Source organism: Paracoccus shanxieyensis (assembly GCF_009711265.1).
In the GTDB taxonomy this organism is placed as follows: domain Bacteria; phylum Pseudomonadota; class Alphaproteobacteria; order Rhodobacterales; family Rhodobacteraceae; genus Paracoccus; species Paracoccus shanxieyensis.
The window spans coordinates 1-113,443 of record NZ_WMII01000009.1 but is presented as its reverse complement, the minus strand read 5'-3'; the positions used below and the strand labels follow the sequence as shown (position 1 = coordinate 113,443).

Here is a 113,443-nt window from a genome sequence, read left to right as displayed (position 1 = left end):
TGAAGGCGCGCGGCGTGGATGAGGAAGCGGCCTATGCCCTGTTGCGCAAGGCCGCGATGGATCAGGGCCGCCGCGTCGCGGATGTCGCGCAACAGCTGGTGCTGGCGGCGGGGTTGCTGACATGAAGCTGGACACGCTGCGACTGGGCTATGTGCCGCTGACCGATGCCGCGCCGCTGATCATCGCGCATGAGCTGGGCTTTGCCGCCGAGGAAGGTCTGGCCTTCGATCTGGTGCGCCTGTCGGCTTGGGCGCAGAACCGCGATCTGCTGGGGGCGGGCGTCATCGACGCGGCGCATATGCTGGCCCCCATGCCCATCGCGCAGGCGATAAAGCTGGGGCCAGAGCTTCCGGCCATGGATCTGGTGATGTTCCTGTCGCATGGCGGTCAGGCCATCGCGATCAGCAACGCCTTGACGGCGCGGCTGCGCGATGCGGGCCATAACTTCGATTTCGCCGATGCCCGGCGCGCCGGGGTGATGCTGCGGCAGGTTGCGGGCGACACGCTGCGTGTCGGCGTGCCCTTCCGCTTTTCCACGCAGGCCGAACTGGTGTTTCACTGGCTGGAGGCCATCGCCTTTGACGGCGCGATCGAGGTCGTCACCGTGCCGCCGACCATGATGGCCGATGCCATGGCCGCGGGCGAGGTCGACGCCTTCTGCGTCGGTGAGCCATGGGCCTCATTCGCGGTCGAGCGTGGCATCGGCGCGCTGCTGCTGCCCGGCCGCGCGATCTGGGCCGCGCCGCCGGAAAAAGGGCTGGTGCTGCGGCGCGATTTCACTCTGGCCCGCGCCGAACAGACCGGGCGGCTGATGCGCGCGGTCTGGCGGGCCGGGCAATGGCTGGACGAGGCTGAAAATCGGGGCACGGCGGCAGAGATCCTGTCGCGGCGGGACTATCTGAACCTGCCCTCGGAACTGACCGAGCGTGGGCTGGTCGGCCGTCTGCTGGTCACGCCCAGCGGCGACACGCGCGACTGTCAGGATTTCATCACCTTCAACCGGGGCGCAGCGACATTCCCGTGGAAAAGTCTGGCCGCGCTGTTTGCCGATCGCATCATCCGTCGCCACGGGCTTGACCCCGAACCCGCGCAGCGCGCCGCGATGGCATGTTACCGCACCGATCTTTATCGCCAGCACCTGCGCGCGGCAGGCGCGCCCCTGCCCGGCGCGTCACTGCGGGTCGAGGGCATGATCGACGCGCCCCGCCGTGTCGCCGCCGAGCGCGGGCAGATGATTCTGGGCGCGGATGCGTTTTTCGACGGCCGGATCTATGAGCCGCCATTCGCAAGCTGATCGCTTTGCAAGCAGGCCACGCCATTTGAGCAAATAATTCATGCGCTGCGACTGAATTCGCGCCAGTTCACCGGCAAACATCTGCGCGCTGCTTGAGCGGCGGGCCGCGATTGGGGCATGTTTGATCTACGGCAAGGCGCAACGGCGTGACCCTGCCCGCTTGCGATGATGCAAGCACGATCCCGCGATGAGGCGGTATCCCCGAAAGTGTCTGGCTGCACGGCTGCGCTTTGACGCGCTGCGCTGTTCGCTGCCTGATGCATCGCCCGACAGCCATCCGCATTCGCCCCTCGGAGCCATCATGACCGCCGTATCCCGCCTGAATCCGCGCCACGCGCCGGGTCGATCGACCTTGTGCCCCTGCCAGTCCCTGCGCCCCCCGATGCCGGGCCTTGCTGCCGCATCTGCCGTAACGGGATGCGCGCCATGAAAAAGAAACTTGTCGTCATCGGTGCAGGCATGGCCTCGGGCCGGATGCTTGAGGCGCTGTTCGAGGCCGCCCCCGACGCCTATGACGTGACGCTGTTCAACGCCGAGCCGCGCGGCAATTACAACCGCCTGATGCTGTCGCCGGTGCTGTCGGGCGAAAAGACCTATGCGCAGATCGTCACGCATGATGCGGACTGGTATGCCCGCCATGGCGTCGATTGCCGCTTTGGCGAACCCGTGGTCCGCATCGACCGCGACGCGCGCCGGGTGCAGTCCAACCAGTCCAGCGCCGAATATGACGCGCTGGTGATCGCCACCGGCTCGGCCCCGTTCATCATCCCGGTGCCCGGCAAGGATCTGCCCGGCGTCGTGGCCTATCGCGATTTGGAAGACACGCAGGCGATGATGGCGACCGCCGGCAAGGATGCCGTGGTCATCGGCGGCGGCCTGCTGGGGCTGGAGGCGGCGGCCGGCATGGCCGCGCGCGGTGCCCGCGTCACGGTGATCCACCTGATGGGCCATCTGATGGAGCGTCAGCTGGACCCCGCCGCAGGTTACCTGCTGCAAAAGGATCTGGAGCGTCGCGGCATCACCGTGCATTGCAAGGGCGCGACCAAGGCGATCCTTGGCACCGACCGCGCCGAGGCCGTGCTGCTGGAAGATGGCACCGTCTATCCCGCCGATCTGGTCTGCATGGCCGTGGGCATCCGGCCCGAAACCCGCCTTGCCAACGATGCGCATCTTGAGGTCGAACGCGGCATCATCGTTGATGACGCCCTGCGCACCAGCGATCCGCATGTCTTTGCGCTGGGGGAATGCGTGGAACATCGCGGGCAGGTCTTTGGCCTTGTCGCGCCGCTTTACGATCAGGCCAAGGTGCTGGCCCAGACGCTGCTGGACCGGCAGGCGGTGTTTTCTGCGGTGCAGACGGCGACCAAGCTGAAGGTGACGGGCTGCGATCTGTTCAGCGCCGGCGATTTCGCCGATGCACCGGGGCGCGAGGATATCGTCTTCCGTGATCCGGGCCGCGGCATCTACAAGCGGCTGGTGCTGGAAAACGACCGCATCATCGGCACGGTCATGTATGGCAATACCGCGGATGGCAGCTGGTTCTATGGGCTGATGAAGGACGCAGCCGACATCCGCGACATGCGCGACACGCTGATCTTTGGTCCGGGTTTTCAGGGCGGTGCCTCGGCCGATCCCATGGCCGCCATCGCGGCCCTGCCCCCCGAGGCCGAGATCTGCGGCTGCAACGGCGTGACCAAGGGCAGCATCATGGCGGCGGCGGCGGGCGGGGCCTGCACGTTGGACCAGATGCGCGCCTGCACCAAGGCCAGCGCCTCTTGCGGCACCTGCACCGGCCTTGTGCAGCAGGTCATGGCTTTCGCGCTGGGGGATGAGGTTGCCGACGCCCCGGCCGGGATGTGCAAATGCACCGATCACAGCCACGAGGACCTGCGCCGTCTGATCCGCACCATGGGGCTGAAATCCATTCCCGCCGTCATGCAGGAACTGGGCTGGAAAACCTCGGGCGGCTGCCATTCCTGCCGCCCGGCGCTGAATTACTATCTGCTGGCGGAATATCCGCTGGACTATCGCGACGACCGCCAGTCGCGTTTCGTCAACGAACGCAACCACGCCAATATCCAGAAGGACGGCACCTATTCGGTGGTGCCGCGCATGTGGGGCGGCGTCACCACCCCGGATGAGCTGCGCGCCATCGCCGATGCCGCCGACAAATACAACGTCCCCATGGTCAAGGTGACGGGGGGCCAGCGCATCGACCTCTTGGGCGTGCGCAAGGAAGACCTGCCGCATATGTGGGCCGATCTGAACGCGGCGGGCATGGTGTCGGGTGCGGCCTATTCCAAGGGGCTGCGCACGGTGAAAACCTGCGTCGGCAAGGAATTCTGCCGCGTCGGCACGCAGGATTCGACCGGGCTGGGCATCAAGCTGGAAAAGCTGATGTGGGGATCTTGTACGCCGCACAAGCTGAAGCTGGGCGTCAGCGGCTGCCCGCGCAACTGCGCCGAGGCGACCTGCAAGGATATCGGCGTCGTCTGCGTGGACAGCGGCTATATGATCTCGATCGGCGGGGCGGCGGGGATGGAGGTCAAAGAGACCCAGGCCCTTGCCGCCACCCCCTCCGAGGACGAGGCGATCCAGATCATTCTGGCCGTGACCCAGCTTTACCGCGAACATGCCCGCTATCTGGACCGCATCTGGAAATGGATGGGCAAGGTCGGGCTGGACTGGATCAAGGCGCAGGTCGTCGAGGATCTGGACAACCGCCGCGCGCTGGTCGAGCGGTTCGAGATCAGCCAGTCCGTCTATCGCACCGATCCATGGGCCGAACTGTCGACGCCTGCCGAGGTGCCAAAATGGGGGCCGCTGGCCGATCTGACGCTGGAGGCCGCGGAATGAGCGGGTTTCTGGACATCGGCGCGCTGGCCGACATCCCCGCGCAGGGCGCGCGGCTGGTCAGGACCGCGCAGGGCTGCATCGCCGTCTTCCGCACCGCCGACGACCGCGTTTTCGCCCTGGACGACCGCTGCCCGCACAAGGGCGGGCCTTTGTCCGAAGGCATCGTGCATGGCACCAGCGTGACCTGCCCGCTGCATAACTGGGTTTTCGATCTGAACACCGGCACGGCGCAGGGCGCCGATGACGGCGCGGTCGCGACCTATCCCATCCGCGTCGAGGCAGGCCGCATCCTGATCGACGCCAGCCTGATCCACAGAACCAAGGCCGCCTGAAAGGACACGCCATGAACAAGATGACCATAGACGAACTGACCCGCGACGATCTGACCGCGATGATCCTGCGCGCCAAGAAACGCGCCGACCTGTCATGGGCGGCGCTGGCCGAACTGATCGGCATGTCGCCGGTCTGGCTGCATTCAGCGGCTACCGGCATGAACGCCTTTCCCGAAGACAAGGCCCGCAGCTTTGCCAGCATCCTTGGCCTGCCCGACAGCGCCGTGGCGCTTCTGACCGAAAGCCCGCTGAAAGTCTGGGAACAGGCCGTGCCGACCGATCCCTGCCTGTATCGGCTTTACGAAATCGTCGGCGTCTATGGCCCGACGATCAAGGCCCTGATCAATGAGGAATTCGGCAATGGCATCATGTCGGCCATCGACTTCTCGATGCATCTGGAACGCGAGAAAAACCCCAAGGGCGACCGCGTGAAGCTGACCATGTCCGGCAAATATCTGGCCTATTCGAACTGGTAACCCCCGCCGAACGCCCCGGCCACGTCCGGGTGCTGCGCAACAGGAAGGAACCTCCATGTCCTATGTAAATCCGGCGGATTTCGCCAAGAAGATGATCGACGCCGGCGAGGCCAAGGTCTTCATGTCTACCAAGGATACGCTGATCCGGGCCTATATGGCGGGCGCGATCCTTGCGCTGGCCGCGGCATTCGCCGTGACCGTCACCGTCAATACCGGCAACCCGCTGATCGGCGCGCTGCTGTTCCCGGTCGGGTTCTGCATGCTGTATCTCTTGGGCTTCGACCTGCTGACCGGCGTGTTCACGCTGGTGCCGCTTGCGCTGATCGACAAGCGGCGCGGCGTCACCATGCGCGGATTGTGGCGCAACTGGGGGCTGGTCTTTCTGGGCAACTTCGCCGGGGCCTTCACCGTTGCGCTGTTCATGGCGATCATCGTGACCTTCGGTTGGACGACCGAGCCGAATGCCGTGGGCCAGCAGATCGGCCATATCGGCGAAGGCCGCACGCTGGGCTATGCCGCCCATGGCGCGGGCGGGATGCTGACGCTGTTCGTGCGGGCGGTGATGTGCAACTGGATGGTGTCGACGGGTGTCGTCGCGGCGATGATGTCGACCAGCGTCTCGGGCAAGATCATGGCGATGTGGATGCCCATTCTGGTCTTTTTCTACATGGGCTTTGAACATTCCATCGTGAACATGTTCCTGTTCCCCTCGGGGCTGCTGCTGGGCGGGAACTTCACCATCATGGATTACCTGATCTGGAACGAGATCCCGACGGTGATCGGCAATCTGGTCGGCGGGCTGACCTTCGTGGGCGCGATGATCTATGCCACGCATTACAAGACCTCGCCCCGGATCGAGGCTGAGGACAGCGCAAAACCCGCCGCATTCCCGGCCGAGTGATCCCGCAGCATTCCCGGCCGCGCGGCCGCGCGATCCCATCCAAGGCAGGCACGCCGCATCCGGCATCGGTTGCGGCGTGCTTTTCGCCCCGACTCAGCCCGGCAGTGCCTCCAGTTCCGGGAAGGGCTGCCAATGCACATCGGCGCGGTCGCAGATCGGGTGGTCAAGGCTGCCACCGGCGATCTTGCCATCCCGCAGCGGGATCCCAAGACTGTGGACCCCGGTATAGCGCCCCGAAACATCCTTGCTGTCGGCGCGCACGCAGACGCCCTGCCCGCCACCGGGCAGGGTCGCGACATTGGAGATCTCGGCATTGCGGATCGAGGCCGGGTTATAGATCAGTTCGCGCGCGCCGGTCACGATCACGGCCTTGACGGCAGGGCTGGGCGGCGTCGCACGCGCGATCACCTCGGCATAGTCATCCGACACCGCCGTCGCGGCGCAGGCGGCCAGAAAAAGCGGTCCGAGGATCAAAAGGCGTGTTTTCAGCATGTTCGCTTCCCTGTGCAACGTGACGCTAGGGTAGAAACTCGCGCGCGGATCGGCAAGCCCGTGTCCGCGTGCGGTGATGCAAAGAATGGCCGGGCGCGTGTCGCGCCGCCCGGCCCGGTCGCCCGCCTCAGGCCGCCAGCCCGCCATGCGGATCCAGCACGAATTTCTTGGCCACGCCGTCGTCGAAGCTGGCATAGCCCGCGACCGCCTGATCCAGCGGGATGATCGTGGCATTCACGATATCGGCGATGGGCAGGCGGTCGTGCAGAATGGCCTGCATCAACTGCCGGTTATATTTCAGCACCGGCGTCTGTCCGGTATGCAGCGATTGCGCCTTGGCCCAGCCCAAACCAAAGCGCATCGACAGGCTGCCCTGCTTCGCCGCATCATCGACCGCGCCGGGATCTTCGGTGACGTAAAGCCCGGGAATGCCGATATTGCCCGCCGCGCGGGTGATCTGCATCATCTGGTTCAGCACGATGGCGGGCTGTTCGCCGCCCGAATGGCCGCGCGCCTCGAAGCCCACGGCGTCGATGGCCGCATCGACCTCGGGGCTGCCGGTGATCTCGGCGATCATCTCGGGCAGGTTGTCGCCTTTGGACAGATCGACCGGCTCGAAGCCGACCTTGCGGGCATGTTCCAGCCGTTCCTTGTTGAAATCGCCGATCATCACCACCGCCGCGCCCAGGATGCGGGCCGAGGCCGCCGCCGCCAGACCGACCGGCCCCGCGCCCGCGACATAGACGATCGAGCCGACGCCCACGCCCGCCTTCCATGCGCCGTGAAAGCCGGTGGGCAGAATGTCCGACAGCATGGTCAGATCGAGGATTTTCGACATGGCGCGGTCGCGATCCGGGAATTTCAGCAGATTGAAATCGGCATACGGCACCATGACATAGCGCGCCTGCCCGCCGATCCAGCCGCCCATATCGACATAGCCATAGGCCCCGCCCGCACGCGCCGGATTGACGGTCAGACAGACGCCGGTATCGCCTTCGCGGCAGCAGCGGCAGCGGCCGCAGGCGACGTTGAAGGGCACAGATACGATGTCGCCGATGTCCAGCATCTCAACATCGGCGCCCTTCTCGATCACCTCGCCAGTAATTTCATGGCCCAGCACCAGACCGGGTTCCGCCGTCGTGCGGCCACGCACCATATGCTGATCCGAGCCGCAGATATTCGTCGAGATCACCTTCAGGATGACGCCATGTTCGATCTTGCGGCCATCCGGCGCGTGCAGGCCGGGATCGGCGATATTCTGGACCTCGACCTTGCCGGGACCGATATAGACCACGCCTCTGTTGCTGCTCATCCGATCTTCCCTCCTTGATCGTCGCTGCCAAGCGCGGCCTCCACCGCGCGTCGAAATGCCCGCCACGGGGACGGACAGAGTTCAAGGCTAACGCAGTCGGCGCCGGGGCCATGTGTCATTTGCGACTTGGGCTGTCTGGAACAGGACATGGCTTGCGGGGCGGCGGGGGCGTGACGTTTTCAAGGACCTTGCGCAGATGCGCTTTGACCGGAGCGCGGGGGGCTTGGCCGTTGCGATATGACGCTGGGACGCATCCGCCGACACCATCGCGCGGCATATCTGCTTGCCGTGCGCGGCGTGGTCGCGACGACCAGCTTTGACGTTCGGCATGTGCCTTGGGCTGTTGCGATAAACCGGGACGGTGCCCTGCCCGGTCCGCGCCTTGGGTTCCGCGCACCGGCGCGCGCTTCGCAAAACGAAGAAAGCCCCGGACTTAACCGAGGCTTTTCAACGTAATCATGGTGGGCGATAACGGATTTGAACCGCTGACATCTTCGATGTGAACGAAGCGCTCTACCGCTGAGCTAATCGCCCGGTCCGCGCTAGATAGCGACAGCGCCGCCGACCTGCAAGAGGCAAAATATCGGTGCGCCTCAATCCTCATCATCATTGCCCGAGGCAATGTCGGCATTGCGGCGACGCAGCCGCAATACGATCACCTCGGCCCCGGACACATCGCGTTGCCGGTTGATGCGGGCGCGACCCAAAGGCGGCAGGGCCAGCGTCTGACCGGCGGCCATGGCATCGCCAAGCTCGGCAAGGGTTGCTTCGACGATCTCTTTGATCTGGGCATTTCGCATCCCGGTCCGCTGGGCAATCCGTGCCAGAAACTGCCGTTTCTGCAGGACCCGCGCCGTGCCCGGATCGCTTTCATTGGTGTCATCCGCCATTTTTTGCGGGCGATTGCGGTGCAATTCCTCCTCATGGCCATGTGTTGCCATGTAACCTCCTGCATATGTTGAACGCAGTATACCGATTAAAAAGAACCGCGCGGAGATGCTCCGCGCGGTTCAATTGCCTTAATGGGCGATCTTGGTGCCCCCGCTGCCCTGATCCCGGGCTGCGGCCAGTCTGCTGGCCTCGGCCGCTTCTTCCGCGGCCTCGTCCCATTCGATGGCATCGGGCATCCTGACCAGCGCGTGACGCAGAACCTCGCGCACATGGCTGACCGGAATGATCTTCAGCCCTTCCTTCACATTGGCCGGGATATCGGCCAGATCCTTTTCGTTATCGGCGGGGATCAGAACCGTCTTGATGCCGCCGCGCAGCGCCGCCAGAAGCTTTTCCTTCAGCCCGCCAATCGCCAGCGCGTTGCCGCGCAGGGTCACTTCGCCGGTCATTGCGACATCCTTGCGCACCGGAATCTGCGTCAGAACCGACACGATCGAGGTCACCATGGCCAGACCCGCCGAGGGCCCATCCTTGGGCGTCGCACCTTCGGGAACGTGAACGTGGATGTCCACGGTCTCGAACTTGGTGGGCTTCACGCCGATTTCCGGGCTGATCGAGCGCACGAAGGACGACGCGGCATCGATCGATTCCTTCATGACATCGCCCAGTTTACCGGTCGTCTTCATGCGGCCCTTGCCCGGCAGCTTCAGCGCTTCGATCTGCAGCAGATCGCCGCCGACCTGCGTCCAGGCCAGACCCGTCACCACGCCGATCTGATCGTCCTTTTCGGCCAGACCATAGCGATAGCGGCGCACGCCCAGATATTCCTCGGCCTTGGCCTCATCGACGGCGACCGAGGTCAGCTTGCCCTTCAGGATCTCGGTCACCGCCTTGCGGGCCAGCTTGGCGATTTCACGCTCCAGCGACCGCACACCGGCTTCGCGGGTGTAATAGCGGATCACATGGGTCAGCGCGTCGTCGCTGATCGAGAATTCCCCCTTGCGCAGACCATTGGCGGTGATCTGCTTGGGCAGCAGGTGATGACGCGCGATTTCGCGTTTCTCATCCTCGGTATAGCCGGCCAGCGGAATGAACTCCATCCGGTCCAGAAGCGGGCCCGGCATATTGTAGCTGTTGGCCGTGGTCACGAACATCACGTTCGACAGATCGTATTCCACCTCAAGATAGTGGTCGACGAAGGTCGCGTTCTGTTCCGGATCCAGCACCTCCAGCATCGCACTGGCCGGGTCACCCCGGAAATCCTGCCCCATCTTGTCGATTTCATCGAGAAGAATCAGCGGATTGGTGGTCTTGGCCTTTTTCAGCGCTTGGATGATCTTGCCGGGCATCGAGCCGATATAGGTCCGGCGGTGGCCGCGGATCTCGGATTCGTCGCGCACCCCACCCAGCGAGATGCGGATGAATTCGCGCCCCGTGGCCTTCGCAACGGACCGGCCCAGCGAGGTCTTGCCGACACCCGGAGGGCCGACAAGGCACAGGATCGGGCCTTTCAGCTTGGCCGAACGGTTCTGCACCGCCAGATATTCGACGATGCGTTCCTTGACCTTGTCCAGACCATAGTGATCCGCATCCAGCACCTGTTCGGCCCGGCCCAGATCCTTGCGGGTGCGCGACTTGACGCCCCACGGCAAAGCCAGCAGCCAGTCCAGATAGTTGCGCGACACCGTGGCCTCGGCGGACATCGGCGACATGGATTTCAGCTTTTTCAGCTCGGCATCGGCCTTTTCACGGGCTTCCTTGCTGAACTTGGTCGAGGCGATCTTTTCCTCAAGCTCGGTCAGTTCGTTGCTGCCGTCCTCACCATCGCCCAACTCCTTCTGAATGGCCTTCATCTGCTCATTCAGATAGTATTCGCGCTGGGTCTTCTCCATCTGCGTCTTGACGCGGGACTTGATCTTCTTCTCGACCTGCAGGACCGACATTTCGCCCTGCATCAGGCCATAGACCTTTTCCAGCCGCTCGGCCGTGTTCAGCGTCTCAAGCAGTTCCTGTTTCTTGTCTAGCGAGATGCCCAGATGGCCGCTGACCAGATCGGCCAAGCGGGCAGGCTCACGGGCTTCGGCGACGGCCGAAACCACCTCTTCGGGGATGTTCTTGCGCACTTTCACATAGCGCTCGAACTCTTCGGCCACGGCGCGGGTCAGCGCGGCGCGCGTGTCAGAATCGCCGTCTTCCTCGGTCAGGGCGTCGCAGCTTGCCTCGAAATAGTTCTCATTGGCGATGAAGCCGGTGATCTGCACGCGCGCCTTGCCCTCGACCAGCACCTTCACGGTGCCATCGGGCAATTTCAGCAATTGCAGAACATTGGCCAGCACGCCGGTGCGGAAAATCCCGTCATCGGCAGGCTCATCCACCGCAGCATCCTTTTGCGCCGCAAGCAGAATCGGGCGATCCTGCTCCATCACCGCTTCAAGGGCCCGAACGGATTTCTCGCGACCCACGAAAAGCGGCACGATCATGTGCGGAAAGACCACGATGTCCCGCAGCGGCAGGACAGGATGGGTCTGATGGGCGAATTCGTTCATGGAATCAGTCCTTTCTCGCCAAGAGACATGGCCCCGGAATAGGCAGCGCAAGTCCCCTGCTCTCAGACAAGATAAGAAGGGCGATCCGCATGTTCAATGGCTTCTTGGTTCCCACTCTGTTCCCTGATCCTGCGCAATGACAATGGCCCCCGGCAACAGCCGAGGGCCCATGTATAGGCTGAAGGCGATTACCTGCCCATTAATGGCAGGCAAGATCGCAAAACTTCAAACTTTATCGTGGAAAAAGTCGTCGACTTTGCGTTCTGCTTCTTCTTTGGTCCAGCCGTATTTTTCCTGCAGCTTGCCGGCCAGCTTGTCGCGCTTGCCGCCCACCTCGGTCAGCTCGTCATCGGTCAGGTCGCCCCATTTTTCCTTGACCGAGCCTTTGACCTGGTTCCATTTGCCTTCGATGATATCCCAATTCATTACGCGTTCCTTTCCGTGTTTCAGGATCGTCTTGCGATCACAGGAAAAACGCCCGGCGCGCCCGGTGGTTCCGTGCTTTCGCGCCACACCGATCACGCCCGCGTGATCGGCGCATCATGCCGATAGCCGCAGCCGCGTCGCCTGATCCAGAAACGGAAATTCGCGCTGCAGCACGCTGGCGAACCGCGCATCGGCGATGTCGTCGATGCCGCTGCCGGACCGCACCTCTTTCGAATCGTGCCCCGCCGTCTTGGTCTGCAGCGATCCATGCACCGTGGGATCCGACAAGGACGGGAACCGGCGCGCTAAAGCATAATGGCCATAGGCAAAGATCGGTTTGCGGTCAGGCAGACGTGCCGCGACGCCCGCGCCGTGAAAGGGCTTCATCACCTCGTATCGCTGCGCGCCCGCACCATATTGCGTGACCAGCAGCGCGCGCGGCAGGGAAAAGGCGAAATGCGGGTGATCGCGCATCGCCGCCGCCGCCCGGCGCAGATGGGCGATGTAATGCACGGTCAGGCAATCGTCGTCATCCAGCCGGAATTGCAGCAGCGGGCCTGCGGTGTCCAGAACCGGCTCCAGCGCCCGCCCGACATCGGTCGCATCCGAGACCAGCAGCCGAACGCGCGGCACGCTGTCGCAAAGCCGCTGCAACCGCGCCCGCAACGGCGCGGGCAGTTCGGGCGAGGTCAGGACAAGAAAATCGAAATCCCGGTCGGTCTGCGCCGCGATCGAGGGCAGCGTCAGGGTCTCGAAACTCTGGAAGCGCTGCTCCAGCCGATCTGGCAGATAAAGCTCGGAGGCGACGCGCTGGCGGGCGGCCTCTTGCTCCGGCGAATCCAGCGCGGTGCCCTTATAGGCGCCCCAGTCGCCCCGACCCAGATACGAAAAGCGGCAAATTCCCATAATGGGTTCGGACAAGAAACGGACCCTGCAAATCGAGTGATTGAAGCAGCGCGACCCATGCCGCTGCACGCGGCACATGGTCAATCTTGGTACCCGAGGTCGGACTCGAACCGACATGCCTTGCGGCGGCGGATTTTGAATCCGCTACGTCTACCATTCCGTCACTCGGGCATCGCGTCTTCCGCCTAAGGCGAGACGCGGGACTTTGCAAGGGGGCCGATCAGGCCCGCCCCAGTTTCTTCAGCCTTGCGTCGCGCAGTTGCGCGAAATCGTCACCGGCGTGATAGGACGACCGGGTCAGCGGCGTGGCCGAAACCATCAGGAAGCCCTTGCCATAGGCCGATTTTTCATAGCCCGCGAATTCCTCCGGGGTGACGAAGCGGTCGACCCGGTGATGCTTCGGCGTCGGCTGCAGATACTGGCCGATCGTCATGAAGTCGATATCGGCGGCGCGCATGTCGTCCATGACCTGCAGCACCGAACCGCGATCCTCACCCAGCCCCACCATGATCCCCGATTTGGTGAACATGGCCGGGTCCAGTTCCTTGACCTTCTGCAACAGCCGCAGCGAATGGAAATAGCGCGCGCCGGGCCGGACGGTCGGGTAAAGATGCGGCACGGTTTCCAGATTGTGGTTGAACACGTCCGGCCGTGCCTCGACCACGATCTCCAGCGCGCCGGGCTTCGATTTCAGAAAATCGGGCGTCAGCACCTCGATGGTCGATGAGGGCGAGCGGTGGCGGATGGCGCGGATGGTCTGGGCGAAATGCTCGGCCCCGCCATCGTCCAGATCGTCGCGGTCGACCGAGGTGATGACGACATGGTTCAGTCCCAGCTTCTGCACGGCATGGGCGACGCGGCCCGGCTCGAACACGTCCAGCGCATTGGGCTTGCCGGTGGCGACATTGCAGAAGGTGCAGCCGCGGGTGCAGATCTCGCCCATGATCATCATGGTGGCGTGGCCCTGCGACCAGCATTCGCCGACATTGGGGCAGCCGGCTTCTTCGCAGACGGTGGACAGGCGGTTTTCGCGCATGATGTCGCGGGTCTGCTTGTAGCCTTCCGAAGTCGGCGCCTTCACCCGGATCCAGGAGGGCTTCTTTGGCTGTTCCTGATCGGGCCGATGGGCCTTTTCGGGATGGCGTTGATCGGGCATCCGAAGATCGCGCAAGGTCTTGGTCCTTTCGGTCGCGGTTCTCTCACAGATAGACCCTCGGCCAGCGGAACGCAACGCCACGGCCACATGCAAAAGGCAGGGATCGCCCCCGCCTTTCGTGCTGTGTCATGCGGGCCACCGGCCCGCGCCGGGAAAGGGTCTCAATGGCCCTGCGCCCGGCTGGCCTTCCTTGCGTTGCGGGCCCACATGTTCAGCCCCTCGACCAGCGCCGAAAACGCCATCGCTGCATAGATATAGCCCTTGGGCACATGCACGCCGAAGCCTTCCGCGATCAGCGTGGTTCCGATCAGCAGCAGGAAGGACAGCGCCAGCATGACGATGGTCGGGTTCTTCTCGATGAAATTCGCCAGAGGGTTCGCGGCCAGCAGCATCACGGTGACGGCGGCGACTACGGCGACGACCATGATCGGCACATGCGGCGTCATGCCGACGGCGGTGATGATGCTGTCGATCGAAAACACCAGATCCAGCACAAGGATCTGCGCGATGACGCCGCCAAAGGTCGCGGTGGCCGCGCCGATCATGATGTCTTCGTGGTCATCGGGATCGACATGGTGGTGGATCTCTTTCGTGGCCTTCCAGACCAGAAACAGCCCGCCCAGAATCAGGATGATGTCTTTCCAAGACAGCTCATTGCCCAAAATGGTGATGACCGGCTCGGTCAGGCGCACGATCCAGGCCACCGTGGCCAGAAGGCCCAGCCGCATGACCAGCGCAAGGCCGATGCCGATGCGCCGGGCGCGCTCACGCTGCCCCTGCGGCAGCTTGTTCGTCAGAATCGAGATGAAAATCAGGTTGTCGATGCCAAGCACGACCTCCATCACCACCAGCGTGGCCAACGCGACCCACGCGGCGGGGTCCTGCATCAGGGCGTAAATGCTGTCCATTAGTCCTTTTCCATGGATAGACGCGCGCGGCCAGACCGACGGGTCATGTGCCGATCTGACAATTCGCCGCCCGTTCAGCGGGTTCCATCGCATCTGACAGGAAGTTTCCGCCGTGCAGCGTTGCGCATTCTGCACCGCGGCACTAGGTTGCGGGCGGGGAGGCCGGAACTGCCGCTCGTGGGACCGCCTGCGGGCAAGGCTGCACAAGGAGATTCACATGAAGATTGGCAACAAACTGCCGCAAGTGACCTTCCGCACCCGCGTGCGCGACGAATCCATCGAAGGCCCCAACCCCTATCGTTGGCAGGACGTGACCAGCGAAGACTATTTCGCCGGCAAGCGCGTGGTGCTGTTCTCGCTGCCGGGGGCGTTCACGCCCACCTGCTCGACCTACCAGCTGCCCGGCTTTGAAAAGGCCTTTGCCGAGATGACCGGGCTGGGGATCGACGCGATCTATTGCATGTCGGTCAATGACAGCTTCGTCATGAACCAATGGGCGAAATCGCAGAACCTCGCCAATGTCACCGTGATCCCCGACGGCTCGGGCGAATTCACCGACAAGATCGGCATGCTGGTGCGCAAGGACAATCTGGGCTTCGGCGCGCGCAGCTGGCGCTATGCCGCCATCGTCAATGACGGCGTGATCGAGGCATGGTTCGAAGAGCCGGGCCGCTGCGACGATTGCGGCGACGATCCCTATAGCGAAACCTCGCCGGAAAACGTCATGGCATGGCTGAAGGCCAAGGCCAACGTCGCAGCCTGACACGGCCTGAGCCGGATACGGCAAGGGCGCCCGAACGGGCGCCCTTTTGCTTTTCCCCTGTGCGGTAAGCTCAGCCGATCAGCGGCGACCCCGAGCCATAGGTCTCGCGGTAATGCCGGTCCAGACGCATCAGCGCCAGCCGCAGGACGATCTTGCCGGACCGCGCCGACCAGCCCAGCCGCCGCTCGGTCATCTCGATCCCTTCCAGAAAGCAGCAGACCCGCAGGCACATGTCGCCCATGCCCGGCCCCAGTTCGCGCAAGGCCGCAGCCACCCGGTTGCGGGCGCTTTCCGAACCGCCGCCATAGCCCGCCCCGCCGCGCGACACATCGGCCCCGGCGGTCAGGAAACGGTCCCAGTTCTGCGTGACGCGCGGGCCCATCTGCGCCAGTTCGAAATCCTCGCGCAGCCGTTCACCGGCGCTGACCATTTCGGCGGCCAGAAACAGGCTGCCATCCGGCTCGCGGCGGCGGGCCAGCATCATCAGCGGGCTTTCGGCGATATTGACGCGGGTGCGGCGGCGGGTGCCGTCCTCGGGGTCGGTGATGTGACGATCTTCCCAGATCCGGTGCTGATCGGCGTGATCGAAAAGCGCGGCTTCCTCAGCCATGCCCGCGACGACCTCGGGGGCATCGACAGGCTCGGCCTGTGCGAAATCACCCTGCCCCGGCAATGGCCCCGAACGCCGCGCCGCCAGCAGCCCGCGCAGCGCGGTGCGGCCCTGCGATGAGATGGTATAGCGGTTGATGCGGCCCTGCCCGACAAGCTGCACCCAAGTCCGCACCGCCATATGTTCGGCCAGTTCGCGATCCAGAATGGCGGTGCGAATTTCGTCGCGCACGACGATGGCCTTGTCCATGCCCTCGGCCACCACCATCTGCGCGCCCGGTTCGGCCAGACGCCGCAGGATGCGGGCGATCTGGCGCATGCCGCTGCGCCCCGGCGCGGTGGCCATGGCAGCGGGCGCTTCGGGATGGGCGGGCAGCGGCTGTTCGGCGGCCCGTTCCACCGCGCGGTCGATCAGCGGATCGTCGCGCCGCGCCTCGAACCGGCGGATGCGGCGCAGGATGGTCGAGGCATGACAACCCAGTTCGCGCGCCAGGGCCCGGATCGACTCGCCGCCTTCGACATGGCGCAGATAAAGCCCCATATCGCCGTCCGACGACGGCGCGGCATCGGCCCGGACGGGCAAGGCGGCGGTGGCGGGAAATTGCGGGATCGTCAAGGCCGGTGCGGCATCCGCCTGTGGCTGCGCCCCGATGCCGACAGCCAATCCGGCCGGCATGGCACCAAGGACGAAATCTCCCGTCTGAATGGTCATCGTCATTCCTTCATTTCCTGCAGGCGAGCCGACAATCGCTCGCCGATGGGTTGTTGTCAGCATCAGCCAAACCGACCGACTTGTGGTGTGGATTGGGCAATATTTGCTAACAATTCCTAAAGAATCCTTGCTAGGGCGCGCGCAACAGCACGCCGCAACGCAACACACGCATCGGTTGTGCAAAATTCTTCCTGCAACGATCGGCAGGAGAAACGCCATGACCACAAATTCGAACGTGATTCAGTTTCAGCCACGCCCGCAAAGGCCGGAATTCCGCCGCCCCCGGCTGCTGGTGCAGGCGGCCCGCGCGGGGCTGTCCTCGTGGAACCGCAAGCGCGACATGCGCCGCCTGTTCAAAAGCGACGAGATCCCGCTGCCCGGCCACACCCTGCCCCGCCTGCACGCCGAGGAGCAGCGTCTGGACATGGCCCGGCGCGGCTCAGAGGCGGATTATGACGTGCAGCGCCACATCCTGCTGCTGGTCGCCATCATCGCCGAAACGCTGGACAGCGCGACAGCGCCGGTCACTTACCCCGCAAAAGCGACCCAAGCACGCCCCTGACCAGCGCCTGCCCGGTCTTGGTGCCGATCTGCCGGGCCAGACTTTTGCCGAAGGCGGTGGCGATGCTGTCGCTGCTTGAGGCCCGGCGCGTTGTCTTTTCCCGCGGCGCGGGGGCCGGGTCGCGGATCTGGATCCCCGCATCGTAACGCCTGCCGCGCGCGTGTTCACGCGGGATGGCGAACAGATCATCATCCTGCGCCGGGGCCTCTGCCTTGGCGGCCTGCGCTGCAGCCGCATCGGCGCGCTTGGCCAGCAGCTCATAGGCAGATTCGCGGTCCAGCGTCTTGCCGTATTTCAGTCCCATCGGAGAATTCGCGATGATCGCGCCGCGCTCGGCATCGGTGATCGGACCGTTCTGCGCCAAAGGCGGGCGGATCAGCGTGCGCTGTGCGATCCCCGGCACGCCCTTGGCCTCCAGAAGCGAGGTGACGGCCTCGCCCGTGCCAACGGCCTGAATCGCTTCGGCAATGTCGAAATCGGGATTGCTGCGATAGTTCTGCGCCGCCAGCCGCAGCGCCTTCTGATCCTTGGCGGTAAAGGCGCGCAAGGCGTGCTGCACCCGGTTGCCCAACTGGCCCAGCACCGATTCCGGCAGATCCGCCGGGTTCTGGCTGATGAACCAGATGCTGACACCCTTGGACCGGATCAGCCGCGCCACCTGTTCGATCTTGTCGACCAGCGCCGGAGGGGCGCCCGCGAACAGCAGATGCGCCTCATCAAAGAAAAACGCGATGCGCGGCTTGTCCGGATCGCCCACCTCGGGCAGTTGCTCGAACAGTTCCGACATCAGCCACAGCAGGAAAGTCGCGTAAAGCCGCGGCGAGTTCATCAGCTTTTCAGCCGACAGGATATTCACCATCCCCTTGCCCGAGGCATCCAGCCGCATCATGTCCGACAGTTCCAGCGCCGGTTCGCCAAACAGCAGATTGCCGCCTTCGTTTTCCAGCACCATCAGCGCCCGCTGGATCGCCCCGACCGAGGCCGTCGAGACATTGCCGTATTTCAGCGACAGATCCTTGGCGTTCTGACCAACCCAGACCAGCATCGCTTGCAGGTCCTTCATGTCCAGCAGCGCCAGCCCCTCCTCATCGGCGACGCGGAACGCGATGTTCAGCACGCCCTCCTGGACATCGGTCAGATTCATCAGCCGCGACAGCAGCAGCGGCCCCATCTCGGCCGGGGTGGTCCGCACGGGATGGCCGCGTTCACCCCAGATATCCCAGAAGGTCACGGGAAAGGCCTGATAATCCAGCGAGATGCCGATCTGCGCCGCGCGTTTCTCGAACGGCTCTTTCAGCGGGCCATCGGGATCGCCCGCCTTGGCAATGCCCGCCAGATCGCCCTTCACATCGGACATGAAGACCGGCACCCCGGCCTTGGAAAAGGATTCGGCCAGCGTCTGCAGCGTCACCGTCTTGCCGGTGCCCGTCGCGCCCGCGATCAGCCCGTGGCGGTTGGCGTATTTCAGCAGCAGGTTCTGAGGCAGGGCGTAATCCCCCCCGCCGCCACCGACAAAGACCGTTCCGGCATCCAGATCGACGATTTCGGCCATGCTACCCTCTTGGCTGAGTTACGAAAAAACAAGGCAATACCTTTGGACAATACTCTGCAAACAGAAATGTGCCAGTCTGGAGCTGCGCGCGCGGACAGCAGTAATCCCGCCGCATCCTCCCTGACGGACTGCCGCGCCTGCGGGCGCGGCTTTTTTCATGGCAGGAAATATGACGCCACGATGACAAAACCTGACGATTCGAACAGTTGACGTGCGTCTCGGCGCATTCTAGCTTCCCAGGCAATGACGACCGGCCAGTCCGGCAGGGAAGGTAAAAAAGGGAACCCGGGATGCGGCGACGCGTTCCGGGTTCCTTGTTTCAGGCCGCACGATCTGCCGGGCGGACCGGGACGCGACATCGCGCCCAAGCGGGCTTTCGCCTTTCCTACGCCTATCACACGGCAAGGAAACACAAAGTTGACAGTTTGGCGGGGGATCGCCCCTGACAAGGCGCGGGGCGCGTGCTACCACCGCCCGGACAACCTGGACCAAAGGAAAGAACCATGGCCATTCGGACGTCTGCTTCCCTGATTGCCGCCATCTTTGCAATTGCCGGCCCCGGCATGGCACTGGCGCAGGAAACCCCGGCCCCCGCCGCGCCCGCAGAAGCGCCCGCCGCCGAGGCCCCGGCCCCTGCCGCCCCGGCCCCCACGGCTCCGGCCGCTGCCGCCGACGCGGCCCCCGGCACCACCGCCCCCGCCAATGGCGAGCCGCAGCCCGGTCAGACCTATGTGAAATCGACGCATGGCGACTGGACGCTGCGCTGCATGAAGACGCCGGACAACAACGACCCGTGCGAGCTTTACCAGCTTCTGAAAGACGCGCAGGGCGCTTCGGTCGCGGAAACCTCGATCCTGCCGATGAGCGGTGGTGAGGTTTCGGCCGTGGTGACGATCGTGGCGCCGCTGGAAACCGACCTTCAGGCCGGGATGCAGCTGCAGATCGACCAGAATCAGGCCCGCCGTTATCCCTTCATGCTGTGCGCGCCGGTCGGCTGCGTGTCGCGGATCGGCCTGACCGAAGCCGAGCTGGGCAATATGAAGCGCGGAAAAAGCGCCACCGTCAGCCTGCTGCCCTTCGGCGCGCCGAACAACCAACCCGTGCGCCTGACCATGTCGCTCAGCGGCATCACCGCAGGGATCGACGCGCTGGTCGCGGCCAACAAGGATCTGCCGGAAGCGACCCCGGTCGCACCCACCGCAGCGCCCGCAGCCGCGCCTGCGGCCCCGGCAGCCCCCGCTGCTCCGGCAGCCCCGCAGCAATAACGAAAAAGGGGCGCTGACCGCGCCCCTTTCTTGCATGTCCGAAAGGGCCGGGAATCGCACCCGGCCCTTTTGCGTTCGCCCTTACTGCACCGGCAGCGCGACGAAGCGCGGCTCGCCCGCGCGGCGCACCATCATCAGGATCGACTTGCGCCCGGCATCGCGGGCGTCCTTGATGCGGGCTTCCAGCTCGGCCAGCGTGGTCACGGGCTGCTGGCCCGCCTCGGTGATGACATCGCCCGCGCTCAGGCCCTTGTCGGCAGCGGCACCCTCGGGGGCGACCTGCTGCACGACCAGACCCTGCATGTCGCGCGACACGCCAAGTTCACCGGCAATCTCGGGGGTCAGCGGCACGACATTCATGCCCATGATTTCCGAGCTGCTGTCCTCGGTCGCCTCGCCGTTCTGGTCGCTGGCATTGGCGCCGCTGCCTTCGGCCAGTTCGCGACGGCCCAGCGTGATCTTCAGATCGACGGGCTTGCCCTCGCGCTGAACGGTCACGTCCACGGCCTCGCCCACGGGCGCATCGGCCACGCGGCGCACCAGATCGCGCGGATCCTTGACCTCGCCCCCGGCGAAATTGGTGATGACATCGCCCGCCTTCATCCCGGCATCCAGCGCCGGGCCCTCGGGCACATCGGTGACCATCGCGCCTTCGGCACTGGCAAGGCCAAGGCTTTCGGCGATATCGTCGCTGACGGGCTGGATCTTGACGCCCAGCCAGCCACGGCGGGTTTCGCCGAATTCCTCAAGCTGCTCGACGACCTTGCCGACGACATTCGACGCCATCGAGAAGCCGATCCCGATCGAGCCGCCATTGGGCGACAGGATCGCGGTGTTCACGCCGATCACCTCGCCATCCATGTTGAACAGCGGCCCGCCCGAGTTGCCGCGGTTGATCGCCGCATCGGTCTGGATGAAATCGTCATAGGTGCCCGACAGCGCCCGGTTGCGCGCCGAGACGATCCCGGTCGAGGCCGAGAAGCCCTGCCCCAGCGGGTTGCCCAGGGCCAGCACCCAGTCGCCGACGCGGGAATTGTCGCTGTCGCCGAACTTGACGAAAGGCAGAGGATCGGGGCTTTCGACGCGCAGCACGGCGATATCGGTCTTTTCGTCCTTGCCCACCACTTTCGCCGGCAGCTTCTTGCCCGAGAAGAACTCGATCTCGATGGCATCGGCCCCGTCGATGACGTGGTTGTTGGTGACGATCAGCCCATCCGCCGACACGACGAAGCCCGATCCCAGTGCGTTCGAGCGCTGTTCGGCCTGCGGGCCGCCACGACCAAAGGGCATCTGCTGCCCGTCCGGCCCCTGCGGCATGCCGGGGAAACCGAATTCGCGGAACAGATCGCTGAAGGGGCTGCCTTCGGGGATCTGCAAACCGCCCGCCAGAGGCGAGGATACGGTCGAGGTGGTGGTGATGTTCACGACGGCCGGGCTGACCTGTTCGACCAGATCGGCAAATGTCTCGGGCATCACCTGCTCGCGCCGGGCCTGATTTTCAGGCGCGACCAGCGGCTGGTTGTTGTTGGCGGCTTCCTGCGGATCCTGCGTCGCGGGAGCCTGCGCAATCGCCGCCGATGATGCGGCAATCGCGATTGCCAGCCCCGAGGCGGTCAGGAAATAACGGGGGGACAAGTTCTTCATCTGGATGGTCTCCTTCGCTGCCGGTGGGTCAAGGGCCACGCTGGCAATATGTTCATGTTGAAGGGGATTTCTAAGGCCGTTGCAAATGAACCACGCTCGCAAGGAATGAACTGATCGTGACTTGCCACGGCAGGGGCGTCAAGCCGCCACAAGGCCCCTGCCGCAAGGCCAGGTTTCGGGCGGTTTGCCGAATGCAGAGGCGATTGATGCAAAGTCAGACAACGGGCCTTCCTGCGAAGACCCGCTGCCTGTGAACTCCGCCTGGCGGGGCCGCGATCAGCTGCAGCCGCTGGTGCCGCCGCAGGTGTTGCACTTCATGCAGGTGCCGTTACGGACCAGCGTGTAATTGCCGCATTCGCCGCAGGGATCGCCCTCATAGCCCTGCATCCGCGCTTTCGCCCGCAGATCCGCCGCACCGGGCTGGGCCGTGGCAATCGCCGTGACCGAGCTTTGCAGCACCATCAGATCCTGCGGCAGGCGCTTCCTCAGATAGCCGGTCGAACTGATCTGCTTCAGCATCTCCAGCGAGCGTGAGCCCGCATTGCTGACCGGAGCGACATTCGGCTGTCCCTCGGCCTCGCCCCCGCCCATATCGCCGAATCGCGCGCCCTGCGGCGCGACATGCGCCAGATCGGTGCGGTCCAGATAGCTGACGGCCAGTTCGCGGAAGATATAGTCCAGCACCGAGGTCGCATTCTTGATGCTGTCATTGCCCTGCACCATGCCCGCAGGCTCGAACCGGGTGAAGGTGAAGGCATCGACGAATTCGTCCAGCGGCACGCCATATTGCAGACCGACCGAGACGGCGATGGCGAAATTGTTCATCATCGCCCGGAAGCCCGCACCTTCCTTGTGCATGTCGATGAAGATCTCGCCCAGACTGCCATTGTCGTATTCGCCGGTGCGCAGATAGACCTTGTGCCCGCCGACGATGGCCTTCTGGGTATAGCCCTTGCGGCGCTGCGGCAGCTTTTCGCGATGGCTGCGCACGGCCTCTTTGACGATGATCTTTTCGACGATCTTCTCGGCGATGACCGCGACCTTTTCGGCGCCGTTGCCGGTGGCAAGGATCTCCTCGGCCGCCTCGTCATCCTCGACCAGCGCCGAGGCCAGAGGTTGCGACAGTTTCGAGCCGTCGCGATACAGCGCATTGGCCTTGATCCCCAGCGACCATGACAGCTCATAGGCGGCCAGCGCATCGGCGATCGTGGCGCTGGCGGGCATGTTGATCGTCTTCGAGATCGCACCGGAAATGAAGCTCTGCGCCGCCGCCATCATGCGGATATGGCTTTCGACCGACAGATAGCGCGTGCCTTGCTTGCCGCAGGCATTGGCGCAGTCAAAGACCGGATAATGCGCGGCCAGCAGATGCGGCGCGCCCTCCAGCGTCATCGTGCCGCAGACATGATCGTTGGCGGCGTCGATCTGCGCCTTGGTAAAGCCCAGATGGCGCAGCAGATCGAAGGTCGGATCCAGCAGCTTGCCTTCGGGGATGCCCAGCGTCTCGCGGCAGAAATCCTGCCCCAGCGTCCATTGGTTGAAGACAAAGCGGATGTCGAACGCCTGCGGCAGCGCGGCCTCGATCTTTTCCAGCTCGCGCGGGCCGAAGCCGTGACCGATCAGACTGGCGGGGTTGATGGCGGGGCAATTGCCAAGACTGGCATGGCCCACGGCATAGGCGATGATCTCCTCGATCTGGGCGGGACCATAGCCCAGCCCGGCCAGCGCCGCCGGAACCGAGCGGTTGATGATCTTGAAATACCCGCCGCCCGCCAGCTTCTTGAACTTGACCAGCGCGAAATCCGGCTCGATCCCCGTGGTGTCGCAATCCATCACCAGCCCGATGGTGCCGGTGGGCGCGATGACGCTGGTCTGGGCATTGCGGAAGCCGTGTTCTTCGCCCAGCGACAGCGCCTCGTCCCATGCGCCCTGCGCCAGCGCGACAAGCCGCGGATCGGGGCAGTTCGCGGCATCCAGATCGACCGGGCGCACATTCACCCCGTCATAGGCCCCGGTGCCATGCGCGGCGGCACGGTGGTTGCGGATGACGCGCAGCATCTGATCGGCGTTGCGGCGATAGCCGGGAAACGCCCCCAGCTTCGCCGCCATCTCGGCCGAGGTGGCATAGGCCACGCCGGTCATGATCGCCGTCAACGCGCCGCACAGCGCCCGGCCGGCTGCGCTGTCATAGCCCAGCCCCATATTCATCAGCAGACCGCCGATATTGGCATAGCCCAGCCCCAGCGTGCGGAAATCATAGCTGCGCTGCGCAATCTCTTTCGAGGGGAACTGCGCCATCAGCACGCTGATCTCCAGCGTGACGGTCCAAAGCCGGCTGGCATGGACATAGGCATCGGCATCGAACCCCGCCCCGTCCCAGAAGCTCAGCAGGTTCATCGAGGCCAGATTGCAGGCCGTATCGTCCAGAAACATGTATTCGCTGCACGGATTGCTGCCCCGGATCGGCCCGTCCGCCGGGCAGGTATGCCAGGCGTTCACCGTGTCGTGGAACTGGATGCCCGGATCGGCACAGGCCCATGCGGCATGGCCGATCTGGTCCCACAGATCGCGCGCGCTGACAGTCTTGGCGATGCCGCCATCGGTGCGGCGCAGCAATTCCCAATCCGCATCCGCACGCACCGCGCGCAGGAACGCATCCGTCACCCGCACCGAATTGTTGGAATTCTGCCCCGAAACCGAGGAATAGGCCTGCGAGTCCCAATCGGTATCATAGGTCGGGAACTCAATCGAATCAAAGCCCTGACAGGCATATTGCAGAACCCGGTTGACATAGGTCTCGGGGATCATGCTGCGTTTTGCCGCCCGGATGGCCGATGTCAACGCCGCGTTCCGGGCGGGATCGGTGGCCGCATCAGCCTCCCCGTCCCATTGCCGGATCGCGGCGAAGATCTCGTTCAGCTTCCGTTCGTGCATCTTGGAACCAGCCACCAGCGAGGCGACCTTCTGTTCTTCGATGACCTTCCAGTTGATGAACTGCTCGATGTCGGGGTGATCCATGTCGCAGATCACCATCTTTGCCGCGCGTCGGGTCGTTCCGCCCGATTTGATCGCGCCGGCTGCCCGGTCTCCGATCTTCAGAAAGCCCATCAGCCCCGAAGATCTGCCGCCGCCCGACAGTTTCTCGCCCTCTCCACGAAGGGACGAAAAATTGGTGCCCGTTCCCGAGCCGTATTTGAACAGCCGCGCCTCGCGCAGCCACAGATCCATGATGCCGCCTTCGTTCACCAGATCGTCGGACACCGACTGGATGAAACAGGCATGCGGCTGCGGATGCTCATAGGCGCTGTCCGAACGCACCAGCTTGCCCGACTTGTGATCGACATAGAAATGCCCCTGCGACGGCCCGTCGATGCCATAAGCCCAATGCAGGCCGGTATTGAACCATTGCGGGCTGTTCGGCGCGCCCATCTGACGGGCCAGCATGAAGCGCATCTCATCGAAATAGGCGCGGGCGTCTTCTTCGTTCGAAAAATACTCACCCTTCCAGCCCCAATAGGTCCAGGCACCCGCCAGTCGGTCGAACACCTGCCGGGCCGAGCTTTCCGCGCCGAACCGCTGATCCTCGGGCAACCCCGCAAGCGCCTCGTGATCGGCGACCGAGCGCCACAGGAATTCGGGCACGCCCTTTTCCTTGACCCGCTTCAGCCGCGCCGGAACGCCTGCCCGGCGGAAATACTTCTGCGCGATCACATCCGAGGCGACCTGCGACCAGCCCTGCGGGATTTCCACGGCATCGTTCTGAAACACGATGCTGCCATCGGGATTGCGGATCTCGCTGGCCGTCCGCGCAAAGCCGATATCGCCATAAGCGCCGCCCTCGGTGGTCGTGAAGCGTCGTTCGATGCGCATTGCCCCGGTTCCCCTGCTGTTCGGCCACACGGCATCCGCGCCCCAAAGCCCATGGCCAAAGCGCTGCAATCCGCCGATCATGCCGATGTCATTTATGTTTTTGGCGACGCAGCTACCTATCCGCAGAAATACAAGATTTGGTGGAGCGTCGCGGACTGAACACAAATTGCCGCGCGTCCGCCCATGATTCAACGCTAAAATTTTCAGGGCTTTGCCGGTCGCGCTGTTGACAGGGCGCTGTTGCACCGCGCCCTACAGATTCGCGCTGTCCCATCTGTTAATAACGGTGAATTTTCAGCCGTGCCGGGAAACGCAAGGCATATGGCCGGTTTCCGATCTTCCGTTCACCTGTTTTCCACAGGCTTGTCCACCGCGATCCGCGCCGGATGTTGGGGCTTCGTTCCCTGCGCGGCTAGCGTGGATTTTTTGTGCCCAGATCCAGAATTTCCTGGTCCGTCACCAGAAAATCCAGCGGCTGATCGGTGATCTCGGCGGGAATTGCCCGAATCTCTTGCACGGCATAGGCGAATCCGATCGCCGTGATGCCGCCTTTGCGGCGCAGGGCCTGCAAGGTGCGGTCATAAAAGCCGCCGCCATAGCCCAGCCGGTTGCCGTCGCGGTCAAACCCCGCCAAGGGCACGATCAGCACCTGCGGCACCAGTTCGGGCGCATCGGCGGGCGGATGGCTGGTGCCGAAGCTTCCGCCCTCCAGGACGCCGTCATAGCGGCGAAAGATCAGCGGACGCGCCGGACCCAGCACCACCGGCAGGCAGACCGGCCCCTCATGCGCGGCCATGGCATCGCGCGGGTCGGCCTCATCGCGCATCGGCCAATAACCGGCCAGCACCTTGCCGCGATGGCCGGAAAGCAGATCGGTCAGATGCCGGGTCAGCGCGGCATCGTCGCCGCCCTGCCCGCGCGCGGCCAGCGCCTGCCTGCGCAGCGCGGATTTCAGATCAGGATCCATGAGGCCAGCCCCAGAAAGGCGAAAAAGCCCATCATGTCGGTCATCGTGGTGACAAACGTCCCCGAGGCCAGCGCCGGATCAAGCCCCATGCGGTTCAGCGTCAGGGGCACCAGCACGCCCCCCATGGCAGCCACGATCTGGTTGGCGATCATCGCCAGCCCCAGCACGACGCCGATCATCGGCTGCCCAAGGATGAACACCCCCGCCAGCGTCAGGATCACCGCCAGCCCAAGCCCGTTCAGAAGTCCGGCGAACAGTTCGCGCAGCACCACGCGGCGGGCATTCGACAGCGTCAGTTCGCGCGTGGCCAGCGCCCGGACGGCCACGGCCAGCGATTGCGTGCCCGCGATCCCGCCGGTCGAGGCGACGATGGGCATCAGCGCGGCCAGAATGACCAGCGCCGACAGCGTGGCCTCGAATCGCGAGATGACCAGCGCCGACAGCGAGGCGGTGAACAGGTTGATGACCAGCCATGGCAAACGCTGCTTGGCGGTCTGCAGCGGCCCGTCCGAGACATGGCTTTCGTCCGAGACGCGGGCCATGCGCAGGAAGTCTTCCTCATGCTCTTCGTCCAGCACCGCCATGGCGTCGTCGATGGTGATGATCCCGACCAGCCGGTCGTGATCGTCGACCACCGGCGCCGAGATCAGGTGATACTTGTTGAAGGCAAAGGCCACATCGCCTTCGTCCTGCCGGGCCGAGATGGTGCGGAAGCTGTCCTCGGCGATGTCGCGCAGCGGCGTGTCGCGGCGCGAGGCCAGCAACTTGCCCAGCGTGACGTAACCCAGAGGCCTGCGGCGCGGATCGACCAGCACGACGTGATAGAACTGGTCGGGCAGCCAGTCTTCCTGCCGCAGAAAGTCGATGGTTTCGCCCACGGTCCAGTGTTCGGGCGCGGTCACCACCTCGGACTGCATCAGACGACCGGCCGAATATTCGGGATAGGTCATCGACTGTTCGACGGCGGCACGGTCGCTTTCGTCCAGCGCGGCAAGGATGGCCTGCTGTTCGGGTTCCTCAAGGTCTTCCAGAAGGTCAACGACATCGTCGCTGTCCATCTCGCGCACGGCTTCGGCCAGCACCTCGGGGGGCAGTTGTTCGACGACCTCTTCGCGGATGGATTCGTCGATCTCGGACAGGATGTCGCCGTCGATCTCGCCGGAATAAAGCTCAAGGAACTGCTTGCGCCGCTGCGGCGTCATCTGCTCGATCAGGTCGGCGATGTCGGCGGCATGGACCGGGGCCAGCAGCGCGTCCAGACGCGGGCCGTTGCCCTCTTCGATGGCGCGGCCGATCACCTCGCGATCATGGTCGTCCAGTTGCGACTTGTCCGCAGAGGTTTCGAGTTCGGCATCACGCGGATCGGTCATGGCTGGCTCCTTCCGGACGGGCAATCGTTCTTGGACCGCAGCTTACGCCGGGTCGTGGGCGGTCTCAATTACACGGCTACGATCCTGCCAGCAATTCCAAAGCCTGTGCATGAAGCGCAGGCGACGCTGCCGCGACAATTTGCCCACCGCCATGCGCCGCGCCGCCTTTCCAGTCAGTGACCACCCCGCCCGCGGCCTGCACCACGGCGATCGGCGCCATCACGTCATAGCTTTGCAGCCCGGCTTCGATCACCAGATCGACATGGCCCGCCGCCAGCAGCGCATAGGCATAGCAGTCCAGCCCATAGCGCGTCAGCCGCACCTGCCGCGCAACGCGGGTAAATGCCGCAAGCTCGTCGGCAGTGCCGACCTCGGGATAGGTGGTCATCAGCGTGGCCTGCGCCAGATCGACGCCCGTGCGGCAGGCCAGCGGCGTCTGCGCCTCGCGCCCGGTCAGCCGGGCGATGCCGAAGCCGCCCTCGAAGCGTTCACCCAGATGCGGCTGATCGACGATGCCATAGACCGGGCCGCTGTCACCTGCGACGCCGATCAGCACGCCCCAGCTGGGCGCACCGGCCATGAAGGCGCGCGTGCCGTCGATCGGGTCCAGAACCCATGTCAGGCCGCTGCTGCCGGGGGTGGCGCCATATTCCTCGCCCAGAATGGCATCCTGCGGGCGGCGCCGGGCCAGAATGGCGCGCATCGCACGCTCACTGGCGCGGTCGGCCTCGGTCACGGGGTCGAAGCCCTGCGCGGCCTTGTTGTCGGGGCGAAGTTCGGGGCTGCGGAACAGGCGCAGGGTTTCACCGCGCGCCGCATCCGCCAGAAGATGGGCCGTCTGCATGATATCGCTGGCGGTTTCCGCCGATATCACGGTTCCCGTGCGACCCCGGCCCTGTTCAAGATCCCGGTCCATGCCTGCCCCCGCAATCATCAATCGCGGTCAGACTTAGCCGGGAAGATCCGAAAGAGAAAGTCGTTTGCTGGCGCGGCCAAGCTCAGGCCGCGTCCGACAGCACCCGGGCCAGTTCAAAGATCTGGCGACGCTGCGCCTCGGGCATGGCGTAATAGGCGCGCACCAGTTGCAGCGCTTCCTTGTCGGCCAGAATATCGCCTTCGACCGCGTCATGAACCTGACCGTCTTCCAGACCCTCGAAGAAGAAGCTGACCGGCACATCGACAGCGCGCGCGATGTCCCAAAGCCGCGAGGCGGAAACCCGGTTCATGCCGGTTTCGTATTTCTGGATCTGCTGGAACTTGATGCCGACCTTTTCGGCCAGTTGCTGCTGCGTCATGCCGATCATCCAGCGGCGATGACGGATCCGTTTCCCGACATGAACGTCGACGTTATGCTTCATGTTAACACCTCACTCAATCCAAACGTGCGCTACACCAACAAAACGCAACTTTCGAGCTTCAAACTGCCCACTTGACGAAAAAGACAAGGTCTCTGACGGTCAGGCGGACAACCCGGACAAACACGCCCCGAGCGTTGCTGAAATCATATATGACAGGGGGGATGATGCCTGAATACCCGAAAGTGATGAGGTTGTCTGAAAAGGCAGTTTCGCCCGCGATGGGCGAGCATGACCCCGGCATGCCGCAACGCGGCGAAGTGCTGGTCAGGCTGCATGCCGCCGCGCTGAATTTTGCAGATCTGCTGATGCTTCAAGGCAGTTATCAGGACACGCCTCCGCGTCCCTTCATCCCGGGAATGGAGGGCTCGGGCGTGGTTCTTGCTGCGGGCGAAACGTCCGGCCTGCGCCCCGGCGCGCGGGTGCTGGTGCAGGCGCAGGGCACCATGGCGCAAAGCAATATCTTCCCCGCCGATGCCTGCCTGCCGATCCCCGACAGCATGAGCCATGAGGCCGCCGCAGGCTTTGCCATCGCCTATGGCACCAGCCATCTTGCCCTGACCCGGCGGGCGGCGCTGCAACCCGGCGAGACGCTGGCGGTGCTGGGGGCTGCGGGCGGTGTCGGGCTGACGGCGGTGGAAATCGGCGCGGCGCTGGGGGCGCGGGTCATCGCCGTCGCGCGCGGCGCGGACCGGCTGGCCGCCGCGCGCGATGCCGGGGCCGATCTGTGCATCGACAGCGACACCTGCCCCGATCTGAAGGCCGCGCTGCGGCAGGCGGGCGGCGTCGATGTGGTCTATGATCCGGTTGGCGATGCCCCCGGCGAGGCCGCCTTTGGCGCGCTGAATCGCGGCGGGCGCTTTCTGGTCATCGGCTTTGCCGCAGGACGGCCGCCGCGCCTGCCGCTGAACCATGCGCTGGTCAAGAACATCGCCATTCACGGCTTTTACTGGGGCGGCTATCGCAGCCTGAAACCTGCCTCGCTGCGCGACAGCCTGACCGAACTGCTGGCGATGTATGACGCGGGCAGGTTGCATCCGCATGTCGGCGCCACCCTGCCGCTTGAGCGCCTGCCCGAGGGCTATGATCTGTTGGCCAGCCGCAAGACCATCGGCAAAATCATCGTCACGATCTGAATTTTCCGTCATAGGGCGATGTTTTAACGTCCTGACGCATTGAAAGAATCGCTGCCTCTGACAATATATCGCACGATGGTGGGCCGATCCGGCCGCACCGCGATTTTCGACCGGGGAGAACCTATGCAAGATTACAATTCGATCCGCACGGCCGGGACCGCGACGCGCTCGGCCGAGGTGGATGAGGGCCTTCGCGCCTATATGACCAAGGTCTACAGCCTGATGGCTGTGGCCATGCTGGTAACGGCGGGCGCCGCCTGGGGCATCGCCGGTCTGGCGCTGTCCGATGTGCCCACCCCCTACCGTCTGGGTGCCACGAAATACCTGACCGAATTCGGTGCGACGCTGTATACCTCGCCGCTGAAATGGGTGGTGATGTTTGCGCCGCTGATCATGGTCTTTGCCTTCGGCGCGGCGCTGAAGCGCCTGTCGGTGCAAGGCGCGACCACGCTGTTCTACGCCTTCGCCGCGGTGATGGGCATCTCGATCAGCTGGATCTTCGTGTCGTTCACGTCCTATTCGATCGTGCAGACCTTCCTGGTCACCGCAATCGCCTTTGCCGGTCTGTCGCTTTACGGCTACACGACCAAGAAGGATCTGTCGGGCATGGGCACCTTCCTGATGATGGGCGTGATCGGCCTGATCGTGGCCTCGATCATCAACATCTTCCTGCAATCCAGCGCCATGCAGTTCGCCATCTCGGCGATCGGTGTGCTGATCTTCGCGGGCCTGACCGCCTTCGATACGCAGAACATCAAGAACACCTATATCGCGCTGGCGAATTCCGACCGGGACTTCCTTGGCAAAAGCGCCATCATGGGTGCGCTGCAGCTTTACCTGAACTTCCTGAACATGTTCATGTTCCTGCTGCAGTTCATGGGCAACCGCGAGTAATCGCGCCACATCCCGAAAACAGATTCGCGACAAAGGCCGGGCAAATGCCCGGCCTTTTACCATTCGTTCGCGCTGCGCCCCGCAGGCGATCCGCCGCGCCGCAATCAGGACAGGAAATTTCGCATTTTTCTGCGGACATGTTGTTCAAAACAGACACCAAAAATCCGCAAGCAATAACAATGTGATGACATGGTTAATAATCGTTAACCACCTCAAAACAAACGATTTAATACTGAACGGTTCAATTCTCGAACTTGCGTAAAAATTGAGTCTTTTTAGACAAACACACGTCGGCATCAGATCTGCCGATGCTGTTTCAGAACGTCAGCCGCAAGTGCAGAAAGATCCAAAAAAACGCCGTTTTGGCGAAGGACGCCGCTTGCGCTGATGTCTGTCGCAGCAAACCCGACGCTGCCCGCGGGCACGTCTGATAGCGAGTGTAAGAATGACATCTTCTGCATTTAACAATAACCCCGCCCCGGTCTCGGTGCTGGAGCACCCGATCTATCTGGGCAAGATGCCCGATATGGACCCGAACGAATGGTGGCCGGGCGCCGAAAAGGCCCGCGCGACGCTGGGCGGGACCACGCAGGGAAATTCCGGCCAGCCGCTTTACAAGAATGTCGTCGATCTGAACGTCTATGACGCCAACAAGGACGGCTACATCTTTGGCAATGACGGGCCGGGCTGGTTCGGCGAAACCGTCAAGCACGCGGCCACCGGCACGCCGGGCGCCTACAAGGTCGACACGTTCTTCATCGTCAAGGACGCCTCGGTCACCTTCCAGAATGCCGACGGCACGACGACGACCGAACAGGTCACCGTGCGCGTCATGCAGGATACCGGCGGCAACACCTTCCTGATGCCGCCCCCGAAAATCGCCCCGCAGGCCGAGATCGACGCCATGACCTCGCGGCCCATCGTGTCGGTCGAATTCCCGAAAGACGCCCACAATTACGACCTGTGGCATTTCGGCTTCCTGACCGACCGCACCGAGTTCAACCAGCACATCCCGTGCTTTGCCGCCGGAACGCTGATCGCGACCGAGACAGGGGATCTGCCGGTCGAAATGCTGGTCGAAGGCATGCGCATCGCCACGCTGGACAACGGGGCGCAGCAGCTGCGCTGGATCGGCAGCCGCAAGCTGGACGCCGCCACGCTGGAAGCCAATCCCAATCTGCGCCCGGTCCGCATCAGCGCGGGCGCGCTTGGCAATGGCCTGCCGCGGCGTGATCTGGTCGTGTCGCCGCAGCACCGCATTCTGGTGCGCTCGAAGATCGCGTCGAAAATGTTCGGCGCGTCCGAGGTGCTGGTCGCGGCCAAGCAATTGCTGCAGATCGAGGGTATCGACATCGCGACGGATCTGACCGAGGTGGAATATTTCCACTTCCTGTTCGACCGCCACGAGATCGTGCTGTCCGAAGGTGCCGCGACTGAATCGCTTTATACCGGGGCCGAGGCGCTGAAATCCGTCGGCGATGCGGCGCGCGAAGAAATCTTCGCGATCTTCCCCGAGCTGCGCGACATGTCCGAAGACACGCTGCCACAAAGCGCGCGGATCCTTGCATCGGGCCGCATGGGCCGCAAGCTGGCCGTGCGCCACGCCCAGCATGACAAGGCGCTGATCGACTGATCCGCCACGGGAAGGGCCGGCATCGACGCTGGCCCTTCCGCTTCAGGACGGGCGCTCATAGCTGCCGATGAAGCGATCTGCCCCCACGTCATCGCCTTGATGGTCGCGGTTCCACGCCTCGGCTGCGGCCCAACGCGGGTTTTCATCGCCCAGAAAGCGCTGCAAGCCCCAAAAGCCGTATTGCGAGCTGCCCGCGCATTCCACGAACATGTTGAACCCCTGCCCTCCGGCTGCGGTCCATTCCCGGAACGCCGCCTGATAGATCTGGCCCATTTCGGCGGAATAGTTGAAGCGGGTATAGAACTCCGACAGCGCGGCGTCCTGCTGCACCTCATGCGGCGGGATGATATGCGTGCCGCCCTCATACATGATCAGGTTCAGGCGGTATTTCCGTGCAATCGCCGCCTGATAATCCCAGACCGCGCGCAGGCTGGCGATGGTGCGGCCGCTTTCCGGCCAGCCGCCATGCAGGATCTGATCGCGCAGGGCCGTGCGCGCGCGCTCAGCCGGGCCCGCCAGCAAGGCCCGGACGCGCGCCACATTGTCGTCGCGGTCCATGCCGCCGTCGAAATAGCCCGACACCGCATAGGCGTCGAAATACGCATGCGGCGCCGCACGCCCCGGATTGTCCGCCCGCCAGTCCGGCGCCTCAAGGACCGGCCATTCCAGCCCCTGCCAATGCGTATGGGTCGAGATCACCTTGACGCAGGTCGCACGGTTCTGCGCATGGACCTGATCCAGAATGCGCGCCATTTCGACCGATCTTGCGGCATAGATCTGCATGAACCCGTCGCCCTGACCGGGCCAGAGTTGCCGCGCCTGTTCGATCGCCCAAAGGCTTTGGTCGAATTGCGAATTCCAGACCTCGTTGGAATATTCGTAATGCGCGCGCAGCCCGGCGCTCAGATAGGTCTGCACATATTCGGAAAATCGCCGGATATATTCGGGCTGGGCAAGATGCGGGATGTTGAACCACGGCTGGGCGCCGATGGCATTTGCCAGCCGCACCATCACCTCGACCGGCGCGCCGCGCCATGTGTAAAAGGCATCGGTCGGGCGGGGCCTATCCTGCCATGCCACCTGCCCCGAGTCGTTCGTCTGCATCCAGTCCATGAAGCGGATCAGCCGGTAATTTCGGATCGCGTCCAACCATTCGACGCGAAAGATATTGCCCGAATTATAGCGGCGGATATTGTCCTGCTGCACGATGCGAATGTCGCGGATCGGCCCGGCATCGACGCGCCGCACCCGAAGCTCCAGCAGACGGCCCGGCGCGGGGTCAAAATCGAAATCGAAGCGGTTCTTGCGCCGTTCGACGTTCTGGCCGCCGATCAGCTCGACCTCGCCCTCGCCCTCCCAGACGGCGATATAGCGCCCGGCCAGATCGCGCGCGCGGTGGTCCAGATCGGTCAGCAGGACGGTGCTGACGCCGTCCAGCCCGTGCGGGACGGCCCGCAGCCAGCCAAAGGCGTCGATGGCACCTGCCGCCTGCAACTGCGCAAAACTGACGGCCCCGAACGTGTCGCCGCGCCTGCCGCTCCACGGGCGCGCCATCTTGAAATGGTCCAGAAAAGGCTGGGCCGTGCTCCAATCCGCCAGACCGTTCAGCCCGACGGCCAGTGCGGGATCGGTCACGGTATCGGCAATCGGCTTCATCGGGCATCCGCAGGGCTGGGCCAGAGCGCCCAAGGCGGCCTCCGGCAGGTGCGCGCCGCGCTGTCAGGCGGCTTCTGGCGACGATTGGCCGGCAATGCGTCCCGCGGTTCGAAGCTGCGCGACGGACTGCCCGAAACCAACCGGGTTGTTCAGGAAGCTGGTAGGCGCGGAGGGATTTGAACCCCCAACCAAGGCGTTATGAGCGCCCTGCTCTGACCATTGAGCTACGCGCCCGCAACCCGGCTCTCGATACCGCATCGGCCTTGCGCGTGCAATCTGCGGATTGGTCCGCCGATCGGGCCTGCGCGGAGTGGTCGTGACTTGCCTTGCGTATCTGGCGGCGGTGGCATCTTTCAGACCTGCGGGACCGACAATGTGGCCCGCCCCCGTCCCTGTTCTTTCGCGGCATACAGCGCCGTGTCGGCATCGGCCAGCATCCGCACCGGATCGGCAATCTTGTAATCGCGCGACAGGCTGATGCCCATGCTGGCCGAGACGCGGCATTCGACGCCCGCCGCCGCGATGGGCTCCTCGATCCGGCGGATGATGCGTTTCGCTAGGTTCTGCAGATCGCCCGCGCAGGGGGGATTGATCAGCAAAAGCAGGAACTCATCCCCGCCCGAGCGGCCCAGCCGGTCGGTCGCCCGCGTCTCGTGGCGCAGGACGCGGGCAACGTGGCGCAGAACCTCATCGCCCGCGCCGTGGCCATGCAGATCGTTGACCTGCTTGAACAGATCAAGGTCCAGCTGCACCAGCGCAAAGGGCGTGGCCGTCGCGTTGCGCGCGGCCAGATCCAGCGCCGCCTCGAACCCACGCCGGTTCATCAACCCGGTCAGCGGATCGGTAATCGCCAGCGTCTGGGCCACTTCGCGGGCTTCCTCCAGCCGACGGTTGGCGCGGGCAAGTTCGCCCATGACCGCCTGATTGGCCTCATGCAGGAACAAGAACTCCATCGCCATGTCCGAGGGCGCGAAATCGGCATCGCTCAGCCCCAGCGCGCGGACGGCGCGGGCCAGCGCGATGCCAAAACCGAAATTCATCAGCGCGCCATCGCCACGAAGCTGGCCCTGCCCGCGCAAGGTGATCGCCGGATCGTCGCGCAGCCGCAAAAACAGCCGTTCACCACGGGCGATCCGCTGCATCAGCGCCGTCATCGCCGTCGCATCGGCGGGCATCCGGTCGATCAGGAAACAATCCTCGAACCGGCGTCCGGCCAGAATCCGGCGCAGGATACGACCGGCCGAGACGATGCCGCCGCCGCTGTCCAGTTCCAGATGCATCGGCATCAGGACATCAAGTTCGGTCATGGTATCGGTGGTCATGCGGCCTGTCCCGGCGGGTGGTCGGGCGCAAGGTCGAACGGGCGGCTGGCGGCATGTTCGACCAGCGCGATGCTGAGCGTGATGGTGCAGCCATCGACCGAAATCAGCGCCAGCGTGCCGTAATCGTCAGCCATGCCGCGCAAGGCCCCGGCAATGGCCCAGATCCAGCCGCGCGGCATGCCTTTCGCGCCGATCACATAATCGCCCATCTCATCCTGCGAGACCTGCAATTCCTCCAGCGCCAGATCCGGCAGGATCATGCGGGCCCGGCCCGGAAGCTCTTCCAGAGACAGGACGAAATCGCCGAAATCGCGTCCGCCAAAGCGCAGCAGGCGGCGGATCGGCTCGACCCGGACCAGCCACGCGCCCAGATCCTCAAGCAGTTCATGCACGGGCTTGCCCAGTGAGATGGCGGCCGCATTCAGAACGCGCGACGTGGCCCCCAGTTTCGGGCCGGACATGCTGAGAAACCCCTGCGGCTCGACCCGCGCGCGGCACAGCGTGTCGTTCCAGAAGGCGTTGCCATAGCTGGATTTCAGAAAGCTTTCGATCGCGTGGTTGATCATTCCGTCCATGGATCAATCCCTGCCCCTGTTGCGGCGCGCATCTGTCCAGTCGCGCGCACCCGAAGCGGTGCGGACCGTGACGATATTCAGCCCTGCCGGTGATGGGTTCAGCGCCACCGCGCCGCTGCGCCGCAGCCGGGCCGGATCCAGCACCAGACAGGGCGCATCCTTCGCGATGGGCAAATCGGTATTCGCCACAAGGATCGTATCCTTCCGGCACAGCGCCGCTGCGTTTTCGGCCCCGCGCTTGCCCGACAGATGGTGCAGCGTGACGGCGCGACCGCCAGCCTGCAGGACCGTCTGGCGGTGGTTCTCGGGCCCCTGCCACAACGGGCGCGCCGCAGCGGCGGTCTGATCGGCGCGGTCGCCATCTGCGTCCAGCCAGTTCGATACCGTGAAGCTGCCGCCCCTTGGACGCGACATCGCGCGGCCCTGCGCGGTCATGACGCCCACGGCGTCGCCCTCGGCCGAGATCAGCACCTGCGGGCGCGTGGCCATGCCCCAGATAACGGCCGCCGCCACAAGGCAGGCCATGCCAAGAAGGCGGTGCGGTGCGCTCAGCCGTGCCGCGTCGGGCGTGCCGCGCAGGCCCGCCAGCACCACCAGACACGCGCCGACCCCCAGCAGAGGCAGCACAGCCCCCGGCGGCGCGGGCAGATAGGCCACCGCACCGTTCAGACCGGCAACCCATTCCGCGATGAACAGCATCCACTTGGTCCCCAGCCCCATCAGCCACAGCGCGGGCTGCGCCATTCCCAGCGGCGCCAGTACCGCAGCGATCACCCCGGCGGGCATCACGATGGTGCCGACGACCGGCACCACCAGCAAATTCGCCAGGGTGCCATATTGCGACATGCGCCCGAAATGCGCGGCGGCAAAGGGCGTCGTCGCCAGCCCCGCCGCCACCGAGGCCAGGATCAGCATGGCCGCCGGTCTCAGCAAGGCGGGGACATGGTGCTGGACGCTTTGCCATGGCCGCTGCGACAGGATCAGCGCGACCGTGGCCGAAAAGCTCATCTGGAAACCGGCCGAGGTCATGCCTTCGGGCATATAGAAAAACAGCACCATGGCGGCCAGCGCGACGGTGCGCAGCGACACCGCGCGGCGGTCGGCGATGATGGCCAGCAGCATGACCGCGACCATGATGAAGGACCGCTCGGTCGCGACACCGCCACCCGAGATCCACAGATACAGCAGGGCCGCCAGCAACGCGACGCCCGCCGCCCATTTGTGCAGCCTTGTGCCCAGCGGCACGCCGCAAAGCTGGACGCCGACGCCCAGCAAGCGCACCGCCGCATAGACGAACCCGGCCAGCATCGTCATGTGCAGCCCCGAGATCGAGATGATGTGGTAAAGGCTGGAGGCGCGCATCACGTCATTCGTGGCCTCGGCAATGCCGGAACGGTCCCCCGTCATCAGCGCCGAAGCCACGGCCCCGGCCTGCCCGCCAATGCTGTCCATCATCGCCTGACTGATCCGCATCCGCAGCCGGTGCAGCGCCAGCATCCCACCCTCATGCGGGGGGGCCACGGTCAGCACCGGCACACGGGAATAGCCGACGGCCCCCAGCCCCTCGAACCAGGCCAGACGGCGAAAATCGAAACCGCCGGGCTCGGCCGGGCCATTGGGCGGGCCCAGATGCGCGGTGGTCATCACATGCTGACCCGGAACCGGCATCGGATCGGTCACGAACAGCGAGATCCGCACATGTCTTGGCGTTCTGTCGGGGGCCACGCGTTCCAGCACGACCTGATCCAGCGTCAGCCGCAGCCGATCCCCCGAGGAACGGTCGATTTCCACCACCCGCCCCTCGACCGCGCCATAATAGCGGAAATCCAGAATGGGTGCGGCAACCGACCACGACCTGAGGCCGATCAGCAGAAATCCCAGCGCAACCATAAAGATCGCGATTCCCCAGATGCGCAGCATATCGCCGCGATCCCAGCCGACATGACCAAGCCGCACCAGACGACCTGCACCAAGCGCCAGACAGATCGCCAGCACCGCCACGGCAGATGCGGCCAGATAATGCGCGGCCCCCGGCTGGGATCGCAGGGCGAACCACAGCCCGATGCCAAGCCCCATCCAGAAGGGCAGCCATGGCAGCATTCCGGCGCGCAGGGCGATCGGTGCGCGGCTGCGCGCAGGCGCCATCGTTCGGCCCTGTGCAGGGCGCGCGGCTGCGTAAGCCATGCCGCCATGTGCCACATCCGTCGCCAAAACTTGTCCTCGCCCCGCAGCTTGCGTATCTCTGTGCCCGAGATTGGCATGCCGGCCCTTTCAAAAGGATTAACGGCATCTGCATGAAACCCACATTTCTGGACTGTCTGGCCTGATGACCGAAAACCGCCCCGTCGTAACCCGCTTCGCCCCTTCGCCCACCGGCTATCTGCATATCGGCGGCGCGCGGACGGCGCTGTTCAACTGGCTTTACGCCCGTGGCCGGGGCGGAAAATTCCTGCTGCGGATCGAGGATACCGACCGCGCCCGATCCACTCCGGAAGCGACCGAGGCTATCCTGAAGGGCCTGACATGGCTGGGTCTGGACTGGGACGGCGCACCTGTCAGCCAGTTCGAGGGCCGCGACCGCCATGCCGAGGTCGCCCGCGAGATGCTGGCCAATGGCAGCGCCTATAAATGCTTTTCGACGCCCGAAGAGATCGAGGCCTTCCGCGAGACGGCGCGCGCCGAAGGCCGCTCGACGCTGTTTCTGTCGCCTTGGCGCGACGCCGATCCCGCGACCTATCCCGAGGCACCCTATGTCATCCGCCTGCGCGCCCCGCGCGAAGGGCAGACGGTGGTGCGCGATGCGGTGCAGGGCGATGTGACCTTTGGCAATGACCAGCTGGACGACATGATCCTGCTGCGCTCGGACGGCACGCCGACATATATGCACGCGGTGGTGGTGGACGATCACGACATGGGCGTGACGCATATCATCCGCGGCGACGACCATCTGACGAATGCCGCGCGCCAGCAGCAGGTCTATCAGGGCATGGGCTGGGACATTCCTGTCTTTGCCCACATCCCGCTGATTCACGGCACCGATGGCAAGAAACTTTCGAAACGTCACGGCGCGGTCGGGCTGCATGAATACGCAGCCGCAGGCTATCCCGCTGCGGCGATGCGGAATTATCTGGCACGGCTGGGCTGGAGCCATGGCGATGATGAGTTATTCGACGACGCGCAGGCCCTGGAATGGTTCGATCTGCCCGGCATTGGCAAGGCGCCTGCCCGGCTGGATTTCAAGAAACTGGAACATGTCAGCGGCTATCATATCGGCCAGATGCCGGATGAGGATCTGATGCAGGAGATTGCGGATTACCTTGGCGAAACCGGGCAAAACCCGCTAGGGCCGGTGCAGATCACGCGGTTGCAGGCGATTCTTCCGGTGCTGAAGGCCAAGGCCAAGACGCTGCCCGCCCTGCTGGAACAAGGCCATTTCGCGCTGACCGAACGCCCGGTGCAGATCGAGGAAAAGGCCCTGACCGCGCTGGATACGGTATCCCGTGGTATACTAGCCGAATTGACTGCCGCATTGCAGCATGATAGCTGGATCCGCGAGGACCTCGAGGCGGCCGCCAAGCTGATTGGCGAACGTCACGGGCTGGGACTTGGCAAGATCGCGGCGCCGCTTCGCGCCGCTTTGGCTGGCCGCAGCTCTACCCCGAGCGTATTCGATATGATGTTGGCGCTTGGCCGCGAGGAAACTCTGGCCCGGCTGCAGGATCAGGCGGGCTGATCGCCCGCGCCCCATCTTCCGGCGGCGCGCCGGAGACAGGTGTTAACAGGAGACTGGGAATGGCAGAAAGCAAATCCGCAAAACTGCTGGTCGAAGGCAAGGAAATCGAACTTCCGATCCTTAGCCCGACCGCAGGTCCGGATGTCATGGATATCCGCAAGCTTTATGGTCAGGCGGACGTGTTTACCTACGACCCCGGCTTCACCTCGACCGCATCCTGCGATTCGGCCATCACCTTCATTGATGGTGACAAGGGTGAGCTGTGGTATCGTGGCTACCCGATCGAGCAACTGGCCGATCAGTCGAACTATCTGGAAGTCTGCTACCTGCTGCTTTACGGCGAACTGCCGAGCGCGGCGCAGATGAAGGATTTCGAAACCCGCGTCACGCGCCACACCATGGTGCATGAGCAGATGCACAACTTCTTCCGCGGTTTCCGCCGGGACGCGCACCCGATGGCAACCATGGTGGGCGTTGTGGGTGCCATGTCGGCCTTCTACCACGATTCGACCGACATTTCGGATCCCGAACAGCGCGAGATCGCCTCGATCCGCCTGATCGCCAAGCTGCCGACGATCGCGGCCATGGCCTATAAATATTCGATCGGCCAGCCCTTCGTCTATCCGCGCAATGATCTGAGCTATGCGGCGAACTTCCTGCATATGTGCTTCTCGGTTCCGGCCGAGCAGTATCGCGTCGAGCCCGCTTTGGCGAAAGCCATGGACCGGATCATGACGCTGCATGCCGATCACGAACAGAACGCCTCGACCTCGACCGTGCGTCTGGCGGGCTCGTCGGGGGCGAACCCGTTTGCCTGTATCGCGGCGGGCATCGCCTGTCTGTGGGGTCCGGCGCATGGCGGTGCGAACCAGGCCTGTCTGGAAATGCTGCGCGAGATCGGGTCCGTGGACCGCATCCCGGAATATATCGCCCGCGCCAAGGACAAGGACGATCCGTTCCGCCTGATGGGCTTTGGCCACCGCGTCTACAAGAACTTCGACCCGCGTGCGAAGGTCATGAAGGAATCGGCGGACGAGGTTCTGGAACTGCTGGGCGTACAGGACAACCCGATCCTGCAGGTCGCCAAGGAGCTGGAGAAGATCGCGCTGGAGGACGATTATTTCGTCTCGAAGAAGCTTTATCCCAACGTCGATTTCTATTCGGGCATCATTCTGGAGGCCATGGGCTTCCCGACCTCGATGTTCACGCCGATCTTTGCGCTGTCGCGCACCGTCGGCTGGATCTCGCAGTGGAAAGAGATGATCGGCGATCCGCAGAACAAGATCGGCCGCCCGCGCCAGCTGTATGTCGGCGCGCCGCGTCGCGACTATACCGAGATGTCGAAACGCTGAGCGGCATTGACAAGATTGGACGGCCCCGCGATCTGCGGGGCCGTTTTCGTTGAGGGGCGCTGCCCCTCGCCGCCTTGCGGCGGCTCACCCCGGGGTATTTCGGGAAACAAGGATGCGGCAGGCTTGCCAAGACGCCCGGCCGGATGCCACATCAGCATCATGAGTGAGAAATCCAAGATCGCGCTGGTCACCGGCGCTTCGCGCGGCCTTGGCGCCGCATTGGCCGAGGGTCTGGCGGCGCGAGGGATGCATGTTCTGGCCGTGGCTCGCACGGTGGGCGCGCTGGAAGAGCTTGACGACCGCATCCGCCACGCGGGCGGCAGCGCCACGCTGGTTCCGCTGGATCTGGGCCAGTCCGCGCCGGTGCTGAAGCTGGCCGAGGCGGTATCCAGCCGCTGGGGCGGGCTGGATCTGTGGGTGCATTCTGCCGTGCATGCCGCGCCGCTGGCACCGGCGGGGCATATCGACGGCAAGGATTTCCAGAAATCAATCGATCTGAATGTCGTGGCACTGCGCGGCATGATCGGGCTGTTCGAGCCCCTGCTGCGGGCGCGTCAGGGCACGGCGCTGTTCTTTGACGATCCGCGTGCGGGCGAGAAGTTCTTTGGCAGCTATGGCGCCAGCAAGGCGGCGCAGATGGCGTTGCTGCGCAGTTGGCAGGCGGAATGCGCGCAGATCGGGCCGCGGGTCCGGATCGCCACGCCCGCGCCGATGCCCACCGCCACGCGTGCGCGGTTTTTCCCGGGCGAGGATCGCGGCACGCTGGTGCCCTGCCGGGACGAGGCCGAGCGGATTCTGGGCGAGCTGCTTTAGCGCGCCAGCCCGAGGATGCGGTCGATGTCCAGATGGGTTTCCAGATGTCTGGCCAGCCGGTCCAGCACGGCCTCGACCCCCGCCGCATAGTCCAGTGTGGATGAGCCGCCCAGCCGGGCCAGCCATGCGGCGCGAAAGCCGTTATCGGTAAAAATCCCGTGCAGATAGGTGCCCATGATCCGCCCGTCGGCGCTGATCGCGCCGTCTGGCTCGGGGATATTGGCGAAGGGGCGCTGGCTGTCGGGGCCGTGGCTGCGGCCCATATGGATCTCATATCCCTGAACCAGATGCCCCAGCGCCTGTCCATGGATGCGGGTCAGGCGCTTTTCGGCGGCCATGTGCGTGTCGATCTGCAAAAGGCCCAAGCCCGGATCGCTGCCCGGCGCGCCGTCATGTCCGTCCGGGTCGTGGATATGGCGTCCCAGCATCTGGTAGCCGCCGCAGATCCCCAGCACATGCCCGCCGCGCCGCACATGCGCGGCAAGGTCGATGTCCCAGCCCTGCGCCCGCAGAAAGGCCAGATCGCCGCGCGTCGATTTGCTGCCCGGCAGAATCACCAGATCGGCATCTCCCGGCAGCGCCCGCCCAGGCGGCACCATGGTCAGCCGCACGCCCGGCTCGGCCGCCAGGGGATCCAGATCGTCGAAATTGGCGATGCGCGATAGCATCGGGCAGGCGATGTGCAGCGCACCGCCCCCCGAGGCGCGGCGGAGATCGACCGCATCCTCGGCGGGCAGCAGGCTGGCATCGGCGAACCATGGCACCAGTCCCAGATCGGGCCAGCCGGTGCGCGCGGCAATGAAGGCGCGGCCCTGATCGAAAAGCGCCGGATCGCCGCGAAAGCGGTTCACGATGAAGCCTTGGATCATCGCGGCATCCTGCGGGTCGATCACCGCCTGCGTGCCGACGATCTGCGCGATGACGCCGCCCCGGTCGATATCGCCCGCCAGCACCACCGGCACATCTGCCGTGCGGGCAAAGCCCATATTGGCAATGTCGCAGGGGCGCAGGTTCACCTCGGCCGGGCTGCCGGCGCCTTCGACGATGATCAGATCGTGGCGGGCTTTCAGTTGCGCAAAGCTGTCCATGACCGCTGACATCAGCCCGGCCTTCAGCGCGCCGTAATCGGCCGCCGCCGCGCGCGTCACCGCCCGGCCCTGCACGATGACCTGCGCGGCCCGGTCGGTTTCGGGCTTCAGAAGCACCGGGTTCATATGCACCGAGGGTTCAAGCCCCGCCGCAAGCGCCTGCAGGGCCTGCGCGCGGCCGATCTCGCCGCCATCAGCGGTCACGGCGGCGTTGTTCGACATGTTCTGCGGCTTGAAGGGCGCAACCGACATGCCGCGCGCCCGCGCCGCCCGGCACAACCCCGCAACAAGAAGCGATTTTCCGACATTCGAGCCGGTTCCCTGAATCATCACCGCCCGCATGGAAGCCTCCGCTTGCCAATCCCGCCCTTGGTGACTAGATAGGCGCGTCGCTGAATGAAAGGCCCCGTGGTGGAAAACGTCGTCCTTACCGTGCATCTGATCCTTGCTGTCCTGCTGATCGGGGTCGTGCTGCTGCAACGGTCCGAAGGCGGCGGCCTTGGCATGGGCGGCGGTGGCGGCGGCGGAAACGGCGTCATGACCGGGCGTCAGGCGGCCAATGCGCTGACCCGGATCACCTGGGGTCTGGCCGTGGCCTTTCTGGTCACCTCGCTGGCACTGACGATCATTGCGGCGCGCAATGCCTCCAGCGGTTCGATCGTCGATCAGCTTGGTCTGGGCGGCAACGAACAACAGCCGACGACGACCCTGCCCGGCATCGGCGATTATGCGCCGCCTCCGGCTGCGGGCCAGCCTGTGCTGCCGCCGGTTCCGGGTGGCACTGCGGCACCGGCGACGACCGCGCCCGCGACCGATCAGAACAGCGGGCCGATCACGCCTTCGGCCCCCGCAGCGGAAGCACCCGCAACCGAAGCCCCGGCAACGCAAGCACCCGCGACCGAGGCCCCGGCGGCCGACGCGCCGGCAACCCCGGCACCTGCCCAGAACTGACACAACAAATAGGGGCGCCCATGGCGCCCTCTACGACAACTTGCGGTCCGTTGCGGCCACGGGGTTTATCGGTTATAACCCGAGTCCCGTGATGCCGGTCTTTTTTCGGGCCGCATTCGCTATTTCACGAACGGAATCACGGGGGCCAGATGGCGCGCTATATCTTCATCACCGGCGGTGTTGTTTCTTCCCTTGGCAAGGGTCTGGCATCGGCGGCGCTGGGTGCGCTGTTGCAGGCGCGCGGCTATACCGTCCGCCTGCGCAAGCTGGATCCCTATCTGAACGTCGATCCTGGCACCATGTCGCCCTTTGAACATGGCGAGGTCTTCGTGACCGATGACGGCGCGGAAACCGATCTGGATCTGGGCCATTATGAGCGTTTCACCGGGGTTTCGGCGCGCAAGACCGACTCGGTGTCCTCGGGGCGGATCTATTCCAACGTGCTGGAAAAGGAACGCAAGGGCGCCTATCTGGGCAAGACCATTCAGGTCATTCCGCACGTCACCAATGAAATCAAGGACTTCCTTGCCGTGGGCGAGGATGAGGTCGATTTCATGCTGTGCGAGATCGGCGGCACGGTCGGCGATATCGAGGGCCTGCCCTTCTTCGAGGCCATCCGCCAGTTTGCCCAAGACCGCCCGCGCGGGCGCTGCATCTTCATGCATCTGACGCTGCTGCCCTATCTGGCGGCCAGCGGAGAGCTGAAGACCAAGCCGACGCAGCATTCTGTGAAGGAATTGCGCTCGATCGGGTTGCAGCCCGATGTGCTGGTCTGCCGCAGCGAACAGCCGATCCCGGAAAAGGAACGCGCCAAGATCGCGCTGTTCTGCAACGTGCGGCCCGATGCGGTGATCCCGGCCTATGATCTGAAATCGATCTATGAGGCGCCCTTGGCCTATCACCGCGCCGGTCTGGATCAGGCGGTGCTGGATGCGTTCCAGATCAGCCCCGCACCGCGCCCCGACATGTCGCGCTGGGAAGACGTGATGGACCGGCTGAACAATGCCGAAGGCCAGATCAAGGTGGCCATCGTCGGCAAATACACCCAGCTTGAGGACGCCTATAAGTCGATTTCCGAGGCGCTGACCCATGGCGGCATGGCCAACCGCGTCCGCGTCAAGGCCGATTGGGTCGACAGCGAAAAGCTGGAGGGTCAGGGCACGCATCTGCTGGACGGCTATGACGGCATCATCGTTCCCGGCGGCTTTGGCGAACGCGGCACCGAAGGCATGGTCGCGACCGCGAAATATGCCCGCGAAAAGAAGGTGCCCTATCTGGGCATCTGTCTGGGCATGCAGATGGCCGTGATCGAGGCCGCGCGCAATCTGGCCGACATGCCCGATGCCGGTTCCGAGGAATTCGACCACGAGGCCGGCGAGACGCGCTTCACCCCGGTCGTCTATCACCTCAAGGAATGGGTGCAGGGCAATTACACCGTCCAGCGCAAGGTCACCGACGACAAGGGCGGCACCATGCGTCTGGGCGCCTATACCGCCGTGCTGGCGCCGGGCTCGAAGATCTCCGAGATCTATGACGGCGCGCTGGAGATCGAGGATCGCCACCGCCACCGCTATGAGGTCGACGGCAAATATCGTGACCAGCTTGAGGCGGCGGGTCTGTCCTTTTCGGGGATGTCGCCGGATGGCCGCCTGCCGGAAGTCGTCGAATATCGCGACCATCCGTGGTTCATCGGCGTGCAGTCGCATCCGGAACTGAAATCCAAACCCTTCCAGCCCGCGCCGCTGTTCGCAGGCTTCGTGCGCGCCGCGATGGAGAATGAGCGGCTTGTGTAACGCTAGCCCTCGCGAGGCCCCCACAATTTCTGGCGTTCAAGACCTTCTCAATCAGATACTGACTGAGAAAAATATCTTGGAAGCGGCTGGAGAAGTGGAGATGTTCTTTCGTGGGCACAGCAGCACTACATATGAGATGGAAGCTGGCATCTTCCGGAAGAGAGGGCACAAGATCAATGAAACGGAAATGCTATACAGCATTGAAGCTGAGGCTCCTAGCGAGTTTACTTCAGATCGCCTGACATTCGACAAACTTGTTCGCGCACAGCACTACGGGCTTCGAACTAGGTTGCTGGATATAACAACGAACCCCCTGATAGCTTTATACTTTGCCAGCGCGCCCGAGCCAGATAACTCGCCAAACTCAAAAGACGGGCATATACACATCCTGAAGCTACGCCGACCAGAAATAAAATACTTTGCCAGTGACACGGTAAGTTGCATTGCAAACCTCGCTTACCTTTCGCATGGCGAGAAGCAAGATTTAATATCAAATTTTGAATATTTAATCAAAGATCTATTTTCAAAACTATATGAAAATAATAATGTGGATCTAGATAATTCACAGCACGCACCAATAAATATAATCCGCGCAGCAAGGAATGATAAGCGCCTATACAACACTCTTATTCAGAGATTCAATGATCACAGCGCCACTCAGAGACTGGTTCAGTGCATAAGAGTCGAGAAGCCACACTTCACGAACCAAATAGACCCCGCCGATATCATAACTCCAACCATCACCCTCCCTCGAAAAAGCAATGCCAGGATTGCTGCGCAGGCCGGTGCTTTTATCACCTATGGGCTAAGATCTTTTTTCGACACGTCGAAAATATCATCAATGCCGGAAGGTCACGTTAAGTTGGTTGTATCTAAAGACTACAAAGAGAAAATTAGGCGTGAATTAGCCACTTTGGGAATTGACGCTGGAACTGTGTATCCAGAACTCAGTTTTACAGCGGAAAAAATCAATCAGAGGTTTGAATACGTCCCGCCATGACTCGCCTTGTCCTGATTTTTGCGCTTTGCGCCGGTCCCGCCCCGGCCGATGCGCCGCTGTTCCTGCTGGACCAGACCACGCTGCCCTTTGATCTGGGGCCGGGCGCGCCGCAGAACCAGCCCTCGCGGCAGGCGAATTCCCCGCATGCCGCAGCGAATTCAGCGGCAAGCCCGGCCAATTCCGGCTCGGCCTATGCCAATTCGCCGCGCAATCCGGCGAATGAAAAGCGGGTGATCTTTACTGCCGACGGGTAGGTCGTGGGCTATTACGCCCCCACGGCGACCGGCACGCTGAACCTGTTCGATCTGCAGGGCAAGCGCGTGCTCTATCGCCCGAAATCCAGCAAAAGCCTGTTTTCCGGCGATGGTCGCTGGTGCGGCACGGTCGCGGATGCCGATCAGGGCACGATGGCCTTCGGAATCATCCGGACCTGTGCCACGCTGTTCTGACCGTACGGATACGCAACTGTCACATCCTGACGCTAGATCGCGCGTAAACGCGCAGGAGATGCACATGCAGGACCAAGGCCCCAAGAACTGGCTGGAAGCCGAACTGGAAGACACGCTGGACGAGGATTATGAGATCGAGCTGGAAGATGCCGTGCTTTCGCAGGAAATCGCGCGCATCTACCGCGACGCGCATCCCAACCAGATGCCGCGCAACGATTATTTCCGTGAATTGCTGCGTCTGCAGTCGGAACTGATCAAGCTGCAGGATTGGGTCAGCTATCACAAGGAAAAGGTCGTGGTGCTGTTCGAGGGCCGCGACAGCGCCGGAAAGGGCGGCGCGATCAAGCGCATCACCCAGCGTCTGAACCCGCGCGTCTGCCGCGTGGTGGCCCTGCCCGCGCCCTCGGACCGCGAAAAGACGCAATGGTATTTCCAGCGCTATGTCCCGCACCTGCCTGCGGGCGGCGAAATCGTGCTGTTCGACCGCAGCTGGTATAACCGCGCGGGCGTCGAGCGTGTCATGGGCTTTGCGACCGAGCCGCAGGTCGAGGAATTCTTCCACGACGTGCCGGAATTTGAACGGATGCTGGTGCGCTCGGGGATCCGGGTGGTGAAATACTGGTTCTCGGTCACGGATGAGGAACAGCAGATGCGGTTCCTGATGCGCATTCATGATCCGATGAAGCAGTGGAAGCTGTCGCCGATGGACCTGCAATCTCGCGTCCGCTGGGAGGATTACACCAAGGCCAAAGAGGAAATGCTGGAACGCACCAACATTCCCGAAGCGCCGTGGTATGTCGTGCCGGGCAATGACAAGAAGCGCGCGCGGCTGAACTGCATCAGCCACCTGCTGAGCCTGATCCCCTATGAGCCGGTCCCGCATGATGAAATTACCCTGCCCGACCGCGTGTTCAACCCCGATTACGAACGCGACATCCTGCCGCCCGATCTGTATGTGCCGCAGAAATACTGACCGCGGGTAAGGCCGTCTGATCCGCCAATTGATCCCCGGTCATGGCTTGCCTTGGCCGGGGATCTGCGTTGAATGGGGCCTGTGAACGGGGTCCGTGAATGGGGGGATGCCATGCCGAAAGCCTATTGGATCGCACAGGTCTCGGTCGATGATCCGGATGCCTATGAGGCCTATCGGGCGGCCAACGCGGCGGCATTCGCAAAATACGGCGCCCGCTTTCTGGTGCGGGGCGCCGAACCCGATCTGCGCGAGGGCGAGATGCGCCCGCGCCTTGTCGTGATCGAATTTGCCGATCTGGACACCGCGCGCGCCTGCTACGACAGCCCGGAATATCAGGCGGCGCTGCGGCTGCGCCAGCCCTGCTCGACGGCGGATCTGGCCATCGTTCCGGGCTATGATCCGGAAAAGTGACGAATTCGTTATGACTTGCGCCGGAAACATTTCCTGTCTTCTGCCCGACACCGAACTGATCTAGACTCGGCCAATGTTCCGCAATCTTCTCAGCCGCCTTTTCGCCGACATGCCGGGTTCGGCCGTCCTGAACTCGCAAGATGGCGAGGTCGCGATCGCGGCTTTGCTGGTCCGCATCGCCCGTGCCGACGACCGTTATTCGGAAACCGAACGGCGCCGGATCGAAGGCGTGCTGGCACGCCGTCGCGGGTTGTCCCATGACGAAGCGGTCGAACGCCGCGTCGCCGCCGAGATGATCGAGGCCGAGGCCCCCGATACCGTGCGCTTTACCCGGATCGTCAAGGAACGCGTCGATCTGGACGACCGCCAGAACGTCATCGCCGCCATGTGGGAAGTCGCCTATGCCGATGGCAAGCGCAGCGCCGAGGAAGACAGCATGGTGCGTCTTGTCGCCAGCCTGCTGGGGGTGAACGACCGCGATTCGAACCTTGTGCGCCAGCGCGTGCTTGATGATCTGGGCATCCGCGGCCACTAAGCGGGCACGTTGCGTTCCTGCCGTTAAGGTCAGGCAGGAAAGCGTTGCAATCCCGTCGCAAATATCGCCTGATTACCGCATGAACCACACCCCGACCCGCATTGCGACCGACGCCGAAGGCCCGGTCATCCAGATCCGCGACCTGCACAAGGCCTATGGCCAGCTTGAGGTTATCAAGGGCGTCAGCCTGACCGCGCCGCGCGGCCATGTCATCAGCCTGATCGGATCCTCGGGATCGGGCAAATCGACGCTGCTGCGCTGCTGCAACCTGCTGGAAGACAGCCAGCAGGGCGATATCCTGTTCGAGGGCGAGCCGGTGAAATGGCGCGGGCAAGGCGTGGCCCGTGTCCCCGCCGACCGGGCGCAGGTGACGCGGCTGCGCACCAACCTGTCCATGGTGTTTCAGCAATTCAACCTGTGGTCGCACATGACCGTGCTGCAAAACGTCATGGAGGCTCCGGTGCAGGTGCTGAAACGCGACCCCGCCAAGGTCGAGGCGCGGGCGCGCGAATTGCTGGCCAAGGTCGGCATTGGCGACAAGGCCGACAACTGGCCCGCCCAGCTGTCGGGCGGCCAGCAGCAGCGCGCCGCCATCGCCCGTGCGCTGTGCATGGAGCCCAAGGCCCTGCTGCTGGACGAACCGACCAGCGCGCTGGACCCGGAACTGCAAAAGGAAGTGGTGCGCGTCATCAAGGATCTGGCGGCCGAGCATCGCACCATGCTGCTGGTCACCCATGATATGCGCCTTGCCGCCGATGTCAGCGATCACGTCGTCTTTCTGCATCAGGGCCGGATCGAGGAAGAAGGCCCCCCCGCCCAATTGTTTCATGCGCCCCGTTCCGAACGGCTGCGCCAATTCCTAAGCGCCACAATGGCCGAATAAGACCGACAGGAGAGTCTGATGAAGAAACTGATGCTTGCCGCCGCCGCGCTGGCGATGACCGCCGGGATGGGCATGGCGCAGAACGTGCGCATCGCGACCGAGGGCGCCTATCCTCCCTACAACCTCGTGAACGACAAGGGTGAGGTCGACGGCTTCGAAATCGAGCTGGGCAATGAGTTGTGCAAGCGCGCCGAGCTGCAATGCACCTGGGTCAAGAACGACTGGGACAGCATCATCCCCAACCTGAACAGCTCGAACTATGATGCGATCATGGCGGGCATGTCGATCACCGAGGAACGCCGCAAGGCGGTGCTGTTCACGCAGAACTATCTGCCGCCGACGCCCTCGGCCTATGCTGCCCCCGAGGCGGATGTGGACGTGACCCAGGGCATCGTCGCGGCGCAGACCAACACCATTCAGGCCGCCCATGTCGCCGAATCGGGTGCAGAGCTTCTGGAATTCGCCACGCCCGACGAAGCCGTGGGCGCGGTCCGCAATGGCGAGGCCGAGGCGGTCTTTGCCGACAAGGACTTCCTGTCGCCGGTGGTGAACGAATCCAATGGCGCGATGGTCTGGGTGACCGGGCAGGACAATATCCCGCTGGGCGAAGGCATCGGCATGGCGCTGCGCCAGTCCGATACCGAGCTGAAGGCCAAGTTTGATACCGCCATCACCTCGATGAAGGAAGACGGTTCGCTGAACGAGATGATCAAGAAATGGTTTGGTGACGGCGCCGAATATTTCTGATGTTCAGGCCCCGTCCGTCATGGGCGGGGCAATCTGGTGATCCATGTTTGCGTCCTGCGCCGATCCGAAAACCCTTGAAGGGCTTGCCTGGCTGATCTGCTATCTGGGATCGGGCAAGCATGTGCTGTTCTATCTGTCCTTCGGGACGGTCCTGCTGCTGCTGGCGATCACCGCGCCGGCGGCGCTGCTGTTCGGCTTTGGCGGGGCCATGGCCTCGCGGTCGCGCATCGCGCCGCTGCGCTGGTTTGGCAAGACCTATACCTCGATGGTGCGGGGCGTGCCGGACATCATCTTCTTCCTGTTCGTGCCCATCGCGCTGGATCAGGGCTTTGAATGGCTGCGCGCGCAGGTGTTCTGCGATCCCGGCGCACCGATCCGGCAGGGCAATGAATTCGTCGTCTGCGCGGCGGCCAAGCTGCCTTTGTCGACCGCGCCGCAATGGATCCATCAGATCTATGGCGTCACGCTGGCGGTCATCGCCTTTGCCATCGTCTTCGGCGCCTTTGCCGCGAATGTGCTGTATGGCGCGATGAACGCCGTTCCCCGCGCCCAGATCGAAACCGCCGAGGCTTACGGCATGTCGCCCGGACAGGTGAACCGCCGCATCCTGATCCCGCAGATGTGGACCTATGCCCTGCCCGGTCTGGCCAATCTGTGGATGATCCTGATCAAGGCCACGCCGCTACTGTTCGTCCTTGGCGTCGAGGACATCGTCTATTGGGCGCGCGAATTGGGCAGCGCCAAGACCAGCGCCTATTCCTATCCGCATCCGGATTGGCGGCTTTACTATTTTCTGGGCATCCTTGTGTTCTACCTGCTGATGACATGGATTTCGGAACGGGTGTTCCGGCGCATCCGCACGCGGCTTTCGGCAGGTCAGGCCACCTTGGCCGGTGAGGCGATGCGAAAGGCCCCCGCATGAGCCAGTGCCTGCAAACCCTGCAAGATTACGGCCTGCGCGCCATCGGCATTGGCGAACGCCTGCTGCCGCGCGAAGGCTTTACGCTGTGTGAACATTTCACGCTGATCGGCTCGGGGCTGATCTGGAACGTGTATTTCGGGGCGCTGGCGCTGTTCTTCGGCTTCTTTCTGGCCAATGCGCTGGCGATGGCGCGGCTGGGCGGGCCGTGGCTGCGCAAACCGGCCGAGCTGTTCATCTTTGTGTTTCGCGGCAGCCCGCTGTTCATCCAGTTCTTCGTCGCCTATGAGGCGCTGGTGCAGCTGCCCCGCGCGGGCATCGACATCTTCGGGCTGACGGTGGAAACCGCGTGGATCACCCGCGCATGGGCCGGGGCGCTGCTGGTTCTGGTGCTGAACACCGCGGCCTATTCGGCGGAAATCTTCTATGGCGCGCTGCGCAACCTGCCCAAGGGCGAGCTTGAGGCCGCGGATGCCTATGGCATGGCGGGCTGGACCCGCTATCGCCGCGTGGTCTGGCCCAACGCGATGCGGCTGGCATGGCCTGCCTATACCAATGAGGCGATCTTTCTGTTCCACGCCACGACGCTGGTGTTCTTTTCCAGCTTCCCGGCGTTCCGCCAGCAGGGCGATGCGCTGTATTACGCCAGCTTTTTCGCCGAAAAGACCTTCAACCCCTTCGTCGCCTATCCCATCGCGGCGATGTATTTCATTCTCGTGACCCTGTGCCTGATCGGGCTGTTCGGGGTCGTCAACCGGCGGCTGAACCGCCATGTGCCCGGCGCTGCCAAACGCATCCGCTATCGGCCAAATCTTTTCAGGTGACAAATGGACTGGCTGCGTGAGCATCCCGAAGTCAAGACAATCCGCGTGGCTGCCGCTGATCTGAACGGCATGGCGCGCGGCAAGCGCGTTCCGGCCCGTTTCGCGGACAAGATCCTGACAGAAGGGACGAAATTCCCGTTCTCGGTCCTGAATATGGACATCTGGGGCGAGGATGTCGAAGACAGCCCGCTGGTGTTTCAGTCCGGCGATCCCGATGGCCTGCTGCTGCCGACGGAACGCGGCTTCATGCCGATGCCCTGGCTGGAGGCGCCGACCGGCCTGTTGCCGCTGTGGATGTTCCATCCCGATGGCCGCCCCTATGAGGGCGATCCGCGACAGGCATTGGCCCGCGTCGTCGAACGCTACAAGGCCGCCGGGCTGACGCCGGTCGTCGCGACCGAGCTGGAGTTTTTCCTGATCGACGACAGCGGCGGACAATTGCGCGTGCCGCCCAGCCCGCGCTCGGGCAAGCGCCGCACCGGGGCCGAAACACTCAGCCTGCGGGCGCTGGACGCTTTCGACCGCTTCTTCACCTCGCTTTACGACGCCTGCGAGGCGATGGACATTCCCGCCGATACCGCGATTTCGGAAGCCGCGCCCGGTCAGTTCGAAATCAACCTGATGCACCAGTCCGACCCGATGAAGGCCGCCGATGATTCCTGGCTTTTCAAGCAATTGGTCAAGGGGCTGGCGCGCAGCTATGGCTTTGCTGGATCCTTCATGGCCAAGCCCTATGAGGAATGGAACGGCTCGGGAATGCATATGCATTTCTCGATCCTTGATCAGCAGGGCAACAATATCTTTGACGATGGCGGCGATCTGGGCACCGACAAGCTGCGTCACGCCGTGGCCGGATGTCTGGCGGCGATGCCCGGCTCGACCCTGCTGTTTGCACCGCATGAGAACAGCTATGACCGGCTGGTGCCGAACGCCCATGCGCCGACGGGGCTGGGCTGGGCCTATGAAAACCGCACCTCGGCCATCCGCATCCCGTCATCGGGGCCCAAGGCGCGGCGGATCGAACACCGTGTGGCGGGCGGCGATGTGAACCCCTACCTGACGGTCGCCGCCATCCTTGGCGCGGCCTTGAACGGGCTGGAGGACGGCATCGAGCCGCCGCCGCCCATTCACGGCAACGCCTATGAACAGGGTCTGGCGCAACTGCCCGCCACATGGGGGGCAGCCATCGACGCCTTTGACAGCTGCCCGCAGATCAAACGGATCTTCCCCGCGCATCTGATCGAAAACTTCGTCATGACCAAGCGGCAAGAGCTGCATTACATGGCCGAGCTGTCAGATGAGGAAACGGTTGAACTTTATCTTGATACGGTTTGAAAAGGCGCGGTTTTAAGCCGCGCCAAACACTTTGTCGAAAGCCGGGACCAGCCGCGCCAGCGTGCCGTCGACATCGCCCAGCTTGTCCAGTCCGAACAGCCCGATGCGGAAGCTGCGAAAGCCCTCGCCCTCGCCGACCTGCAGGGGGACGCCTGCGGCGATCTGATAGCCCTGGGCCAGAAACTTCTTGCCGTTCTGCACCTCGGGATCGTCGGTATAGCACACGACCACACCCGGCGCGGCAAAGCCCTCGGCCGCGACCGACCGCAATCCGCGCCGCGCCAGTTCCGCGCGCACCGCGTCGCCCAGCCGCCATTGCGCATCGCGCGCGGCCTGAAACCCCAGCGCCTCGGTTTCCTGCATGGCGGCGTGCAGCCCGACAATGGCATCGGTGGGCATGGTGGCGTGATAGGCGTGGCCGCCATCTTCATAGGCCTTCATGATCGCGCGCCATTTCTTCAGATCCAGCGCGAAACTGTCCGAGGCGGTCTCCTCAAGCCGACCCAGCGCGCGCGGCGACAGCATCACCATCCCCGCCGAGGGCGAGGCCGACCAGCCCTTTTGCGGTGCCGAGATCAGCACATCCACGCCCGTCGCCGCCATATCCACCCAGATCGCCCCCGAGGCGATGCAGTCCAGCACCATGATCGCGCCGACCTCATGCGCGGCATCGGCCAGCGCGGTGATGTAATCATCGGGCAGGATCATCCCGGCGGCGGTTTCGACATGCGGGGCAAAGACCGCATCGGGACGGGTGTCGCGGATCCTGGCCACGACTTCCTCGATCGGCGCCGGGGCAAAGGGCGCTTGCGGTTCATTGCCGCTGGGCCGGGCCATCATCACGGTGGTGTCGCGGGCAAAGCCGCCCGCCTCGAAGATCTGGCTCCAGCGGAAGCTGAAAAAGCCGTTCCGCACGATCAGCGCATGGGCGTCGCGGCCGAACTGGCGCGCCACGGCCTCCATGGCGCAGGTGCCGCCGCCGGGGATCAGCGCCACCGCCTCGGCGCCATAGACCTTGCGCAGGCTGGCCGAGATATCGCGCATGATGCCCTGATATTTCTGCGACATATGGTTCAGCGAGCGGTCGGTGAACACCACCGAAAACTCTTGCAGGCCATCGGGATCGACATCGGGGCGAAGTCCGGGCACGGCTTTATCCTTTCATGCTGCGGGTTTGCGCAACAGCCTAATGCTTGCACCCGACGCCCGCCAGCCCCACAAAACGGCTAGGGCCTTGTCCGCACCCAAGCCCCCGACTACCTTTGAAACGAAGAATCAACAGGCCAATCATGCGCATCGGCATCCTGAAATGCGGCCAGTCGCCCGACACCATTCGCGGCGAACTTGGCGATTACGACACCATGTTTGAACGGCTGCTGGCCGGACGCGGGTTCGACTTCACCAGCTATCATGTCGAGGCGATGGAGTTTCCCGCCTCGGTCCATGATGCGCAGGGCTGGCTGCTGACCGGATCGCGCCATGGCGCTTATGAGGATCACGCCTTCATCCCGCCGCTTGAGGCGTTCATCCGTGACGCCTATGCCGCGCATGTGCCCATGGTCGGCATCTGCTTTGGCCATCAGATTATCGCGCAGGCCCTTGGCGGCAAGGTCGAGAAATATGCCGGCGGCTGGTCGGTCGGGGCGCAGGATTACGATTTCGGCGGCCAGCACATCACGCTGAACGCATGGCATCAGGATCAGGTCACGCGCCGCCCCGAAGGCGCGCAGATCGCGGCGACGAACGGGTTTTGTGAAAACGCCGCGCTGGTCTATGACGACCGCGCCCTGACCGTGCAGGCGCATCCGGAATTCGGAGATGACTTCATTCAGGGTCTGATCGACACCCGCGCCAAGGGCGTCGTCCCCGATGATCTGCTGGCCCGCGCCGCGTCGCGGATGGGCGGCCCGCGTCAGTCCGACGCCATCGCCGACCGGATCGAAAACTTCTTCAAGGCGCCGCGCGCGTCACAAGCGCAAGGTGCCGCATGAAAGCCAGATGGATCGAAGAAACCCCGCAAGCGGCGCAGGATTATGTCGACGGCCGCCGGCTGGATGAGGTGGAATGCATCGTCGCCGATATCGCCGGGGTGGCGCGGGGCAAGGCGATGCCCGCCTCGAAATTCGCGCATCAGGAACGCTTCTACCTGCCGAACTCGATCTTTTTGCAGACGATCACCGGCGATTGGGCCGATAATCCCACCGGCGCCTTTACCGAACCGGACATGGTTCTGACCCCGGATTTCAGCACCGCCACCGCCGCGCCCTGGACGGCGGATGTGACCTTGCAGGTCATCCATGACGTGACGAACCAGTCGGGCGAGCCGGTGCCGACCGCACCGCGCAATGTGCTCAAGCGCGTGGTCGAGCTGTATCGTGCCAAGGGCTGGACCCCCATCGTCGCGCCCGAGATGGAGTTCTTTTTGGTCGCGCGCAATATCGACCCCAACCAGCCGATCATTCCGCCCATGGGCCGCTCGGGGCGCCGGGCGGCGGCGAAACAGGCCTATTCCATGTCGGCGGTGGATGAATACGGCAAGGTGATCGACGACATCTATGATTTTGCCGAGGCGCAGGGCTTCGAGATCGACGGCATCCTGCAGGAAGGCGGCGCGGGTCAGGTGGAAATCAACCTGAACCATGGCGACCCGGTGCATCTGGCCGATCAGATCTTTTACTTCAAGCGCCTGATCCGCGAGGCCGCGCTGCGCCACGACTGCTTTGCCACCTTCATGGCCAAGCCCATCGAAAACGAGCCGGGCAGTGCCATGCATATCCATCACTCGGTGGTCGGGGTGCAGGACGGGCGCAACATCTTTTCGGACGATCAGGGCCGCGAGACGGCGGCTTTCATGCATTTCATTGGCGGCATGCAGCGGCATCTGCCTGCGGCGATCGCGCTGCTGGCGCCCTATGTCAACAGCTATCGCCGTTATGTCCCTGATTTCGCGGCGCCAATTAATCTGGAATGGGGGCGCGACAACCGCACGACCGGCTTGCGCGTGCCGATTTCCGGCCCCGAGGCGCGGCGGGTCGAAAACCGGTTGGCGGGGATGGATTGCAACCCCTATCTGGGGCTGGCCGCCAGTCTGGCCTGCGGTTATCTGGGCCTGATCGAGCAGGAGAACCCGCGCGCCGAATGTCTGGGTGACGCCTATATGTCGCAGGACGAGTTGCCCTATAACCTTGGCGATGCGCTGGATCTGATGGAGGAGAACGAGGCCATGCGCGAGGTGCTGGGTGCCGAGTTCGTTGCCACCTATCAGTCGGTCAAGCGCAATGAATACAAGGAGTTCCTGCAGGTCATCAGCCCGTGGGAACGTGAGCATCTGCTGCTGAACGTCTGAGGCGGGTGGCCGGCGCCGCATGAGTATTTGAAGAACGAAGAAGGCGCGATGAACCTGCTGCATTCCAATGACCGTCTGGGGGAATATCCGTCCAGCCTTTATGCGGCCACGCGGGTGGATCTTGCACCATTCGCGGCGCTGGCCGGGGATGCGCGGGCGGATGTGGTGGTGGTCGGTGGCGGCTATACCGGGCTGTCCGCCGCGCTGCATCTGGCCGAAGCCGGGCGCGATGTGGTGCTGCTGGAGGCGCATCGCGTGGGCTTTGGCGCATCCGGGCGGAATGGCGGGCAGTTGGGATCGGGTCAGCGGCTGGAGGTCGATGATCTGGAGGCCATCGCCGGGCGCGACGCCGCGCGGCGCCTGTGGGACATGGCCGAGGAGGCCAAGGCGCTGACCCGCGATCTGGCCGCGCGGGCGGGCGTGCCGGTGGCCGATGGCATCGCGCATGCCTTTCGCAAGCCTGCCGAATTCGACCATGCGCGGCGGATGATCGACAAGCTGGCGCGCGATTACGGCTATGACCGCATCGCGGCGCTGGACCGCGCGGAATTCCGGGCGCTTCTGCCCTCGGAGGCCTATGTCGCGGGGGAGCTGGACATGGGTGCGGGACATCTGCATCCGCTGAATCTGGCGCTTGGCATGGCGCGGCTGGCCGATGCCGCCGGGGCGCGCATCCATGAACTGTCGGAAGTGACCGGGATCCGGCATGGCGATGCGGCGGGCAAGACCGTGGTCAGCACCGCGCAGGGCCGGGTCATCTGCGATCAGCTGATCCTGGCCGCCAATGGCTATCTGGGCGATCTGGAGCCGAAGGTCACGGCGCGCGTCATGCCGATCAACAACTTCATCGTCGCGACCGAGCCTTTGGGCGCGCGCCGCGCGCAGGTCCTGACCCGCGACATCGGCGTGCATGACACGAAATTCGTGGTGAATTACTGGCGCGTCGATCCCGAGGGGCGACTGATCTTTGGCGGCGGCGAGAATGTCAGCTATCGCTTTCCCGGCGATATCCTTGGCAAGGTGCGCAAGCCCTTGCTGGAGATCTATCCCGGCCTGCGCGACGTGAAGCTGACCCATGCCTGGGGCGGGACATTGGCCATCACCATGAACCGGCTGCCCTGCTTTATCCGGCCCGCGCCGAACTGTCTGTCGGCCAGCGGCTATTCCGGGCACGGGCTGGCCATCGCCACTTTGGCCGGCAAGCAGATGGCGCTGGCGGTTCTGGGCCAGTCCGAGGGGTTCGATACCATGGCCGCCCTGCCGCATCCGCCGTTTCCCGGCGGTATGGCCCTGCGCTGGCCGCTGCTGGTGGCGGGCATGTCGTGGTATTCGCTGCGCGACCGGCTGGGGATCTGACCCGACCGGCTTGGCGGCTGTCAGGCGATATGCGCCAGCGGGTCGCGGATGCGGGCGACCTGTGCCACATCGCTTTCCGCTTCAAGCGCGGTCAGCAGCGCGTGCAGATGTTCGCTGTCGCGCAGTTCGACCTCGACCCGCAGGCGATAGAAATCCGGCTTGCGATCCGAGAATTCCATATCCGAGATATTGGCGCCCTGCAGGCCGATCAGCGTGCAGATCCGGCCCAGCACCCCGGCATCGTTGCGGATCGTCAGCGACAGATTGGTGGAATAGGCGGGCGGATGCTGGCCTTCGCGCCAATGCAGATCGACCCAGCGTTCCGGGCTGTCCTCGAACTCGGCCAGAACCGGGCAGTCGATGGCGTGAATGACCACGCCCTTGCCGCGATAGGTGATGCCGATGATGCGTTCGCCCGGCAGCGGGTTGCAGCAGGGCGCGCGGGTGAATTCCTGATCGGCCTCAAGCCCCGCAACGGCGCGCTTGGCGTCGATCTCGCTGCGCTTGGCGGCAAGTTCGGGATACAGCGCCGACAGCACGTCATGCGCCGAGATCTCGGCGCTGCCGATACGGGCCAGCAATTCGTCGGTATCGGGCAGCGCCATGGTCCGCGCCGCCGTGCGCAGCGCCTTGTCGGTCACGCGGCGGCCGACATGTTCAAACGCCACCCGCACCAGTTCCGAGCCCAGCCGGATGAAGCGCGAGCGATCCTCTTGCCGCAGGCTGCGCCGGATGGCGGCCTTGGCGCGGCCGGTCACGACGATATCCAGCCATGTCGGCTGCGGCCGCTGCCCCGAGGCCGCGATGATTTCCACCGACTGGCCGTTCTTCAGCCGCGTCCACAGCGGCACACGGATGCCGTCGATCTTGGCACCGACGCAGGAATTGCCCAGCCGGGTGTGGATGGCATAGGCGAAGTCGATGGGCGTCGCGCCTTTCGGCAGCGGCATCACATCGCCCTTGGGCGAGAAGCAGAAGACCTGATCGGAATACATCTCCATCTTGACGTGTTCCAGAAACTCGTCGTGGTCTTCCTCGCCGAAACGCTCGGTCAGGCTGGCGATCCATTCGCCGGGATCGACGGCAAAAGGGTTCTGCGTGCGCGCCCCGTCGCGATAGGCCCAATGCGCGGCGACGCCGGATTCCGCGACCTCGTGCATCTGGCGGGTGCGGATCTGCACCTCGACGCGCTTGCCGTCGCGGCCCGACACCGTGGTGTGGATCGAACGGTAGCCGTTGGCCTTGGGCTGGCTGATGTAATCCTTGAACCGCCCCGGCACCGCGCGCCAGCGATGGTGGATGACACCCAGCGTGCGATAGCAATCCGCCTCGGTCCGGGTGATGATGCGGAAGCCATAGATATCGGACAGCCGCGAGAAGGACAGCTGCTTTTCCTGCATCTTGCGCCAGATGCTGAAGGGCTTTTTCGCGCGGCCATAGACATCGGCCTCAAGCCCCTCGCGTTCCAGTTCGGCGCGGATATCGGCGGTGATCTTGGGGATCACATCGCCGGATTCGCGCTGCAGGCTGACAAAGCGGCGGATGATCGAATTGCGGGCTTCGGGGTTGATGACCTTGAAGGCAAGGTCTTCCAGCTCCTCGCGCATCCATTGCATGCCCATGCGCCCGGCCAAGGGCGCATAGATATCCATCGTTTCGCGCGCCTTTTGCGTCTGCTTTTCGGCGCGCATCGACTTGATGGTGCGCATATTGTGCAGCCGGTCGGCCAGCTTGACCAGAATAACGCGAAGATCGCGCGACATGGCCATGAAAAGCTTGCGGAAATTCTCGGCCTGCTTGGAGTGCACGCCGGAAAGTTGCAGATTGGTCAGCTTGGTGACGCCATCGACCAGATCGGCAATTTCGCGGCCGAACATCTGCGACACCTCGCCCCAGGTCGAGCGGGTGTCTTCGATCGTGTCATGCAGCAGTGCGGTGATGATCGTCGCATCGTCCAGCCGCATTTCGGTCAGGATGGCGGCGACGGAGACCGGATGCGTGAAATAGGGCTCGCCCGACTGGCGGAACTGCCCTTCATGCATGCGACGCCCATATTCATAGGCGTCGCGGATCAGATCTGCGTTGGTGCGCGGATTGTAGTTGCGGACAAGCGCGATAAGGTCTTCGACGTCGATCATCTGTGCCGAAGACCCCTGAACCCCTTAGCCGCGGCCCTGAGCTTCCAGCATCATGCGCAGCATCCGCTCTTCCGATTCCTCATCGACGGGCTTCGGACGATCGACTTCTGCGCCAAGAAGCAGCGCCATCGCGTCTTCTTCGGGCTCATCAACCTCAATCTGGGTCTGGGTGGCTTCGATCATGCGTTCGCGCAATTCGTCGACCGGCTGCGTCTCATCCGCGATTTCACGCAGGGACACGACCGGGTTCTTGTCATTGTCGCGATCGACGGTCAGCGGACTTCCAGCGGCGATTTCGCGCGCGCGATGGGCGGCCAGCATCACCAGATCGAAACGGTTCGGAACCTTGTCAACGCAATCTTCGACTGTCACGCGGGCCATCGGTCACCTTCGGTTTGGAATCGGTTATCTGGGCGAAGCCGCATATTTCAGCAATCGCCAAGGGAATGTCAAGTTGTGACCGGCCTTATATCCTGCCGGGCCGAGGCTGGCAAGTCCGCCAGAAGCTGCGCCACGCTGCGATCCAGCACCGGATGCACCCATTGCGGCGCGACCTGCGCCAAGGGGACCAGCACGAAGCCGCGATCCTGCATGCGGGGATGCGGCAGAATCAACTGCTCGGGCGTCTCACGCGCCTGCCGTTCCGGCGCCAGACCGCGCCATTGCGCCTGTGTGTCGGGATCGGGCAGCACCGCATCGCCGAACGCGATCAGGTCCAGATCGATGCCCCGCGCGGCCCAGCGGCCCGCATCGCGGCTGCGCCCCAGTTCAGCTTCGATCCGGTGCAGCAACCTGAGTAAATTTTGAGCATCGAGCCGGCTCACGAGGGTTAACGCTGCGTTAACGAAGTCGGGACCACTGCCTGCCGGATAGGCGGGAGTCTGCCAGAACTGGCTGACGGAAATCACTGAAACATCATTTGCTTGCGCTATCATCGCGATTGCGGCACGCAGGGTCTTGCCGGGCGGACCTGCCGAACTTGGCAGGTTTCCGCCCGCTGCGACCAGGGCTAGTGTCCCGTTAGTTAAAAGTTTCTCTGTCATATCGAGGGTATCGTGTTTTACAAAGACGACCGGCTGGCGTTGTTCATCGACGGGTCCAATTTATATGCCGCCGCCAAGTCGCTGGGTTTCGACATTGATTACAAGCTGCTGCGTCAGGAATTCGAGCGCCGTGGCAAGTTGATCCGCGCCTATTACTACACCGCCCTGCTGGAGAACGAGGATTATTCGCCGATCCGCCCGCTGGTGGACTGGCTGCATTACAACGGCTTTACCATGGTGACGAAGCCCGCCCGCGAATACACCGACGCGATGGGCCGCCGCAAGGTCAAGGGCAATATGGATGTCGAACTGGTGGTGAACGCCATGGAACTGGCGCCGCGACTGGATCATGCGGTGCTGTTTTCCGGCGATGGCGATTTCCGTCCGCTGGTCGAGGCATTGCAGCGCATGGGCGTGCGCGTCTCGGTCGTCTCGACCATGCGCAGCCAGCCGCCGATGATCGCGGATGAGTTGCGCCGTCAGGCCGACAATTTCATCGAGCTGGACGCGCTGCGCGATGTGATCGGTCGTCCGCCGCGTGAAAACGGCAATGGCAACGGCCAGCACGGCAGTCAGCACACGCCCGAGGGCTAAGCGCATCCGGTTGGACAAGCTGCCCGCCCGGGCGTAAACCGGACCATCGGCATCCTGGCCGAACCGGAGAAGCTTGCCATGCAGAAAGCCGCGATATGAGCCTGACACCGATTTTCAGCCCCGGTTTCCGGCCCGCCTCGGATATTGCGGTGATCGTGGCCTGCGACGCGAATTATCTGCCCTATGCGGCGGTCCCGGCGTTGGCCATGGCCGCAGCGGGGCACGGCCATGACGTGCTGATCGGCGGGCCCGAGCCCGTCTCGATGCCCGAGGTGCTGACGCAGGCCGGGATCGGCCATGTCGCCGCGCGCGACGACGCACTTCTGGATGCGCTGCCGCTGGATGCCCGCCGCTCGCTTGCGACCTATATGGAGCTGTTTCTGGGCAATGCGCTGCGCGGCCATTACCGTCGCATTCTGGTGATCGACGCCGATATTCTGTATGAGCGCGGCGATCCGGCGCGGCTCTTGTCAACCGACATGCTGGGCCGCGCGGTGGCTGCGGTGCGCGACAACCGGCAATGGCGGACGCCGGGACGCAAGGTGCGCGAGTTCCAGAAACTGGGCCAGCCCGCGCATCCCTATTTCAATGCAGGCGTGGTGATGATCGATACCGAGGCCTTTGCCCGCGACGATCTGCCCGCCCGCGCCGCCAGCTTCGCGCGCAGCCATCTGGCCGGTCTGGGCCGCGATCAGGCGCTGATGAACGGCATCCTGCAAGGCGACTGGGCCGAGATCAGCCCGCTGTGGAACTGGCAGTTCACCTCGGCCTCGGCGCATCTGACCGCGATGGTGGATCCCTGTCTGATCCATTTCATCGGCACGCGGAAGCCGTGGTTGGAGGCGTCGCAGGGCGTCGTGCCGATGCGGATGCGGGACGCCTTTGGCCGGGTTCTGGCGCGGCATTTCCCGCAAGCGCCGCAAGTCGCCATGTCGGCCCGCAGGCACTGGCCCGAGCCTGCCGCGCTGCGGGCCGCGCTGTTTCGCCAATGGCGGGCTGCGGGGCCGATGCTGCGCTATCTGAACCGCTTTCCCGATCAATACACGCTGCTGGACCCGCGCGCCGTCTGATTGCCGCGCCGCCTGACTGCTGCGCTGTCTGATCGGCCCGCCATGGCCCCGACATCTGACCGGGCGGTCTAACGCTCGGTCAGCTTCAGCTCGATCCGGCGGTTCTGGGCATTGGCCTCGGGGCTGCTGCCCTGCGCCACCGGGCGCGTATCGGCAAACCCTGCGGGCAGCAGGCGATTTGCCGGAAAGCCCAGATCCTCGACCATATAGCGCACCACCGACAGCGCGCGCGCCTGGCTCAGTTCCCAGTTGTCGCGATAGCGGCCCTGCCCGGAAAGCGGCTGGCTGTCGGTATGGCCATCGACCCGGATGATCCAGTCGATTTCCGGCGGGATCTCGGACGAGATTTGCTGCAAAAGCTGCGTGACCCCGGCGATCTGGTTGCGGCCCTCGCTGGACAGCGTTGCCTCGCCTGCGGGAAACAGCACCTCGGAGGAAAAGGCGAAGCGGTCGCCCACCACGCGCACGCCCTCGCGGCCCTGCAGGATCTGCGACAGCCGCCCGAAGAATTCCGAGCGGTAGCGCGCCAGATCGCGCGCCTCGGCCTCGGCCTTGCTGCGGGCGTCGGCCTCCAGCGCGCGGCGCTGGCGTTCCTCATCTGCGGCGCGGACCAGCGCAAGGTTCAACTGCTGGCCCAGATCCTCGGCCCGCAGATCGGCGGCGCGTTTGTCGTCGCCCGCGGTTTGCAGGACCGTCTGCAGCCGCCCTAGCTGGTCGTTCAGCCCGGCCACCTGTTCATTCAGCAGGGCGACCCGGCGCTGTTCTTCGGTCGACAGGGCCTGCTGATCGGCCAGCTTCTGCTGCGCCAAGGCCAGCAGACCGGCCTGCCGTTCCGCCTCGGTCGCCTGCGCATCGGCGCGCGTGCCCAGATCCTTGCGCGCGGCTTCGGCGGCGGCCAGCAGGGTCAGCGTCTCTTCGGCCTTCTTGCGCGAGGCATCCAGCGCCAGCGCCGTCGCGTTCAGTTCGGCATCGGAATTGGCCAGCCGTTGCTCCAGCGCCTCGGCAGCGGCCTTGTCGGCCAGCCGCGCGGCCTCGGCATCGGAAAGCTGCTGCCGGGTGCTGTCCAGTTGCGTGCCCGCATCGGCATTGCGGCGGCGCAGATCGGCGATCAGCGCCTCCAGCGCCTCGCGCCGAGCCGCGGCCAGACGCGCCGCTTCGGTCTGGGCATCCACCTCTCCGCGCGCCTGCGCCACGGCCGCTTCCGAGGCGCGCAGCCGCGCCCGTTCCGCCGCCAGATCGCGGTCCAGCCCCTGCGCCCGGTCCTGCGAGGTCGACAGCGCATCGCTGAGCGCGGCCACCCGGCTGCCAAGCTGGGTCAATTCGCTTTCCTGACTGCTGACGACCGTGCCAAGCTGGCGCAACTGGCTGTCCTGCGAGGTGATCTGCTGGCGCAGCACCGATTGCAGCACCATGAAGATGGTCAGCGCAAAGATCAGCACCAGCAGCAGCGTCGACATGGCATCGACGAAGCCCGGCCAGATCACCGCCGAAAAGCGTTCGCGCCCGCTGTTGCGGCTGCTAAGCCCCATCGCGCGCCTCCAGCGCCCGGATGGCGCGGGTCAGCGCGGCCATATCCTCGCGCAGTTCGGCGATCAGCCCGTCGCGACCGCTGGCCGCTTCCTCGACCAGACGGCCCAGTTGCACGTCGATCGAGCGCAGGCGCATCCGCGCCTCGGGGTCGTCCTGCGCCGCGCCGGGGCGTGCCTCGGCCAGTTCGACCAGACGCGCCTGCCCGTCGGCCAGCCGGGCCAGTGCCCGCGCCGCAGCACCATCCCCGGAAGCCGCCGGTTGCGGCGCGGCCAAAGCAAGGCGCTGCTGGCTTTCGGTGATCCGCTCCAGCGCCTGCGCCATCTCGGGCGGCATTGCTGTGGGCTGCGCGGCCAATGCGATCAGGCGGTCCTGCCGCTCGATCAGGCTGGTAAATGCCTGCTCCAACCCCGAGGTGAGATCCTCAAGCCGGCTGTCGCCACCCTGCCCGGCCTGCACCGCCACCAGCAGCCGGTCCTGCCCGTCCGCAAGCCGTTCGACCATCTGCGCCAGACGGCTCTGCGCGTCGCTGGCCACCTGACGCTCCAGCGCGACCTGACCGGCCAGCGCATCCCGGTCCGAGCCGACCAGCTGCGTCAACTGCTGCACGCCCGCCGCCAGCGCCATCGAGCGGCTGTCGGCATCGGCGGCCTCTTCGTCGCGCAGCACATCGCGCGCGGCATAGAAATCCTGCAAGCCGGCGATCTGGCCGCTGACACCCTGCAAGAATTCGGCCAAGGCCACATGTTCGCCGCCCTCGCCCGACATGCCGATGCGGGTAAAGCCCGACAGCCATTCCTCAAGCTCGCGGTAAAAGCGGTTCTGGCCATGGCTCGCGAACAGCTCCAGCAGGCCGACGATCAGCGACCCCGCCAGACCCAGAAGCGAGCTTGAAAACGCCGTCGCCATGCCGCCAAGCTGGGTTTCCAGCCCGTGCATCAGCTTGTCGAAGACCTCGATCCCGCTTTCGCCCTGACCGGGGGCAAGCGTGCGGATGGTTTCGACGATGGCCGGAACCGTGGTCGCCAGCCCATAGAACGTGCCCAGAAGCCCCAGAAAGATCAGCAAATTCGCCAGATAGCGCGTGATATCGCGCGCCTCGTCGATACGGGTTGCGACCGAATCCTGAATCGAGCGCGCCGATTCCGTGGAAATCGCGCCCCCCATCGGCCCGCGCGCGCCCAGCAGCGCGGCCAGCGGCGCCAGCAGACGCGGCGGACGTTCCGGCGCGGTCTGGTCCAAGGGGCCATAGCCGAACTTGCCCGCCGCGAACCGCTCGATCCAGCTGACCGAATGCACCAGTTGGCCGACCTGCCAGAAACAGGTCAGCACGCCCAGCACAAAGACCAGCAGGATCGCGCCGTTCAGCGCCGGGTTCGCCGCAAAGATCGGCAGGATCTGGCGATAGGCGAACCATGTCCCCATGCCGACCAGCACCAGCACGATCAGCATCAGCACGATCTGACGCACCGGCTGCGAGAAATGCGGATCCGCCGCGTCGGGCCTGCCCGAGTGCCGCTTGGCCGCAAGCCGGGCCGCGCGGTCGCGCCGCCCCTCACGCCCCTGATGCGACGACGTGCCGTCGCCGGGGTTCTGCGCCTCTGACTGGGACAAATCGACCCCCGCTTCCTGATCCATCGCGCGCGAGTGTAGCCCCGGCCCGGCATGATGCAAGCGCATCGAAAACATTTGACGCGAAAGGCTTACCGCTGCCCGGCCTGCGCGCCCCGGATCGCGGCCACACGGCGCGCCAGTTCGGCAATATCGGGATCGTCGATGCCCAGTGTGCCCAGATGTGCGGCGGTGTTCATCAGGTAATCGGCATTCGGCCCCCGCCCGCCGACAGAACGCGCGATGATCTGCGCCTGCTGATCCAGATCCAGATCCCGGCAATATTGCGCGTGATCCTGTCGCATCACATAGGCCACGGCCTCAACGGCGCGGCCATCCGCCAGCACCAGCGGCACCAGCCGCTCGGCATAGGCCTGCGTCGGCAATTCGCGTTCGCGCAGCCCCGCCAGCACCGTGTCCCAGTCGCGGGCCAGAACGCCAAGCGCCAGCCCCAGACAATGCGTGCCCGGCTCCTCGTCCAGCGCCAGCACCAGCCCCGGTGCGTCAGGCGTGCCGCGATGCACCACGGATTGCATGCAAAAGCGCCGGGCAAAGCCCTCAAGCCGCGCGATCTGGCGGGTGGCGACCGGGAAATCCGGCTGCCACATCAAGGATCCATAGGCAAAGACCCATGCCTTTGGCTGTTCGTCGCGCATATCTGCCGCCCTTTCCCTTGGTCCCGGTTTAGGACAGGATGCCGCGCGATCCAAGTCGTCTGACCAGCCATCGGGGAATACCATGCGCCGCCTTCTGTCCTTGCTGCTGCTTCTGGCCCTGCTGCTGGCGGGGGCGTGGATCGGCGGCGAAACCTATGCCGCCGCGCAACTGCGCCAGCTTTCGGCCGCGGGCCTTGGCTTTCAGGCGCAAAGCGTTGCGCCGCTGCGCAACCTGCACCGCATCGGCATCCGCCTTCAGGACCCGCAGATCCAGACCACATTCGGCCGGATCGAGGCGCCGCAGGCGGTGATCTCGGTCCTTCCGCTGAACCCGATGCGCGCCCGGTTGCAACTGCCCCCGACGCTGGCGCTGGATCTGGGCCAAGGCCCGATGCCGCTGGACCTGACCGATCCCCGCATCGAGACCCGGTTGCAACCGCTGGCGGGCTTTGCGCCGCGATGGGCGCATCTTTCATCCGGGCCGGTGGCGCTGGATGGCAGGCCGCTGGCTTCGGGGCTGTCGGTCGATGCCCGGATGGCGGCTCTGGATGCCAAGGCGCCACAGGATGCGGCGGCGGCCTATGACGTGACATGGCGGCTGGACCAGTTCGACCCCACCGCCTTTCCGCAACTGGCGGACATGGCCGATGGTATCGGCGGTGCGGGTCCGGTGATGTTTCAGGGCAAGGGCCGGGTCTGGCTGGACACCGCGCCGACGCCCGCCGCCTTGGCCGCGATCCCCGCCCCGATGCCCAACGCCCTGCGCATCGATGAGGCCAAGCTGAGCATCGGCAGGCTGACCGCGCGCGTCATCGGCCAGATCCGGCCGGACGATCAGGGACGCGCGACCGGGGCGCTTGCCCTCTATTCCCGCGACGCGACCCCCATGCTGGAGGCGGCGGGGGATTCCGGGCTGATCCCGAAAAACGCCGTGCGGCTGGCCGGGGCGATGATCCGCTCGATCTCGGCCATGCCCATGCCGGGCGAACAGACGGATGGCGCGCCTGCCGCGCCCGGCGCGATGACCTATCCCCGCCCGGAGCCGGGCGAGTTGCGCCTGCCGCTGATCATGGCCGATGGCCGCATGTCGCTGGGGCCGATCCCGCTGGGACCGGCACCGCAATTGCGGCCCTAGGGTTTCGGCACGCCGCGTCCGAAATCGGGTGCGGCGGTGTCCTGCCCGGCTTCGATGATGCCGCGACGGATCGCGCGGGTCCGGGTGAAATAGTCGTGCAGATGCGGGCCGTCGCCCATGCGGATGGCGCGTTGCAGCACGAACAATTCCTCGGTGAAGCGGCCAAGGATGTCCAGAACCGCCTCTCTGTTTTGCAAGAACACATCGCGCCACATGGTCGGGTCCGAGGCAGCAATGCGGGTGAAATCGCGAAACCCGGCGGCGGAATATTGCACCACTTCCGATTCCGTGACCCGCTTCAGATGATCGGCGACGCCCACCATCGTATAGGCGATCAGATGCGGGGTGTGGCTGGTCACCGCCAAGACCAGATCGTGATGCTGCGCATCCATGCGTTCGGTCTTGGCCCCCATGGCCTGCACCAGCCCCTCCAGCCGGACGATGGCAGCCTCGTCGCAGCCCTCGGCCGGGGTGAACAGCCACCAGCGGTTCTGATACAGGCTGGCAAACCCGGCCTTGGGCCCGGAATGTTCGGTCCCCGCCAAGGGGTGGCCCGGTACGAAATGCACGCCCTCGGGGATATGCGGCGCCACGGCCTGAATCACGGCCTGCTTGACCGAGCCCACATCCGTCACCGTCGCCCCCGGCTTCAGATGCGGCGCAATCTCGGCGGCAACGGCATCCATCGCGCCGACCGGAACCGCCAGCACGATCAGATCGGCGCCCTGAACCGCCTCGGCAGCGGTGGCAAAGACCTGATCAACCAGCCCGATCTCCAGCGCGGTATCCCGCGTCTCGGCACTGCGGGCATGGCCGACGATGGAGCCGGCAAGCCCCTTTTCGCGCATGGCCAAGGCCATCGACCCGGCAATCAGCCCCAGACCGATCAGCGCCACGCGGTCATAGATCACGCTCATGCGGATGCCCCCGCGCGCTCGGCCATGAACTGGCCGATGACATGGGCCACGCGGCGGCAGGATGCCTCGTCGCCGACGGTGATGCGCAGGCACTGCGGCAGGCCGTAGCCCGCCACCAGCCGCACGATCAGGCCCTGCGCCTTCAGCGCCTCGTCACAGGCTTTGGCGATCGTCTCATCGGCAAAGCGCGCCAGAATGAAATTGGCGCAGGACGTGTCCGAGGGCACGCCCTTCTCGGCCAGCGCCTCGGCCAGCCAGGCCCGCATCCGGGCGTTTTCCGACTGGCAGCGCGCGATGTGGTCACGGTCACGCATGGCGGCCTCGGCAGCGTCCAGTGCGGGTTGCGACAGGTTGAACGGACCGCGGATGCGGTTCAGCACGTCGATGATCTCGCGCGGGCCATAGCCCCAGCCGACGCGCAACCCGCCCAGACCATAGATCTTGGAAAATGTCCGCGTCATCACGACATTGGGCAGCCGCGTCGCCAGATCGGCACCGCCATCATAGCCCTCGACATATTCCGCATAGGCCGCATCCACGACCAGAATGGCCTGCGGCACGGCCCGCGCCAGCCGCTCCAGTTCGGGCAGGCCGATCATCGTGCCGGTCGGGTTGTTCGGGTTCGCCACGAAAACCAGCCGCGTGCGCGGGCTCGCCCCGGCGATCAGCGCATCGATATCGGTCACGCGGTCGCGCTCGGCCACCTGCACCGGGGTCGCACCTGCCGCAAGGGCGCTGATGCGATACATCAGAAACCCGTGCTCGGTGAACAGAACCTCGGTGCCCGGCCCGGCATAGGCCTGACACAGAAAATGGATGATCTCGTCCGAGCCGACACCGCAGATGATGCGCTCGGGATCCAGCCCATGCACCTCGCCGATGGCGGCGCGCAGGCTGGCATGGTCGGTATTGGGATAGCGATGCAGCGCATGCGCCGCCCGCACCAGCGCCTCGCGCGCCTTGTCCGAAGGGCCGAACGGGTTTTCATTGGACGAGAGCTTCACCACATTCTCGATCCCGGCCACCTTGGCGGCACCGCCCTGATACAGGGCGATCTCCATGATGCCGGGTTGCGGAGCGATGGTCGGTTGGTTCTGCGACATTTCGGGCCTCTCTCAAGCCCGCATCTCTTAGCCCCGGCAACCTGACAAGGAAAGCCAATTCACCGCAGCCGGGCGGCTCGCCCCGGCTTCCTTGTTTTTCAAATACCCATATGGCGGCGCAACTGGCGCGGCGTGGCGCATCACTCGGCAGCGCGTGCCTTCTCAAGTTCGGGCATGAAGATATTGTCCAGATTGCCCGCGATCAGCGGCCCGGCAAAGCGGTAGACCACCTCGCCCTTGCCATTGACGATGAAGGTCTCGGGTGGCGCGGTCACGCCCCAGTCGATGGCGGTGCGGCCGCGCGGATCGGTGGCGATGGCGCGGAAGGGATCGCCATGGTCGTCCAGAAACCGCAGGGCCCCGGCCTCGGGATCCTTCAGATCGACGCCATAGACCGGCATTTGCTTCGACAGTTCCGTCAGCGTCGGATGCTCGGCGCGGCAGGGCGGGCACCAGCTGGCCCAGAAATTCACCAGCTTCAGCCCCGGCTCGCGCAGCATCGCATCGCTCAGTTGCACCTTGCCCGGCAAGGTGGTCTGCCCCAGCGCAGGCGCCGCCCGCCCCGCCATGGCCGAGGGGATGGCATCCGGGTCGTCGCGCATCAGCGCCCAGCCGGCCATGCCGGCGAAGGCCGCAAAGATCGCGACGGGCAGCAGCATCAGGGGGGACAGCCTAGCCACGGTTCTCATGCTCCTGCAGTGCGGCGCGGGCACGGGCATTCGCGCGAATGGTCTGCCCGATGATCCCGGCCAGCAGCAGCAGGCTGATGCCATAGGCCCACAGCACCGTGGCAGCGTATTTTCCAAGCTCGATCATGCGCGATGCTCCCGTGCCAGAAGGGCGGCCAGACGGCGATGGCGGATCTCGGTCCGGGCGCGCACCAGCACCAGCGCCAGAAACAGCAGGAAGAACCCCAGCATCGAGACGTAAAGCGGATATTTATAGACACTCGACATCCGCTCACCCGAAGCCACCGACAGCGACGCGCCCTGATGCAGCCCCTGATTCCAGAAATTCACCGCATAGCGCGACAGCAGCGCAAAGACCGAGCCGACCAGACACAGCACGCTGGTCAGATCGGCTGCGCTGTCGGGATCCTCGACCGCGGCCCACAGCGCCACATATCCCAGATAGAACAGGAACAGGATCAGGAATGAGGTCAGGCGCGGATCCCATTCCCACCACGTCCCCCACATCGGCTGGCCCCAGATCGCGCCCGTCAACAGCGCGATCAGCGCCATGACCGCACCGACGGGCGCTGCGGCCTTGGCCACCAGCGCGCTGACATGGTGGCGCCGGATCAGCCAGATCAGTGACGCGACCAGCATCATCAGCCAGCCATTGATCGCCATCAGCGCCGCAGGCACATGCAGGAAGATAATCTTGACGGTCGCGCCCTGCCGGTAATCCTGCGGGGTCAGAAAGCCCCAGACCACCCCGCCCACGCAACAGATCACCGCCCCCGCCACGATCCATGGCAGGACCGCGCCCGAGGCGCGCATGAACTTGACGGGGTTGGCATATTCCCAGATCGACATGGTTCGTTCCTAGCGTGAGGCGCGGGCTTGCTCAACCAGACTTACGTCGCGATCACCGCAGGTTGACGCGCAGGGCGGCGGCGGCGGCAAAGGGGATCAGCGCCAGAACCGCCAGCGTGATCGCCGCCAGAAAGACCAGCGGCGTTGCAAAATCAAGGCCCGCCGCCGCGCGGCGCACCGCCTCGGCCCCAAAGATCAGCGTTGGCATGTAAAGTGGCAGCACCAGCAGCGACAACAGCAAGCCCCCCCGGCGCAGACCCACCGTGACCGCCGCGCCGAAGGCCCCCAGCATCGACAAAGCGGGCGTGCCGATCAGCAAGGATGCCAGCAGCGCGCCGTAAGCCGTTCCCGGCAGATGCAACATGACCCCCAGCACCGGCGCAAAGACGACCAGCGGCAGGCCCGTGGTCAGCCAATGTGCAAGCGCCTTGATGGCGACCGTGCCCTCCAGCGGCAGCGGCGCGGTCGCCAGCAGATCCAGACTGCCATCCTCGTGATCCAGCGCGAAGATGCGGTCCAGCGACAACAGGCACGACAGCAGCGCCCCCACCCACAGGATGCCCGGCGCGATCGCCGCAAGCTGACCGCCCTGCGGTCCGACGCCAAAGGGCACCAGCGTGCACAGGATCAGAAAGAAGGCCAGCGCCAGCCCGAAGCCGCCGCCCGCGCGCAGGGCAAGGCGCAGATCGCGCAAAAGCAGCGCCGTCATCCGAATGCCTCGTTGAAACCCGCAGGGCGCGGCGTCGGGGCGGCGCTGGCGCGGTAGGGCGTCAGGTCCAGCACCTCGGCGTCCAGCCCCAGATCGATATGCGTGGCGATCAGCGCCGCACCGCCCTGCCCCAGATGCCGGCGCAGCATATCCGCAAAAAGCCCGACAGATGCGGCATCCAGCGACACGGTAGGTTCGTCCAGCAGCCAGACCCTGCGGCCCGTCACCAGCAACCGCGCAAGGCCAAGGCGGCGCTTCTGGCCTGCCGACAGCGCATGGGCCGGGCGCGCGGCCAGCGGCTGCAGCGCCATCGCGGCCAATGCCCCGGCGATGGGCGGACCGCCAAAGACCCGGCGCCAGAAATCAAGATTTTCGCGCGCGGTCAGCGCGGGCTTCAGCCCGTCGGCATGACCGGCATAGGCGGTATCCTCGCCCTCGATCAGGCCCGAGACCGGCTTTTGCAGCCCCGCCAAGGTGCGCAGAAGCGTGGTCTTGCCGATGCCGTTCGGTCCGCGCAGGATCAGGGCCCGGCCGGGATCCAGCTGAAAGGAAACGCCCTCCAGCGCGCGCAACCCGCCGCGAGCAACCGCCAGATCGCGCGCGGCCAGCAGGCTCATATCGGCAAAAGCGCGCAGGCGACGCGCCTGCCTTCGGACAGCGTGACATTATAGCTGCGTGCCGCCGAGGGCGTGTTCATCGGCTCGGCCATGATGTCCGCAGCCTCCAGCGCCTGAGCCAGCGCGCGCGGCGGAAAGGCCACATCCGCGCCCATGCCCAGAAACAGCACATCCACCTTGCCCGCCAGCGCCAGAAGCGCCGCGTGATCGTCGATCCCGGCCCAGGGCGCCATGCCGGTTTCGGTCACGATCACCGCGCCGTGATGCACCTTGCCGCCGACGCGGAAAAAGCCGGGGCCATAGCCGTCCACCGGCACGGCCCCGCCAAGGAATTCGGTCGGTGTCATCACCGACATCAGGGCGCGTCCCGGAAGGCGGCGGGAATGTCTTCGCCCGGCGCTTTTTCCTTTTTCTCGCCCGGCTTGGTCCAGTCGCGTTTGACGCCCAGCCACAGCACGATGTTCTTGGCGACATAGATCGTCGAGTAGCAGCCGACCAGCACGCCCCACAGCATCGCGATTACGAATTCGCGGATCACGTCGCCGCCAAAGATCAGCATGGCCCCCAGCGCGATGCTGGTCGTCACCGCCGTCATGATCGTGCGCGACAGGGTTTCGTTACAGGTCAGGTTCATCACGTCGATCAGCGGCATGTTCTTGAACTTGATCAGGTTCTCGCGCAGGCGGTCAAAGACCACGACCGTATCGTTGACCGAAAAGCCCAGCGTGGTCAGCAGCGCCGCGATGGTCGTCAGATCGAATTTCAGCTGGAACAGCGAAAACAGCCCGATGGTCAGCAGCACGTCATGCACGATCGACACGACCGCCCCCAGCGCGAACTGCCATTCGAACCGCAGCCAGATATAGAACATGATCCCCAGCGTCGCCGCGCCCACCGCATAGATCGCGGTCTTGATCAGCTCACCCGAGACCTTGGGGCCGACCGATTCGACGGCGGCGAATTTCACCTGCGGATCGACGGTCTGCAGCGCGGCCTGCACCTGATTAAGCTGTTCGGGCGTGACCGAGCCGGTTTCCTCGGTCGTGCCGATGCGGATCATCGCGACATGCTGGGTGGCGCCAAAGCTGGGATCGAACACCTCGGTGATCGAGACATCGCCAAGGTTCAGGCTGTCCAGCGCCTGCCGGTAATCCCCGACCTCGAAGGCGGTCGGGCTTTCGGTGCGGATCGTGGTGCCGCCCTTGAAGTCGATGCCGAAGTTCAGCCCCATCACCAGCGTGATGACAACGGATGCCACCATCGCAAAGCCCGACAGACCGAAGGTCAGCCATTGCCAGCGGAAGAAGTTGAAATGCGTGACGTCGGGGACGAGTTTCAGACGAAAGGCCATGTTCCTGCTCCCCTTACAGAATCAGTTCTTTGGGTTTGCGCCAGTCCAGCCACATCACGATCATCAACCGCGTGAAGAAGATGGCGGTAAAGACCGAGGTCACCAGACCGATGGTCAGCGTCACGGCAAAGCCCTTGACCGGGCCCGAGCCCAGAAAGAACATCACCATGGCCGCGATGAATGAGGTCACGTTGGCGTCGATGATGGCCGACATGGCTTCCTTGAAGCCGTCGTCGATGGCCTTGACCACCCGCTTTCCGCGCCGCAATTCCTCGCGGATGCGTTCATAGATGATGACGTTGGCATCGACCGCCGTGCCGACGGTCAGCACGATCCCGGCGATCCCCGGCAGCGTCAGCGTGGCCCCCATCATCGACATGACCGACAGGATCAGGATGACGTTCGTGACCACGGCGATCGAGGCAAACACCCCGAACAGCCCATAGCTGACGATCATATAGGCCACGACCGCCGCCGTCGCGATGACCGAGGACAGACGCCCCGCATCGATCGAATCCTGCCCCAGTTCCGGGCCGATGGTGCGTTCTTCAAGGAAGGTCATCTCGGCGGGCAGCGCACCCGCGCGCAGCAGGACCGCTAAGCGGGTCGAGCCGTCCACATCCATCGCCCCCGAGATCTGCCCCGATCCGGTGGTGATCGCCTGCCGGATGACCGGGGCGGAAATCACCTGATCGTCCAGCACGATGGCGAAGGGCTGGCCGATATTGGCCGAGGTATAGGCGCCGAAGCGTTTCGCCCCGGCCGGACCAAAGCGGAAATCGACCGCAGGCTGGCCGTTCTGGTCGAAGGCCGGGCGGGCGTCGGTCAGATCCTCGCCGGTGACGACGGGGTTGCTTTCCAGCGTGTAGAAGATCCCCGGCTCATCCATCGAGGGCAGGACGACCTGCCCCTGACCGGGCCGCGCATTGGCGTCGGTGGTGCGGCCGACAACCGGGTTGAAGGTCAGTTTCGCGGTGGTGCCGATCAGTTGCTTCAGCTCTTCGGCCGAACCGATGCCCGGCACCTGAATCAGGATGCGGTCGGCGCCCTGACGCATGATCGTCGGTTCGCGCGTGCCGACCTCGTCGATCCGGCGGCGAATGATCTCCAGCGATTGCTGCACGGTGCGGTCATCGGTGGCCGAACGCTCGGCATCCGACAGTTGCACGGTCAGGCGATTGCCGCTGCCGCTGATCGCCAGATCGCTTTGCCCTGCCCCGGTGATCGAGGTGACGGGCACGGCCAGACCGCGGGCGATTTCCACCGCGCGCGCCATCTGGGCCGGGTTGCTGATCTCGACGATCAGCTGCCCGTCGGGGGCCGCGACGCGGCGGACCGAGCCCACGGTGTCGCGCTGTGCGACCAGCGCGTCGCGCAGTTCTGGCCAAAGCGCGTCCATCCGCACCTTGTAGACATCCGCGACATGAACCTCGCCCAGAAGATGCGCGCCGCCGCGCAGGTCCAGACCCAGATTGACCAGCCCCGAGGGCAGCCAGTTGGGCCATGCGTCGCGCGCGGCGATATCCTCGGGGGTCTCGACGCCGCTGCGTTCGATATTCGCAATGGCATCGTTATGGCCTTCAACCTTGTTGTAGAACAGGTTGGGCATCGCAAAGGCAAATCCCAGGACAATCAGCCCCAGGATCAGCACGCGTTTCCATGTCGGGATGTGCAGCATCGGCAGCTAACTCAGCTGTTGGCGGCGACGGGCGCGGTTTTGGTCACGACGCCGGTGATCGACGACCGCACGACGCGGGTTTTCACGCCCGGTGCGATCTCGACTTCCAGCTCATTGTCGCGGACCGTGGTGACCTTGCCGATCAGCCCGCCCTGCGTGATGACCTCATCGCCTTTTTTCAGAGCCTCGACCATGCTGCGATGTTCCTTCATGCGCTTCTGCTGCGGCCGGATCATCAGGAAATACATGATGACGAAGATCAGGATCAGCGGCACGAAGGACGCGATGCTGGACATTCCAGAGGGCGCGGCGGCGGCCTGAGCATAGGCGGGGGTCACGAACATGAGGAGATCCCTTGTCGAATGGCTCCGGGCATCCCCCGGCGGAATTGGCGCGCACCCTAGCCGCGCGCCCGCAGGATGGCAAGAAAGCGCGGGATGACGAATGCGCCAGCGTGGCGGTTACTTTGGCCGTGGACATGGACGTGGACATGGCGGGCGCCCTGTGGCAGTCGGGGACCGGTTCGATCAGGAAAAAGGGCCGCCGATGGCCGAGGACGCACTTCACCCCGCACTTGCCGACCGCATCGACGATACCGGCATTCCGCGCCTGCTGGCGATCATGGCCGCGCTGCGCGATCCCAAGACCGGCTGCCCATGGGACATCGAACAAAGCTTTGCCACCATCGCGCCCTATACCATCGAAGAGGCGCATGAGGTCGCCGATGCCATCACCCGCGAGGCATGGGACGAACTGCCCGGAGAGCTGGGCGATCTGCTGTTGCAGGTGGTGTTTCACAGCCAGATGGCCGCCGAAGCCGGGCTGTTCGGGTTTCAGGATGTCGTGGCCGCGGTCTCCGACAAGATGGTGACGCGCCATCCGCATATCTTTGGCAGCGAATCCCGCGACAAATCCGCCGATCAGCAGGTCGCGGATTGGGAAACCATCAAGGCGCAGGAACGCGCGGGCAAGGCCGAACGCGGCGTGCTGGACGGCGTGGCGCTTGGCCTGCCCGGCCTGACCCGCGCGCTGAAGCTGCAAAACCGCGCCGCCCGCGTCGGCTTCGACTGGCCCGACCCGGATGACGTGCTGGCCAAGCTGCGCGAGGAATGCGACGAGCTGGTCGAGGCGCGCGACAGCGGCGATCAGGCGCATCTGACCGAGGAATTCGGCGATCTGCTGTTCGTCATGGCCAATCTGGCGCGGCATCTGAAGATCGACCCCGAAGAAGCCCTGCGCGCCGCCAACGCGAAATTCACCCGCCGCTTCCGGTCGATCGAGGCCGCGCTGGCCGCCCAAGGCCGCCGCCCCGAAGACAGCGATCTGGCCGAGATGGACGCGCTGTGGGATCAGGCCAAGGCGGCCGAACGTCAGGTCTAGGCCGTCAACGCGGCGGCCTGCGTCACCTCGGCCAGTGCTGCGTCATAGACCGCCAGCGCCGATGCGCGATCCGTGGCGCGCGACGCGCCCTCGGACAAGAGCCGCCGCCATCCCCGCGCGCCGGGCCGGCCATGAAACAGTCCCAGCATATGCCGCGAAAACTGATGCAGCCGCCCGCCGCCATCCAGATGCGCGGCGATGACCGGACGCATGGCCATGGCGGCCTCGACCGGGCAGGCAAAGCGCGGGGTCTGATCCCAAAGCGTATCCGCCGCACCCAGAATGTCCCACGGCTGGTGATAGGCCGCGCGGCCCACCATCACCCCATCCATGACCCCCAGATGACCGCGCACCTGATCCATCGCGGCGATGCCGCCATTGATCGACATGTGCAGATCGGCGAACTGCGCCTTCATCTGGTGGACCAGCGGATAGTCCAAGGGCGGGATCTCGCGGTTTTCCTTGGGCGAGAGGCCCTGTAGCCATGCCTTGCGCGCATGCACCGCGATGCGCCGGATGCCCGTGTCGCGCATCAGGGCGATGAAGCCCGGCAGCACGTCCTGCGGGATCTGGTCATCCACGCCGATGCGGCATTTGACCGTCACCTCGACGGGGCTGGCCTGCATCATCGCCGCCACGCAATCGGCCACAAGCTGCGGCGTGGTCATCAGCACCGCCCCGAAACAGCCCGACTGCACCCGGTCGCTGGGGCAGCCGACATTCAGGTTGATCTCATCATATCCCCAATCGGCGGCGATGCGCGTGGCCTCGGCCAGCATCGCCGGATCCGAGCCGCCAAGCTGCAAGGCCACCGGATGATCGCCCGCGTCATAATCCAGCAGCCGCGCTCGGTCGCCATGGATCACCGCCTGCGCCGTCACCATCTCGGTATAAAGCAGCGCGCGGCGGGACAGCATGCGGTGAAACACCCGGCAATTGCGGTCGGTCCAATCCATCATCGGCGCCACCGAAAGCCGCGCGGCGTCGGTGTCGCTGATGAAATTCGGGGTTCCGGCCTGCTTTAGCAACGTCCAAGGCTCCATGGTTTTAACGCGGTTCCTGCCGATCGGGCAGCAGGACCAAGGGCCGTCAGTCGGACGGCAAGGGCCTTCTATACCGCACCGATGCGCCTGATGCGAGAGCCCGCGCATGACCTTGCCCAAGGCGTCGTGCCGGGCCGTGTCGGTATCCTTCAGACGCGTGGACCGTGCCCTCGCACATGATGCTAAACCATGCAGTTCACGCCAAAGATGAAAAATACCAAGACAAAGCAGACGTTAACACTTGCTTTACCGATGCGATACTCCACTCTGGGTTGCATCATCACCCAGAATCCCCGAGGCAAATCATGCTTAGATATCTTGCGCCAGCCGCGTTGCTGGCAGCGTCCGGCTGCACCGATGTCAAACGCGCATACGAGACGCCCCCGGTCGCGGTCAGCACCGCGCAGGGCGCGGTCACATGCCAGCTTTACACGCCAAATGCCGTGCTTTGGGACCGCGCGCTCAGCAAACCGGCGACGATGAGCGACGCCGATGCCAACCGTCAGTGCCGGGCCGAGGGAGAGCTGCGGCGCGGGAAATCCGGGACAGGATCGCCGGACCCATCGTGATCGCAGCGTTCTGAGCGCGCATCTGCCAGCAATCGCTGGCCGCGCGACGATCAGGCCCATCCGCATGACGGCCTGAAAACCGCACGACGCAGCACCCGCCCCGTCATGCCGCAAGGCGCCGGGGCAAGTTTTGTTGCGAATTTGTCTTTGGTGGGTTAAGGCTTTCGACGCACCGTTTTTTCCTGCGCACCCTGTTGTCCTCCCGTTAGGCCTCAGTCTGCTGTGATCTGACCGAGCCAAGCCGCCGCATCCTGTGGGCGGCAACCTGAAAGGACAAACACGATGGCAAACGGCACCGTGAAATGGTTTAACCCCACCAAGGGATTTGGTTTCATCGCCCCCGAAGAGGGCGGACAGGACGTGTTCCTGCACATCTCGGCGGTTGAGCGCGCTGGCCTGGCATCGGTTCCCGATGGACAGAAGATCACCTTCGACATCGAGCGCGGCCGCGACGGTCGTCAATCGGCCACGAATATCGCGCTGGTCTGATCGCGCCTCAAGCCGATCCGACATAGCCCCCGGCGCCGCAACGCCGGGGGTTTTTTCGTTCTCAGACGGATCATTGGGGCCCACGGGGTCGCTGCAAAAGCTGCGCGACACGGGCATTGCAGGCTTTCAGTGTGGACGAACAGGACGCGGCCCGGCGACATGCCCGCAGCGCCAAGGCGCCGACCGAAACACGACCCGACCAAAAGACCGGCGGGCCAGCGGCAACGCCCGACCGGCACGGGGCCAGCGCCCCGTTACACGGCCAGCCGTTGTGCTGCGATCCCTGCCCCGCAGATCCAAGGTTTGCAGGTTGCAACGGCCCGACCCACAGAGTAACGCAAAGACCCACAAGATCCGCCAGCTTGCCGCCAGCCCGATCAGGTTACGCAAAGAAACAATGACATGAACCTTTGGCTTTCCCGGCGCGGTCTTCTGGCAAGCCTGCTTTCGGCCTGCGCCGTGTCGGCCACGCAAGCGCAAACCTCGACCCGCCAGCGCAATCGCGGCAATCAGCAACCCGCCGAGCAGATCGACGATCCGCTGGCCAGCCATTTCGACCTTGGCACGGGGGACGCGCGCTGGCGCGTCTTCGTCGGGCGCCCAAAGGTCGAACCGCCGCCGCAAGGCTATTCGGCGATTGTCGCGGTCGACGGCAATGCGACCTTCCCGATCCTTTGGCACCTGCGTCAGCAGATGGCCCCGGATGCGCCGGTCGTGCTGATTGCGGTCGGCTATCCGGTGGATGACAGGTTCGACACCACGCGCCGCTGGTTCGACCTGACCTCGCCGGGGAAACAGGCCGTGCCCGCACAGGAAGGCCGGCGCGGCCCCGGAGACCGACCGACCGGCGGACAGCAGGCGTTTCTGGATCTGATCGCCGGTCCCGTGCTGGATCAGGTGGGAAACACCCTGCCCCTGAACCGCGCCGACATCACCTTGTTCGGCCATTCGCTGGGTGGGCTGTTCGTGCTGAACGCGCTGTTCACGCGGCCCGAACTGTTCGCCCGCTACGCCGCCGCCGATCCGTCGACCTGGTGGAACGCGGACGAACCCCTGCGCGAGGCGCGGGCGTTTCGCGGTGGCATCCGGGCGGCGGGCGGGCAACTGCGTCCGGCAAAGCCGCTGCTGATCGCAAATTCCGGCCCGCGCGTTCCGGCGATTCTGGCGGAACTTTCAGGCATCGACGGGTTGGCGCTGATCCACCGCCCGCATCCCGATGAAAGCCATGGCTCGCTGATTTCTCCGGCCGCGCGGCAGGCGATGGCGCTGCATCTGGGGTTGGCTGAATAAACTCGCTTGGCGCGCGCGCGCGTGACGCTGGGCGCGGTGACCTGCCCGCGCCCGACCTTTCGCACCGCCGCAACGGGTGTCCGGAACATCCGCACCGATCAACGCGTTACACCAGACAACTGGAAACGGAGATTTCCCATGAAAGGCCTGATCGCTTGGTTTCTTGGCGTGCCGATTGTCGTCATCGTGCTGCTTTACGTCACGGGGATCTTCTGAACCCGCGATTTTTCCGGCATCGGCGCGGGGGCTAACCCGTGCCGATGTCGCAAGGGTAACCGGCAGTTGAATGCGCGGCGATTAATACACAGCAAGTCGCGGAACCGCCCGATCCGCCAGAGGTTACCTAACGGCAGCAAAGCAGGAAAAGCCATGCGTATCGATCTGACCCGCGATCCCCAAAAGCAACTGCAATGCGAAAACGACATCCTGCGCAAACGGGTCGCCTATCTTGAGGCCATGCTGGGCGTCACGCAGGCCGCCGAGGCCAATACGGATCGCGCGCCCGCCGCGTCTCCTCCGCCGACCTGACCTTCTGTCTTGCAGATCTGCAGCCGAAGGATGCGCCGCCCGCGCGTAACCGGCGCGGTAACAATGCACCCCAGAAACTCCGTGTCGCCCCATGCAGGAGGGCAATCCGTCTTGGCAATTCTGGCCAAATACAGACCGATGCCTGAATTTTGGCAGGAATACGCGGGAACTGCGCCACGCGGTGCGAAACAACACCGACGCGGCGTCAAATAAACTTGTTCGTTCAGATAAATCCGCTATGCCAGGTAGGTGCAGTCGCGCGGTGCGCGCGCGCAAAGGGAGACGCCGATGGATCAAGACAGCGAACATGAGAAAAACGAGCTGGACGAGTTGCGCCAGCGCGTCGCGGGGCTGGAAGATCTGGTGTTCACCCTGTCGATCTGGATGAAATCCTATGCGCTGTCGGTTGCGGCGGAAGAGCCGGAAGACCCGCGGCTGGTCGTGCAGCCCTTCAGCCTGACCGCCAAGCAGCGCGCGATCCTGCGATCGGTGATCCCGCCGGATTCCATCGCCCAGCGGTAAAACCGCGGTTCTGGACGTGACGGCCCGGTGACCGCATCCGCCATTCTGCGGGCCGATCTGCGCGGGGAACTTTAGCATTCTCTTTGACTTACGATCATGCCCCGCCGCATTTGGCGGCGCATGAAACCAGTCAAAGGCTTGTGAAATGACGAAATGGCGCTGGATCCTATCGCGACTGACACGGCGGGTCTGGCTGCGCACCAGCCTGATCGGGCTCATTGGCATTCTGACGGCGATTCTGGCGGCGGTGGTCGAACGCTATATCCCATGGTCGCTGCCCGGTCGGATCGGGGCGGATGCGGTCGGCGGGCTTTTGAACATCATCGCCTCCAGCATGTTGGCCGTCACCACGTTTTCGCTGTCGGTGATGACCTCGGCCTATGGCTCGGCCACGAACAATGTGACGCCCCGCGCCACCAAGCTGCTGATCGAGGACCGGGTGACGCAGAATGCGCTGTCGACCTTTATCGGCTCATTCCTGTTTGCCGTGGTCGGGCTGATCGTGCTTGCGACCGGATCTTACGGCGAACGCGGGCGGACGGTGCTGTTCTGCTTTACCATCGGCATCATCGGCCTGATCGTCATCTCGCTGCTGCGCTGGATCGACCACCTGACCCGTCTGGGCCGCGTCGGTGAGACGACGGGCCGTGTCGAGGACGCCGCGCGCAACGCCATCAAGGCCCGTATCGCCGAGCCGTTTCTGGGCTGTTCGCCGTTGCGGGGCGATCTGCCGCATCATCACGAGGTGGTATCCGAACAGGTCGGCTATCTGCAGCATATCGACACGGCGGCGCTGCAGGGTTTTGCCGAGGATCAGGACATCCAGATCTCGGTTCCGGTGCTGCCTGGCAGCTTCATCTATGACGGCACGGTGCTGGCGCGGCTGTCGCGCGGTGTGAAGGATGCGGACAAGATCCGCGCATGTTTCACCATCGGCGACGAACGCAGCTTCGATCAGGACCCGCGCTTCGGCATGGTGGTGATGACCGAGATCGCCTCGCGCGCGCTGTCCTCGGCCACCAACGATCCGGGCACCGCGCTGGACGTGATCGGGCGGTCCACGCGGCTGCTGACGATCTGGGCCAAACGCGACCAGCACCAGCCCAAGCCGCGCCATCCCCGCATCTTCGTCACGCCGCTGCGGGATGCGGACATGCTGGAGGACGCCTTCATGCTGATCGCCCGCGACGGCGCAGGGCTGATCGAGGTGCAGTTGCGCCTGCAAAAATCGCTGGCAGCGCTTGGCAGGCTGGGAAACGCGGATTTCCGCAAAGCCGTCGCCGATCAGGCGGCGCTGGCGGCGGCCCGCGCGCAAGAGGCCTTGCCGATGCAGATCGAACGCGACCAGCTGTCACGCCTGCGTCAAAGTCCTCCCGCCCCGTGATCCGGACGCTGGCTGACGATCCGGCATGTCAGGCAAATTGCCATCCGCGACGCCGTATGAAACACGGATCACGCAAGTCGCAATGGCAAGAGGACCAGCATGACCTACGCTCCCATCACGATATCGGCCAAATTCGATCTGTTCTCGGAACAGTGGCAGCCCAAGGTCATCGCCGAGATGAACGACTACCAGTTCAAGCTGGTCCGGCTGCAGGGCGATTTCGTCTGGCACAGCCACGCCGATACCGATGAGACTTTCATCGTTCTACATGGCCAGCTTCGGATCGATTTTCGCGATGGCGCGGTCGAGTTGAAAGCGGGTGACATGTTCGTGGTCCCCAAGGGCAAGGAACACAAACCCTATGCCGCGACCGAGGCGCAGGTCATGCTGATCGAGCCGCGCGGCGTGGCCAATACCGGCGACCTTGCCGCGGGCGAACGCACCGCGTCGAATGATGTGTGGGTCTGACCGGGCGATCCTGCGAGCGGCGACGGTCCTGCATGACAGCCGCCTCGCATCCTCAAGGGGGATATGGTGGGCGGTGAGGGACTCGAACCCCCGACATCTTCGGTGTAAACGAAGCGCTCTACCAACTGAGCTAACCGCCCGCCCTTCGCGGCTCTTAGCGCGAAGCGCGGGCGGGTTGCAAGCGGCTCAGCGCCGAAGCCGCGCGATCAGCGCCGAGGTGTCCCAGCGCCCGCCGCCCATCTGCTGCACCTCTTTGTAGAACTGGTCGACAAGCGCCGTCACCGGCAGGCTGGCGCCGTTTTCATCTGCGGTCTGCAGGCAGATGCCCAGATCCTTGCGCATCCAGTCCACAGCGAAGCCGAAATCGAAGCGATTCTCGGCCATGGTCTGATGACGGGCCTGCATCTGCCAGCTGCCTGCCGCGCCCTGACTGATGACCTCGACCACCTCGGGGATGGAAAGCCCGGCCTTCTCGGCGAAGTTCAGCGATTCCGACAGGCCCTGCACCACACCGGCGATGGCGATCTGGTTGCACATCTTGGTCAATTGCCCCGCGCCCGAGGGCCCCATCAGGCGGCAGATCTTGGCATAGGCGGCGATCACCGGCTCGGCCGCAGCATAATCCGCGGCCGAGCCGCCGCACATCACCGAAAGCTGGCCATTCTCGGCCCCGGCCTGCCCGCCCGAGACCGGCGCATCCAGAAAGCCAAAGCCCTGTTCGCCGGCAATCGCCGACAATTCCCGCGTGACCGCAGCCGAGACGGTGGTGTGATCGACAAAGACCGCGCCCGCCGCCATGCCTGCAAACGCGCCATCGGGGCCGGTGCAGACCTGCCGCAGATCATCGTCATTGCCGACGCAGGCCATGACGAATTCAGCACCCTCGGCGGCTTCGGCCGCGGTGGTGGCGACCTGACCGGGGTGCTTTTCCACCCAAAGCGCGGCTTTTGCAGGGCTGCGGTTCCAGACCGTGACCTGATGGCCTTGTGCCGCCAGATGACCGGCCATTGGAAAGCCCATGACGCCAAGTCCCAGAAATGCAACGCGTGCCATCAAATTCTCCTTGAGCTTGTGAAAGGCGCGTTGATCCGGGACGCGCCCTGTCCTATGCAACCCGATGAATTCCATCACCTGCCGCGGGGGTCAACACCTCTGCGCGCCCCAAGCTCGGGACTGCGCCCTTTTCCCATGGTGACACTTTTCCGCTGGCTTGTGCGCCTGACGGTGGCCCTGATCGCAATCGGCCTGCTGATGGGCGTGCTGGCATGGTATTTTGCCGTGCGCTCTTTGCCCGATTACGGCGCGACCTATTCCGTGCCGGGCATCGCCCAGCCGGTCGAGATCGTGCGCACCACCGAAGACGTGCCGCATATCTTCGGCAGCTCGGATCGCGACGTGTTTTTTGCGCTGGGGATGGTCCATGCGCAGGACCGGCTGTTTCAGATGAACGTGCTGCGCCGTGCGGCTCAGGGGCGGCTGGCCGAGATCTATGGCCCCGGCGCGGCTGGCGCGGACGATCTGGCGCGCAGGCTGGGGCTTTACCGCAATGCCCGCGCCTCGCTTGAGGCGCAGACGCCGGACACCATGCAGGCGCTGCGCGCCTATGCCGATGGGGTGAATGCGTGGATCCATCAGGTGAACCTTGGCGCGCGCGGGCGTGGCGCGCCGGAGCTGTTCCTGTTTCCCGACGACATCTCATACTGGGAGCCCGCGGATTCGCTGGCGATCCTGAAGCTGCTGGCCGCAAGCTCGACCGTGCAGCTGCGCCGCGAGGTGCTGCGCGCCCGCCTGTCGCTGATCGCGCCGCAGCGCGGGCAGGACTTGCTGGCCGCCCCGAATGAGCCGCCTTTGCCCGGCTATGCCGCGATGTTTTCCGGCGATCAGTTCACCGGGGCCGAACGGCGCGGCGCCCAGCCCGACTGGGCCAGCCAGCTTGCCGGATATCTGGCCCCGTCGCTGGGCGCATCGGCCAATGGCTGGGCGGCGGCGGCGCAGCGCACGGCAGCGGGCGGCGCCCTGCTGGCCAATGATCCGCAATTCGCGCTGACCGCGCCGGGGCTGTGGTATCTGGCGCGGATCGAGCTTGCCTCGGGCGGGGTCATCGGCGGCACCATACCGGGCATCCCGGCGGTGCTGTCGGGGCGCAATACCAAGCTTGCATGGGGGATCACGCCCGCGCAGATCGACGATCAGGACCTGTTCATCGAAGAGGTGCAGCCGGGCGACGCCAACCGCTATCGCGGCATTGATGGCTGGACCCAGTTCCAGACCCGGCAGGAAACCATCCGCATCGCCGGGGCCGAGCCGCGCCAGATCACCCTGCGCGACACCCAGAACGGCCCGGTGCTGCCCGGCATGCACTTGAACATCGACACGATCCTGCCCGCCGGTCATGTCGCGGCGCTGGCATGGACCGGCGGCTATGGCGGCGACAGTTCCATGAGCGCGCTGGTCGGGCTGATGCACGCCCAGACCCGTCAGGACGCAGCCCGCGTGCTGGGGGCGATGATCGCACCCGCGCTGGACGTGACGCTGGCCGATGCGGATGGCGTGGGCCAGGTCCGCGCCGGAGCCTTGCCGATCCGCGCAGCCAACAGCCCCTCGATGGGGCGGCTGCCGCAGCCCGGCTGGCTGCCCGAGGCGCGCTGGCAGGGCCTTGCCGCCGCCCCCGAAACGCTGACGCAACTGGCCCCCTCCACCGGCATCGTCGCCACGACCGGCGCGATCCTTCAGGGCGACACGGCGCAGGGCTATGACCGCTCGGGGCATTTCCGGCTGGACCGGCTGAGCCACCTGATCCAATCGCGCGAGGTGCATTCCCGCGACAGCTTCATCGCCGCGCAGAACGATATCGTCAGCCCGGTGGCGCGCGCGCTGCTGCCGCTGGTCGGCGCGGATCTGTGGTTCACCGGCGAGCCCGCGGCGCAGGGCACGCCCGAACGCCAGCGGCAGGACGCGCTGGCGCTTCTGGCCAATTGGGACGGCGCGATGAGCGAGCATCTGCCCGAGCCGCTGATCTATGCGGCATGGATGCGGGCCTTGCAGGACCGGATCGTGCGCGATGAGCTTGGCCCGCTTGCCGATGAACTGACCGAGCTTTACCCCGATTTCCTGATGCGCGTCTTCCGCAACGCCAATGGTGCCGGGGTGTGGTGCGACATCCGCCAGTCCACCCCCGTCGAAACCTGCACCGAGATCGCGCGTCAGGCGCTGGACGCGGTGCTGCTGGATCTGACCTCGCGCTTTGGACCCGATCTGGCAAGCTGGCGTTGGGGCGATCTGCACCGCGCGCGCCACGCCCATCCGGCGCTTGGCGATCTGCGCGGGCTGTCCTATCTGGTCAACCTGATCCAGCCCACCTCGGGCGGGTTTTCGACCATCGCGCAGGCAAGCGGGCTGGGTCATGGCGTCAATCCATGGCTCAACGTGCGCGGCGCGACCTATCGCGGCGTCTATGATCTGGCCGATCCCGACAGTTCGGTCTTCATCGTCTCGACCGGGCAATCGGGCCATCCGCTGTCGCGCCATTACGACGATCTGGCCGAGCTGTGGCGGCGGGGCGAATATATCCGCATGTCGCTGGACCCGGCACTGGCCCGCGCGGCCTCGGCAGGCATCACCCATCTGCAACCGGCACCGGGCGACTAGACGGGGCTTGCATCCCGCGCAAGTCCCGGCTTTCCTGCGGCAAAATCATCACGAGGCACCAACGAATGGCGCGCAAGATCATCATCGACACTGATCCCGGACAGGACGATGCCGTCGCCATCATTCTTGCGCTGGCCAGCCCCGAGCTTGAGGTGCTGGGCCTGACCACCGTGGCCGGAAACGTGCCTTTGGCGCGCACGCAGGAAAATGCCCGCATCATCTGCCAGATCGCCGGACGCGGCGATGTCGCGGTCTATGCCGGCTGCGACCGGCCGCTGCTGCGCGATCTGGTGACGGCGGAACATGTGCATGGCAAGACCGGCCTTGACGGCGTGCCGCTGTTTCAGCCTGCGGCCCCCCTTGCCCCCGGCCATGCGGTCGATTTCATCATCGACACGCTGCGCCGCGAAGCGCCGGGCACGGTCACGCTGGTCCCCATCGGGCCGCTGACGAACATCGCCACCGCCTTTCGCAAGGCCCCCGACATCATCGCCCGCGTCCAGGAAATCGTGCTGATGGGCGGCGCCTATTTCGAGGTCGGCAACATCACCCCGGCGGCCGAGTTCAACATCTATGTCGATCCCGAAGCCGCAGCCGAGGTCTTTGCCGCAGGTGTGCCGCTGACCGTCATGTCGCTGGACGTGACCCACAAGGCGCTGACCAGCCGCGCATGGGTCGAGACGATGCGCGAAAGCGGCCCCATCGGTCAGGCCATCGCCAGCTGGACCGATTTCTTCGAGCGTTACGACCGCGAGAAATACGGCAGCCTTGGCGCGCCGCTGCACGATCCCTGCACCATCGGCTGGCTGATCCGGCCCGACCTGTTCAAGGGCAAGCACATCAATGTGGTGATCGAGACCAAGGGCGAATTCACCCAAGGCATGACCGTCGCCGACTGGTGGGGCGTCAGCGGCAGACCTGCCAATGCCATGTTCATCAGCGATCTGGACCGCGACGGCTTTTTCGATCTGCTGGTTCAGCGCGTCACGGCCTTGGACGCCGCCGCGCGTTAGGGCGCGGGCGTGGGTGTCGGGGCGGGGCTGGTCTGGTCGGCGCCCTGCTCGGCCTGCCCGGCTTGCGCAGGCTGCACCGGACCCGTGCCAATTTCCTGATCCAGCCGCTGGATCAACATCTGCGTCACATCGGCGGATTGCGCCGAAACGAAGATCGCGCGCTGGTCCAGCACCACCGCCGCGCCGCGTTCCTGCATCAGCGCCGACAGGACCGGCAGCATGGCACGGAAGAAGGCCGCGCGTTCGTCGTCGACATGGGTCTGCAGATCGCGCGTCACCGCGTCGCGTTCGCGGCGCACCTCGGACACGCGGGTGTCGAACTCATCGGCGCGCTGGCGGAACTCCTCGGGGGTCAGCGTGGCGCGCAGCGTCGTCAGTTGCTGTTCTTCGGCGGTGAACTGATTGGCCAGACGTTCGTTTTCTGCGGCGATCTGACGCTTTTGCGCCTCAAGATCGCCCTGCACGCGCTGGCCCCATGTCGACCCGGCGAAAACCGCATCCGGGTCGATGGTCATGATCGGCGGAAAGCCCTGCGCCGTCGCGCTGTCGGCGGGCGTCTGGATCACCAGCGGCGCGGCGGTTCCCGGTGCGGGCTGCGGCTGCGGCTCGGTCGGCGGACGCTCGACCTCGATCCGGCTGCCGGAAGGCCGCGACGTGTCCTGCGCCAGCACAGGCGACGCGCCAGCCGCCACGGCCAGCGCGCAAGCAAGGATCGCGCCCGCCCCGCGCATCAGAACTGCGTCGAGATGGTCAGATCGAAGGGCTGCTCTTCGTCGTAATCTTCTTTCTTCAGCGCCTTGGCAAAGTTGAAGCGCAAGGGGCCGATGGGCGTGGTCCAGAACACCGAAGCCCCGATCGAGGCGCGGACATGCATGCCGTCATCCACAGGGGTATACGAGGCCCCGATGTTATCATCCAGACCCCAGACCGACCCGATATCGGCGAACAGACCGCCCTTGATGCCATATTCCTCGGGCAGGCCCAGCGGGAATTGCGCCTCGGTGCGCAGCGCCCAGAAATAGTTGCCGCCAAGCGCGTCTTCGTTCGGGGCCAGCAGATCGCGCGGGCCAAAGCCGTTCGGTTCAAACCCGCGGATCTTGCCGTTGCCCGAATAGCGGTTCATGAACCGGCTGTTCTGGTCATTCAGCATATAGACCGCACCCGCCTCGAATTCCGACAGGAAGGTCACGCTTTCGCGCCATGCGCGGCTTTCGACGCCGGCATAGAGGTTTGTGGTGATCGAATCGACATCGCCGCCCAGCCCGGCATAATCCTGCCCGAAGCGGAACCGATAGCTGGTCAGCGGATCCAGACCGGCGATGCGGCTGTCATAGCTGTAGGTGTAACCGATGGCCGAGGTGAAATAGCCCCCCTGTTCGCGGAACAGGATCGGCGAAGAGCCGGTAGGTTCAGTTGTCTCAGGATCAACCCCAAGCGGGTCCACATCGAAGATCGAATCCTTGCTGAGCTTGTAGCGCAGTTCCAGCCGCGCGCTGTCCGAGATCGGGAAGTCCATCGCCGTCAGCAGACCGACGGTGCGGGTGTTATAGTCCGAATTCAGCCGGTCGGTGGTGTTATACCAAAGCTGCGCCCGCGCCTTCAGGTCGCGGCCCAGGAAATAGGGCTCGATGAAGGTCAGCCCCGAGGATTGCGTGCCCGAGCCGGTGGCAAAGGACAGGTTCACCTCCTGCCCACGCCCCAGAAAGTTCTTTTCGTTCAGCGCGACGTTGAAGCCTATCCCCGAGGACACGCCATAGCTGGCCCCGAAGCTGAGGCTGCCGGTCGGCTGCTCTTCGACGTTCACATCGACGACCACCTGATCGCCGGTGGTGCCGGGACGGCTTTCCGCCTGCACATCGGCGAAATATCCCAGCGCGCGCAGGCGTTCGGCCGAGTTGCGGATCTCGCGCGGGTTGAAGGGGTCGCCTTCGACCGTGGCGAACTGGCGGCGGATCACCTCGTCCAGCGTGGTGGTGTTGCCTTCGATGTCGATGCGCTCGACGAAAACACGCTGGCCACGGGTCAGCGCAAAGGTCAGATCCAGCGTCTGGCCGCGGGGATTGCGGGTCACGCGCGGCTCGATATTGACGAAGTTCAGGCCCTTCTGGATCGCCAGTTGCTCCATCCGGCGGATGGTGGTGTCGATGCTGGTCGGGTTATAGACCGCACCCTGACGCACACGGACCTGCTGCTGGAATTCGGCGGCATCGACGCCGGGAATTTCGCTGACCGTGTTCACATTGCCGAAGGTATAGCGCGGGCCTTCCTGGATCTGGAAGGTGATATAGAACGCATCGCGGGCCTGCGCGACCTCGGGGGCCACGGCCTGCACGCGGAAATCGGCATAACCGCGCGAGCGATAGAAATCGGTCAGCAGCTTTTCATCGACGGGCAGCCGCTCGGGCGCGAAGGTGTCGCGGCGGATGAAGGTGCGCAGCAGGCCCGCCTGCTTGGTCTGCAAGACGTTGCGCAGGCGCTGATCCGAAAAGGCGCGGTTGCCGACAAAGCCGATCCGCTCGATCTCGGTCAGGTTGCCTTCGCGGATTTCAAAGACCAGATCGACCTGATTGTTGCCGCGACGGATGATCTTGGGATCGACGCGGGCGGCCAGACGGCCCTGCCCGGCATAGGCCTGACTGATCGCTGCGGCATCCGCTTCGGCCTGCGCGGGCGAATAGACCCGGCGGGCCTGCGATTTGACGATCTCGGACAGGTTTTCGTCTTTCAGGCGGCTGTTGCCTTCAAAGGCGATGCGGCTGATCGTCGGATATTCCGCGACACGCACCACCAGCGTCCCGGCCGAAGGCGTGACCTCGACGCTTTCGAACAGTCCCGAATTCTGCAGCCGCTGCACCGCCGCGTTCAGGTCTCCGCCCGACACGTCGCGCCCGCGCGGCAGGTCCAGATAGGACAGGATCGTCGCAGGCTCGATGCGCTGATTGCCCTCGATCCGGACGTTGTTGAAGACATAGGCCGATGCCGTGCCGGGGATCATCGCCACGGGAGCAGTCACCGCCAATGCAGAGATCAGCGCAAGCGCGCCCTTGCCGAGTTTCCTGTCCGTCATCCGCCCCTCGCGCGTATTTGCCTGTCGGCGGTTTATCCGCCCGAATTGCCGAATGGATACAGCCAAGTGGGCAGGACTGTCAAAAGGCAACGCCCCTTATGGGCAGAAAAGATCGTTGGTCAGGCCGAAAATCATCAGCGACAGCACGGCTGCCATGCCAAGCGCCGACAGAATGTCCAGCACCCGGTCCGACGGACGGCGGCCCGCGACGGCCTCATAGGCGTAAAACATCAGATGCCCGCCATCCAGAACCGGCACCGGCAAAAGGTTCAGAAAGCCGATGGCCGCGGACAAGACCGCGATCCACCAGATGAAATCCATCCCCCCCGCCGAGGCCGCCTGCCCGGTGCTTTCCGCGATGCTGATCGCGCCGCCCAGATTGCAGGTGCCGATCTGACCGCTGACCATCGCCCACAGGCCCGAAACCGAGGATGCGATGATGTCCCATGTCCGCGCCGCCCCCAGACCCAGCGCCTCGGCCGGGCCGACCGGGCGCGTGGCCGGGTCGAAATAGGTGCCGCCGCCGGTCACGCCGATCATCCAGCGTTTCTCATAGCCATCCGCCGTCGGCAGATCCTGTTCGCGGGCAGCCAGCGTGTAATCCGCCTCTCCCGCGCCTTCGCGCCACACGCGCAGCAGGACGGGATTGCCTTCCGCCGCGACGACCCGCGTGCGCAGCTCATCGAAACGCGATACCGGCGCGCCGTCGATGGCAAGGATGACATCGCCGCCCCGCAACCCCGCCGAGGCCGCCGGGCTGCGCGGTGCGACGCCGGTGATCAGCGCGGGCATGGGATCGGGGCCCTGCACGACCATCTGCGCCCCGTCGCGCTGCACCGTCCAGTCATGCGCCGCGCGCGCGGGCAGATCCGCGGCGATTTGCCCCAGATCGGCCCAGCTTGCGACCGGCTTGCCGTCCAGCGCAACGATCTTGTCGCCCGCCTGCAGGCCCATGGCGATGCCGGGCGGCGTCGGGTGCAGCTTGCCCACGGCGGGCGTGTCGGCAGGCAGGCCCTGCCACATCGCCATGCCGCCAAAGACCAGAATCGACAGGATGAAGTTGAAGACCGGCCCCGCCGCCACGGTGGCGATGCGCGCCCAAAGCGGCGCGCCGGGCAGGCTGGCGCGGCTTTGCGCCGGATCGACCGTCGCGCCCGAGCCGGCGCTGGCCGCATTGGCATCGCCCAGAAAGCGCACATAGCCGCCCAGCGGGATCGCGGCCAGTTGCCAGACCGTGCCGCGCTTGTCGCGCCACGACAGCAGACGAGGGCCAAAGCCCAGCGAAAACACCTCGGCCTTGATGCCGGACAGGCGGCCGATGATGTAATGGCCGTATTCATGCACGGTCACGATGATCGACAGCGCCAGCACGAAAGCGCAGATCGTCCAGAGCAGCCCGCCAAGTTCCGCAAGCATCGCCATTACGCCGCCCCCGCCTTGCAGGCCGCCAGCCTGCGCGCCACCGCGTCCCAGACCAGCACGGTTTCCAGATCGGCGGGGCTTTCGGCAAAGCCCGCCTCGCGCGCGGCGGCGTCCAGCGTGCGCTCGACCGCGGGGGCCATGTCCATGAAACCGATGCGCCCGGCGATGAAATCGTCCAGCGCCTGTTCCTTGGCGGCGTTGAAGACCGCGCCCGCCGCGCCGCCCGCCTGAATGACCTCGCGCGCAAGGCGCAGCGCAGGCCAGCGGGTTTCGTCGGGGGCGGTGAATGTCAGGCTGCCAAGCGCCGCAAGATCCAGCCGCGCCACCGGCAGATCGGCGCGCGCGGGCCAGTTCAGCGCATAGCCGATGGCATGGCGCATATCCGGCGCGCCCAGATGCGCGATGCAGCCGCCATCGGTATGGCTGACCATGGCGTGAATGATCGACTGCGGATGCACCAACACCTTGATGCGGTCGGCGCCCAGCCCGAAAAACTCATGCGTTTCGATGACTTCCAGCGCCTTGTTGAACATGCTGGCGCTGTCGATGGTGATGCGCTGACCCATGGCCCAGTTCGGATGGCACGAGGCCTCGGCCACGGTGGCGCTGGCCAGTTTCTCGGGCGGCCAGTCGCGGAACGCGCCGCCCGAAGCGGTGATGGTGACATACTCGACGGAATCGAGATTATCTCCATTAAGTGACTGAAAAATTGCAGAATGTTCTGAATCCACCGGCAGGATCGTGGCGCCTTTGTCGGCAGCCAGCCCCATGACCAGCCGACCGGCGGCGACAAGGCTTTCCTTGTTGGCAAGGGCCAGCGTGCCCGCACGGCGCAGAACCTCAAGCCCCGGCGGCAGACCGGCCGCGCCGATGATCGCCGACAGCGTCCAGTCGGCGGGGCGTGCGGCGGCCTCGACGATGGCATCGGCTCCGGCAGCGGCCTCGATCCCGCTGCCCGCCAGTGCGGCGCGCAAGTCGTCCAGCTTTTCCGGCAGGGCCGTCACCGCGACCTCGGCCCGCAGCGCGCGCGCCATTTCGGCCAGCCGGGCGACATTCGCGGCTCCGCTCAGCGCAACGGTGCGGAACGCCGATGGTCCGCCCGCCCGCATCAGCAGATCGAATGCACTTTCGCCGATAGAGCCGGTGGCCCCCAGCACCGAGATGCTGCGCATGTTCCTAGTCTCCGATTACCGGCAACAGATGGACCAGCATCAGCAGCAGCGCAAGCAGAAGCGCCCCCGTCATGGCGTCGAAACGGTCCATCACGCCGCCATGTCCGGGGATCAGGGCCGAGCTGTCCTTGGCCCCGACCCGGCGCTTCAGCCAGCTTTCGGCGATATCGCCGAACTGCCCGGCAATGGCCAGCGCCGGGCCGATCAGCAGCACCGACCACGGCGCCTCGCCCGTGGCCAGCAGGCCAAGCGCCAGCACGAAGGCTCCGGCCCAACCGGCCAGCGTGCCGCTCCAGGTCTTTTTCGGGCTGATCGACGGCCAGAACTTGCGCCCGCCCAGCTTGCGCCCGACGAAATAGCCCAGCACATCCGATTGCACGACGGTCGCGACGATCCAGAACACCGTCGCCAGCCCCATCACCTCGCGCATGGCGACCAGCGCATAGGCCGCGCCAAGGATCGAGATGGTAAACGTCACATAGGCCAGCCGTTCATGGCTGTGCGTGCCGGGCAGACCGGCAAGGATCGGCACCACGATCAGCAGCAATGGCAGATCGCCGGGGATCATCAGCATGGTCAGCAAGACCAGCGCCGACAGGCAGCCGATCAGCACCGGATGGCGCGGGCTGTGGAATTCGGGATGCCGCCAGCCGGTCAGCCGCGCCAGTTCCCACATCATCAGCCCGGCAATGACCGACACGCCAAGCCGCATCCACAGCCCCGAGGACAAAAGCAGGATGACGCCCAGCACAAGCAGCAAGGCTCCCCAGCCGAACCGCTTGCGCAGATCGGCCCATTTGCCCGGCTTGAGCTTGTCGCGGAACCGCTTGCGGGGAAGCTGAGGCCCCGTCATGCGCCCCCGAAGCGCCGCTCGCGCAGCCCGAAACGGTCAAGGATCTGGCCCAGATGCTCGGGCGTGAAATCCGGCCAGAGCGTCGGCGTGAATTCATATTCCGAATAGGCGGCCTGAAACGGCAGGAAGTTCGAGGTCCGCGTCTCGCCCGAGGTGCGGATCACCAGATCGGGGTCGGGATGGCCCGCCGTGTCCAGACAGGCGGCAAAATCGGCCTCGGTCGGGACGGTGATTTCGCCGCGGGTGACGCGCTCGGCCAGACGGCGCGCCGCGCGTGCGATTTCATCGCGTCCGCCATAATTGATCGCGACGGTCAGGTTCAGGCGGGTATTTCCGGCGGTGCGCGCCTCGATCCCGGCCATCAGCCGTTGCAGGCGCTGGTCCAGCCGCTCGCGCCCGCCGATGAAGCGCATCCGCACGCCTTCGGCGGCCATGCCATCGGCCTCGCGTTCGATATAGCGGGCAAAGATCTTCATCAGGCCCAGCACTTCTTCGGTCGTGCGCTTCCAGTTCTCGGTCGAGAAGGCGTAAAGCGTCAGCCAGTTCACCCCCATATCGGGGCAGGCGCGCACGATCTGCTTGACGCGCTCGGCGCCCTTGCGGTGACCGACAAGCCGAGGCCAGCCTTTGTTGACGGCCCAGCGACCGTTGCCATCCATGATGATGGCAACGTGCCGGGGCTTGGCGTCCGGACCCGAAGGCTTGGACAGGCTGGCGGCAGTTTCGGCCATCTGGATCAGACCTGCATGATTTCGGCTTGTTTCGATTCAAGCGCCTGATCGACGGCGGCGATGGATTTGTCGGTCAGTTCCTGCACCGAGCTTTCCCAGAATTTCTGGTCATCCTCGGACATGCCGGCCGACTTGGCCTTCTTGATCTGGTCCATGCCGTCGCGGCGCACGTTGCGGATCGCGACGCGGGCATGTTCGGCATATTGCGCGGCCACGCGGGTCAGGTCGCGGCGGCGCTCTTCGTTCAGTTCCGGGATCGGCAGCATGATGATGGTGCCGTTCAACTGCGGATTGATCCCCAGCCCCGAATCGCGGATGGCCTTTTCGGCCTTGGCGACCAGTGCCTTGTCCCAGACGTTGATCGTCACCAGCCGCGGCTCGGGCACGTTCACCGTGCCGATCTGGTTGATCGGCGTGGGCGAGCCATAGGCATCGACCATGATCGGCTCGACCATGCTGGCCGAGGCGCGGCCCGTGCGCAGCGACGCGAATTCATGGCGCAGGGATTCCATTGCGCCCTTCATGCGGCGTTCCAGGTCGTCGGTGTCGATCTCGATCTCGTCGGACATGTAGGATCATGGCCTCTCTGCTGTGGTTTTTCGTGCTTTTAGCCGAGAGCCTCGGACAAGGCAAAGCCTATGCGGAAATTTTAGCCATGCACCCGCGTATAAGTGCCCTGCCCGGCAAGAATCCCCCGGAAACCGCCCGGCTCGTCCAGCGAGAACACGATGATCGGCAGGTTGTTGTCGCGCGCCAGCGCAATGGCCGAGGCATCCATGACGCCCAGATGTTTTTGCAGCACCTCATCATAGGTCACGCTGTCATAGCGCTTGGCATCAGCGTGCTTCTTGGGATCCTTGTCATAGACGCCATCGACCTTGGTGCCTTTGAAGATCGCCTCGCAGCCCATTTCATTGGCCCGCAGCGTGGCCGCGGTATCGGTGGTGAAATAGGGGTTGCCGGTGCCCGCAGCGAAGATGATGACGCGCTTCTTTTCAAGGTGGCGCATGGCGCGACGGCGGATATAGGGTTCGGCCACCTCATCCATGCGGATGGCACTGATGACGCGGGTATGGATGCCCTCGGCCTCCAGCGCAGCCTGCATCCCCAGCGCGTTCATGATGGTGGCCAGCATCCCCATGTAATCGGCGGTCGCCCGCTCCATGCCCTGCGCGCTGCCCTGCAGACCGCGGAAGATATTGCCGCCGCCGATGACCATGCAGATCTCGACGCCCATGTCATGAACCGACTTCACCTCATGGGCGATGCGGGCGACGGTCGGCGGATGCAGGCCATAGCCCTGGTCCCCCATCAGCGCCTCGCCCGAGATCTTCAGCAGAACGCGCGAATACTTTCCGGCTTGCGGCATAAGTTCGGACATCAAAAGGCACCTTTCACGGGGGATTTCATTGCCGGGCAAAATGTCGCAAATACCGACCATGTTCAACAGCCCAAGAATGCCCGCAAGGTGATGCAGCGTCACGACATGGCTGCGACGATCCCGCCGGACCGGCATGTGCTGATCGCCGGGCCGACCGCCAGCGGCAAATCCGCGCTTGCCCTGCAGATCGCGCAGGATCAGGGCGGGCTGATCGTCAACGCCGATGCCTTGCAGGTCTGGTCGTGCTGGCGGGTGATCTCGGCCCGGCCCTCGCTTCACGAAGAGGCGCTGGCCCCGCACCGGCTTTATGGCCATCTGGCCCCCGGCACGCCCTATTCGGTCGGCGCCTGGCTCTCCGAGGTGCAGGCGCTGCTTTCGACCGGCGCGCGGCTGATCGTGGTGGGCGGCACGGGGCTGTATCTGCACGCCCTGTCGCAGGGGCTGGCGGTGATCCCCCCCGTTCCCGCCCATATCCGGGCCGAGGCCGATGCCCGCATGGCCCAACCCGACGGGCTGGCGCAGATGGCAGCGCAGCTTGACGACGCGACCGCCCGGCGGATCGACCTGCGCAACCCCGCCCGCGTCCAGCGCGCATGGGAGGTGCTGCAAAGCACCGGGCGCGGCATTACCGCATGGCAGGCCGAAACACCGCCGCCGCTGATCGGCGCCGACAGCGCCACGCGTCTGGTCCTGACCAGCGACCGCGACTGGCTGGCGGACCGCATCGCCCGCCGGTTCCACCTGATGATGGATCAGGGCGCGCTGGATGAGGTCCGCGCCATGCTGCCCGTCTGGGATCCCGTGGCGCTTTGGGCCCGCGCCATCGGCGCCCCCGAACTGATCGGCTATCTGCGCCACGAAACCACGCTGCCCGAGGCCATCGACCGCGCCATCATCGCCTCGCGGCAATATGCCAAATCGCAGCGCATCTTCTTTCGCGGCCGGCTGCGGGACTGGACGCAGCTTCGCGTCGATGGCGCTGCCTGAAAGCAACATATTAAACATTTTGCAACTTTAAGGCGTTAAATGCGTTCGCTAATCGAACCCAGGGTGAGCTAGCCTGAACTCACCGAAACGTGAGAATCACGGTATGACCAACACGCTGCGCCACCTGCCCCGTCCGGAACCGCGTCTTGATGATGATGGTATCATCGAACGGCTGATGCGGGCGGGGATCACGGCGGGCGTCATCCTGGAACCCTCGCAGGTGGACCTGCGCGCGCAGCAGGACAGCAAGGATGCGGAGACCGTGCTGACGGCCCGACCGGCCCCCGCGCCCGGACATCTGCCGCGCTCGGCCCCCGGGGACGGGCTGCGGCTGGTGCCGCTCGCGGCCTTCCATTGGGGGGGGGCCGCGCGCGGGCGCTTTGGCGGCCAAGGTCCGGATATCGCGCCGCGCGTCAGGGGCGATCATATCCTGATCCGGGTGACCGATGGCACATTGGCCATCCGCTTTCCCGGCCAGCAGCACCCGCTGACGGCGGACCGTATCGCGCTGATCCCGGCAGGGACCGCATTTTCCATGCAACCGCCCGCAGATGTTCAGGGCTGCGCGCTGCTGATCCCGCCGCATCTGGTCAAGCAGTTGCAGATCCCCTTTCCGACCGGCTTCCGCAGCGGGCTGCCCGATCCCGCCGATCAGGCGCTGATCGAACCGGCTCTGCTCGCACTGGGTCACGGCAGCCCGCGCAACCCGACCGAGGTCAGCGCCACCGCCTGTCACCTCGGCCTGCTCTCGGTCGCGCTGTCGCGGCTGGCCGAAGGATCGCAGGCGCAGCGCATGCTGAACCAGCGCGTGACCGAGGCTCAGCCGCTGACCGAACGCTTTCTGGCCTTGGCGGGTGCGAATATCGCGAGAAACCAGACCATCGCCGAACTCGCCCGCGATCTGGGCTGCACGCAGACACATCTGGACCGCGCCTGCCAGCAAAGCCGCGGCAAGCGCGCGCTGGACCTGCTCTACCGGCTGCGGCTGGACCGCGCGGCAAGCCTGCTGCGCGACACCAACATGACGGCAGGCCAGATCGCGCGGGACCTGGGCTTCTCGGGCCTCGGCCATTTCGTGCGCAGCTTCGCCGCCGCAACCGGCCGCACCCCCGAGGATTTCCGCGCCATCCACCGCAACCCGCCGCAGGACTGAAAAAGCCAGACCCCGCCGCCGGAAAACCCAAGACGGCTGCGCAGGACGCGCCTCAGCATCCTTGTTTTTCAAATACCCAAATCACGACGACGCCACGCGCGGCAAGGCCAGACGCTCAGTCCAGCCGGTCAACCCCGTCGTCATCTTCATCCAGCGCCGCATCCGCCGCGCCATTACCGCGAAACCCCTGAGCCACAACGAATTTTTCCGAGGAATCCGACCGGCTGGCAGGCGGCTTCACATTGGCCACCTTGCGGAAATTGCGCTTCAGCAAAGCCTGCATCTCATTCTCGGCGCCCCCGGCCAGCACTTTGGCGACGAAGGTGCCGCCCGGCTCCAGCACGTCGAAGGCAAAGGCCAGCGCCGCCTCGATCAGCGCGACGATGCGCAGGTGGTCCGTGCCCTTGTGCCCCGAGGAGGCCGCCGCCATGTCCGACATCACCACATCCGCCCGGCCGCCCAGCCACGCCTTCACCTGATCGTCGGCCCCGTCGGCCAGAAAATCCAGCTGATGGATCTCGGCCCCGGCAATGGGATCGACCTCTTGCAGATCGACGCCCAGAACCCGGCCGACCTTCTTGCCCGATTTCTCGCCCAGGGCGTTGACGCGACCCACGGCGATCTGACACCAGCCACCGGGCGCGCAGCCCAGATCGACCACGCGCGCGCCGGGCACCAGAAAGCGGTATTTGTCATCCAGCTCAAGGATCTTGTAGGCCGCGCGCCCGCGATAGCCATCGCGCTTGGCCCGCGCAACATAGGGATCGTTCAACTGCCGCTCCAGCCACAACGTGCTGGACAGCTTGCGCCCCTTGGCCGATTTGACCCGCACCCGCAGATCGCGCTGCCCCCGGCCCGAACTTTTTCGTTCGCCGCCCGGTTTTTTTTTGTCCGTCATCTTATGCTACCCCGTTCAATCCGTCGGGCGCCAGCACCCCATCCTTGACCATCTGCGCATATAGCAGCCCCTCGCGCAGACCGCGATCCGCAACCGACAGCCGCGTGGTCGGCCAGACGCGCATCAGGGTCTGCAAGATCGCCGCGCCCGACATGATCAGCGCATGCCGCTCGCGGCCGATGCGCGGATCGATGCGCCGCCCCTCGGGGCCCAGCGACAGGTAATCGCGGATCACCCGGTCGATCTGCGCCGAGGTCATGGTCAACCCGTCCACCTTGGTCCGGTCATAGCGCCGCAGCCCCAGATGGCTGGCCGCCACCGTGGTGACGGTGCCGGATGTGCCGATCACCTGAAAATTTTCCTGCATGTTCTGGGCCAGCGCATAGGGGCTGAAATCCGACAGCATCTCCTCGAAATGCCACGACATCAGCGCGAAACGCCCCTGATCGTCCTCGACATCGTCGAACTGGTCGCGCAGCGTCGCCACGCCCAGCGGCACGCTGATCCAGTCGACCACCCGCGCGCCGCCCGGCAGCGGCTGACGGAACCCGTCGGACAGCCGCATGATGGCGCGCGGGCGCTCGGTCGGCTCGACATCCTCAAGATCGATCCAGACCAGTTCGGTCGAGCCGCCGCCGATATCCACGACCAGAAGCTGCTCGGTCCGGTGACTGACCAGAGGCGCGCAGGAAATCACCGCCAGCCGCGCCTCTTCCTCGGCGTCGATGATCTCGACCGGCAGCCCGGTTTCGCGCCGGATCAGCCGCAGGAAATCGCGGCTGTTGCGGGCACGGCGGCAGGCCTCGGTCGCGACAAGACGCATGCGCGTCACGTCATGCGCCTCAAGCTTGCGCCGGCACACCTGCAAGGCATGGACCGTCCGCGCCATTGAGGGGCGCGACAGCCTGCCGGATGCCTCAAGACCCTGCCCCAGCTGGACAGGCTTCGAGAAGCTGTCAACTACCTGAAACTGGCTGCCCATCGGTCGGGCAATCAGCATCCGGCAACTGTTGGTGCCAAGATCCAGCGCCGCGTAAAGCGGCCCGTCCTCGGCCGGGCGGGTGACGAAAGGCTCGACCGTTTTCCTCGGGAACGCGTCCGCACCCGCGGGACGCTTGGGCGTCATGTGCACGCCCTCCGATGACAAGTTGCATTGAAGTTAACCCGCCCCCAATGCCTGTTCAAGGGGTTGCCTCTCGACAGGGGCTGCTTCGGGGGCTATCGCAGGGATATGATCGTGATCGCTGGATTTCTTCTGGGCGCCTTGATCGGCTGGATGCGGGCCGCAAAACGCGGCGGCGCGCGGGCCGACAAGCTGCAATATGCCGCGGCCCATGCCATGGGGCTGGCCATTCTGGGCCTGTTCCTGACCGTGCTGATCAGCCGGATGACCTGATGTTCACGCCTTTCCTTGACAGTCTGCGTCGGCATGGAGTGCCCGCCAGCCTGCGGGAATATCTGGACCTTCTGGCCGGACTGCAGGCCGGTCTGTCGGATTGGAGCCCCGAGGGGTTCTATCATCTGTCGCGCGCCACGCTGGTCAAGTCCGAAGCCCATATCGACCGTTTCGACCGCGCCTTCGCCGAAAGCTTCGCCGGGCTGGACGACATCCCGGTCGAGGCCTTGGTGGACCAGACCACCCTGCCCCGTGACTGGCTGGAAAAGCTGGCCGAAAAGCTGCTGACCCCCGAAGAGCGCGCCCGGATCGAAGGCCCCGGCAGCTTCGACGAATTGATGCGGCGACTACGCGAGCGGCTGGCCGAACAGAAAACCCGTCATCAGGGTGGCAATAAATGGATCGGCACGGCGGGCACCTCGCCCTTTGGCGCTTACGGCTATAACCCCGAAGGCATCCGCATCGGGCAGGACGAAAGCCGCCATCGCCGCGCCGTCAAGGTCTGGGACCGGCGCGAGTTTCGCGACTTCGACGATTCGGTCGATCTTGGCACCCGCAACATCAAGGTGGCGCTGAAACGGCTGCGGCAATGGGCGCGCCACGGCGCGGCCGAGGAACTGGATCTGCCCGGCACCATCCGCGCCAGCGCCGAACATGGCTATATCGATGTGCAGACCCGCCCCGAGCGGCGCAATGCCGTGAAAGTGCTGCTGTTTCTGGATGTCGGCGGCAGCATGGACGATCACGCCCGCCGCGTGGATGAGTTGTTCTCGGCGGCGCGGGCCGAGTTCAAGCATCTGGAACATTTCTATTTCCACAACTGCCTCTATGAAGGCCTGCGGCGCGACAACCGCCGCCGCTGGACCGAAACCGTGCCGACATGGGATGTGCTGAACCGCTTTGGCCGCGACTATAAGGCGATTGTCGTGGGCGATGCCTCGATGTCGCCCTATGAGATCGCGGTGCCGGGTGGCGCGAACGAACACTGGAACCCCGAGGCGGGCGAGGTCTGGCTGCGCCGCCTGCGCGAGACATGGCCCGATCATGTGTGGCTGAACCCGGTGCCGCAGCCGCATTGGCGCCAGACGCAATCCATCGCGATGATCGAACAGATCTTTGACGGGCGGATGCAGCCTTTGACCCTGCAGGGGCTGACGCAGGCCATGCGGCTGCTTGGCTAACGGCGCGCGCCACGCCATATTCGGCAGATGCTTAGATATACCCCGATCCTGCTGATCATCCTTTACGCCGCCGCGATGTGGTTTTTCTCGCTGTATCGGCTGAAGGCCGAACTGCGCGAGAAATCCACGCCGCTGACCCATCCCCGGCTGACGCCGATGCTGGAACGTCTGGGCCGCGCCATGGACCTGCCGCCGGTCAAGGCGCATGTCTATGAAATCCCGCAGGTCAACGGCCTTGCGGCGCCCGATGGCCGCATCTTTCTGACCCGGGGCTTTCTGGACCGTCTGGACGCCAATGACGTGACCGAGGCCGAGCTTGCCTCGGTCATCGCGCATGAGCTGGGCCATGTCGCCCATGGCCATTCCCGCAGGCGGATGGTGGATTTCGCGGGCCAGAACGCCATCCGCATGGTGCTGGCGGGCGTGCTTGGCCGCTTCCTGCCCGGCATCGGCGGCTGGATCGCCAACCTTGCCGCCGCCGCCGTCGCCGCGCGCCTGTCGCGGCAGGACGAATTCGAGGCCGATGCCTTTGCCAGCGCGCTGATGGTCAAGGCCGGGCTTGGCACCAAGCCGCAAAAGGATCTGTTCCGCAAGCTTGAAAAACTGTCGGGCGGACGCGCCACCGCGCCGGCATGGCTGCTGTCGCATCCCAAGACGCAGGCCCGGATCGAGGCGATCGAGAAACTGGAAGCGCGATGGAACATCCTCTGACTTGTGGCGGCGAACGATTGCATTATGCTGCGGTTGCAAAACCTCCGAGTTCAGATGACCCGCCCCTTTCGCCGCCGCGTCCTCTATATCCCCGGATATGACCCGATTCCGCCGCGCCGCTACCGCGAGCTTTACAAGCGCGAGGGCGCAGAACAGGCGCGCATTTCCGGCTATGCGCTGGATTTCGGCGCGCGTCGCGACCGCACGGGCTTTGGCTGGGGCGTCACGGCCCAGTTCGGCGGCATGACGGCCGAAAGCGAAATCGAGGTGCTGGTCTGGGCCGATATCGTCGCAGGCTCGATGGGCCAGTCGATCGCCGCGACCTATGGTCAGCTGGCGCGCACCGCATGGGCCTATATCGGCACGGGTGCGCTGTTTCGTCTGATGCGGCTGCGGCGCGGCCCGGTGATCGCGGCGCTTTACCCGGTGGTGGTGCTGCTGGGCCAGTTGCTTCTGGCGCTGCTGGTGGGTGCGGGGCTTGGCTGGGGGCTTGGCCGCCTGACGGGGCTTGGCGCATGGATCGCGCTTCCGGTGATGGCGGCGGTGACATGGGCCGGGCTTTTGATGTGGCGGCGCATCGATGGCCGGATCTTTGCCTATTATCTGATGCATGACTATGCCTTCACCGCCCGTGACATGGGCGCCTATCCCCCGGCGCTGCGCGAACGGCTGGCGCAGTTCAGCGACCGCATCGCCAAGGTGCTGGGCGAGGATTGGGACGAGGTGCTGGTCGTCGGCCACAGTTCCGGCGCCTATCTGGGGGTGTCGGTGCTGGCCGATCTGATCCGCGCGGGGCGCGTGCCGCAGGGGGCGCGGCTGTCCTATCTGTCGCTGGGCCATGTCGTGCCGATGGCGTCATATCTGCCGCGTGCGAACCAGCTGCGCGCCGATCTGCGCTTTCTGTCGACGCGGGACGAGCTGGCATGGGTCGATGTCAGCGCGCCGGGCGATGCCTGCTGTTTCGGGCTGTGCGATCCGGTGGCGGTTTCAGGTGTGGCCCCGGCCGATCAGCGCCACCCGCTGGTGCTTTCCGGTGCGTTCAAGCAAACGCTGTCCCCCGAAAAGCAGGCAAGCTTGAAGGGCCACTGGTTCCGGCTGCATTTTCAGTATCTCTGCGCCTTCGACCGCCCCGGAGACTATGATTATTTCGCCATCACCGCCGGGCCGATCCCGCTGCAGCAGCGTTTTGCGCAGCGCCACCACTCTCCCGGCCGCATCACCCGCGCTGCAAATCGGTTCACCGCGACATGATCCCGCCGAAACCCGCCTCACGTCAGGGCCGCGCCTCGGTCTGGCGCTTCATCCGCGATTTCCGCCGCGACATCCTGTCGGCGCAATCCGACAAGCTGTATCGCGCATGGATGGCCGAATTCCGCGGCCCGTTCATCCACAGCTTCACCTGCAACGATCCGCAACTGATCGACCTGATCCTGAAGCGCCGCCCGATGGATTTCCCGAAAAGCCCGCGCATGGCGGCAGGGCTGGAACCGCTGCTGGGCAATTCCAGCTTCATCTCGAACGGCGCGACATGGCTGCGGCAACGGCGCATCATCGACCTTGCCTTCGAGGGCGGCCGCCTGCGCGAGGCATACCCGCAAATGTGGGCCGCATCCGAAGCCATCGTCGCGCGGCTGGACCCGCTGGCCGATGGCCGGGAAATCGACATAGAACCGCAGACCAGCCATGTGGCGGCGGATGTGATCTTCCGCACGCTGTTCTCGATCCCGATCGAGGATGACGCGGCCATGCAGGTGTTTCAGGCGTTCCGGGATCATCAGGACGCGCAGCCCATGGTCAATCTGGGCGGGCTGATGGCGCTGCCGAAATGGCTGCGCATCCACTCGGCCCGCACGAAAGAAAGCGCCAGACGTATCAGGGGGCTGATCCACGATCTTGTCGCCCGACGCGCCGAAGAGATCGCGGATGGCACCGCCCCCGCCGATCTGGCGACAAAGATCATGACCACCCCAGATCCGGTGACGAACACCACCTTCGATGACCGCGAGACGATCGACGAGATCGCCACCTTCTTTCTGGCCGGTCACGAAACCGGCGCCTCGGCGCTGGCATGGGCGCTGTATCTTCTGGCCGAGAACCCGGAATGGCAGGACAGGCTGGCCCATGAGGCCAATCAGCACCTGTCCCCCAACTTTGTCTCGGTCAAGAACCTCAAGCTTGCGCGCGCCGTCTTCCGCGAATCGTTGCGGCTTTACCCGCCGGTCGCCATGACCGTGCGCGAATGCCGCCATACCGAGACATTACGCGACCGCAAGGCACCAAAGGGTGCGCAACTCGTGCTGTCGCCATGGCATCTGCACCGCCACCAGCGCCTGTGGCAGAACCCGGATGGCTTCGACCCATCCCGCTGGAACACCGAAAACGGCAAGACCTGCATGCGCGACGCCTTCATCCCCTTCTCGACCGGGGCGCGCGCCTGCCCCGGCGCAGGCTTCGCGATGATCGAGGGGCCGCTGATCCTGGCCGCCCTGATGCAGCGCTACCGCGTCGCCGCAGGCAGCCGTCGCGCGGTGCCGATCATGCGCCTGACGCTGCGGGGCAAGAACGGCATCTGGTTGCGCCTGTCGAAACGTGGAATGGGTATTTAAGAAACAAGGAAGCCGAAGCAAACGCCTCTGGTCTTCCTTGTTTTCCAAATACCCATGCGACAGTTACAGCCGGTAGATGCCGCCGAATTTTTGCTCCAGATAATCCAGCAACGGCAATTCGCTGATCTCTGCGCCGGTGGCGCGTTCGATCAATTCGCGCGGCGGATACAGCCCGCCGTGGCGCTGCATGTTTTCGCGCAGCCATTCGACGGCGGGGCCCGCGTCTCCGGCAGCAAGGAAACGGTCGAGGTCCGGGACCGCGTCGCGCATGGCGGCATTCAGGCAGCCGGCATAGACGTTCCCCAGCGCGTAGGTCGGGAAATAGCCGAAAAGCCCCACCGCCCAATGCACGTCCTGCAAAACGCCATTCGCCGGACGGTCCACAGCCACGTCGAAATCCTTGAGGAAGCGGGCGTTCCATGCCTCGACCAGATCATTCGTGTCCAGACGGCCCGCGATCAGGTCGCGTTCCAGATCAAAGCGCAGCATGACATGCAGGTTATACTGCACCTCATCGGTCTCGGTCCGGATGAAGCCGGGCGTCACGCGGTTGACGGTGGCGTACAACGCATCGGCATCGGGCACGGACAGCCCGTCAAAGGCATCGGCCATGCGCTGATACAGCCAGCCCGAGAAGGCCCGCCCCCGGCCGATCTGGTTTTCATAGATCCGGCTTTGGCTTTCATGCGCGCCCATCGACACGCCACGGCCCAGCGGCGTGAAGGCGTAATCGCTGTCGATGCCAAGCTCATAGCTGGAATGCCCGACCTCATGGATGGTCGAATAGATGCAGTTGAAGGGATCGGTCTCGACCACCCGCGTTGTGATGCGGCTGTCCTGCCAGCGGCCCGAGCTGAAGGGATGCACGGCAATATCCATGCGGCCCCGTGTCCAGTCATAGCCGTAGGCCGTCGCGCAGGCGCGGGCCAGACGCAGCTGGGTTTCTTGCGGAAAATCTCCGCTGAGTGCCTGCGGCTGATATTCGGCGCCCAGCACATCCTCGCGCAGCGCCACCAGCCGGGGACGCATGGCGTCGAACAGCGTGGCGATTTCGGCCTGCGTCGTGCCGTGCTCGTAATCGTCCAGCAGCGCATCGTAAAGATCGCCCCCATCGGCCAGCGCGGCGGCTTCCTCGCGCTTCAGCATCACGATGTCGTTCAGCACCGGCAGGAAATCATCGGGCGCATCCTTGGCGCGGGCCTCGGCCCAGACGCCCTGCGACAGCGAGGTCTGCCGCGCCAGTTCCATCGCCAGCCGCGCGGGGATGCGCGAGGCACGGCGATGGTCGCGCGCGATCAGGTCAAGGATGCGCTGATCCTCGGCATCCTCGGGCTGGGCCTGATCCAGCCATTCGCCGATGCGCGGGTCGGTGCGGCGTTCGTGCAGCACCGCTTCCATGGCGGCCATTTCCTCGCTGCGCTGTTCGACGGCGCCGCGCGGCATCACGGTTTCCTGATCCCAACCCAGACGCTCGGCAACCGAGGACAGCGCCTCGGTCTGGCGCTGGAAGGCAAGAAGATCGTCAAAAGCGCTCATCTGATGGTTCCCCGGACCGAGGTTTCATAAGGATAGCGGGCGTGGTGGCGCGCACGCAGGATCAGGGTGAAGAGTGCCACCGCTCCGATCTGATGGGCAAGCGCCAAGGGCAAGGGCGAGGCGTGAAGCACGTTCATGATCCCCAGCAGCACCTGCACCGCAACAGCGGCGATCATCGCGACATAGGCCCCCCGCGTCACCGGATGCGGCGAGCGGCGCGCCCGCAGGAACACCACCACGGCAAAGATCGTCAGCAGATAGGCGACCATGCGGTGCACGAACTGCACCAGCGCCGGGTTTTCAAAAAAGTTGCGCCAGCCCAGTGTCGTGTCCCAGATCTCGGTCGGGATCCATTCGCCGCCCATGGTCGGCCAGCCGGTATAGGCGCGTCCCGCGTCGATCCCCGCCACCAGCGCGCCCAGCAGGATCTGCACGAAGGCCAGATGCATCAGCCCGGTCGTCATCGAAAAAAGCTTCCGCTCACCGGCGCGTCGGGCGCGCATCAGCTCGGCCTCGGACCGGCCCAGCGACAGGACCAGCCATGCGATCAGCCCAAGGATGGCGAAGGCGATGCCCAGATGGATCGCCAGCCGGTATGAGGCCACGCGCACCATTTCCCCCGACAGGCCGGAATGCACCATCCACCAGCCGATCGCCCCCTGCGCGCCACCCATGGCCCCCAACGCCAGCAGGCGCGGCGTCCAGCCCGTGGGGATGCGCTTGGTGGCCAGAAAGACGACGAAGCCAAGCGCCCAGACCAGCCCAACCAGCCGCCCCAGCAGACGGTGTGACCATTCCCACCAATAGATCTGCTTGAACCCCGCCAGATCCATGTCGGGATTGACCTGCGCGAATTGCGGGATCTGCTTGTATTTCTCGAACTCGGCCGCCCAGGTCGCGGCATCCATCGGCGGGATCGCCCCGGTCACCGGCTTCCATTCCGTGATGGACAGCCCCGAGCCGGTCAGCCGTGTCGCCCCGCCAAGCGCGATCATCGCCACGACCATGACGAACAGCAGCATCAGCCAGACGCGCACCCAGCCGCGGCCGGTCTTGTGCCCGGCGTCGATCATCCCGCCTGCGGGCGTGCTGCGCGGAGTGGTTTCGGTGACTTCGTGAAAGACGGGACGTCTTGCCATGTCAGCTTCCTTGCCTTTTGTGCCGGACCTTGACCGGACGAGGCCCGGAAATCAATCAGTCGCGACGGACCAGTTGTCGCAGCATGCCGTGAAAGATCCGGGTATCCGCACGGGTCAGCGGCAGTCGCGACCACAGGTTGCGCAGCGTCAGCTTCATCGCCGGGGCCTTTTCCTCGGGGAAGAAGAAGCCCGCATCGGCCAGCCGCTCCTCCCAGTGATCGGCCAGTTTCTCGATTTCGATCCGGGTGGCGGGAACCTCGCCATCGGGGCGGCGGCCATGCGGCGCAGGTTCGGGCGGCAGGGTCTCGCGCGACCATTCATAGCCATTCAGCAGCACCGCCTGCGCAAGGTTCAGCGACGGAAAATCGGGATTGACCGGCACGGTGATGATCGCATTGGCCCGCGCCACATCGTCATTTTCCAGCCCCGCGCGTTCGGGACCGAAAATGATCGCGGTGCGTACCCCCGCTGCGGTGCGCGCGCGCGCGTCCTGCATCGCGGTTGCGGGGGTCAGCACGGGTTTGGTCAGCTCGCGCCCCCGCGCGGTCGTGGCATAGGCGTAATCGATATCGGCCATCGCCTCGGCCAAACTCGGATAGACCCGCGCCTGATCCAGCACCTGCCCCGCCGCGCCCGAAGCCATGGCGATGGCCTTGGGATTGGGCCAGCCGTCGCGCGGCGCGACCAGTCGCATGTCGCTCAGACCGAAATTCAGCATGGCGCGGGCGGCAGCGCCGATATTCTCGCCCATCTGCGGGCGTACAAGGATGATCGCGGGTTCCATGCGCGCGGCCATATCCTTACCGTGAGGCACTGGCAAGGCGCGCTTGCCTGCGCTATCTGACCCGTGAAGCCTCAGGATGACAGTGCCATGACAGACGACCAGCCGAATTCGCCGCAACTTTACCTAATCACGCCGGTCGGCGCGGCGGCCTCGACGGTGGGTCCGTTGCTGGCGGATGTGCTGGACCGCTTCCCGGTGGCCTGCCTGCGCATTCCCGGCGCCGGAAGTGAGGAAGATCTGGGCCGGCTGGCCGATCTTGCACGTGAGATCGCGCATGCTCGCGATGTGGCGGTGGTCATCGACGATCACGTCGAACTGGCGCGCCGCCACGGCCTTGACGGCGTGCATCTGACCGACGGCGCGCGCAGCGTGCGCTATGCCCGCAAGGAACTTGGCGCCGATGCCATCGTGGGTGCGTTCTGTGGCACCTCGCGTCATGACGGGATGAATGCCGCCGAAGCCGGCGCAGATTATGTCAGCTTCGGTCCCTGCCGCGCGACCGCGCTTGGCCATGGAGATATCGCCGAGTTGGATCTGTTCCAGTGGTGGTCCGAGATGATCGAGGTGCCGGTCGTTGCCGAAGGTGCCCTGACGCCCGCATTGATCGGCCAGCTTGCCCCCATCAGCGACTTCATCGCCCTTGGCGGTGAGATCTGGGCCGAGGATGATCCGGTCGAGGCTCTGGGCAATCTCTGGCGCTGATCGCGCTTGTGGTGACACCTGCATGGGTATTTGAAAAACAAGGAGGCTTTGAGCGATGCGCCTGAACGGCATTCCTTGTTTTTCAAATACCCATGCGACGATACCATAAGAGCCGATGCTTGCCCCTTGCGAACGGCATTGACGCGGCCTAAAGCCGTGCCATGACCCAGCATCAGCGCCTTCTCATCGTCGATTTCGGCTCTCAGGTGACGCAGCTTATCGCGCGCCGCTTGCGTGAGTTGAATGTCTATTGCGAAATCCATCCGTTCAACACGGTCGATGACGCCTTTCTGAAAAGCTTTGCTCCGCAGGCGGTGATCCTGTCGGGGGGGCCTGCCTCGGTGACGCAGGAGGGTTCGCCCCGCGCACCGCAATCCCTGTTCGATCTTGGCGTGCCGGTCTTTGGCATCTGTTACGGCCAGCAGGTCATGATGGAGCAGCTGGGCGGCCGCGTCGAAGCCGGTCACCATGCCGAATATGGCCGCGCCTTCGTCGCGCCCGCCGAGGGACATACCCGTGACGGGATCTTTGCGGGCCTGTTCGGCACCGGCCGCGAAGAGGTCTGGATGAGCCATGGCGACCGGGTGACCAGCCTTGCGCCGGGCTTTGAGGTCATTGGCGTGTCGCCCAATGCGCCTTTTGCGATGATTGCCGACGAATCGCGCAAGTTCTTTGCCGTGCAGTTCCATCCCGAGGTGCATCACACCCCGAATGGCCGCACCATGCTGGAGAATTTCGTGCGCATGGCCGGATTCACCGGCGACTGGACCATGGCCAGCTATCGCGACGAAGCCGTGCGCAAGATCCGCGAGCAGGTCGGCGACCGCAAGGTGATCTGCGGCTTGTCGGGCGGCGTCGACAGTTCGGTGGCCGCGGTCCTGATCCATGAGGCCATTGGCGATCAGCTGACCTGCGTCTTTGTCGATCACGGCTTGCTGCGGCTGAACGAGGCCGACGAAGTCGTCACCATGTTCCGCGACAATTACAACATTCCCCTGATCCATGCCGACGAGGCCGATCTGTTCATCGGTGCGCTGGAAGGCGTGAGCGACCCCGAGGTCAAGCGCAAGACCATCGGCAAGCTGTTCATCGACGTGTTCCAGAAATATGCCAATGGCATCGAGGGTGCTGAGTTTCTGGCGCAGGGCACGCTTTACCCCGACGTGATCGAATCGGTCAGCTTCAGCGGCGGGCCCTCGGTCACCATCAAGTCGCACCACAATGTCGGCGGTCTGCCCGAGAAGATGGGCCTGAAACTGGTCGAGCCCTTGCGCGAGCTTTTCAAGGACGAGGTGCGGGCGCTTGGTCGCGAGCTTGGCCTGCCCGCCAAGTTCATCGGCCGCCACCCCTTCCCCGGCCCCGGACTTGCCATCCGCTGCCCCGGCGAGATCACCGGCGAAAAGCTGGAGATCCTGCGCAAGGCGGATGCGGTCTTCATCGACCAGATCCGCAAGCATGGGCTTTATGACGATATCTGGCAGGCCTTTGTCGCCATCCTTCCCGTCCGCACCGTCGGCGTGATGGGCGACGGGCGCACCTATGACTATGCCTGCGCCTTGCGGGCAGTCACCAGTGTCGACGGGATGACGGCCGATTATTACCCCTTCTCGCATGAGTTTCTGGGTGAGACGGCGACGCGGATCATCAATGAGGTCAAGGGCATCAACCGCTGCACCTATGACATCACCTCGAAGCCGCCGGGCACGATCGAATGGGAATGATTCGCGCTTACCCAAACGCCGCCGATAACCGCCGATTAATCTCCATAAAGCGCTGAAAATGAAGGACTTTCTCTCCGGCGTCTTTCGCCGTCAATCGTTGGGAAAGCCTCGCGATCGACAGCGGAGCTGACGGTATGGGGCGTCTTGTGACATCGCAGATTTGCATATACCGTCATGGCCTAGAGAGCTTGTGACGGTATTTTTTCGACCTTATTCCATTGAGAATAAAGGATAATCCTCCGTCAAGACTGGTCGGTTTTGGCCTGACGGTATTTTTTGGGGCTCTCTGGCGTTTTTTGAACGATCCAGGAGGGTCCGATGCTTACCGATGCGGCAATCAAGGCACTGAAACCAAAGGATAAATTATACAAGGTCTCTGACCGTGACGGTATGTATGTCGTTGTGAATCCGTCGGGCGCCGTCGTGTTCCGCTATGACTACCGTATGCACGGTCGACGCGAGACCTTGACTCTCGGCCGATACGGGCCGGCGGGCCTCTCTCTGGCCCGTGCGCGGGAAAAGCTGATCGACGCGCAGCGTTCGATTCAGGAAGGGCGGTCGCCTGCCCAGGAGAAGCAACGCGAGAAGCGCCGCATCAAGGAAGCAAAGAGCTTCGGCGAGTTTGGCGAACGCTGGCTGCAAGAGCACCGGATGGCCGAAAGCACCCGCGCGATGCGCCGCTCGATCTACGAGCGGGACATCCTGCCGACGTTCCGCAATCGGCTGCTGACGGAAATCACGCCCGAGGATCTTCGGGGGATGTGCGACAAGGTGAAGAAGCGGGGAGCGCCGGCCACGGCGGTCCATGTTCGTGACATCGTGAAGCTCGTCTTCGCCTTCGCAAAGCTGCACGGGGAGAAGGTGTCGAACCCCGCCGAAGAGGTCGGGCCGGCGTCGATCGCGACGTTCGTGCCCAAAGACCGCTCGCTCTCGCCCGCCGAAATTCGGGTGATGCTCGGCCAGCTAGTGGACCTGTCGCGTATTTGTGCCGCTCCGAGTGCTCGTTTAGGCCACGTGGCGTTCAAAGGCCAAGGGGCTTTTGCCTCCCAATGCTGAGTGCCGACGGCGCGGGTTATAGAAGCCGTTGATGTAT

108 protein-coding genes, 4 tRNA genes and 1 pseudogene (1 of these 113 cut by a window edge) are annotated in these 113,443 nt (G+C 64.7%); 55 read left to right on the top strand and 58 right to left on the bottom strand.

The window, feature by feature from the left end; genetic code table 11:
* The 6 genes from GL284_RS11215 to GL284_RS11190 all read left to right on the top strand — a co-directional run.
* Positions 1-125: the final stretch of an ANTAR domain-containing response regulator gene (locus GL284_RS11215; protein WP_155044717.1), read on the top strand. 460 nt of this gene lie to the left of the window's left edge; 125 of the gene's 585 nt are visible here — the last part of the coding sequence; the start codon falls outside the window, past its left edge; its stop codon occupies positions 123-125.
* The gene (locus GL284_RS11210; RefSeq protein ID WP_155044716.1) at positions 122-1,294 is read left to right on the top strand and encodes an ABC transporter substrate-binding protein; all 1,173 of its coding nucleotides are present in this window, start codon (positions 122-124) and stop codon (positions 1,292-1,294) included. Before GL284_RS11215 ends, GL284_RS11210 begins: the two co-directional genes overlap by 4 nt.
* Before the next feature lie 426 nt (positions 1,295-1,720).
* Positions 1,721-4,150 carry a nitrite reductase large subunit NirB gene (gene nirB / locus GL284_RS11205; RefSeq protein WP_155044715.1) on the top strand — a complete coding sequence of 810 codons (2,430 nt, stop codon included), beginning with the start codon at positions 1,721-1,723 and terminating at the stop codon, positions 4,148-4,150.
* Positions 4,147-4,482 (top strand): nitrite reductase small subunit NirD, encoded by a 336-nt coding sequence (nirD, locus tag GL284_RS11200; RefSeq protein WP_155044714.1) that lies wholly within the window; start codon positions 4,147-4,149, stop codon positions 4,480-4,482. Before nirB ends, nirD begins: the two co-directional genes overlap by 4 nt.
* An 11-nt stretch (positions 4,483-4,493) precedes the next feature.
* The gene (gene cynS / locus GL284_RS11195; protein ID WP_155044713.1) at positions 4,494-4,958 is read left to right on the top strand and encodes a cyanase; all 465 of its coding nucleotides are present in this window, start codon (positions 4,494-4,496) and stop codon (positions 4,956-4,958) included.
* A gap of 55 nt (positions 4,959-5,013) precedes the next feature.
* Positions 5,014-5,859 (top strand): formate/nitrite transporter family protein, encoded by an 846-nt coding sequence (locus tag GL284_RS11190; protein ID WP_155044712.1) that lies wholly within the window; start codon positions 5,014-5,016, stop codon positions 5,857-5,859.
* Positions 5,860-5,952: 93 nt separating this feature from the next.
* Here GL284_RS11190 and GL284_RS11185 read toward each other — a convergent pair whose 3' ends face one another.
* The 10 genes from GL284_RS11185 to GL284_RS11140 form a co-directional block, all read right to left on the bottom strand.
* The gene (locus GL284_RS11185) at positions 5,953-6,351 is read right to left on the bottom strand and encodes a hypothetical protein (protein ID WP_196216760.1); all 399 of its coding nucleotides are present in this window, start codon (positions 6,349-6,351) and stop codon (positions 5,953-5,955) included.
* Positions 6,352-6,478: 127 nt separating this feature from the next.
* Positions 6,479-7,663: a formaldehyde dehydrogenase, glutathione-independent gene (gene fdhA / locus GL284_RS11180; protein WP_155044711.1), complete on the bottom strand. Its 1,185-nt coding sequence runs from the start codon at positions 7,661-7,663 to the stop codon at positions 6,479-6,481.
* 459 nt (positions 7,664-8,122) lie between these two features.
* Positions 8,123-8,197, bottom strand: a tRNA-Val gene (locus GL284_RS11175).
* A gap of 59 nt (positions 8,198-8,256) precedes the next feature.
* Positions 8,257-8,604, bottom strand: a complete 348-nt coding sequence (locus tag GL284_RS11170; protein ID WP_230383031.1) for an HU family DNA-binding protein — start codon at positions 8,602-8,604, stop codon at positions 8,257-8,259.
* A gap of 78 nt (positions 8,605-8,682) precedes the next feature.
* A complete protein-coding gene (lon, locus tag GL284_RS11165; protein ID WP_155044710.1) occupies positions 8,683-11,100 on the bottom strand; it encodes an endopeptidase La in 2,418 nt (805 codons plus the stop codon).
* 225 nt (positions 11,101-11,325) lie between these two features.
* Entirely contained in the window at positions 11,326-11,526 is a 201-nt protein-coding gene (locus GL284_RS11160; protein ID WP_155044709.1) for a CsbD family protein, read from the bottom strand.
* 114 nt (positions 11,527-11,640) lie between these two features.
* Positions 11,641-12,447: a glycosyltransferase gene (locus tag GL284_RS11155; RefSeq protein WP_196216761.1), complete on the bottom strand. Its 807-nt coding sequence runs from the start codon at positions 12,445-12,447 to the stop codon at positions 11,641-11,643.
* 72 nt (positions 12,448-12,519) lie between these two features.
* A tRNA-Leu gene (locus GL284_RS11150) sits at positions 12,520-12,603 on the bottom strand.
* Positions 12,604-12,652: 49 nt separating this feature from the next.
* Entirely contained in the window at positions 12,653-13,588 is a 936-nt protein-coding gene (gene lipA, locus GL284_RS11145) for a lipoyl synthase (RefSeq protein ID WP_155044776.1), read from the bottom strand.
* Between the two features lie 161 nt (positions 13,589-13,749).
* Positions 13,750-14,496 carry a TerC family protein gene (locus GL284_RS11140; protein WP_155044707.1) on the bottom strand — a complete coding sequence of 249 codons (747 nt, stop codon included), beginning with the start codon at positions 14,494-14,496 and terminating at the stop codon, positions 13,750-13,752.
* Positions 14,497-14,713: 217 nt separating this feature from the next.
* Here GL284_RS11140 and GL284_RS11135 point away from each other — a divergent pair, with 217 nt between their 5' ends.
* Entirely contained in the window at positions 14,714-15,259 is a 546-nt protein-coding gene (locus GL284_RS11135) for a peroxiredoxin (RefSeq protein WP_155044706.1), read from the top strand.
* A 70-nt stretch (positions 15,260-15,329) separates the two neighbouring features.
* Here the strand turns inward: GL284_RS11135 and GL284_RS11130 are convergent, their stop codons facing one another.
* Positions 15,330-16,586 carry a DUF6456 domain-containing protein gene (locus GL284_RS11130; RefSeq protein WP_155044705.1) on the bottom strand — a complete coding sequence of 419 codons (1,257 nt, stop codon included), beginning with the start codon at positions 16,584-16,586 and terminating at the stop codon, positions 15,330-15,332.
* Between the two features lie 211 nt (positions 16,587-16,797).
* Between GL284_RS11130 and GL284_RS11125 the strand changes: the two genes are divergently transcribed.
* The gene (locus GL284_RS11125) at positions 16,798-17,142 is read left to right on the top strand and encodes a DUF6477 family protein (protein WP_155044704.1); all 345 of its coding nucleotides are present in this window, start codon (positions 16,798-16,800) and stop codon (positions 17,140-17,142) included.
* Here GL284_RS11125 and GL284_RS11120 read toward each other — a convergent pair.
* Entirely contained in the window at positions 17,105-18,694 is a 1,590-nt protein-coding gene (locus GL284_RS11120) for a helicase HerA-like domain-containing protein (RefSeq protein ID WP_155044703.1), read from the bottom strand. The genes GL284_RS11125 and GL284_RS11120 overlap by 38 nt on opposite strands.
* Before the next feature lie 503 nt (positions 18,695-19,197).
* Between GL284_RS11120 and GL284_RS11115 the strand changes: the two genes are divergently transcribed.
* Positions 19,198-19,959 (top strand): invasion associated locus B family protein, encoded by a 762-nt coding sequence (locus tag GL284_RS11115; protein ID WP_155044702.1) that lies wholly within the window; start codon positions 19,198-19,200, stop codon positions 19,957-19,959.
* A gap of 81 nt (positions 19,960-20,040) precedes the next feature.
* Here GL284_RS11115 and GL284_RS11110 read toward each other — a convergent pair whose 3' ends face one another.
* The 6 genes from GL284_RS11110 to GL284_RS11085 form a co-directional block, all read right to left on the bottom strand.
* Positions 20,041-21,603, bottom strand: a complete 1,563-nt coding sequence (locus GL284_RS11110) for a DegQ family serine endoprotease (RefSeq protein ID WP_155044701.1) — start codon at positions 21,601-21,603, stop codon at positions 20,041-20,043.
* Between the two features lie 276 nt (positions 21,604-21,879).
* Positions 21,880-25,473, bottom strand: coding sequence for a vitamin B12-dependent ribonucleotide reductase (locus GL284_RS11105; protein WP_155044775.1), 3,594 nt, complete (start codon positions 25,471-25,473; stop codon positions 21,880-21,882).
* Between the two features lie 412 nt (positions 25,474-25,885).
* Positions 25,886-26,440 carry a 5-formyltetrahydrofolate cyclo-ligase gene (locus GL284_RS11100; RefSeq protein ID WP_155044700.1) on the bottom strand — a complete coding sequence of 185 codons (555 nt, stop codon included), beginning with the start codon at positions 26,438-26,440 and terminating at the stop codon, positions 25,886-25,888.
* On the bottom strand, positions 26,425-27,810 hold the full coding sequence (mgtE, locus tag GL284_RS11095; RefSeq protein WP_155044699.1) for a magnesium transporter: 1,386 nt from the start codon (positions 27,808-27,810) through the stop codon (positions 26,425-26,427). The genes GL284_RS11100 and mgtE overlap by 16 nt, the downstream gene beginning before the upstream one ends.
* 76 nt (positions 27,811-27,886) lie before the next feature.
* On the bottom strand, positions 27,887-28,726 hold the full coding sequence (locus GL284_RS11090; protein WP_155044698.1) for an inositol monophosphatase family protein: 840 nt from the start codon (positions 28,724-28,726) through the stop codon (positions 27,887-27,889).
* An 82-nt stretch (positions 28,727-28,808) separates the two neighbouring features.
* Positions 28,809-29,168 (bottom strand): helix-turn-helix domain-containing protein, encoded by a 360-nt coding sequence (locus tag GL284_RS11085; protein WP_155044697.1) that lies wholly within the window; start codon positions 29,166-29,168, stop codon positions 28,809-28,811.
* A 218-nt stretch (positions 29,169-29,386) separates the two neighbouring features.
* Between GL284_RS11085 and GL284_RS11080 the strand changes: the two genes are divergently transcribed.
* The 3 genes from GL284_RS11080 (at position 29,387) to GL284_RS11070 (ending at position 32,828) form a co-directional block, all read left to right on the top strand.
* Positions 29,387-30,301, top strand: a complete 915-nt coding sequence (locus GL284_RS11080; RefSeq protein ID WP_230383032.1) for an NADPH:quinone oxidoreductase family protein — start codon at positions 29,387-29,389, stop codon at positions 30,299-30,301.
* A gap of 123 nt (positions 30,302-30,424) precedes the next feature.
* Complete coding sequence (locus tag GL284_RS11075; RefSeq protein ID WP_155044696.1) at positions 30,425-31,195, top strand: Bax inhibitor-1/YccA family protein; 771 nt, start codon at positions 30,425-30,427, stop codon at positions 31,193-31,195.
* Between the two features lie 445 nt (positions 31,196-31,640).
* Positions 31,641-32,828, top strand: coding sequence for a Hint domain-containing protein (locus GL284_RS11070; protein ID WP_155044695.1), 1,188 nt, complete (start codon positions 31,641-31,643; stop codon positions 32,826-32,828).
* 42 nt (positions 32,829-32,870) lie between these two features.
* Here the strand turns inward: GL284_RS11070 and GL284_RS11065 are convergent, their stop codons facing one another.
* The 5 genes from GL284_RS11065 to GL284_RS11045 form a co-directional block, all read right to left on the bottom strand.
* Positions 32,871-34,484: a hypothetical protein gene (locus tag GL284_RS11065; protein WP_155044694.1), complete on the bottom strand. Its 1,614-nt coding sequence runs from the start codon at positions 34,482-34,484 to the stop codon at positions 32,871-32,873.
* Between the two features lie 158 nt (positions 34,485-34,642).
* Positions 34,643-34,718, bottom strand: a tRNA-Ile gene (locus GL284_RS11060).
* A 119-nt stretch (positions 34,719-34,837) separates the two neighbouring features.
* Positions 34,838-35,806 carry a GGDEF domain-containing protein gene (locus tag GL284_RS11055; RefSeq protein ID WP_155044693.1) on the bottom strand — a complete coding sequence of 323 codons (969 nt, stop codon included), beginning with the start codon at positions 35,804-35,806 and terminating at the stop codon, positions 34,838-34,840.
* Positions 35,803-36,381, bottom strand: coding sequence for a heme NO-binding domain-containing protein (locus GL284_RS11050; protein ID WP_155044692.1), 579 nt, complete (start codon positions 36,379-36,381; stop codon positions 35,803-35,805). The genes GL284_RS11055 and GL284_RS11050 overlap by 4 nt, the downstream gene beginning before the upstream one ends.
* Before the next feature lie 3 nt (positions 36,382-36,384).
* Positions 36,385-38,526 (bottom strand): ComEC/Rec2 family competence protein, encoded by a 2,142-nt coding sequence (locus tag GL284_RS11045; protein ID WP_230383033.1) that lies wholly within the window; start codon positions 38,524-38,526, stop codon positions 36,385-36,387.
* A gap of 181 nt (positions 38,527-38,707) precedes the next feature.
* Here GL284_RS11045 and gltX point away from each other — a divergent pair, with 181 nt between their 5' ends.
* The 3 genes from gltX (at position 38,708) to GL284_RS11030 (ending at position 42,279) form a co-directional block, all read left to right on the top strand.
* Positions 38,708-40,114, top strand: coding sequence for a glutamate--tRNA ligase (gene gltX / locus GL284_RS11040; RefSeq protein ID WP_155044691.1), 1,407 nt, complete (start codon positions 38,708-38,710; stop codon positions 40,112-40,114).
* 59 nt (positions 40,115-40,173) lie between these two features.
* Positions 40,174-41,466: a citrate synthase gene (gene gltA / locus GL284_RS11035; RefSeq protein WP_155044690.1), complete on the top strand. Its 1,293-nt coding sequence runs from the start codon at positions 40,174-40,176 to the stop codon at positions 41,464-41,466.
* A gap of 159 nt (positions 41,467-41,625) precedes the next feature.
* Positions 41,626-42,279 carry an SDR family NAD(P)-dependent oxidoreductase gene (locus GL284_RS11030; protein ID WP_155044689.1) on the top strand — a complete coding sequence of 218 codons (654 nt, stop codon included), beginning with the start codon at positions 41,626-41,628 and terminating at the stop codon, positions 42,277-42,279.
* Here the strand turns inward: GL284_RS11030 and GL284_RS11025 are convergent.
* Entirely contained in the window at positions 42,276-43,709 is a 1,434-nt protein-coding gene (locus tag GL284_RS11025; protein ID WP_155044688.1) for a cobyric acid synthase, read from the bottom strand. The genes GL284_RS11030 and GL284_RS11025 overlap by 4 nt on opposite strands.
* 54 nt (positions 43,710-43,763) lie before the next feature.
* Here GL284_RS11025 and secG point away from each other — a divergent pair, with 54 nt between their 5' ends.
* The 13 genes from secG (at position 43,764) to GL284_RS10965 (ending at position 54,187) form a co-directional block, all read left to right on the top strand.
* Positions 43,764-44,318, top strand: a complete 555-nt coding sequence (gene secG, locus GL284_RS11020) for a preprotein translocase subunit SecG (protein ID WP_155044687.1) — start codon at positions 43,764-43,766, stop codon at positions 44,316-44,318.
* A gap of 149 nt (positions 44,319-44,467) precedes the next feature.
* Positions 44,468-46,111: a CTP synthase gene (locus GL284_RS11015; protein ID WP_155044686.1), complete on the top strand. Its 1,644-nt coding sequence runs from the start codon at positions 44,468-44,470 to the stop codon at positions 46,109-46,111.
* Between the two features lie 76 nt (positions 46,112-46,187).
* Positions 46,188-47,111 carry an FRG domain-containing protein gene (locus GL284_RS11010; protein WP_196217074.1) on the top strand — a complete coding sequence of 308 codons (924 nt, stop codon included), beginning with the start codon at positions 46,188-46,190 and terminating at the stop codon, positions 47,109-47,111.
* The gene (locus GL284_RS21495) at positions 47,108-47,365 is read left to right on the top strand and encodes a hypothetical protein (RefSeq protein ID WP_230383034.1); all 258 of its coding nucleotides are present in this window, start codon (positions 47,108-47,110) and stop codon (positions 47,363-47,365) included. The genes GL284_RS11010 and GL284_RS21495 overlap by 4 nt, the downstream gene beginning before the upstream one ends.
* Positions 47,366-47,368: 3 nt before the next feature.
* Positions 47,369-47,560, top strand: coding sequence for a hypothetical protein (locus GL284_RS21490; protein ID WP_230383035.1), 192 nt, complete (start codon positions 47,369-47,371; stop codon positions 47,558-47,560).
* A gap of 64 nt (positions 47,561-47,624) precedes the next feature.
* Positions 47,625-48,533 (top strand): polyphosphate kinase 2, encoded by a 909-nt coding sequence (ppk2, locus tag GL284_RS11000; protein WP_155044684.1) that lies wholly within the window; start codon positions 47,625-47,627, stop codon positions 48,531-48,533.
* Between the two features lie 111 nt (positions 48,534-48,644).
* The gene (locus GL284_RS10995; protein WP_155044683.1) at positions 48,645-48,944 is read left to right on the top strand and encodes a DUF1330 domain-containing protein; all 300 of its coding nucleotides are present in this window, start codon (positions 48,645-48,647) and stop codon (positions 48,942-48,944) included.
* A 73-nt stretch (positions 48,945-49,017) separates the two neighbouring features.
* Entirely contained in the window at positions 49,018-49,479 is a 462-nt protein-coding gene (locus GL284_RS10990) for a tellurite resistance TerB family protein (protein WP_155044682.1), read from the top strand.
* A gap of 79 nt (positions 49,480-49,558) precedes the next feature.
* A complete protein-coding gene (locus tag GL284_RS10985) occupies positions 49,559-50,362 on the top strand; it encodes an ABC transporter ATP-binding protein (RefSeq protein WP_155044681.1) in 804 nt (267 codons plus the stop codon).
* Positions 50,363-50,380: 18 nt separating this feature from the next.
* Positions 50,381-51,109: a transporter substrate-binding domain-containing protein gene (locus tag GL284_RS10980; RefSeq protein ID WP_155044680.1), complete on the top strand. Its 729-nt coding sequence runs from the start codon at positions 50,381-50,383 to the stop codon at positions 51,107-51,109.
* Between the two features lie 43 nt (positions 51,110-51,152).
* Positions 51,153-52,031, top strand: a complete 879-nt coding sequence (locus GL284_RS10975; RefSeq protein ID WP_155044679.1) for an ABC transporter permease — start codon at positions 51,153-51,155, stop codon at positions 52,029-52,031.
* Positions 52,028-52,852, top strand: coding sequence for an ABC transporter permease (locus GL284_RS10970; protein ID WP_155044678.1), 825 nt, complete (start codon positions 52,028-52,030; stop codon positions 52,850-52,852). Before GL284_RS10975 ends, GL284_RS10970 begins: the two co-directional genes overlap by 4 nt.
* A gap of 3 nt (positions 52,853-52,855) precedes the next feature.
* Positions 52,856-54,187 carry a glutamine synthetase family protein gene (locus tag GL284_RS10965; protein ID WP_155044677.1) on the top strand — a complete coding sequence of 444 codons (1,332 nt, stop codon included), beginning with the start codon at positions 52,856-52,858 and terminating at the stop codon, positions 54,185-54,187.
* Between the two features lie 12 nt (positions 54,188-54,199).
* On the opposite strand, the gene GL284_RS10960 is transcribed toward GL284_RS10965, so the two are convergent.
* Complete coding sequence (locus tag GL284_RS10960) at positions 54,200-55,336, bottom strand: aminotransferase class V-fold PLP-dependent enzyme (protein ID WP_341870358.1); 1,137 nt, start codon at positions 55,334-55,336, stop codon at positions 54,200-54,202.
* Between the two features lie 140 nt (positions 55,337-55,476).
* On the opposite strand from GL284_RS10960, the gene GL284_RS10955 reads away from it, so the two are divergent.
* From GL284_RS10955 to GL284_RS10945, 3 genes are read left to right on the top strand one after another with little or no spacing between them, the layout of a single operon-like run.
* Positions 55,477-56,178 carry a type 1 glutamine amidotransferase gene (locus GL284_RS10955; protein WP_155044676.1) on the top strand — a complete coding sequence of 234 codons (702 nt, stop codon included), beginning with the start codon at positions 55,477-55,479 and terminating at the stop codon, positions 56,176-56,178.
* Positions 56,175-57,533, top strand: a complete 1,359-nt coding sequence (locus tag GL284_RS10950) for a glutamine synthetase family protein (RefSeq protein WP_155044675.1) — start codon at positions 56,175-56,177, stop codon at positions 57,531-57,533. The genes GL284_RS10955 and GL284_RS10950 overlap by 4 nt, the downstream gene beginning before the upstream one ends.
* Before the next feature lie 48 nt (positions 57,534-57,581).
* Positions 57,582-58,889 (top strand): NAD(P)/FAD-dependent oxidoreductase, encoded by a 1,308-nt coding sequence (locus GL284_RS10945; protein ID WP_155044674.1) that lies wholly within the window; start codon positions 57,582-57,584, stop codon positions 58,887-58,889.
* Between the two features lie 20 nt (positions 58,890-58,909).
* On the opposite strand, the gene GL284_RS10940 is transcribed toward GL284_RS10945, so the two are convergent.
* The 3 genes from GL284_RS10940 to folK all read right to left on the bottom strand — a co-directional run bounded on the left by GL284_RS10940 (position 58,910) and on the right by folK (position 62,070).
* Entirely contained in the window at positions 58,910-61,027 is a 2,118-nt protein-coding gene (locus GL284_RS10940) for a RelA/SpoT family protein (protein ID WP_155044673.1), read from the bottom strand.
* Positions 61,028-61,051: 24 nt separating this feature from the next.
* On the bottom strand, positions 61,052-61,408 hold the full coding sequence (rpoZ, locus tag GL284_RS10935; RefSeq protein WP_155044672.1) for a DNA-directed RNA polymerase subunit omega: 357 nt from the start codon (positions 61,406-61,408) through the stop codon (positions 61,052-61,054).
* A 68-nt stretch (positions 61,409-61,476) separates the two neighbouring features.
* Complete coding sequence (gene folK / locus GL284_RS10930) at positions 61,477-62,070, bottom strand: 2-amino-4-hydroxy-6-hydroxymethyldihydropteridine diphosphokinase (protein WP_155044671.1); 594 nt, start codon at positions 62,068-62,070, stop codon at positions 61,477-61,479.
* Between the two features lie 12 nt (positions 62,071-62,082).
* Between folK and GL284_RS10925 the strand changes: the two genes are divergently transcribed.
* On the top strand, positions 62,083-62,664 hold the full coding sequence (locus tag GL284_RS10925) for a LabA-like NYN domain-containing protein (protein WP_341870359.1): 582 nt from the start codon (positions 62,083-62,085) through the stop codon (positions 62,662-62,664).
* Positions 62,665-62,759: 95 nt separating this feature from the next.
* Complete coding sequence (locus tag GL284_RS10920; RefSeq protein WP_155044670.1) at positions 62,760-63,734, top strand: glycosyltransferase family 8 protein; 975 nt, start codon at positions 62,760-62,762, stop codon at positions 63,732-63,734.
* Positions 63,735-63,802: 68 nt separating this feature from the next.
* Here GL284_RS10920 and GL284_RS10915 read toward each other — a convergent pair whose 3' ends face one another.
* The 3 genes from GL284_RS10915 to GL284_RS10905 all read right to left on the bottom strand — a co-directional run bounded on the left by GL284_RS10915 (position 63,803) and on the right by GL284_RS10905 (position 67,528).
* Complete coding sequence (locus GL284_RS10915; RefSeq protein WP_155044669.1) at positions 63,803-65,263, bottom strand: peptidoglycan -binding protein; 1,461 nt, start codon at positions 65,261-65,263, stop codon at positions 63,803-63,805.
* Positions 65,253-66,875, bottom strand: a complete 1,623-nt coding sequence (locus GL284_RS10910) for a hypothetical protein (protein WP_155044668.1) — start codon at positions 66,873-66,875, stop codon at positions 65,253-65,255. Before GL284_RS10910 ends, GL284_RS10915 begins: the two co-directional genes overlap by 11 nt.
* A gap of 89 nt (positions 66,876-66,964) precedes the next feature.
* Entirely contained in the window at positions 66,965-67,528 is a 564-nt protein-coding gene (locus GL284_RS10905) for a gamma-glutamylcyclotransferase (RefSeq protein WP_155044667.1), read from the bottom strand.
* A gap of 82 nt (positions 67,529-67,610) precedes the next feature.
* On the opposite strand from GL284_RS10905, the gene GL284_RS10900 reads away from it, so the two are divergent.
* A complete protein-coding gene (locus tag GL284_RS10900; RefSeq protein ID WP_155044666.1) occupies positions 67,611-68,663 on the top strand; it encodes a DUF2125 domain-containing protein in 1,053 nt (350 codons plus the stop codon).
* Here the strand turns inward: GL284_RS10900 and GL284_RS10895 are convergent.
* The 11 genes from GL284_RS10895 to yajC all read right to left on the bottom strand — a co-directional run bounded on the left by GL284_RS10895 (position 68,660) and on the right by yajC (position 76,920).
* Positions 68,660-69,580 (bottom strand): prephenate/arogenate dehydrogenase family protein, encoded by a 921-nt coding sequence (locus GL284_RS10895; protein WP_155044665.1) that lies wholly within the window; start codon positions 69,578-69,580, stop codon positions 68,660-68,662. The genes GL284_RS10900 and GL284_RS10895 overlap by 4 nt on opposite strands.
* The gene (gene hisC / locus GL284_RS10890) at positions 69,577-70,683 is read right to left on the bottom strand and encodes a histidinol-phosphate transaminase (RefSeq protein WP_155044664.1); all 1,107 of its coding nucleotides are present in this window, start codon (positions 70,681-70,683) and stop codon (positions 69,577-69,579) included. The genes GL284_RS10895 and hisC overlap by 4 nt, the downstream gene beginning before the upstream one ends.
* 140 nt (positions 70,684-70,823) lie before the next feature.
* The gene (locus GL284_RS10885) at positions 70,824-71,342 is read right to left on the bottom strand and encodes a DsbE family thiol:disulfide interchange protein (RefSeq protein WP_155044770.1); all 519 of its coding nucleotides are present in this window, start codon (positions 71,340-71,342) and stop codon (positions 70,824-70,826) included.
* Between the two features lie 13 nt (positions 71,343-71,355).
* Positions 71,356-71,499 carry a heme exporter protein CcmD gene (gene ccmD / locus GL284_RS10880; protein ID WP_155044663.1) on the bottom strand — a complete coding sequence of 48 codons (144 nt, stop codon included), beginning with the start codon at positions 71,497-71,499 and terminating at the stop codon, positions 71,356-71,358.
* Complete coding sequence (locus GL284_RS10875; RefSeq protein ID WP_155044662.1) at positions 71,496-72,221, bottom strand: heme ABC transporter permease; 726 nt, start codon at positions 72,219-72,221, stop codon at positions 71,496-71,498. Before GL284_RS10875 ends, ccmD begins: the two co-directional genes overlap by 4 nt.
* A 52-nt stretch (positions 72,222-72,273) precedes the next feature.
* Positions 72,274-72,930 (bottom strand): heme exporter protein CcmB, encoded by a 657-nt coding sequence (ccmB, locus tag GL284_RS10870; protein ID WP_155044661.1) that lies wholly within the window; start codon positions 72,928-72,930, stop codon positions 72,274-72,276.
* Positions 72,927-73,547 carry a heme ABC exporter ATP-binding protein CcmA gene (gene ccmA, locus GL284_RS10865; RefSeq protein ID WP_155044660.1) on the bottom strand — a complete coding sequence of 207 codons (621 nt, stop codon included), beginning with the start codon at positions 73,545-73,547 and terminating at the stop codon, positions 72,927-72,929. Before ccmA ends, ccmB begins: the two co-directional genes overlap by 4 nt.
* Positions 73,544-73,903 (bottom strand): Mth938-like domain-containing protein, encoded by a 360-nt coding sequence (locus GL284_RS10860; RefSeq protein ID WP_155044659.1) that lies wholly within the window; start codon positions 73,901-73,903, stop codon positions 73,544-73,546. The genes ccmA and GL284_RS10860 overlap by 4 nt, the downstream gene beginning before the upstream one ends.
* Positions 73,903-74,898, bottom strand: a complete 996-nt coding sequence (gene secF / locus GL284_RS10855; RefSeq protein WP_155044658.1) for a protein translocase subunit SecF — start codon at positions 74,896-74,898, stop codon at positions 73,903-73,905. Before secF ends, GL284_RS10860 begins: the two co-directional genes overlap by 1 nt.
* A 13-nt stretch (positions 74,899-74,911) precedes the next feature.
* Entirely contained in the window at positions 74,912-76,576 is a 1,665-nt protein-coding gene (gene secD / locus GL284_RS10850; RefSeq protein ID WP_155044657.1) for a protein translocase subunit SecD, read from the bottom strand.
* An 11-nt stretch (positions 76,577-76,587) separates the two neighbouring features.
* Complete coding sequence (yajC, locus tag GL284_RS10845; RefSeq protein ID WP_155044656.1) at positions 76,588-76,920, bottom strand: preprotein translocase subunit YajC; 333 nt, start codon at positions 76,918-76,920, stop codon at positions 76,588-76,590.
* 202 nt (positions 76,921-77,122) lie between these two features.
* Between yajC and mazG the strand changes: the two genes are divergently transcribed.
* Positions 77,123-77,956 carry a nucleoside triphosphate pyrophosphohydrolase gene (mazG, locus tag GL284_RS10840; protein WP_155044655.1) on the top strand — a complete coding sequence of 278 codons (834 nt, stop codon included), beginning with the start codon at positions 77,123-77,125 and terminating at the stop codon, positions 77,954-77,956.
* On the opposite strand, the gene dusA is transcribed toward mazG, so the two are convergent.
* Positions 77,953-78,999 (bottom strand): tRNA dihydrouridine(20/20a) synthase DusA, encoded by a 1,047-nt coding sequence (gene dusA / locus GL284_RS10835; RefSeq protein WP_155044654.1) that lies wholly within the window; start codon positions 78,997-78,999, stop codon positions 77,953-77,955. The two genes, mazG and dusA, sit on opposite strands and share 4 nt — an antisense overlap.
* 305 nt (positions 79,000-79,304) lie before the next feature.
* Between dusA and GL284_RS10830 the strand changes: the two genes are divergently transcribed.
* The 8 genes from GL284_RS10830 (at position 79,305) to GL284_RS10795 (ending at position 84,249) form a co-directional block, all read left to right on the top strand.
* Positions 79,305-79,568, top strand: coding sequence for a hypothetical protein (locus GL284_RS10830; protein WP_155044653.1), 264 nt, complete (start codon positions 79,305-79,307; stop codon positions 79,566-79,568).
* Positions 79,569-79,850: 282 nt separating this feature from the next.
* Positions 79,851-80,057 carry a cold-shock protein gene (locus GL284_RS10825; RefSeq protein ID WP_155044652.1) on the top strand — a complete coding sequence of 69 codons (207 nt, stop codon included), beginning with the start codon at positions 79,851-79,853 and terminating at the stop codon, positions 80,055-80,057.
* Positions 80,058-80,459: 402 nt separating this feature from the next.
* On the top strand, positions 80,460-81,347 hold the full coding sequence (locus GL284_RS10820) for an alpha/beta hydrolase (protein WP_155044651.1): 888 nt from the start codon (positions 80,460-80,462) through the stop codon (positions 81,345-81,347).
* 6 nt (positions 81,348-81,353) lie between these two features.
* The gene (locus GL284_RS10815) at positions 81,354-81,563 is read left to right on the top strand and encodes a hypothetical protein (RefSeq protein WP_155044650.1); all 210 of its coding nucleotides are present in this window, start codon (positions 81,354-81,356) and stop codon (positions 81,561-81,563) included.
* Between the two features lie 153 nt (positions 81,564-81,716).
* Positions 81,717-81,875 (top strand): hypothetical protein, encoded by a 159-nt coding sequence (locus tag GL284_RS10810; RefSeq protein WP_155044649.1) that lies wholly within the window; start codon positions 81,717-81,719, stop codon positions 81,873-81,875.
* Positions 81,876-82,163: 288 nt separating this feature from the next.
* On the top strand, positions 82,164-82,397 hold the full coding sequence (locus GL284_RS10805) for a hypothetical protein (RefSeq protein ID WP_155044648.1): 234 nt from the start codon (positions 82,164-82,166) through the stop codon (positions 82,395-82,397).
* 145 nt (positions 82,398-82,542) lie between these two features.
* Complete coding sequence (locus GL284_RS10800) at positions 82,543-83,781, top strand: DUF2254 domain-containing protein (RefSeq protein ID WP_155044647.1); 1,239 nt, start codon at positions 82,543-82,545, stop codon at positions 83,779-83,781.
* A gap of 99 nt (positions 83,782-83,880) precedes the next feature.
* The gene (locus tag GL284_RS10795) at positions 83,881-84,249 is read left to right on the top strand and encodes a cupin domain-containing protein (protein ID WP_155044646.1); all 369 of its coding nucleotides are present in this window, start codon (positions 83,881-83,883) and stop codon (positions 84,247-84,249) included.
* A 64-nt stretch (positions 84,250-84,313) separates the two neighbouring features.
* On the opposite strand, the gene GL284_RS10790 is transcribed toward GL284_RS10795, so the two are convergent.
* Together GL284_RS10790 and GL284_RS10785 are read right to left on the bottom strand one after the other, a co-directional pair.
* A tRNA-Val gene (locus tag GL284_RS10790) sits at positions 84,314-84,389 on the bottom strand.
* Between the two features lie 46 nt (positions 84,390-84,435).
* A complete protein-coding gene (locus tag GL284_RS10785) occupies positions 84,436-85,302 on the bottom strand; it encodes an NAD(P)-dependent oxidoreductase (protein WP_155044645.1) in 867 nt (288 codons plus the stop codon).
* A gap of 135 nt (positions 85,303-85,437) precedes the next feature.
* On the opposite strand from GL284_RS10785, the gene GL284_RS10780 reads away from it, so the two are divergent.
* Positions 85,438-87,897: a penicillin acylase family protein gene (locus GL284_RS10780; protein WP_155044644.1), complete on the top strand. Its 2,460-nt coding sequence runs from the start codon at positions 85,438-85,440 to the stop codon at positions 87,895-87,897.
* A gap of 65 nt (positions 87,898-87,962) precedes the next feature.
* The gene (locus tag GL284_RS10775) at positions 87,963-88,910 is read left to right on the top strand and encodes a nucleoside hydrolase (RefSeq protein WP_155044643.1); all 948 of its coding nucleotides are present in this window, start codon (positions 87,963-87,965) and stop codon (positions 88,908-88,910) included.
* Here GL284_RS10775 and GL284_RS10770 read toward each other — a convergent pair.
* The 8 genes from GL284_RS10770 to pyrH form a co-directional block, all read right to left on the bottom strand.
* Positions 88,907-89,641 (bottom strand): OmpH/Skp family outer membrane protein, encoded by a 735-nt coding sequence (locus GL284_RS10770; RefSeq protein ID WP_230383036.1) that lies wholly within the window; start codon positions 89,639-89,641, stop codon positions 88,907-88,909. The two genes, GL284_RS10775 and GL284_RS10770, sit on opposite strands and share 4 nt — an antisense overlap.
* A complete protein-coding gene (bamA, locus tag GL284_RS10765) occupies positions 89,641-91,977 on the bottom strand; it encodes an outer membrane protein assembly factor BamA (protein WP_155044641.1) in 2,337 nt (778 codons plus the stop codon). The genes GL284_RS10770 and bamA overlap by 1 nt, the downstream gene beginning before the upstream one ends.
* A 96-nt stretch (positions 91,978-92,073) precedes the next feature.
* Positions 92,074-93,399, bottom strand: coding sequence for an RIP metalloprotease RseP (gene rseP, locus GL284_RS10760; protein ID WP_155044640.1), 1,326 nt, complete (start codon positions 93,397-93,399; stop codon positions 92,074-92,076).
* Positions 93,399-94,571 carry a 1-deoxy-D-xylulose-5-phosphate reductoisomerase gene (dxr, locus tag GL284_RS10755; protein WP_155044639.1) on the bottom strand — a complete coding sequence of 391 codons (1,173 nt, stop codon included), beginning with the start codon at positions 94,569-94,571 and terminating at the stop codon, positions 93,399-93,401. The genes rseP and dxr overlap by 1 nt, the downstream gene beginning before the upstream one ends.
* Positions 94,572-94,575: 4 nt before the next feature.
* Complete coding sequence (locus GL284_RS10750) at positions 94,576-95,424, bottom strand: phosphatidate cytidylyltransferase (RefSeq protein ID WP_155044638.1); 849 nt, start codon at positions 95,422-95,424, stop codon at positions 94,576-94,578.
* Positions 95,421-96,155 carry a polyprenyl diphosphate synthase gene (gene uppS, locus GL284_RS10745; RefSeq protein WP_155044637.1) on the bottom strand — a complete coding sequence of 245 codons (735 nt, stop codon included), beginning with the start codon at positions 96,153-96,155 and terminating at the stop codon, positions 95,421-95,423. Before uppS ends, GL284_RS10750 begins: the two co-directional genes overlap by 4 nt.
* Before the next feature lie 5 nt (positions 96,156-96,160).
* Positions 96,161-96,724, bottom strand: a complete 564-nt coding sequence (frr, locus tag GL284_RS10740; RefSeq protein WP_155044636.1) for a ribosome recycling factor — start codon at positions 96,722-96,724, stop codon at positions 96,161-96,163.
* An 80-nt stretch (positions 96,725-96,804) separates the two neighbouring features.
* Positions 96,805-97,536 (bottom strand): UMP kinase, encoded by a 732-nt coding sequence (gene pyrH / locus GL284_RS10735; RefSeq protein WP_155044635.1) that lies wholly within the window; start codon positions 97,534-97,536, stop codon positions 96,805-96,807.
* Between the two features lie 90 nt (positions 97,537-97,626).
* On the opposite strand from pyrH, the gene miaA reads away from it, so the two are divergent.
* Both miaA and GL284_RS10725 read left to right on the top strand, forming a co-directional pair.
* Positions 97,627-98,523, top strand: coding sequence for a tRNA (adenosine(37)-N6)-dimethylallyltransferase MiaA (gene miaA, locus GL284_RS10730; protein WP_155044634.1), 897 nt, complete (start codon positions 97,627-97,629; stop codon positions 98,521-98,523).
* Between the two features lie 103 nt (positions 98,524-98,626).
* Complete coding sequence (locus GL284_RS10725; protein WP_155044633.1) at positions 98,627-99,676, top strand: helix-turn-helix domain-containing protein; 1,050 nt, start codon at positions 98,627-98,629, stop codon at positions 99,674-99,676.
* Positions 99,677-99,791: 115 nt separating this feature from the next.
* On the opposite strand, the gene GL284_RS10720 is transcribed toward GL284_RS10725, so the two are convergent.
* Entirely contained in the window at positions 99,792-100,574 is a 783-nt protein-coding gene (locus GL284_RS10720; protein ID WP_155044632.1) for an RlmE family RNA methyltransferase, read from the bottom strand.
* A 1-nt stretch (position 100,575) separates the two neighbouring features.
* Positions 100,576-101,700 (bottom strand): Ppx/GppA phosphatase family protein, encoded by a 1,125-nt coding sequence (locus tag GL284_RS10715; RefSeq protein WP_155044631.1) that lies wholly within the window; start codon positions 101,698-101,700, stop codon positions 100,576-100,578.
* Positions 101,701-101,811: 111 nt separating this feature from the next.
* On the opposite strand from GL284_RS10715, the gene GL284_RS21305 reads away from it, so the two are divergent.
* The 5 genes from GL284_RS21305 to GL284_RS10695 are packed head-to-tail and all read left to right on the top strand — an operon-like array spanning position 101,812 to position 106,468.
* Positions 101,812-101,970, top strand: coding sequence for a hypothetical protein (locus GL284_RS21305; protein WP_196216764.1), 159 nt, complete (start codon positions 101,812-101,814; stop codon positions 101,968-101,970).
* Positions 101,970-103,151: a vWA domain-containing protein gene (locus GL284_RS10710; protein WP_155044630.1), complete on the top strand. Its 1,182-nt coding sequence runs from the start codon at positions 101,970-101,972 to the stop codon at positions 103,149-103,151. Before GL284_RS21305 ends, GL284_RS10710 begins: the two co-directional genes overlap by 1 nt.
* Before the next feature lie 27 nt (positions 103,152-103,178).
* Positions 103,179-103,862: a M48 family metallopeptidase gene (locus GL284_RS10705; RefSeq protein ID WP_155044629.1), complete on the top strand. Its 684-nt coding sequence runs from the start codon at positions 103,179-103,181 to the stop codon at positions 103,860-103,862.
* A 54-nt stretch (positions 103,863-103,916) separates the two neighbouring features.
* Positions 103,917-105,113: a hypothetical protein gene (locus GL284_RS10700; RefSeq protein WP_155044628.1), complete on the top strand. Its 1,197-nt coding sequence runs from the start codon at positions 103,917-103,919 to the stop codon at positions 105,111-105,113.
* On the top strand, positions 105,110-106,468 hold the full coding sequence (locus tag GL284_RS10695; RefSeq protein WP_155044627.1) for a cytochrome P450: 1,359 nt from the start codon (positions 105,110-105,112) through the stop codon (positions 106,466-106,468). The genes GL284_RS10700 and GL284_RS10695 overlap by 4 nt, the downstream gene beginning before the upstream one ends.
* Before the next feature lie 63 nt (positions 106,469-106,531).
* Here GL284_RS10695 and GL284_RS10690 read toward each other — a convergent pair whose 3' ends face one another.
* From GL284_RS10690 to GL284_RS10680, 3 genes are read right to left on the bottom strand one after another with little or no spacing between them, the layout of a single operon-like run.
* Entirely contained in the window at positions 106,532-108,004 is a 1,473-nt protein-coding gene (locus tag GL284_RS10690) for a carboxypeptidase M32 (RefSeq protein ID WP_155044626.1), read from the bottom strand.
* Positions 108,001-109,143 carry a heme A synthase gene (ctaA, locus tag GL284_RS10685; protein WP_155044625.1) on the bottom strand — a complete coding sequence of 381 codons (1,143 nt, stop codon included), beginning with the start codon at positions 109,141-109,143 and terminating at the stop codon, positions 108,001-108,003. The genes GL284_RS10690 and ctaA overlap by 4 nt, the downstream gene beginning before the upstream one ends.
* A 55-nt stretch (positions 109,144-109,198) precedes the next feature.
* Positions 109,199-109,939, bottom strand: a complete 741-nt coding sequence (locus GL284_RS10680) for an RNA methyltransferase (protein ID WP_155044624.1) — start codon at positions 109,937-109,939, stop codon at positions 109,199-109,201.
* A 75-nt stretch (positions 109,940-110,014) separates the two neighbouring features.
* On the opposite strand from GL284_RS10680, the gene GL284_RS10675 reads away from it, so the two are divergent.
* The 3 genes and pseudogenes from GL284_RS10675 to GL284_RS21485 form a co-directional block, all read left to right on the top strand.
* Positions 110,015-110,629, top strand: a complete 615-nt coding sequence (locus GL284_RS10675; RefSeq protein ID WP_155044623.1) for a thiamine phosphate synthase — start codon at positions 110,015-110,017, stop codon at positions 110,627-110,629.
* A gap of 161 nt (positions 110,630-110,790) precedes the next feature.
* The gene (guaA, locus tag GL284_RS10670; protein WP_155044622.1) at positions 110,791-112,350 is read left to right on the top strand and encodes a glutamine-hydrolyzing GMP synthase; all 1,560 of its coding nucleotides are present in this window, start codon (positions 110,791-110,793) and stop codon (positions 112,348-112,350) included.
* A gap of 318 nt (positions 112,351-112,668) precedes the next feature.
* Positions 112,669-113,223: pseudogene (locus tag GL284_RS21485) on the top strand (tyrosine-type recombinase/integrase); the annotation flags it as partial.
* Positions 113,224-113,443 lie beyond the last annotated feature (220 nt).

Coding starts and splice junctions, on each gene's coding strand:
- GL284_RS11210 (WP_155044716.1), top strand. CDS start 122: ATGAAGCTGGACACGCTGCGACTGGGCTATGTGCCGCTGACCGATGCC.
- nirB (WP_155044715.1), top strand. CDS start 1,721: ATGAAAAAGAAACTTGTCGTCATCGGTGCAGGCATGGCCTCGGGCCGG.
- nirD (WP_155044714.1), top strand. CDS start 4,147: ATGAGCGGGTTTCTGGACATCGGCGCGCTGGCCGACATCCCCGCGCAG.
- cynS (WP_155044713.1), top strand. CDS start 4,494: ATGAACAAGATGACCATAGACGAACTGACCCGCGACGATCTGACCGCG.
- GL284_RS11190 (WP_155044712.1), top strand. CDS start 5,014: ATGTCCTATGTAAATCCGGCGGATTTCGCCAAGAAGATGATCGACGCC.
- GL284_RS11185 (WP_196216760.1), bottom strand. CDS start 6,351: ATGCTGAAAACACGCCTTTTGATCCTCGGACCGCTTTTTCTGGCCGCC.
- fdhA (WP_155044711.1), bottom strand. CDS start 7,663: ATGAGCAGCAACAGAGGCGTGGTCTATATCGGTCCCGGCAAGGTCGAG.
- GL284_RS11170 (WP_230383031.1), bottom strand. CDS start 8,604: ATGGCAACACATGGCCATGAGGAGGAATTGCACCGCAATCGCCCGCAA.
- lon (WP_155044710.1), bottom strand. CDS start 11,100: ATGAACGAATTCGCCCATCAGACCCATCCTGTCCTGCCGCTGCGGGAC.
- GL284_RS11160 (WP_155044709.1), bottom strand. CDS start 11,526: ATGAATTGGGATATCATCGAAGGCAAATGGAACCAGGTCAAAGGCTCG.
- lipA (WP_155044776.1), bottom strand. CDS start 13,588: ATGCCCGATCAACGCCATCCCGAAAAGGCCCATCGGCCCGATCAGGAA.
- GL284_RS11140 (WP_155044707.1), bottom strand. CDS start 14,496: ATGGACAGCATTTACGCCCTGATGCAGGACCCCGCCGCGTGGGTCGCG.
- GL284_RS11135 (WP_155044706.1), top strand. CDS start 14,714: ATGAAGATTGGCAACAAACTGCCGCAAGTGACCTTCCGCACCCGCGTG.
- GL284_RS11130 (WP_155044705.1), bottom strand. CDS start 16,586: ATGACGATGACCATTCAGACGGGAGATTTCGTCCTTGGTGCCATGCCG.
- GL284_RS11125 (WP_155044704.1), top strand. CDS start 16,798: ATGACCACAAATTCGAACGTGATTCAGTTTCAGCCACGCCCGCAAAGG.
- GL284_RS11120 (WP_155044703.1), bottom strand. CDS start 18,694: ATGGCCGAAATCGTCGATCTGGATGCCGGAACGGTCTTTGTCGGTGGC.
- GL284_RS11115 (WP_155044702.1), top strand. CDS start 19,198: ATGGCCATTCGGACGTCTGCTTCCCTGATTGCCGCCATCTTTGCAATT.
- GL284_RS11110 (WP_155044701.1), bottom strand. CDS start 21,603: ATGAAGAACTTGTCCCCCCGTTATTTCCTGACCGCCTCGGGGCTGGCA.
- GL284_RS11105 (WP_155044775.1), bottom strand. CDS start 25,473: ATGCGCATCGAACGACGCTTCACGACCACCGAGGGCGGCGCTTATGGC.
- GL284_RS11100 (WP_155044700.1), bottom strand. CDS start 26,440: ATGGATCCTGATCTGAAATCCGCGCTGCGCAGGCAGGCGCTGGCCGCG.
- mgtE (WP_155044699.1), bottom strand. CDS start 27,810: ATGACCGATCCGCGTGATGCCGAACTCGAAACCTCTGCGGACAAGTCG.
- GL284_RS11090 (WP_155044698.1), bottom strand. CDS start 28,726: ATGGACCGGGATCTTGAACAGGGCCGGGGTCGCACGGGAACCGTGATA.
- GL284_RS11085 (WP_155044697.1), bottom strand. CDS start 29,168: ATGAAGCATAACGTCGACGTTCATGTCGGGAAACGGATCCGTCATCGC.
- GL284_RS11080 (WP_230383032.1), top strand. CDS start 29,387: ATGGGCGAGCATGACCCCGGCATGCCGCAACGCGGCGAAGTGCTGGTC.
- GL284_RS11075 (WP_155044696.1), top strand. CDS start 30,425: ATGCAAGATTACAATTCGATCCGCACGGCCGGGACCGCGACGCGCTCG.
- GL284_RS11070 (WP_155044695.1), top strand. CDS start 31,641: ATGACATCTTCTGCATTTAACAATAACCCCGCCCCGGTCTCGGTGCTG.
- GL284_RS11065 (WP_155044694.1), bottom strand. CDS start 34,484: ATGAAGCCGATTGCCGATACCGTGACCGATCCCGCACTGGCCGTCGGG.
- GL284_RS11055 (WP_155044693.1), bottom strand. CDS start 35,806: ATGACCACCGATACCATGACCGAACTTGATGTCCTGATGCCGATGCAT.
- GL284_RS11050 (WP_155044692.1), bottom strand. CDS start 36,381: ATGGACGGAATGATCAACCACGCGATCGAAAGCTTTCTGAAATCCAGC.
- GL284_RS11045 (WP_230383033.1), bottom strand. CDS start 38,526: ATGGCGCCTGCGCGCAGCCGCGCACCGATCGCCCTGCGCGCCGGAATG.
- gltX (WP_155044691.1), top strand. CDS start 38,708: ATGACCGAAAACCGCCCCGTCGTAACCCGCTTCGCCCCTTCGCCCACC.
- gltA (WP_155044690.1), top strand. CDS start 40,174: ATGGCAGAAAGCAAATCCGCAAAACTGCTGGTCGAAGGCAAGGAAATC.
- GL284_RS11030 (WP_155044689.1), top strand. CDS start 41,626: ATGAGTGAGAAATCCAAGATCGCGCTGGTCACCGGCGCTTCGCGCGGC.
- GL284_RS11025 (WP_155044688.1), bottom strand. CDS start 43,709: ATGCGGGCGGTGATGATTCAGGGAACCGGCTCGAATGTCGGAAAATCG.
- secG (WP_155044687.1), top strand. CDS start 43,764: ATGAAAGGCCCCGTGGTGGAAAACGTCGTCCTTACCGTGCATCTGATC.
- GL284_RS11015 (WP_155044686.1), top strand. CDS start 44,468: ATGGCGCGCTATATCTTCATCACCGGCGGTGTTGTTTCTTCCCTTGGC.
- GL284_RS21495 (WP_230383034.1), top strand. CDS start 47,108: ATGACTCGCCTTGTCCTGATTTTTGCGCTTTGCGCCGGTCCCGCCCCG.
- ppk2 (WP_155044684.1), top strand. CDS start 47,625: ATGCAGGACCAAGGCCCCAAGAACTGGCTGGAAGCCGAACTGGAAGAC.
- GL284_RS10995 (WP_155044683.1), top strand. CDS start 48,645: ATGCCGAAAGCCTATTGGATCGCACAGGTCTCGGTCGATGATCCGGAT.
- GL284_RS10990 (WP_155044682.1), top strand. CDS start 49,018: ATGTTCCGCAATCTTCTCAGCCGCCTTTTCGCCGACATGCCGGGTTCG.
- GL284_RS10985 (WP_155044681.1), top strand. CDS start 49,559: ATGAACCACACCCCGACCCGCATTGCGACCGACGCCGAAGGCCCGGTC.
- GL284_RS10980 (WP_155044680.1), top strand. CDS start 50,381: ATGAAGAAACTGATGCTTGCCGCCGCCGCGCTGGCGATGACCGCCGGG.
- GL284_RS10975 (WP_155044679.1), top strand. CDS start 51,153: ATGTTTGCGTCCTGCGCCGATCCGAAAACCCTTGAAGGGCTTGCCTGG.
- GL284_RS10970 (WP_155044678.1), top strand. CDS start 52,028: ATGAGCCAGTGCCTGCAAACCCTGCAAGATTACGGCCTGCGCGCCATC.
- GL284_RS10965 (WP_155044677.1), top strand. CDS start 52,856: ATGGACTGGCTGCGTGAGCATCCCGAAGTCAAGACAATCCGCGTGGCT.
- GL284_RS10955 (WP_155044676.1), top strand. CDS start 55,477: ATGCGCATCGGCATCCTGAAATGCGGCCAGTCGCCCGACACCATTCGC.
- GL284_RS10950 (WP_155044675.1), top strand. CDS start 56,175: ATGAAAGCCAGATGGATCGAAGAAACCCCGCAAGCGGCGCAGGATTAT.
- GL284_RS10945 (WP_155044674.1), top strand. CDS start 57,582: ATGAACCTGCTGCATTCCAATGACCGTCTGGGGGAATATCCGTCCAGC.
- GL284_RS10940 (WP_155044673.1), bottom strand. CDS start 61,027: ATGATCGACGTCGAAGACCTTATCGCGCTTGTCCGCAACTACAATCCG.
- rpoZ (WP_155044672.1), bottom strand. CDS start 61,408: ATGGCCCGCGTGACAGTCGAAGATTGCGTTGACAAGGTTCCGAACCGT.
- folK (WP_155044671.1), bottom strand. CDS start 62,070: ATGACAGAGAAACTTTTAACTAACGGGACACTAGCCCTGGTCGCAGCG.
- GL284_RS10920 (WP_155044670.1), top strand. CDS start 62,760: ATGAGCCTGACACCGATTTTCAGCCCCGGTTTCCGGCCCGCCTCGGAT.
- GL284_RS10915 (WP_155044669.1), bottom strand. CDS start 65,263: ATGGGGCTTAGCAGCCGCAACAGCGGGCGCGAACGCTTTTCGGCGGTG.
- GL284_RS10905 (WP_155044667.1), bottom strand. CDS start 67,528: ATGCGCGACGAACAGCCAAAGGCATGGGTCTTTGCCTATGGATCCTTG.
- GL284_RS10900 (WP_155044666.1), top strand. CDS start 67,611: ATGCGCCGCCTTCTGTCCTTGCTGCTGCTTCTGGCCCTGCTGCTGGCG.
- GL284_RS10895 (WP_155044665.1), bottom strand. CDS start 69,580: ATGAGCGTGATCTATGACCGCGTGGCGCTGATCGGTCTGGGGCTGATT.
- hisC (WP_155044664.1), bottom strand. CDS start 70,683: ATGTCGCAGAACCAACCGACCATCGCTCCGCAACCCGGCATCATGGAG.
- GL284_RS10885 (WP_155044770.1), bottom strand. CDS start 71,342: ATGCTGCTGCCCGTCGCGATCTTTGCGGCCTTCGCCGGCATGGCCGGC.
- ccmD (WP_155044663.1), bottom strand. CDS start 71,499: ATGATCGAGCTTGGAAAATACGCTGCCACGGTGCTGTGGGCCTATGGC.
- GL284_RS10875 (WP_155044662.1), bottom strand. CDS start 72,221: ATGTCGATCTGGGAATATGCCAACCCCGTCAAGTTCATGCGCGCCTCG.
- ccmB (WP_155044661.1), bottom strand. CDS start 72,930: ATGACGGCGCTGCTTTTGCGCGATCTGCGCCTTGCCCTGCGCGCGGGC.
- ccmA (WP_155044660.1), bottom strand. CDS start 73,547: ATGAGCCTGCTGGCCGCGCGCGATCTGGCGGTTGCTCGCGGCGGGTTG.
- GL284_RS10860 (WP_155044659.1), bottom strand. CDS start 73,903: ATGTCGGTGATGACACCGACCGAATTCCTTGGCGGGGCCGTGCCGGTG.
- secF (WP_155044658.1), bottom strand. CDS start 74,898: ATGGCCTTTCGTCTGAAACTCGTCCCCGACGTCACGCATTTCAACTTC.
- secD (WP_155044657.1), bottom strand. CDS start 76,576: ATGCTGCACATCCCGACATGGAAACGCGTGCTGATCCTGGGGCTGATT.
- yajC (WP_155044656.1), bottom strand. CDS start 76,920: ATGTTCGTGACCCCCGCCTATGCTCAGGCCGCCGCCGCGCCCTCTGGA.
- mazG (WP_155044655.1), top strand. CDS start 77,123: ATGGCCGAGGACGCACTTCACCCCGCACTTGCCGACCGCATCGACGAT.
- dusA (WP_155044654.1), bottom strand. CDS start 78,999: ATGGAGCCTTGGACGTTGCTAAAGCAGGCCGGAACCCCGAATTTCATC.
- GL284_RS10830 (WP_155044653.1), top strand. CDS start 79,305: ATGCTTAGATATCTTGCGCCAGCCGCGTTGCTGGCAGCGTCCGGCTGC.
- GL284_RS10825 (WP_155044652.1), top strand. CDS start 79,851: ATGGCAAACGGCACCGTGAAATGGTTTAACCCCACCAAGGGATTTGGT.
- GL284_RS10820 (WP_155044651.1), top strand. CDS start 80,460: ATGAACCTTTGGCTTTCCCGGCGCGGTCTTCTGGCAAGCCTGCTTTCG.
- GL284_RS10810 (WP_155044649.1), top strand. CDS start 81,717: ATGCGTATCGATCTGACCCGCGATCCCCAAAAGCAACTGCAATGCGAA.
- GL284_RS10805 (WP_155044648.1), top strand. CDS start 82,164: ATGGATCAAGACAGCGAACATGAGAAAAACGAGCTGGACGAGTTGCGC.
- GL284_RS10800 (WP_155044647.1), top strand. CDS start 82,543: ATGACGAAATGGCGCTGGATCCTATCGCGACTGACACGGCGGGTCTGG.
- GL284_RS10795 (WP_155044646.1), top strand. CDS start 83,881: ATGACCTACGCTCCCATCACGATATCGGCCAAATTCGATCTGTTCTCG.
- GL284_RS10785 (WP_155044645.1), bottom strand. CDS start 85,302: ATGGCACGCGTTGCATTTCTGGGACTTGGCGTCATGGGCTTTCCAATG.
- GL284_RS10780 (WP_155044644.1), top strand. CDS start 85,438: ATGGTGACACTTTTCCGCTGGCTTGTGCGCCTGACGGTGGCCCTGATC.
- GL284_RS10775 (WP_155044643.1), top strand. CDS start 87,963: ATGGCGCGCAAGATCATCATCGACACTGATCCCGGACAGGACGATGCC.
- GL284_RS10770 (WP_230383036.1), bottom strand. CDS start 89,641: ATGCGCGGGGCGGGCGCGATCCTTGCTTGCGCGCTGGCCGTGGCGGCT.
- bamA (WP_155044641.1), bottom strand. CDS start 91,977: ATGACGGACAGGAAACTCGGCAAGGGCGCGCTTGCGCTGATCTCTGCA.
- rseP (WP_155044640.1), bottom strand. CDS start 93,399: ATGGCGATGCTTGCGGAACTTGGCGGGCTGCTCTGGACGATCTGCGCT.
- dxr (WP_155044639.1), bottom strand. CDS start 94,571: ATGCGCAGCATCTCGGTGCTGGGGGCCACCGGCTCTATCGGCGAAAGT.
- GL284_RS10750 (WP_155044638.1), bottom strand. CDS start 95,424: ATGACGGGGCCTCAGCTTCCCCGCAAGCGGTTCCGCGACAAGCTCAAG.
- uppS (WP_155044637.1), bottom strand. CDS start 96,155: ATGGCCGAAACTGCCGCCAGCCTGTCCAAGCCTTCGGGTCCGGACGCC.
- frr (WP_155044636.1), bottom strand. CDS start 96,724: ATGTCCGACGAGATCGAGATCGACACCGACGACCTGGAACGCCGCATG.
- pyrH (WP_155044635.1), bottom strand. CDS start 97,536: ATGTCCGAACTTATGCCGCAAGCCGGAAAGTATTCGCGCGTTCTGCTG.
- miaA (WP_155044634.1), top strand. CDS start 97,627: ATGCAGCGTCACGACATGGCTGCGACGATCCCGCCGGACCGGCATGTG.
- GL284_RS10725 (WP_155044633.1), top strand. CDS start 98,627: ATGACCAACACGCTGCGCCACCTGCCCCGTCCGGAACCGCGTCTTGAT.
- GL284_RS10720 (WP_155044632.1), bottom strand. CDS start 100,574: ATGACGGACAAAAAAAAACCGGGCGGCGAACGAAAAAGTTCGGGCCGG.
- GL284_RS10715 (WP_155044631.1), bottom strand. CDS start 101,700: ATGACGCCCAAGCGTCCCGCGGGTGCGGACGCGTTCCCGAGGAAAACG.
- GL284_RS10710 (WP_155044630.1), top strand. CDS start 101,970: ATGTTCACGCCTTTCCTTGACAGTCTGCGTCGGCATGGAGTGCCCGCC.
- GL284_RS10705 (WP_155044629.1), top strand. CDS start 103,179: ATGCTTAGATATACCCCGATCCTGCTGATCATCCTTTACGCCGCCGCG.
- GL284_RS10700 (WP_155044628.1), top strand. CDS start 103,917: ATGACCCGCCCCTTTCGCCGCCGCGTCCTCTATATCCCCGGATATGAC.
- GL284_RS10695 (WP_155044627.1), top strand. CDS start 105,110: ATGATCCCGCCGAAACCCGCCTCACGTCAGGGCCGCGCCTCGGTCTGG.
- GL284_RS10690 (WP_155044626.1), bottom strand. CDS start 108,004: ATGAGCGCTTTTGACGATCTTCTTGCCTTCCAGCGCCAGACCGAGGCG.
- ctaA (WP_155044625.1), bottom strand. CDS start 109,143: ATGGCAAGACGTCCCGTCTTTCACGAAGTCACCGAAACCACTCCGCGC.
- GL284_RS10680 (WP_155044624.1), bottom strand. CDS start 109,939: ATGGCCGCGCGCATGGAACCCGCGATCATCCTTGTACGCCCGCAGATG.
- GL284_RS10675 (WP_155044623.1), top strand. CDS start 110,015: ATGACAGACGACCAGCCGAATTCGCCGCAACTTTACCTAATCACGCCG.
- guaA (WP_155044622.1), top strand. CDS start 110,791: ATGACCCAGCATCAGCGCCTTCTCATCGTCGATTTCGGCTCTCAGGTG.